At 63.6% G+C, this 114568-nt stretch carries 101 protein-coding genes (2 of these 101 only partly in view); 52 read left to right on the top strand and 49 right to left on the bottom strand.

Annotation, left to right across the window (positions count from 1 at the left end; all coding sequences use genetic code 11):
* Both GGD40_RS35055 and GGD40_RS35050 read left to right on the top strand, forming a co-directional pair.
* Positions 1-671, top strand: the 3' portion of a protein-coding gene (locus GGD40_RS35055; protein WP_179746803.1) for an NAD(P)H-binding protein. The gene continues 232 nt to the left of window position 1, outside the view; the window shows 671 of its 903 coding nt (coding positions 233-903); the start codon falls outside the window, past its left edge; its stop codon occupies positions 669-671.
* 24 nt (positions 672-695) lie between these two features.
* Entirely contained in the window at positions 696-902 is a 207-nt protein-coding gene (locus GGD40_RS35050) for a hypothetical protein (protein ID WP_179713777.1), read from the top strand.
* Between the two features lie 155 nt (positions 903-1057).
* On the opposite strand, the gene ribA is transcribed toward GGD40_RS35050, so the two are convergent.
* Positions 1058-1711 carry a GTP cyclohydrolase II gene (ribA, locus tag GGD40_RS35045; protein WP_035556805.1) on the bottom strand — a complete coding sequence of 218 codons (654 nt, stop codon included), beginning with the start codon at positions 1709-1711 and terminating at the stop codon, positions 1058-1060.
* A 271-nt stretch (positions 1712-1982) separates the two neighbouring features.
* On the opposite strand from ribA, the gene GGD40_RS35040 reads away from it, so the two are divergent.
* Positions 1983-2426: a CBS domain-containing protein gene (locus GGD40_RS35040; RefSeq protein ID WP_035556801.1), complete on the top strand. Its 444-nt coding sequence runs from the start codon at positions 1983-1985 to the stop codon at positions 2424-2426.
* 291 nt (positions 2427-2717) lie between these two features.
* On the opposite strand, the gene GGD40_RS35035 is transcribed toward GGD40_RS35040, so the two are convergent.
* Both GGD40_RS35035 and GGD40_RS35030 read right to left on the bottom strand, forming a co-directional pair.
* Positions 2718-3065 carry a DUF4148 domain-containing protein gene (locus GGD40_RS35035; RefSeq protein ID WP_179713778.1) on the bottom strand — a complete coding sequence of 116 codons (348 nt, stop codon included), beginning with the start codon at positions 3063-3065 and terminating at the stop codon, positions 2718-2720.
* A 273-nt stretch (positions 3066-3338) separates the two neighbouring features.
* Positions 3339-3986, bottom strand: a complete 648-nt coding sequence (locus tag GGD40_RS35030) for a DNA-3-methyladenine glycosylase (protein ID WP_179746802.1) — start codon at positions 3984-3986, stop codon at positions 3339-3341.
* A 350-nt stretch (positions 3987-4336) separates the two neighbouring features.
* On the opposite strand from GGD40_RS35030, the gene GGD40_RS35025 reads away from it, so the two are divergent.
* The gene (locus GGD40_RS35025) at positions 4337-4699 is read left to right on the top strand and encodes a BON domain-containing protein (RefSeq protein WP_179713780.1); all 363 of its coding nucleotides are present in this window, start codon (positions 4337-4339) and stop codon (positions 4697-4699) included.
* A 279-nt stretch (positions 4700-4978) separates the two neighbouring features.
* Positions 4979-6061, top strand: coding sequence for a calcium:proton antiporter (locus GGD40_RS35020; RefSeq protein ID WP_179746801.1), 1083 nt, complete (start codon positions 4979-4981; stop codon positions 6059-6061).
* Between the two features lie 27 nt (positions 6062-6088).
* Here the strand turns inward: GGD40_RS35020 and GGD40_RS35015 are convergent, their stop codons facing one another.
* Positions 6089-6982, bottom strand: a complete 894-nt coding sequence (locus GGD40_RS35015; protein WP_179746800.1) for a LysR substrate-binding domain-containing protein — start codon at positions 6980-6982, stop codon at positions 6089-6091.
* A gap of 505 nt (positions 6983-7487) precedes the next feature.
* Here GGD40_RS35015 and GGD40_RS35010 point away from each other — a divergent pair.
* From GGD40_RS35010 to GGD40_RS34980, 7 genes are all read left to right on the top strand, one after another.
* Entirely contained in the window at positions 7488-8582 is a 1095-nt protein-coding gene (locus GGD40_RS35010) for an ABC transporter substrate-binding protein (protein WP_179746799.1), read from the top strand.
* Positions 8579-9532, top strand: a complete 954-nt coding sequence (locus GGD40_RS35005; protein ID WP_179746798.1) for an ABC transporter permease — start codon at positions 8579-8581, stop codon at positions 9530-9532. The genes GGD40_RS35010 and GGD40_RS35005 overlap by 4 nt, the downstream gene beginning before the upstream one ends.
* Positions 9529-10416 (top strand): ABC transporter permease, encoded by an 888-nt coding sequence (locus GGD40_RS35000; RefSeq protein WP_179746797.1) that lies wholly within the window; start codon positions 9529-9531, stop codon positions 10414-10416. Before GGD40_RS35005 ends, GGD40_RS35000 begins: the two co-directional genes overlap by 4 nt.
* Before the next feature lie 59 nt (positions 10417-10475).
* Positions 10476-11546, top strand: a complete 1071-nt coding sequence (locus GGD40_RS34995; RefSeq protein WP_179713786.1) for an ABC transporter ATP-binding protein — start codon at positions 10476-10478, stop codon at positions 11544-11546.
* A 40-nt stretch (positions 11547-11586) separates the two neighbouring features.
* Positions 11587-12411: a transporter substrate-binding domain-containing protein gene (locus GGD40_RS34990; RefSeq protein WP_179746796.1), complete on the top strand. Its 825-nt coding sequence runs from the start codon at positions 11587-11589 to the stop codon at positions 12409-12411.
* Positions 12412-12507: 96 nt separating this feature from the next.
* The gene (locus GGD40_RS34985; RefSeq protein ID WP_179746795.1) at positions 12508-13266 is read left to right on the top strand and encodes an amino acid ABC transporter permease; all 759 of its coding nucleotides are present in this window, start codon (positions 12508-12510) and stop codon (positions 13264-13266) included.
* Positions 13267-13268: 2 nt separating this feature from the next.
* Entirely contained in the window at positions 13269-13925 is a 657-nt protein-coding gene (locus tag GGD40_RS34980; protein WP_179713788.1) for an amino acid ABC transporter permease, read from the top strand.
* A gap of 140 nt (positions 13926-14065) precedes the next feature.
* Here GGD40_RS34980 and GGD40_RS34975 read toward each other — a convergent pair whose 3' ends face one another.
* From GGD40_RS34975 to GGD40_RS34965, 3 genes are read right to left on the bottom strand one after another with little or no spacing between them, the layout of a single operon-like run.
* On the bottom strand, positions 14066-15364 hold the full coding sequence (locus GGD40_RS34975) for a cytochrome c (RefSeq protein ID WP_179746794.1): 1299 nt from the start codon (positions 15362-15364) through the stop codon (positions 14066-14068).
* A 13-nt stretch (positions 15365-15377) separates the two neighbouring features.
* The gene (locus GGD40_RS34970) at positions 15378-17621 is read right to left on the bottom strand and encodes a xanthine dehydrogenase family protein molybdopterin-binding subunit (RefSeq protein WP_179746793.1); all 2244 of its coding nucleotides are present in this window, start codon (positions 17619-17621) and stop codon (positions 15378-15380) included.
* A gap of 1 nt (position 17622) precedes the next feature.
* A complete protein-coding gene (locus GGD40_RS34965; RefSeq protein ID WP_105509735.1) occupies positions 17623-18078 on the bottom strand; it encodes a (2Fe-2S)-binding protein in 456 nt (151 codons plus the stop codon).
* Positions 18079-18441: 363 nt separating this feature from the next.
* Here GGD40_RS34965 and GGD40_RS34960 point away from each other — a divergent pair, with 363 nt between their 5' ends.
* Both GGD40_RS34960 and GGD40_RS34955 read left to right on the top strand, forming a co-directional pair.
* A complete protein-coding gene (locus GGD40_RS34960; protein WP_179746792.1) occupies positions 18442-18840 on the top strand; it encodes a hypothetical protein in 399 nt (132 codons plus the stop codon).
* A 437-nt stretch (positions 18841-19277) separates the two neighbouring features.
* The gene (locus GGD40_RS34955) at positions 19278-20096 is read left to right on the top strand and encodes an alpha/beta fold hydrolase (RefSeq protein ID WP_179713793.1); all 819 of its coding nucleotides are present in this window, start codon (positions 19278-19280) and stop codon (positions 20094-20096) included.
* A gap of 81 nt (positions 20097-20177) precedes the next feature.
* Here the strand turns inward: GGD40_RS34955 and GGD40_RS34950 are convergent, their stop codons facing one another.
* From GGD40_RS34950 to GGD40_RS34925, 6 genes are all read right to left on the bottom strand, one after another.
* Positions 20178-21203: a peptidoglycan DD-metalloendopeptidase family protein gene (locus tag GGD40_RS34950; RefSeq protein ID WP_179746791.1), complete on the bottom strand. Its 1026-nt coding sequence runs from the start codon at positions 21201-21203 to the stop codon at positions 20178-20180.
* Positions 21204-21722: 519 nt separating this feature from the next.
* Positions 21723-22148 carry a DUF3465 domain-containing protein gene (locus GGD40_RS34945; protein ID WP_218901391.1) on the bottom strand — a complete coding sequence of 142 codons (426 nt, stop codon included), beginning with the start codon at positions 22146-22148 and terminating at the stop codon, positions 21723-21725.
* Positions 22149-22264: 116 nt separating this feature from the next.
* Complete coding sequence (locus GGD40_RS34940; RefSeq protein WP_179746790.1) at positions 22265-23557, bottom strand: cytochrome c; 1293 nt, start codon at positions 23555-23557, stop codon at positions 22265-22267.
* Positions 23554-24285: a (2Fe-2S)-binding protein gene (locus tag GGD40_RS34935; protein WP_179746789.1), complete on the bottom strand. Its 732-nt coding sequence runs from the start codon at positions 24283-24285 to the stop codon at positions 23554-23556. The genes GGD40_RS34940 and GGD40_RS34935 overlap by 4 nt, the downstream gene beginning before the upstream one ends.
* Positions 24282-27110, bottom strand: a complete 2829-nt coding sequence (locus tag GGD40_RS34930; RefSeq protein ID WP_179713795.1) for a xanthine dehydrogenase family protein molybdopterin-binding subunit — start codon at positions 27108-27110, stop codon at positions 24282-24284. The genes GGD40_RS34935 and GGD40_RS34930 overlap by 4 nt, the downstream gene beginning before the upstream one ends.
* A gap of 399 nt (positions 27111-27509) precedes the next feature.
* The gene (locus tag GGD40_RS34925; protein WP_179746788.1) at positions 27510-28265 is read right to left on the bottom strand and encodes a DeoR/GlpR family DNA-binding transcription regulator; all 756 of its coding nucleotides are present in this window, start codon (positions 28263-28265) and stop codon (positions 27510-27512) included.
* Positions 28266-28420: 155 nt separating this feature from the next.
* On the opposite strand from GGD40_RS34925, the gene GGD40_RS34920 reads away from it, so the two are divergent.
* Entirely contained in the window at positions 28421-29008 is a 588-nt protein-coding gene (locus GGD40_RS34920; RefSeq protein WP_179713797.1) for an NUDIX domain-containing protein, read from the top strand.
* Positions 29009-29233: 225 nt separating this feature from the next.
* Positions 29234-29563 carry a hypothetical protein gene (locus tag GGD40_RS34915; protein ID WP_179713798.1) on the top strand — a complete coding sequence of 110 codons (330 nt, stop codon included), beginning with the start codon at positions 29234-29236 and terminating at the stop codon, positions 29561-29563.
* 30 nt (positions 29564-29593) lie between these two features.
* Here GGD40_RS34915 and GGD40_RS34910 read toward each other — a convergent pair whose 3' ends face one another.
* Positions 29594-30754: a porin gene (locus tag GGD40_RS34910; RefSeq protein WP_179746787.1), complete on the bottom strand. Its 1161-nt coding sequence runs from the start codon at positions 30752-30754 to the stop codon at positions 29594-29596.
* Positions 30755-31297: 543 nt separating this feature from the next.
* On the opposite strand from GGD40_RS34910, the gene GGD40_RS34905 reads away from it, so the two are divergent.
* Together GGD40_RS34905 and GGD40_RS34900 are read left to right on the top strand one after the other, a co-directional pair.
* Positions 31298-32407, top strand: a complete 1110-nt coding sequence (locus GGD40_RS34905) for an OpgC domain-containing protein (RefSeq protein ID WP_179746786.1) — start codon at positions 31298-31300, stop codon at positions 32405-32407.
* On the top strand, positions 32408-33310 hold the full coding sequence (locus GGD40_RS34900; protein WP_179746785.1) for an alpha/beta hydrolase: 903 nt from the start codon (positions 32408-32410) through the stop codon (positions 33308-33310). It abuts the gene before it with no gap.
* Between the two features lie 24 nt (positions 33311-33334).
* Here the strand turns inward: GGD40_RS34900 and GGD40_RS34895 are convergent, their stop codons facing one another.
* The gene (locus GGD40_RS34895; RefSeq protein ID WP_179746784.1) at positions 33335-34441 is read right to left on the bottom strand and encodes an AI-2E family transporter; all 1107 of its coding nucleotides are present in this window, start codon (positions 34439-34441) and stop codon (positions 33335-33337) included.
* Between the two features lie 378 nt (positions 34442-34819).
* On the opposite strand from GGD40_RS34895, the gene GGD40_RS34890 reads away from it, so the two are divergent.
* The 6 genes from GGD40_RS34890 (at position 34820) to GGD40_RS34865 (ending at position 41089) form a co-directional block, all read left to right on the top strand.
* The gene (locus tag GGD40_RS34890; RefSeq protein WP_035563070.1) at positions 34820-35104 is read left to right on the top strand and encodes a DUF3331 domain-containing protein; all 285 of its coding nucleotides are present in this window, start codon (positions 34820-34822) and stop codon (positions 35102-35104) included.
* A gap of 234 nt (positions 35105-35338) precedes the next feature.
* Positions 35339-37909, top strand: a complete 2571-nt coding sequence (locus GGD40_RS34885; RefSeq protein ID WP_179746783.1) for an adenosylcobalamin-dependent ribonucleoside-diphosphate reductase — start codon at positions 35339-35341, stop codon at positions 37907-37909.
* 377 nt (positions 37910-38286) lie between these two features.
* Entirely contained in the window at positions 38287-38880 is a 594-nt protein-coding gene (locus tag GGD40_RS34880) for a cytochrome b/b6 domain-containing protein (protein ID WP_179746782.1), read from the top strand.
* Positions 38881-38882: 2 nt separating this feature from the next.
* Positions 38883-39674 carry a molybdopterin-dependent oxidoreductase gene (locus GGD40_RS34875; protein ID WP_373565403.1) on the top strand — a complete coding sequence of 264 codons (792 nt, stop codon included), beginning with the start codon at positions 38883-38885 and terminating at the stop codon, positions 39672-39674.
* Positions 39675-39789: 115 nt separating this feature from the next.
* Positions 39790-40404 carry a DUF5666 domain-containing protein gene (locus GGD40_RS34870; RefSeq protein ID WP_035556710.1) on the top strand — a complete coding sequence of 205 codons (615 nt, stop codon included), beginning with the start codon at positions 39790-39792 and terminating at the stop codon, positions 40402-40404.
* 109 nt (positions 40405-40513) lie between these two features.
* Positions 40514-41089, top strand: coding sequence for a DUF308 domain-containing protein (locus GGD40_RS34865; RefSeq protein WP_179746780.1), 576 nt, complete (start codon positions 40514-40516; stop codon positions 41087-41089).
* 9 nt (positions 41090-41098) lie between these two features.
* Here GGD40_RS34865 and GGD40_RS34860 read toward each other — a convergent pair whose 3' ends face one another.
* Entirely contained in the window at positions 41099-42976 is a 1878-nt protein-coding gene (locus tag GGD40_RS34860; protein ID WP_179746779.1) for a M24 family metallopeptidase, read from the bottom strand.
* A gap of 409 nt (positions 42977-43385) precedes the next feature.
* On the opposite strand from GGD40_RS34860, the gene GGD40_RS34855 reads away from it, so the two are divergent.
* Positions 43386-44099, top strand: a complete 714-nt coding sequence (locus GGD40_RS34855) for a helix-turn-helix domain-containing protein (RefSeq protein WP_179713814.1) — start codon at positions 43386-43388, stop codon at positions 44097-44099.
* A 38-nt stretch (positions 44100-44137) separates the two neighbouring features.
* Here the strand turns inward: GGD40_RS34855 and GGD40_RS34850 are convergent, their stop codons facing one another.
* The 4 genes from GGD40_RS34850 to GGD40_RS34835 all read right to left on the bottom strand — a co-directional run bounded on the left by GGD40_RS34850 (position 44138) and on the right by GGD40_RS34835 (position 50102).
* Positions 44138-45088, bottom strand: coding sequence for a dimethyl sulfoxide reductase anchor subunit family protein (locus GGD40_RS34850; protein ID WP_179713815.1), 951 nt, complete (start codon positions 45086-45088; stop codon positions 44138-44140).
* A gap of 20 nt (positions 45089-45108) precedes the next feature.
* Complete coding sequence (locus GGD40_RS34845; protein WP_179746778.1) at positions 45109-45882, bottom strand: 4Fe-4S dicluster domain-containing protein; 774 nt, start codon at positions 45880-45882, stop codon at positions 45109-45111.
* A gap of 127 nt (positions 45883-46009) precedes the next feature.
* A complete protein-coding gene (locus GGD40_RS34840; RefSeq protein WP_179746777.1) occupies positions 46010-48931 on the bottom strand; it encodes a molybdopterin-dependent oxidoreductase in 2922 nt (973 codons plus the stop codon).
* A gap of 238 nt (positions 48932-49169) precedes the next feature.
* The gene (locus tag GGD40_RS34835) at positions 49170-50102 is read right to left on the bottom strand and encodes a 2-hydroxyacid dehydrogenase (protein ID WP_179746776.1); all 933 of its coding nucleotides are present in this window, start codon (positions 50100-50102) and stop codon (positions 49170-49172) included.
* A 213-nt stretch (positions 50103-50315) separates the two neighbouring features.
* On the opposite strand from GGD40_RS34835, the gene GGD40_RS34830 reads away from it, so the two are divergent.
* Positions 50316-51845: a sensor domain-containing diguanylate cyclase gene (locus GGD40_RS34830; RefSeq protein WP_373565402.1), complete on the top strand. Its 1530-nt coding sequence runs from the start codon at positions 50316-50318 to the stop codon at positions 51843-51845.
* Positions 51846-51868: 23 nt separating this feature from the next.
* Here the strand turns inward: GGD40_RS34830 and GGD40_RS34825 are convergent, their stop codons facing one another.
* Positions 51869-53125 (bottom strand): MFS transporter, encoded by a 1257-nt coding sequence (locus tag GGD40_RS34825; RefSeq protein WP_179746775.1) that lies wholly within the window; start codon positions 53123-53125, stop codon positions 51869-51871.
* A 9-nt stretch (positions 53126-53134) separates the two neighbouring features.
* Positions 53135-54472, bottom strand: coding sequence for a glutathionylspermidine synthase family protein (locus tag GGD40_RS34820; RefSeq protein ID WP_179746774.1), 1338 nt, complete (start codon positions 54470-54472; stop codon positions 53135-53137).
* Positions 54473-54874: 402 nt separating this feature from the next.
* Between GGD40_RS34820 and GGD40_RS34815 the strand changes: the two genes are divergently transcribed.
* Positions 54875-55597 (top strand): autoinducer binding domain-containing protein, encoded by a 723-nt coding sequence (locus GGD40_RS34815; protein ID WP_179746773.1) that lies wholly within the window; start codon positions 54875-54877, stop codon positions 55595-55597.
* 9 nt (positions 55598-55606) lie between these two features.
* Complete coding sequence (locus tag GGD40_RS34810; protein WP_179713821.1) at positions 55607-56185, top strand: acyl-homoserine-lactone synthase; 579 nt, start codon at positions 55607-55609, stop codon at positions 56183-56185.
* Positions 56186-56243: 58 nt separating this feature from the next.
* On the opposite strand, the gene GGD40_RS34805 is transcribed toward GGD40_RS34810, so the two are convergent.
* The 3 genes from GGD40_RS34805 to GGD40_RS34795 form a co-directional block, all read right to left on the bottom strand.
* Positions 56244-56567 (bottom strand): hypothetical protein, encoded by a 324-nt coding sequence (locus GGD40_RS34805; protein WP_179746772.1) that lies wholly within the window; start codon positions 56565-56567, stop codon positions 56244-56246.
* A 167-nt stretch (positions 56568-56734) separates the two neighbouring features.
* Positions 56735-58135 carry a heavy metal sensor histidine kinase gene (locus GGD40_RS34800; RefSeq protein ID WP_179746771.1) on the bottom strand — a complete coding sequence of 467 codons (1401 nt, stop codon included), beginning with the start codon at positions 58133-58135 and terminating at the stop codon, positions 56735-56737.
* Complete coding sequence (locus GGD40_RS34795) at positions 58132-58803, bottom strand: heavy metal response regulator transcription factor (RefSeq protein WP_179713823.1); 672 nt, start codon at positions 58801-58803, stop codon at positions 58132-58134. Before GGD40_RS34795 ends, GGD40_RS34800 begins: the two co-directional genes overlap by 4 nt.
* Positions 58804-59000: 197 nt before the next feature.
* On the opposite strand from GGD40_RS34795, the gene GGD40_RS34790 reads away from it, so the two are divergent.
* From GGD40_RS34790 to GGD40_RS34780, 3 genes are all read left to right on the top strand, one after another.
* On the top strand, positions 59001-59633 hold the full coding sequence (locus GGD40_RS34790; protein ID WP_179713824.1) for a hypothetical protein: 633 nt from the start codon (positions 59001-59003) through the stop codon (positions 59631-59633).
* Positions 59634-59733: 100 nt separating this feature from the next.
* Positions 59734-60366: a cytochrome b/b6 domain-containing protein gene (locus GGD40_RS34785; RefSeq protein ID WP_179746770.1), complete on the top strand. Its 633-nt coding sequence runs from the start codon at positions 59734-59736 to the stop codon at positions 60364-60366.
* Complete coding sequence (locus tag GGD40_RS34780; protein ID WP_179713826.1) at positions 60363-61136, top strand: molybdopterin-dependent oxidoreductase; 774 nt, start codon at positions 60363-60365, stop codon at positions 61134-61136. The genes GGD40_RS34785 and GGD40_RS34780 overlap by 4 nt, the downstream gene beginning before the upstream one ends.
* A 64-nt stretch (positions 61137-61200) precedes the next feature.
* Here GGD40_RS34780 and GGD40_RS34775 read toward each other — a convergent pair whose 3' ends face one another.
* The gene (locus GGD40_RS34775) at positions 61201-62118 is read right to left on the bottom strand and encodes an AraC family transcriptional regulator (RefSeq protein WP_179746769.1); all 918 of its coding nucleotides are present in this window, start codon (positions 62116-62118) and stop codon (positions 61201-61203) included.
* A 405-nt stretch (positions 62119-62523) separates the two neighbouring features.
* Here GGD40_RS34775 and GGD40_RS34770 point away from each other — a divergent pair, with 405 nt between their 5' ends.
* Both GGD40_RS34770 and GGD40_RS34765 read left to right on the top strand, forming a co-directional pair.
* Positions 62524-63576 carry an NAD(P)-dependent alcohol dehydrogenase gene (locus GGD40_RS34770; RefSeq protein ID WP_179746768.1) on the top strand — a complete coding sequence of 351 codons (1053 nt, stop codon included), beginning with the start codon at positions 62524-62526 and terminating at the stop codon, positions 63574-63576.
* Positions 63577-64359: 783 nt separating this feature from the next.
* On the top strand, positions 64360-65316 hold the full coding sequence (locus GGD40_RS34765; RefSeq protein WP_179746767.1) for a LysR family transcriptional regulator: 957 nt from the start codon (positions 64360-64362) through the stop codon (positions 65314-65316).
* A 72-nt stretch (positions 65317-65388) separates the two neighbouring features.
* On the opposite strand, the gene GGD40_RS34760 is transcribed toward GGD40_RS34765, so the two are convergent.
* Both GGD40_RS34760 and GGD40_RS34755 read right to left on the bottom strand, forming a co-directional pair.
* Positions 65389-66534, bottom strand: a complete 1146-nt coding sequence (locus tag GGD40_RS34760; protein WP_179746766.1) for a nucleoside hydrolase — start codon at positions 66532-66534, stop codon at positions 65389-65391.
* 244 nt (positions 66535-66778) lie between these two features.
* On the bottom strand, positions 66779-67744 hold the full coding sequence (locus GGD40_RS34755) for a hypothetical protein (RefSeq protein WP_179746765.1): 966 nt from the start codon (positions 67742-67744) through the stop codon (positions 66779-66781).
* Positions 67745-67869: 125 nt separating this feature from the next.
* On the opposite strand from GGD40_RS34755, the gene GGD40_RS34750 reads away from it, so the two are divergent.
* From GGD40_RS34750 to GGD40_RS34735, 4 genes are all read left to right on the top strand, one after another.
* A complete protein-coding gene (locus GGD40_RS34750) occupies positions 67870-68715 on the top strand; it encodes a M15 family metallopeptidase (protein ID WP_179713832.1) in 846 nt (281 codons plus the stop codon).
* A 250-nt stretch (positions 68716-68965) separates the two neighbouring features.
* The gene (gene tssM / locus GGD40_RS34745; protein ID WP_179746764.1) at positions 68966-72844 is read left to right on the top strand and encodes a type VI secretion system membrane subunit TssM; all 3879 of its coding nucleotides are present in this window, start codon (positions 68966-68968) and stop codon (positions 72842-72844) included.
* Positions 72841-73833, top strand: coding sequence for a type VI secretion system-associated protein TagF (gene tagF, locus GGD40_RS34740; RefSeq protein WP_179713834.1), 993 nt, complete (start codon positions 72841-72843; stop codon positions 73831-73833). Before tssM ends, tagF begins: the two co-directional genes overlap by 4 nt.
* A 4-nt stretch (positions 73834-73837) precedes the next feature.
* Positions 73838-74815: an OmpA family protein gene (locus tag GGD40_RS34735; protein ID WP_179746763.1), complete on the top strand. Its 978-nt coding sequence runs from the start codon at positions 73838-73840 to the stop codon at positions 74813-74815.
* 22 nt (positions 74816-74837) lie between these two features.
* Here the strand turns inward: GGD40_RS34735 and GGD40_RS34730 are convergent, their stop codons facing one another.
* Positions 74838-75224: a DUF488 domain-containing protein gene (locus GGD40_RS34730; protein ID WP_179713836.1), complete on the bottom strand. Its 387-nt coding sequence runs from the start codon at positions 75222-75224 to the stop codon at positions 74838-74840.
* Between the two features lie 53 nt (positions 75225-75277).
* A complete protein-coding gene (locus GGD40_RS34725) occupies positions 75278-75583 on the bottom strand; it encodes a putative quinol monooxygenase (protein ID WP_179746762.1) in 306 nt (101 codons plus the stop codon).
* Between the two features lie 112 nt (positions 75584-75695).
* Between GGD40_RS34725 and GGD40_RS34720 the strand changes: the two genes are divergently transcribed.
* Positions 75696-76655 carry a GlxA family transcriptional regulator gene (locus GGD40_RS34720; RefSeq protein ID WP_179746761.1) on the top strand — a complete coding sequence of 320 codons (960 nt, stop codon included), beginning with the start codon at positions 75696-75698 and terminating at the stop codon, positions 76653-76655.
* A gap of 4 nt (positions 76656-76659) precedes the next feature.
* On the opposite strand, the gene tssA is transcribed toward GGD40_RS34720, so the two are convergent.
* The 9 genes from tssA to GGD40_RS34675 all read right to left on the bottom strand — a co-directional run bounded on the left by tssA (position 76660) and on the right by GGD40_RS34675 (position 87504).
* Positions 76660-77766: a type VI secretion system protein TssA gene (gene tssA / locus GGD40_RS34715; RefSeq protein ID WP_179746760.1), complete on the bottom strand. Its 1107-nt coding sequence runs from the start codon at positions 77764-77766 to the stop codon at positions 76660-76662.
* An 86-nt stretch (positions 77767-77852) separates the two neighbouring features.
* The gene (gene tssH, locus GGD40_RS34710; RefSeq protein WP_179746759.1) at positions 77853-80546 is read right to left on the bottom strand and encodes a type VI secretion system ATPase TssH; all 2694 of its coding nucleotides are present in this window, start codon (positions 80544-80546) and stop codon (positions 77853-77855) included.
* 35 nt (positions 80547-80581) lie between these two features.
* Positions 80582-81691, bottom strand: a complete 1110-nt coding sequence (gene tssG / locus GGD40_RS34705) for a type VI secretion system baseplate subunit TssG (RefSeq protein WP_179746758.1) — start codon at positions 81689-81691, stop codon at positions 80582-80584.
* Positions 81655-83490, bottom strand: a complete 1836-nt coding sequence (gene tssF / locus GGD40_RS34700) for a type VI secretion system baseplate subunit TssF (protein WP_179746757.1) — start codon at positions 83488-83490, stop codon at positions 81655-81657. Before tssF ends, tssG begins: the two co-directional genes overlap by 37 nt.
* Before the next feature lie 127 nt (positions 83491-83617).
* Positions 83618-84097 carry a type VI secretion system baseplate subunit TssE gene (tssE, locus tag GGD40_RS34695; RefSeq protein WP_105509672.1) on the bottom strand — a complete coding sequence of 160 codons (480 nt, stop codon included), beginning with the start codon at positions 84095-84097 and terminating at the stop codon, positions 83618-83620.
* Positions 84098-84182: 85 nt separating this feature from the next.
* A complete protein-coding gene (locus GGD40_RS34690; RefSeq protein ID WP_179746756.1) occupies positions 84183-84686 on the bottom strand; it encodes an Hcp family type VI secretion system effector in 504 nt (167 codons plus the stop codon).
* Between the two features lie 74 nt (positions 84687-84760).
* The gene (tssC, locus tag GGD40_RS34685; RefSeq protein WP_179746755.1) at positions 84761-86251 is read right to left on the bottom strand and encodes a type VI secretion system contractile sheath large subunit; all 1491 of its coding nucleotides are present in this window, start codon (positions 86249-86251) and stop codon (positions 84761-84763) included.
* An 18-nt stretch (positions 86252-86269) separates the two neighbouring features.
* On the bottom strand, positions 86270-86797 hold the full coding sequence (tssB, locus tag GGD40_RS34680) for a type VI secretion system contractile sheath small subunit (protein WP_035556621.1): 528 nt from the start codon (positions 86795-86797) through the stop codon (positions 86270-86272).
* A 35-nt stretch (positions 86798-86832) separates the two neighbouring features.
* Positions 86833-87504 (bottom strand): tetratricopeptide repeat protein, encoded by a 672-nt coding sequence (locus GGD40_RS34675; protein WP_179746754.1) that lies wholly within the window; start codon positions 87502-87504, stop codon positions 86833-86835.
* Between the two features lie 362 nt (positions 87505-87866).
* On the opposite strand from GGD40_RS34675, the gene tssJ reads away from it, so the two are divergent.
* The 3 genes from tssJ to icmH all read left to right on the top strand — a co-directional run bounded on the left by tssJ (position 87867) and on the right by icmH (position 90724).
* Positions 87867-88493, top strand: a complete 627-nt coding sequence (gene tssJ, locus GGD40_RS34670; protein WP_179746753.1) for a type VI secretion system lipoprotein TssJ — start codon at positions 87867-87869, stop codon at positions 88491-88493.
* A gap of 108 nt (positions 88494-88601) precedes the next feature.
* The gene (tssK, locus tag GGD40_RS34665; RefSeq protein WP_179709013.1) at positions 88602-89948 is read left to right on the top strand and encodes a type VI secretion system baseplate subunit TssK; all 1347 of its coding nucleotides are present in this window, start codon (positions 88602-88604) and stop codon (positions 89946-89948) included.
* Positions 89945-90724 (top strand): type IVB secretion system protein IcmH/DotU, encoded by a 780-nt coding sequence (icmH, locus tag GGD40_RS34660; protein WP_179746752.1) that lies wholly within the window; start codon positions 89945-89947, stop codon positions 90722-90724. The genes tssK and icmH overlap by 4 nt, the downstream gene beginning before the upstream one ends.
* Before the next feature lie 133 nt (positions 90725-90857).
* On the opposite strand, the gene zwf is transcribed toward icmH, so the two are convergent.
* From zwf to GGD40_RS34640, 4 genes are all read right to left on the bottom strand, one after another.
* Entirely contained in the window at positions 90858-92339 is a 1482-nt protein-coding gene (zwf, locus tag GGD40_RS34655; protein WP_179709017.1) for a glucose-6-phosphate dehydrogenase, read from the bottom strand.
* A gap of 248 nt (positions 92340-92587) precedes the next feature.
* Complete coding sequence (gene lhpI, locus GGD40_RS34650) at positions 92588-93550, bottom strand: bifunctional Delta(1)-pyrroline-2-carboxylate/Delta(1)-piperideine-2-carboxylate reductase (protein ID WP_179746751.1); 963 nt, start codon at positions 93548-93550, stop codon at positions 92588-92590.
* A gap of 139 nt (positions 93551-93689) precedes the next feature.
* On the bottom strand, positions 93690-94784 hold the full coding sequence (locus GGD40_RS34645) for a potassium channel family protein (protein WP_179746750.1): 1095 nt from the start codon (positions 94782-94784) through the stop codon (positions 93690-93692).
* Between the two features lie 106 nt (positions 94785-94890).
* A complete protein-coding gene (locus GGD40_RS34640; protein WP_179713842.1) occupies positions 94891-95172 on the bottom strand; it encodes a hypothetical protein in 282 nt (93 codons plus the stop codon).
* Between the two features lie 257 nt (positions 95173-95429).
* On the opposite strand from GGD40_RS34640, the gene GGD40_RS34635 reads away from it, so the two are divergent.
* The 3 genes from GGD40_RS34635 (at position 95430) to GGD40_RS34625 (ending at position 98300) form a co-directional block, all read left to right on the top strand.
* Positions 95430-95684: a helix-turn-helix domain-containing protein gene (locus tag GGD40_RS34635; protein WP_179709021.1), complete on the top strand. Its 255-nt coding sequence runs from the start codon at positions 95430-95432 to the stop codon at positions 95682-95684.
* A gap of 2 nt (positions 95685-95686) precedes the next feature.
* Positions 95687-97027, top strand: coding sequence for a type II toxin-antitoxin system HipA family toxin (locus tag GGD40_RS34630; RefSeq protein ID WP_179709023.1), 1341 nt, complete (start codon positions 95687-95689; stop codon positions 97025-97027).
* 418 nt (positions 97028-97445) lie between these two features.
* Positions 97446-98300 carry a helix-turn-helix domain-containing protein gene (locus GGD40_RS34625; protein ID WP_179709025.1) on the top strand — a complete coding sequence of 285 codons (855 nt, stop codon included), beginning with the start codon at positions 97446-97448 and terminating at the stop codon, positions 98298-98300.
* Between the two features lie 90 nt (positions 98301-98390).
* On the opposite strand, the gene GGD40_RS34620 is transcribed toward GGD40_RS34625, so the two are convergent.
* The gene (locus tag GGD40_RS34620) at positions 98391-100253 is read right to left on the bottom strand and encodes an ATP-binding response regulator (RefSeq protein ID WP_179746749.1); all 1863 of its coding nucleotides are present in this window, start codon (positions 100251-100253) and stop codon (positions 98391-98393) included.
* A complete protein-coding gene (locus GGD40_RS34615; protein ID WP_179746748.1) occupies positions 100223-100807 on the bottom strand; it encodes a molybdopterin-dependent oxidoreductase in 585 nt (194 codons plus the stop codon). The genes GGD40_RS34620 and GGD40_RS34615 overlap by 31 nt, the downstream gene beginning before the upstream one ends.
* Positions 100808-101097: 290 nt before the next feature.
* Here GGD40_RS34615 and GGD40_RS34610 point away from each other — a divergent pair, with 290 nt between their 5' ends.
* The gene (locus GGD40_RS34610) at positions 101098-102045 is read left to right on the top strand and encodes a phosphoribosyltransferase (protein ID WP_179746747.1); all 948 of its coding nucleotides are present in this window, start codon (positions 101098-101100) and stop codon (positions 102043-102045) included.
* A gap of 1 nt (position 102046) precedes the next feature.
* Here the strand turns inward: GGD40_RS34610 and GGD40_RS34605 are convergent, their stop codons facing one another.
* Positions 102047-103741, bottom strand: a complete 1695-nt coding sequence (locus GGD40_RS34605) for an ATP-binding domain-containing protein (RefSeq protein ID WP_179746746.1) — start codon at positions 103739-103741, stop codon at positions 102047-102049.
* Between the two features lie 165 nt (positions 103742-103906).
* Here GGD40_RS34605 and GGD40_RS34600 point away from each other — a divergent pair, with 165 nt between their 5' ends.
* Both GGD40_RS34600 and GGD40_RS34595 read left to right on the top strand, forming a co-directional pair.
* Positions 103907-104533, top strand: a complete 627-nt coding sequence (locus GGD40_RS34600) for a glutathione S-transferase family protein (RefSeq protein ID WP_179746745.1) — start codon at positions 103907-103909, stop codon at positions 104531-104533.
* Positions 104534-104667: 134 nt separating this feature from the next.
* Entirely contained in the window at positions 104668-105228 is a 561-nt protein-coding gene (locus tag GGD40_RS34595; RefSeq protein WP_179746744.1) for a Fur family transcriptional regulator, read from the top strand.
* 90 nt (positions 105229-105318) lie between these two features.
* On the opposite strand, the gene GGD40_RS34590 is transcribed toward GGD40_RS34595, so the two are convergent.
* Entirely contained in the window at positions 105319-105831 is a 513-nt protein-coding gene (locus GGD40_RS34590; protein WP_179709038.1) for a response regulator, read from the bottom strand.
* A 379-nt stretch (positions 105832-106210) separates the two neighbouring features.
* A complete protein-coding gene (locus GGD40_RS34585) occupies positions 106211-106903 on the bottom strand; it encodes a TetR/AcrR family transcriptional regulator (protein ID WP_179746743.1) in 693 nt (230 codons plus the stop codon).
* A gap of 75 nt (positions 106904-106978) precedes the next feature.
* Between GGD40_RS34585 and GGD40_RS34580 the strand changes: the two genes are divergently transcribed.
* The 3 genes from GGD40_RS34580 to GGD40_RS34570 all read left to right on the top strand — a co-directional run bounded on the left by GGD40_RS34580 (position 106979) and on the right by GGD40_RS34570 (position 111193).
* Complete coding sequence (locus tag GGD40_RS34580) at positions 106979-108514, top strand: MDR family MFS transporter (RefSeq protein ID WP_179709042.1); 1536 nt, start codon at positions 106979-106981, stop codon at positions 108512-108514.
* Positions 108515-108894: 380 nt separating this feature from the next.
* Positions 108895-109914 (top strand): hypothetical protein, encoded by a 1020-nt coding sequence (locus tag GGD40_RS34575; protein WP_179746742.1) that lies wholly within the window; start codon positions 108895-108897, stop codon positions 109912-109914.
* Between the two features lie 205 nt (positions 109915-110119).
* Positions 110120-111193 (top strand): TAXI family TRAP transporter solute-binding subunit, encoded by a 1074-nt coding sequence (locus tag GGD40_RS34570; RefSeq protein ID WP_179746741.1) that lies wholly within the window; start codon positions 110120-110122, stop codon positions 111191-111193.
* Between the two features lie 52 nt (positions 111194-111245).
* Here GGD40_RS34570 and GGD40_RS34565 read toward each other — a convergent pair whose 3' ends face one another.
* The gene (locus GGD40_RS34565) at positions 111246-112679 is read right to left on the bottom strand and encodes an aminotransferase-like domain-containing protein (RefSeq protein WP_179746740.1); all 1434 of its coding nucleotides are present in this window, start codon (positions 112677-112679) and stop codon (positions 111246-111248) included.
* A gap of 115 nt (positions 112680-112794) precedes the next feature.
* Here GGD40_RS34565 and GGD40_RS34560 point away from each other — a divergent pair, with 115 nt between their 5' ends.
* Together GGD40_RS34560 and sapR are read left to right on the top strand one after the other, a co-directional pair.
* On the top strand, positions 112795-113682 hold the full coding sequence (locus GGD40_RS34560) for a DMT family transporter (RefSeq protein ID WP_179709050.1): 888 nt from the start codon (positions 112795-112797) through the stop codon (positions 113680-113682).
* A 99-nt stretch (positions 113683-113781) separates the two neighbouring features.
* Positions 113782-114568 carry the 5' portion of a sap1 transcriptional regulator SapR gene (gene sapR / locus GGD40_RS34555; protein WP_179746739.1) on the top strand. The gene runs 107 nt beyond the window's last position, so the window shows 787 of its 894 coding nt (coding positions 1-787); the start codon lies at positions 113782-113784; its stop codon lies off the right edge, out of view.

The raw sequence follows: 114568 nt of genomic DNA, 5'->3' as shown, positions 1-114568 counted from the left end.
CCGATCCGGCCGCTGAAATGCGGCGCATGATCAACTCGAGCGTCGACGCGTTGGAGGCGAATCCGCCGCAACGGATTCTCGCGCTATCGGACTATGGCGCGGAACACGCGAGCGGCACGGGTATCTCGACGCTGTTCCACTACCTTGAAACGCAGCTAAAAACCGTCGATACGCAACTGACCTTCCTGCGCTCCGCCGAGCACATGCACAACTGGACGCGCATGCTGCCTTTGATGCTCGCGCGAGGTGTGCTGCCGAGCCTGCATCATCCGGTGAGCAAGCTGTATCCGACCGTCGCCGCGCAGGATGTGGGTGTGCTCGCCGCTGAACTGCTGCTCGACGACCGGGCGCTGAACGTGTCGCCGCGCGTGGTGAGTATCGAAAGCGAACAGCGCGTCAGCACGTTCGAGGTGGCGCGCACGGTCGGTGAATTGGCCGGCAGTCAGGTGATCGCGCGCGAAGTGCCGCGTGGCGAGTGGAACGCCATGCTGCAAGCGGCCGGTCTCGGCGAGCGATACGCGCGGCTGATCGTCGATCTGTACGACGCGCATAACGCGGGGCGTATCGACTTCGAAAAGGAGGTCAGCGAACGGTATTTCGGGGCGACGACGCTGGCGCAGGCGTTGGCGGGGATGTTGCCGGCGGTGGCGGCCGTGGCGGCCTCCCGCTAGACAGCGCGCATCACGAGAGACAGCATGCACACCTGCCCTTTGCTGCGCGCTTCGATGAAATCGCGCACGTCCGCGAAATACCGAACGCCGCTGAACCGCGCGCACGCGCAAACCAACGCGCACCGCTGGCTGGCGTTATCGGTCGGTCTGTTGGGATGGCTGGGATGGCACGCGCTGCGGGACGTGCTCAACGCCATTCCCGACAGCAACGACGACTTCGGCCTGTTCTGATCGCGCTGACGCGCGACGTCCTATCGCGCCGCGTGCGTACCGGTCGACGCAACGCCCGGCTCGCAGCAGAATCAGTCACGCAACAGATTGATGAAATCCACGCAAAAACGCCGGCCGCCGTGTGTCACCAACGGCGGCCGGCGCGCTTCAACCGCTTATTCGTTTTCGTCGAAGTAGTGGCCGAACTTGACCTGCTTGGTGCGGATATAACGCTCGTTTTCCTCGCGCATCGGAATGGCCAGCGCCACCCGCTCGCACACCGGAATACCGTGCTTCGACAGCGTGTCGAACTTCTCCGGATTGTTGCTCATCAGACGCACCGAGGTCACCTTCAGCGTGCGCAGAATGCCGGCCGCCGAATCGTATTCGCGCGAATCGTCCGGCAGGCCGAGATCGAGATTGGCCTCGACCGTATCGCGTCCCTGCTCCTGCAGCGCGTATGCGCGGATCTTGTTCGACAGCCCGATGCCGCGGCCTTCGTGACCGCGCAGATACAGCAGCACGCCACAGCCTTCGGCCGCGATATAGCGCAGCGCGAGGTCGAGTTGTTCGCCGCAGTCGCAACGGTAGGAGCCGAGCACGTCGCCGGTCAGGCATTCGGAATGCAGACGCGTCAACACGGACGACTGGTTGGCGACGTCGCCCATCACGAGCGCGAGATGTTCGGCGCCGCTTTCGCACACGCGAAACACGTACGAGGTGAACGTGCCGTAGCGCGTGGGGAGCGTGGCGGTGGCGTCGAGAATGACGCATTCGCCGTTGTTGAGTGCGCCGTCTGCTGCGGGCGACGGATCGTGAGACGTGAGCATGGCGTTAGACAGTGGTGCTGACATGAACCCGATCAACTGGGAGATTAGATATGAGACAGGAGTTTATCGCTAAACGGCATGCAGCACCGTATGGCCATGCGGATCGCACGGATGCGCGTTGGTGTGTTGGACCGCGCTTGAGCATAGAACGCCTGACGCGCCACAGGTATTCCCGGGTATCCCGCTAGCGCGCCACGCCTATACTGGAATGGCCTGTCCCTCACGACAGCACGCCACGCCGGCGTGCTGCACTGCGAAACGGAGCCGCTCCATGACAAGCGTTGCACAGCTTCTTAAAACTAAACCTGATAACACCGTCGTCTTTACGGTCGGGGCCGACGATTCCGTCTACGACGCCATCAAGCTAATGGCCGAAAAAGGGATTGGCGCACTGGTCGTGACGGACGGCGACAGCATCGCCGGCATCGTCACGGAGCGCGACTATGCGCGCAAGGTCGTGCTGATGGACCGTTCGTCGAAGGCCACGCCGGTGCGCGACATCATGAGCAAAGCGGTGCGCTTCGTGCGACCCGACCAGACCACGGACGACTGCATGGCGCTGATGACCGAGCGGCGCATGCGGCACTTGCCGGTGATCGAGAATGATCGCCTGATCGGCATGGTGTCGATCGGCGACCTGGTGAAGAACATCATCGCCGAACAGCAGTTCACCATTCAGCAACTCGAGTTCTATATTCACGGCGAGCGGCCCTGAAAAAAACCGCTGGCGTGTCCACCCGCTGCTAAACCGGAGCGCAAAAAAAGCCCAATCCTTCAAAAGGTTGGGCGAAGCTACCTTGCGGCAGCGGAGGTTCTTTGCACTCGGTTCGCGCGGCGCGTGACCTGATCGTCAGGTCGCGCGCGCGAATTCACGTCTACGTTTCTGCATCGTCGAAGTTTTAACACTTCGCGATGCCGTGTGCGCCGACGCTGACGGCGCACACGCTGCTAATCCTTCAACGGCTTCAACACTTCAACGGCTTTAATGCCAGACTGCGCTGCCCGATCAGTTACCGAAATACACCGACTTCGAGCCCGACATCGGCTGGACTACACCACCCGCTTGCGACGAACCGCTCGCCGCGCCACCGTAGCCGCTGGTGTCGGCAACCGGTTCCTGGGTCTGCGCGACCGCCGCCGGGTTCTGTGCGTCGACACGGCGCTCAGCGGCCTGAATGTCGGCCGGATAGGTCGGGTCGCTGCTGTTCGCCGGGTTGTAGCCGGCCTGTTCCAACTGGATCAACTGGTTGCGAACGTCGGCGCGGGTCACCGGTTGCTGGCTCGCTTGAGCGAACGCTGCGACGGGAGCGGCGAGAACGACTGCAATGGCGACTGCCTTGATGAGCGACTTCATGATCACTACCTCCAGATTTGGTTTTTTGGCTTCGCCTGTCACACGTTGTGAGAAGCGAGTGATCCCAGTCTAGACACCCGACCGTCTCGGGAAAACCCTTAATTCAGAGATACATAATTGTTGTTTTCGCAAGAATGCGCGATGAATCACCGGAAAGTCGGTGCCAAGTTTCGCTCTTACCGTAATAATTGTCGGGATCGTAACATTTTGTGTCTGACGTTTCGAAATGCGTCCGAACCGGCCATCTTGACCGGCGACCCACTCGCCTGACGGTCATTTTTTCGCCCGCTTCGGCTGAACGGCCTGCGTCGGCAACAGCAGTTTTCGCGGCCCGCTGACGAACGCGCTGCCGGGTTCGAAAAACCTCAACGGCTGATGCATTTCACGCGACAAGCCAATCCGCGTTGTCACGCCGATCGGCGTCTCGCCGCGCTCGATCGCACCGATCCACAAGTCGCGCCCACTGCACAGATCGCAGCCATTGAACGACGGCCCGATGTCGAGCGCGTTGGTGAGCCGCCCCGGCCCGCGCGCGAGGTCGCGCAGCGGCACGCCGGGCCGGCGCGCTTCGATCAGCGGCAGACCTTCGAGCGGCTCGATCGCGCGAAACAGAATCCCGGCGCCGATCTCTTCCGCTTCGGCGGACATGTTGAGCATGTACGACACGCCGTACGTGAGCCGCACATAGGCAAAGCCCGGCGCCAGAAACATCGGCAGGTTGTACGGACGGCGGCCCATAAACGCGTGGCTGGTCGAATCGCCGAGCGGATACGCTTCGGTTTCGACGATCCGTCCGCTGATGCGCCCTGCCGGCACATCGCGCACGAGATATTTGCCGATCATGAAGCGCGCCAGCTCGACCGTATCGAGCGGTAATTCGTCACGAAGCAATGGCACGATGGGCAGCAACGGTTTTCGCATGCAGTGGACCTTGTTTTCAATGCGCGTGGTAGTGGCTCCGGCACGGTTGCGCGATCAGCAATACGACGCCATCGGCCTGTTGCGATCGGCCGATTCGTTGTACCAGAACCTCATTTCCTGGCACCGTCTTATTCACCATGGCACTAATTGGAGTATCGTGTGTTTCCGGCCCGCGGCACAGCCTTCAACGGCTTGCGCGTGGCACGGTCGGCCTGAATCAGCAGGCAATTTGAAAGCCTTCGCACGACCCGCAGCACCGTTTCATTCAGTGTCGATCCCGATGTATCCGCAGGCGAAGCACAGATCCCCATCCGGGGATCGTCGTATCCATGACAACAGGAGAAAGTTGAATGAAAGCATTCACGGCAATCAAGATGGTCGGCGGCGCGCTGATCGTTCTGGCGTCCCTCAATGCGTATGCGCAAAGCAGCGACGCGATGGCTGCGGCCCCGATGGCTGCATCGTCGGCGCCGTCCGCCAAGCAAGCCAAGGCGGCGAACCGTGCGCTCGGCCGCAAGGTCCGCAGCGTACTGGCGAAGACCAAGGGCCTGAGCGTCAACAACATTACCGTGCGTGCGCGCGGCGGTGCAGTGACGCTCGCCGGTTCCGTGCCTGAGCAGCAGCAGGTCGACCTGGCCACGACGGCCGCGCAAGGCGTGGCTGGCGTGACGTCGGTCAAGAACGCACTGACGATCCGTCCGGTCGGCCAGTAAGCGTCGTCGAGCCGTCGCCGGCTCTACGCGGGCGCCAATGCGTTATCACAACGCATTGGCGCCCGTTTCCGTTTATGGGTCGTCGAGACTTCCGCGCGAGTATTCCGCCGACGCCGCGCCACGACCCCGCGATCAAGCACTGGCTGCAAAAACTATCCTTTATAATTTAATGCGTTAGAGCGCATTGTTGACACGATGCGTTAGCATTCGCGCTCGCTTCAAGCTCCAGACGGCGGCCGTTCGCCCCCGTCCCATACCAGCATCGAAAAGGAAGCCCGAATGACCACGCCCGCGACCGTTTTGCCCCGCTGGACTATTGCCGCGCCGCTCGTCGCGTGGATCGTGCTCGGGCTCGCCTACGCACTGCCGGGTAACGGGCTGCTGCTCGCGCTGGTCGGCGTCGCGCTGTGCGCCGCGGTGTTCACGGCGGTGCATCACGCGGAAGTGGTCGCGCATCGCGTCGGCGAACCGTTCGGCACGCTGGTGCTGGCGGTGGCCGTCACGGTAATCGAGGTCGCGCTGATCGTTTCGGTCATGCTCACCTCCGGCCCGGAAAAAGCCGGGCTCGCGCGCGACACGGTGTTTGCGGCGGTCATGATCGTCTGCAACGGCATTGTCGGCATTTGCCTGCTGGTGGGCGGCATCCGCCATCGCGAGCAGGATTTTCAGAGCCGCGGCGCATCGGCGGCGCTGGCCGTGCTGGCGTCGCTGTCGGTGCTGACGCTCGTCATGCCGAACTACACGACCACCAGCGTCGGCCCGATCCTGTCGCCTTCGCAACTGGCTTTTGCCGGCGTGTCGTCGCTGGTGCTGTATGGCGTGTTCGTGTTCGTGCAGACCGTGCGCCATCGCGATTACTTTCTCGCCGATGCGTCGGACGAAGATGCTCATGCCGCGCCGCCGAGCGTCGGCGTCGCGCTCGCGGCCGGCGGCTTGCTGCTGGTGTGCCTCGTCGCCGTCGTGCTGCTCGCGAAGATCCTGTCGCCGATCGTCGAAACCGCGGTAAAGAACGCGGGCGCGCCGGCGGCGGTGGTGGGTATCGTGATCGCGGCGCTGGTGCTGCTGCCCGAAGGGCTCGCCGCCGTGCGCGCGGCGCGCGCCGATCGCTTGCAGAACAGCATGAATCTCGCGCTCGGCTCGGCGCTGGCCAGTATCGGCTTGACGATTCCGACCGTCGCCGCGGTGTTTCTGTGGAACGGCCAGCCGCTCATGCTCGGCATCGACGGCAAGGAAACCGTGCTGCTGATCCTCACCTTGCTGGTCGGCACGCTCACGCTGAGCAGCGGGCGCACCACGATTCTGCAAGGCGCCGTGCATCTGTCGCTGTTCGCGGCGTATCTGTTTCTGTCGTTCGCGCCTTGAAGCCTTGACCTGACGCCTTGACCTGAATTATTCCTCCCAATGGGCCGCGATCCAGTCGCGGAACAGATTCAGCTTCGGCTGGTGCGCCACCGAGTCCGGATATACGAAGTAATAGCGCCAACCGGTCTTCAGCACGGTATCGAACGGCCGCACGAGGCGGCGCGCCGTGACGTCTTCGTCGATCAGCGCGAGGTCGCTGATCGCCACGCCGAATCCTTGTAGCGCGGCATTGGTCGCCATATCGAGCGTGTCGAAGCTCGGGCCGTGCTCGGCGTCGACCGCCGGCGCCTGCGTCGGGTCGCCTTCGCTGGCCTTGGCCAGCCACATCTTCCAGTCGCGATGATCGCGAGTGGGATGCAGCAGCGTGTGGCGCGCCAGGTCCGCGACCTGCGCGAGCGGCTTGTCCTTCAGCAGATCGGGCGCGCACACCGGCGTCAGACGCTCCTCGAACAACGGCACCGCCTGCACGCCCGCGCCCGGCGACGAGCCGTAGATAATCGCGGCGTCGAACGGCTCGCTCTGGAAATCGACGTCGTGCTGCCAGGTGGTGGTGATCTGCACATGCAGATCCGGGTATTCGGCCTGGAAGCGCATGATTTTCGGCAGCATCCAGCGCATTACGCAGGTCGGCACTTTCAGCGCGAGATCGGTGCGCTGCCGCGTGAGCCGCAACGAAATCTCTTCGATGCGCGCGAAGCTCTCCTTCACGGCGGGCAGCAGCATTTCGCCTTCGGCGGTCAGCGTCAGGCCTTTTGCGTGACGCTTGAAGAGCGGGAACTTGTAGTAATCCTCGAGCGCGATGATCTGCCGGCTGACCGCGCCTTGCGTGAGACACAGGTGGTCGGCGGCGCGCGTAAAGCTGCGATGGCGCGCGACGGTTTCGAAAATCTGCAGCGCGTTGAGTGGCGGAAGGCGGCGCATCGGAGTCGTCCGGGATCAGGAAAAGTCATTGTTTGGGCGAAGCGACGCGCATCGCCCAACTCGCTGTCAAGCCCACAGGATACGCGATCGGACAGGCCCACACGAGGGCTGAAGCGCCCCAGCCGCATGCGCCGAATTCATGCTTCCGCAAAAACGGCACGCTGAACGCGCCATTCCGCACCATGCCGGGGCAAGCCGCCAAAGCATCGCACCAGAACCGAGCTTTCCTCATACCTCCACGCGCCCCTCAAGCGTACCCGAACCGTGGACGTTAACCCGCATACGCCCCGCCCTCGGTGCTCTGGCCGAGCGCGACTAATTCGTCCCGTCCGCCGCGCCAACCCCAGCGCATGAGATTCCGTCATGCCCGTCATGCGCATATTTCGTTTGTTGAGGGATTTTGGCAAACCTAGAGTGCATCAACACGCCGCGCAACCGGGCGGTGCAGCGTCAGCGGTCACAGTAATTTTCATCAGGCAACAGGCGTTCAACACGGGAGACCGCCATGCAAGAGATCAAACGGGGTAGAAGGCAGGCCATCAAGGCGATCGGCGCGGCGCTGGCGGCATCCACCTTGCCGATGCCGTTCGTCAATCTGCGCGCGCAGGAACAGAACTTCAGCGGCAAGACCTTGCGCCTGCTGACCTGGTCGGACGACACCGGCGCCGCCGCGCTGCGCAACATCGCCCAAACCTTCACAACGAAGACCGGCTGCAAGGTGATCGCCGACCGCGCCGACGGCACTTCGGGCATGGTCGCGAAGCTGAAGGCCGCAGGCGATCGCCCTACTTACGACGTCATCACGCTGGCCGGCGTGGGCGCGTCGGGTCTCGGCGACGCCGGTCTGCTGATGAAACCCGACCTCGACAAGCTGCCCAATCTGAAGGACGTCGCGCCGCAGTACCGCACGGGCGCGAACGGTTTCGGCGTGGGCTATCTGCTGTGGTCGGACGGCTTGATCTACAACACGTCGACGGTCAAGAGCGCGCCCACCTCGTACGAAGCGCTGTGGGATCCCAAGTACGCCGGCCGCCTGTTCCTGCCGCCGCCCGAGTGGGCCGAAGCGGTCGACCTCGCGATCATCGCGGCGAAGATGAACGGCGGTTCGCAGCAGAACATCGAGCCGGGCTTCAAGAAGCTGATGGAACTGAAAGACCGCGTGATGACGCTCGGCGAGAACCCGAACCAGGTGGCCGATCTGTTCCGCACCGGCTCGCTCGACATCGGCGGGATTTATTCGCCGGCCTTTTTCCCCGACCAGATCCGCAAGCCCGAATACAAGATGGGCGTGACCTACGGCATGAAAGAAGGCTTCGCCACGCAACTCATGTTCACGGTGATCCCCAAAGCGCATCCGGCCGACAGCGACGTGATCCACGCCTTCATCAACCATTCGCTCGACGCGGGTGTGCAAGGCCGCATGGCCGCCGACGTGCTGAACGGCCCGGTCAATTCGAAAGCCGTGATTCCGGCCGAGAGCCGCGCGTTCGTGCCGAGCCCGAAGCAGATCGCCGAGAAGGCCGTGTTGCATGACGACAAGGCGCTCGCCGTCGTGCAGCCGGCGTGGATCAAGCGTTACACCGAAATTTTCTCGGCATGACACCGATGCTCGCGCGCTTTTCGCGGCGTGCTGCGTCGACGGCGGCTTCTGGTGAAGCCGCCGTCGGCTCCCCCACACCGGACGCGCCCGCCGCCTCCGCGATGGAAAAAGCGCGCCCCTGGCTGCTGCTCGCGCCGATCCTGCTGTTTCTCGCGGTGCTCGGCGCGGCGGCGCTGGTGGTGCTGCGCATGAGCTTCGGCACGCAGGGCAACGAGTGGCGCGGCTTCACGCTGCAGAACTACGCCGACCTGCTCGACAGCTACTTCCTGAAGTCGTTGTGGCTCACGCTGAAGCTCGCGTTTCAAAGCATGATCTGCGCGGTGCTGCTCGCCATTCCGGTCGCGCTGGCCATGGCGCGCACCCAATCGCGGCTCGCGCGCCGCCTGCTGCTGGCTGGCGTGCTACTGCCGCTGCTCGTCAATCTGCTGCTGCAAGGCTATGGCTGGCTGATCATTCTCGGCCCGGCCGGTTTGCTCAATCACGCGCTGCTCGGCTGCGGGCTCATCCAGCGTCCGCTGATGTGGCTGTATCGCGAGAACGGCGTGTTGCTCGGCCTGATCCAGACCGCCTTTCCGCTCGCCGTACTGCCGCTGTCCAGCGCGATGCGCGCGGTATCCCGCTCGTATGAAGAAGCCGCGGCCACGCTCGGCGCGACGCGTTGGCAAACGCTGCGTCACGTGTTGTTGCCGCTGGCCATGCCCGGTCTGGTGTCGGGCGCGCTGCTGGTGTTCGCCTACAACGCCAGCGCGTTCGCCGTGCCGCTGCTGCTCGGCGGACGGCGCGTGCCGATGCTCGCCGTGCTGGTCCACGATCAGGTTGCGCCCTTGCTGAACTGGCCGGCGGCGTCTGCGTCGGGCGTCGTTCTGATGATCGCCACGTTAACGGTGATGGCGCTGTCGCAGCGCCTCGTGCGCCGGTCCCAGCGTCTCGCGGAGGAGCCCCACGCATGAGCACGCCCATTCGCCGCGCGGATCTTCAGCCCCGTCCGCCGCTTTTCCCGCGCTGGCCCGCCGCGACCATGCCGGGCCAACTCGGCAAGGCCGCCGCGTTGCTCGCCGCGATCGTGCTGTTTCTCGCCGCGCTGCCGATCCTCACGATGATCACGATGTCGTTCAGCGCCGCCGACACGCTCGAATTCCCACCGCACGCGTACGGCTTGCACTGGTATCGCGCGGCATGGCATAGCTTCGTGTCGCCGGATGCGAGCGACTCGCTCTCCATGGGCGCCGCGTTGAGCACGAGCCTGATCGTTGCGCTCTCAACCATGCTGATCGCCACGCTCGTCTCCGTGCCCGCCGCCTACGCGCTGAGCCGCTACCGTTTTCGCGGCAAGCCGGCGGTCGAACAACTGGTGGCGTTGCCGCTGGTCTATCCGCTGGTGATGCTCGGCTTGTCGCTGCTGCTGGTGTTCAACGTGCTGCCGGTCGAGCTCGGCGTGTTCCGCCTGATCATCGCGCACGTGATTCTGGCGCTGCCTTTCACTGTGAAGAATTGCGCGGCCTCGGTCGCCTCGATCGGCCCGGAGTTCGAGGAAGCCGCCTGCGTGATGGGCGCGAGCCCGCTGCGCGCACTGGTCGACGTGATCCTGCCGCTGATGCGCCCGGGCATTCTCGCCGGCATGCTGTTCGCGTTCATCGTCTCGTTCAACGAGTTCACGGTGACCTTCTTTCTGTACGGCATCGATACGATGACCTTGCCGGTGTGGCTGTATAGCCGCACGGTGTCATCGCTCGATCCGACCGTGTTCTGTTTCGCGGTGTTCATCGTCGCGATCGACTTCGCGCTGATCTGGCTGCTCGAAAAATTGGTCGGCGATGAAGGCGTGGCGCTTTGAGCGCCGCCTGTATCGCATTGGACCAGGCGAACCGTGACACCTCTTTGCTGGAGCATTCGATGACCCATCTCACCTTGCAGGCTGTGACCCGTCGCTTCGGCGCGGCGCAGGCCGTCGACAGCGTCGATCTGAGCGTGCCCGATGGCAAGCTGGTGTGCTTTCTCGGCCCGTCCGGCTGCGGCAAGACCACCTTGCTGCGGATGATCGCCGGTCTGGAAACGCCGACCTCGGGCAGCATTCATTTCGCCGGCCGCGACATCACGCGGCTGCCGGCGAATCAGCGCGATTTCGGCATGGTGTTCCAGTCGCTTGCGCTGTTTCCGCACATGACGGTCGCGCAGAACGTCGCCTATCCGCTGAAATTACGCAAGACCGCCAGGGATCAGCAGGCGCGCCGCGTCGCCGAATTGCTGGAGCTGATCCAGTTGCCGCACATGGCGAACCGGCCGGTCACGCAACTCTCCGGCGGCCAGCGCCAGCGCGTGGCGATTGCGCGCGCGATCGCGTCGCAACCGAAACTGCTGCTGCTCGACGAACCGCTGTCCGCGCTCGACGCCAAACTGCGCGAAGCAATGCAGGTGGAAATTCGCCTGCTGCAACAGCGCCTGGGCATCACGACGATCATGGTCACGCACGACCAGCGCGAAGCGATGACCATGGCCGACGAAATCGTCGTGATGGAGAAAGGCCGGATTGCGCAAGTCGGCAAACCACTGGATATTTATCGCGATCCGGTCAGCGAGTTCGTGGCGGATTTCATCGGGCTGGGCAATATCCTGCCGGTCACTTACGATGGCGCCGGCGGCGTGAATCTGCCCGGCGGCCGGCGCATCAGCGTGGCGCAAAACGCGCGCATGCCGGAGTCCGGCAGCGATATCCGTCTGCTGATCCGGCCGGAGGACGTGTGCGTCAAACCGGCTTCCGACACCGCGGGTCCGAACCGGCTGGCCGGCACGGTCACGTTTATCCGCGACGTCGGCGCGTCGCTCGAAGCGACGATCGATTGCAGCGGCTTCACGCTGACCGCCGCGACCACGCCGCGCGAAACGCCGGGCCTAACGCTCGGCATGCCGGTGCTCGCGGAATTGCCGTCGCACGCGTGCAAACTGATCGCCGCGCGCGCCCACTAAAACCTATTCCAATACCGATCCACTCGACAGAGGAAAGACCATGACCCAAGCTCAAGCCGCTCACTCCAGCACGCGCCGCGTGTTCGCGACGCTCGCCGCCGCGCTCGCCTTCACCGGCGTCGGCGCGCTGTGCGCGTTTTCGTCGGCCGCGCAGGCCGATGCGCTCGACAGCATCGCCAAATCGGGCACGGTACGCATCGGCGTGTTCGAGGATTACCCGCCGTTCGGCTCGATCGGTCCGGACATGAAGCCGATGGGCTACGACATCGACGTCGCCAATCTGATCGGCAAGGCGCTCAACGCCAAGGTCGAACTCGTGCAGGTGACGGGAGACAACCGTATGGCCTATCTCGCCGACCACAAGGCTGACATGCTGCTTTCAGTCGGCCAGACGCCGGAGCGCGACAAGGTGATCGACTTCTCGCAACCGTACGCGCCGTACTACCTCGCCGTGTTCGGTCCGAAGTCGCTGCCCGTGAAGAACGCCGCCGACCTCGCCGGCAAGTCGATTTCGGTGGCGCGCGGCACGCTGGAAGACCTGAGCGTGACCAAGATCGCCCCGCCCTCGGCCAACATCAAAAGATTCGACGATCCTAACGGCGCAATATCGGCGTTCCTTTCTGGTCAGGTACAGTTGATGGTAGTCGGCAACGACGTCGGCGCCACGATTCTCGCGCGTCATCCCGCGAACGATCCGGAGCAGAAATTCTCGCTGTTCAGCTCGCCGGATCACGTCGGTCTGAACAAGAACGAGCCGCGTCTGAAGCAGAAAGTCGACGACGTGATTGCCAAGGCCCGCAAGGACGGCACCATGAACGCGATTTCGCAGAAGTGGCTGCGCGCGCCGCTGCCGGCCGACCTCTAACATTTTTTTGCGCGACCTGTCCGAGGTATCCCTTCAGAGGATTGCCTCGGGGCCTGGAAACGCGGCGGAGTCTGACCTCACGATGAGCGCCACGCCATGACTTATGCGTTCGATTTCAGCGGCTTCGGCCTCTATGCGGGGATGCTCGTGCGCGGCGCCGCCGTCACGCTCGGGCTCACCGCCGTCTCCACCGTGCTCGGCGGCCTGGTCGGCATTGGCGGTGCGAGCATCGCGGTGGCCGGGCCGAAATGGGCGCGCTGGGTCGTGGCGAGTTATGTGGAGCTGATCCGCAATACACCGTTCATCGTGCAGTTGTTTTTCGTGTTCTTCGGCTTGCCGAGCCTCGGCATTCATATCGACGAAGTGCAGGCCGCGATTCTGGCCATGACCGTCAATCTCGGCGCCTACGCGATCGAGATCGTGCGCGCCGGTATCGATTCGATTCCGCGCGGCCAGGTGCAGGCGGCGCAAGCGCTCGGCCTGCAGGGTCGCCAGGTGTTCCGCTTCGTGGTGCTGCCGCAGGCAATCGCCAACGTGTTTCCCGCGCTGCTGAGCCAGGTGCTGATCGTCATGCTCGGCTCGGCGGTGGTGTCGCAGATCTCGGTGCCCGATCTCACCTACGCGGCCAACTTCATCCAGTCGCGTAACTTCCGTTCGTTCGAGAGCTACGTGATCATCACGATCACGTATCTGGTGTTGTCGATCGTCTTGCGGCAACTGCTCAACCGCTTCGGGCGCGGCCTGTTCGCGGGCCGGGCCGCCCGCGGCAACAGCCATGGCAGCGGCAACGCGCCGCGTAACTGGCGCGACCGCCTGATGTGGCGCGGCGCCCGCACTCTGCCCACGGAGCGTTGATCATGGTCGAATTCACGCTGTGGGACATCGCCCGTAATCTGTTGCTCGCCGCGCGCTGGACGGTGCTGCTGTCGTTGATCGCGTTCGTCGGCGGCGGCATCGTCGGGCTGATACTGCTCACCATGCGCGTGTCACCGATTGCCTGGCTGCGGCGCGTGGTGATCGTCTACGTCGAAGTGTTTCAGGGCACGCCGCTGCTGATGCAGCTATTCCTCGCGTTCTTCGGCTTGCCCCTGCTCGGTGTCGACGTCTCGCCGTGGGTCGCGGCGGCTGTCACGCTCACGCTCTATACGAGCGCGTATCTGGTCGACATCTGGCGCGGCTGCGTCGAAGCAGTGCCGCGCGGTCAGTGGGCCGCGGGCGCGAGTCTCGGCATGACGTTCAGCCAGCAATTGCGCTATATCGTCTGGCCGCAGGCGTTGAAAATCGCGGTGGCGCCGACGGTCGGTTTTCTCGTGCAGGTCGTGAAAAGCACCGCGCTGGCGTCGATCATCGGCTTCACCGAATTGACCAAGACCGGCTCGATGATCACCAACGCCGCGTTCCGCCCGTTTCCGATCTACGGCATGGTCGCAATGATTTACTTCGCGATGTGTTTTCCGTTGACGTGGTACGCGCGGGTGCTGGAGAAACGGCAGAAGGTGGGACAGCATCGGTGAGTTTTCTGGGGCTTCGTTGATGCTTCGTTGACGCAGCGGCTTCAATGCAAAAAGCGGTAACCGTGTGGCGAACACGGTTACCGCTTTTTTTTGCAGCCCAACTTTCGCAGCGTTGAGCGTTCAGCGTGAAGCCCGTATAACTATCGAGCCGCCTGCGTCGACTTCCGCAACTTCGCCACCTCGGCCGCGCTCACCGTCGGCGCGCCGTTGTTCCAGCCCGATCGCACGAAGCTCAGCACGTCGGCGATCTGCTGGTCGTTGAGCACCGGCGCGTACTTCGGCATCGGATACGGCGCGGGAATGCCGCCGATCACCAGATCTTCCGTGCCGTTCAGCGTCACGTTGATCAGCGACGACGGGTCCTTCTCGAGCACGTTCGGATTGCCCGCGAGCGGCGCCAGCATCGGCGCGAAGCCGCGTCCGTCGACGCCGTGACAGTGCATGCAATACGCGGTGTAGACGCGTGCGCCGGCGTCGTTCGCGGGACGGTTCAGCGATACCTTGGTGGCCTGCGGATCGTACGCGTACGGCGGCGCATTGCTGCCACCCGCCGGCGGCAACGACTTCAGATACGTCGTCATCGCGGCGATGTCGGTGTCGTTCAGGCCCTGCGTGCTGTTGTTGATCACGCTGGTCATCGAGCCGAACGCCGACGCATGGCGATTCGCACCGGTCTTCAGGAACGCCTGCAGATCCTGATCGTTCCAGCGCCCCAACCCGACGTTGTGCTCGCCGGTCAGATTCGCCGCGAACCAGCCGTCGAGCAGGCCACCGGTCAGGAACGCGCTGCCGCTTTCGTCGAGCGCCTTCTCCTGGAACGCGATGCCGCGCGGCGTGTGGCACGAACCGCAGTGGCCGAGGCCCTGAATCAGGTACGCGCCGCGATTCCACGCCATGTCTTTGCCCGGTTTGTCCTGATAGGCGCCCTTCTCCAGGAACACCATGTTCCAGAACTTCAACGGCCAGCGCATGTTCAACGGCCACTTGATGTCCGCTTCGCGATTCGCCTGCTGCACTGGCGCCACGCCGCCCATGAAATACGCGTACAGCGCTTTCATGTCGTCGTCGTTGACCTTCGCATACGACGGATACGGCATCGCCGGATACAGGTTGTGGCCGTCTTTCGCGACGCCTTCGCGCATTGCTCGCGCGAAGTCTTCCTCCGTATAGCCGCCAATGCCGGTCTTCGGATCGGGCGTGATGTTGGTGGTGTAGATCTGGCCCATCGGCGTGGTCATCGGCAGGCCGCCCGCGAACGGCTTGCCCTTCGGCGCGGTGTGGCAGGCCACGCAGTCGCCGACCTTCGCGAGATAGGCGCCGCGTTGCACCAGTGCGGGATCGGCGGGTTGTGCGGCGGCATAGGCCGAGCCTTGCGTGAGCGCCAGCAACGGCAACGCGACGCACAACGCCGCGCCGACACCCTTCAGTGTGTTTTTCATGATCGGGCTCCGGTTAGGCGGTTTGCAGTTGGCTGCCGACCGGCAAGTGCCGCAGGCGCTTGCCAGTGGCCGCATAGATCGCGTTGGTCAGCGCAGGCGCGAGCGCCGCCGTGCCAGGTTCGCCGATGCCGCCGGGCGCCTCCCCGCTCTTCACGATATGCACCTCGATAGGCGGCGTCTGGTCGATCCGCAGCATCCGGTAGTCGGTGAAATTGTTCTGCTCGACGCGGCCGTCCTTGATCGTGATCTCGCTGTACAGCGCCGCCGTGATCCCGAAGATGATGCCGCCCTGCACCTGCGCTTCGATCGTGTTCGGATTCACCACCATGCCGCAATCGACCGCGCACACCACCCGCTTGACCGCGACCTCGCCCTGATCCACCGCCACATCGACGACGATCGCGAAGAAGCTGCCGAACGCATGCATGACCGACACGCCGCGGCCCTGGCCCTTCGGCAACGCACTGCCCCAGCCCGCCGACTGCGTCGCGACGTTCAGCACGTTCAGCGCGCGCGGCGTCTTGCCCAGCAGATCCTGGCGATATTTGACCGGATCGACTTTGGCCTGCGCCGCGAGTTCGTCGATGAAACTCTCCACCACGAAGGTGCCGCGCGTCGGACCCACGCCGCGCCAGAACGCGGTGGGCACCGCGTGCGGTTCCTGGCGCACGTAATCGATCAGTTGATTCGGCAGGTCGTACGGCAGGTCGGCGGCCACTTCGACCGCGTCGGGATCGATGCCGTTCTTGAACGCGGGCGGTGCGAAGCGCGCGATCACCGACGAGCCGACAATCCGGTGCTGCCACGCGATCGGCTTGCCGTTCGCGTCGAGACCGGCGGAGATCTTGTCGTAGTAGTACGGCCGGTACATGTCGTGCTGAATGTCTTCTTCGCGCGTCCAGGTCACCTTCACCGGCGACGACACCTGTTTCGCTACCTTGACCGCCTGCGTGACCATGTCGAATTCGAGCCGCCGGCCGAAGCCGCCGCCGATCAGATGGTTATGCACGACGATCTTGTCGGCCGGCAAACCCGTGACCGCCACCGCGGCATCCACGACCCGCGTCGGCACTTGCGAGCCGAGCCAGACGTCGCAGCCGTCGGGGCGTACGTGCACGGTGCAGTTGATCGGCTCCATGGTGGCGTGCGCGAGAAACGGCTGCTGATACACCGCGTCGACGCGGGTCTTCGCATCCGAAAACCCTTTCCCGACGTCGCCGTCTTTCCGCGCCACCGCGCCGTTGCGTTCCGATGCAGTCGCGAGATCGCCGACGATCTGCTGCATCGAAATGGCCGCGCCCGCGCCTTCGTTCCATTTAATGTCGAGCGCCTGCACGCCGCGTTTGGCGGCCCACGTGTGGTCGCCGATCACCGCGACCGCGTTGTCGATCTTGACGATCTGGCGCACACCGGGAATCTTCTTCGCGTTGGTATCGTCGACGCTCGCGAGCGTGCCGCCGAACACCGGGCAGTTCGCGATCGCCGCGTAGACCATGCCGGGCACGCGTACGTCGAGCCCGAACAGGGCGGTGCCATCCACTTTTTCCGGCGAATCCAGACGCTTGGGCGACGTGCCGATCAGCTTGAAGTCTTTCGGGTTCTTCAGCGGCACGTTCTGCGGCGCGGGCAGTTTGGCCGCGGCGTCCGCCAATTGACCGTAACCGAGGCTGCGCTGGCTGGCCGCATGGATCACCTGGCCGGCCTGTGCGTGGCAGCTCGCCGGATCGACCTGCCATTGCTGCGCGGCCGCCTGGATCAGCACCACGCGCGCGGCGGCGCCGGCACGGCGCATCGGCTCCCACGCGTAGCGGATCGAGGTCGAACCGCCGGTCAACTGGCCGCCGAGCAGCGGGTCCATGAAGAGCTTTTCGTTGGGCGGCGCGTGATCGACCGTGACCGAATCGAGCGGCACTTCGAGCTCTTCGGCGATCAGCATGGGGATCGACGTGTAGACGCCCTGGCCCATCTCGACCTTGGGGATCACCAGCGTGACCTTGCCCGCCGTGTCGATCTGGATGAACGCGTTCGGTGCGAACACGCCGCTTTGCGGCGTCTCGACCCCATCGCCGCCAATCACCGATTTACCGGCCTTCTGATCCTGGCTGGCCGCCGGCAGGCTGAAGCCGAGCAGCAAACCGCCGCCGGCCGCCGCGCCCACCGTCACGCCGAATTTCAGAAACGTGCGGCGCGACACGCGCCCCGCCTTCGCACCGGACGGCTGTGCGCCGTTGCCTGCATCGAGCAATCCCTGGGACATGTCAGGCTCCCTTCGCGGCTTGCTTGATCGCCGCGCGGATGCGGTTATACGTCCCACAGCGGCAGATGTTGCCGGCCATGGCGGCATCGATATCCGCGTCGCTGGGGTTCGGGTTGCTCGTGAGCAGCGAAGCCGCCGACATGACCTGCCCCGACTGACAGTAGCCGCACTGCACCACGTCCAGTTGCCGCCAGGCCTGCTGCACTTTCTGGCCGGCGGGCGTGCTGCCGACCGCTTCGATGGTGGTGATCTTGCGGTCGCCGACCGCGGCGGCCGGCAAGACGCAAGAGCGCACCGCGACGCCGTCGAGATGCACGGTGCATGCGCCGCATTGCGCAATGCCGCAACCGAACTTGGTGCCGGTCAAACCGACGAGGTCGCGTAAGACCCACAACAGGGGCATGTCGGGTGGGGCGTCGACGGTATGCGTTTCGCCGTTGATATTCAGGGTTGTCATTGAGCGGCTCCGAGTGGGGTTTATTGTTGATGAGGCTGTTTAGACAGAGACGTCGAACCAAAACGGTGAGCCTTGCCGCGTTTATTCGATAAGCCGGACTAATACGCGCGGCGGCTCGCGTTCAGTTCAAACAGGCATTCGATGCAGGGCGCGAACGCGTCGGCGATGATCGGCAAATTGTAGTCGCGGATAAATAATTTCGCAGCGACCCCCACGCGCGCGTGGCCCGTTGAAATGCTTTAGCGGTCATGGGCCGCCGATTTTGCTAGCATGGTTCCGGTTTGGAACGATTGCATGTACCCGAATACCTGAATACCCGAATGCCGGATGCGATCCGGCCTGACACTCCGAAGGAGCAGCACGATGAACGACCAGCAATGCACTCAATTCCTCTCGGATATTCGCCGACCTCTGCTGTCTCTGCACAAAGCGATTCTCGACCACGAACGCGCGGCGTATGAAAAGGAATTCGGTCCGGTGACGCCGGCGGCGTTTCTGCAAGTGCTCATCAACGGCTCGGGGTTTCGCTGGCTCACGCCGCTCTCGACGGTGATCGCGAGCGTCGACGAAATCCTCGACGACAAGGAAGCCGACACCGCCGACCGGGTCGGCGCAGCCGAAGCGGTCACGGGACTTTTCTCGCCCGACGCGCCGAACAATATTTTTCTGCCGCGCTATCTGCCGTTGTTGCAGGCCGACCCGGCGATTCTGCATCACCATGGGCAGGTGGCGCAGTTGCTGCGTGGGGTGACGGAGAAGTGAGCGGTTGGCTGTGATGTTTTTTTAAGGCCGGCGTGAGTCGACGCGCGCCGGCTTGCTCGAATGCGCGATGCGCGCCGTCGGCTCCCGAATTTCCTCACCATTGAGAAGTGCGCTTTTTGATAGGCTGAGCGTGGTCGGATTGAGTACGACCATCGGCAGCTATCAGGAATTACCAGGCTTCCGGTATTCAGCAGATGCGAAAAGCCCTTATTTCAGGCCGATTTATGCGCGATTCGTAAGAGTGGGCGTCGCAGGCGTGTGTTGTTTGCGATTTGAATCGGCCGGCGACCCACTCAAAATCGAATTTGCCTGGCTTTGCTGAATAAACTCAAGGTGAGCTTTTTCGGGAACCGCACGCCTGCCGCTACGAAAACCCGATCAGCGCGCTTCGCGGTGCCCTGCTAAGGTAAGCGAACTCTCTTGCGACATTCACTGCCATGCAAAACTGGCCGCTCCCCGAAAGCTACTCGTTCCGCGATCAGACCGTGCGCTTCAACGTAACCGGCACGGGTCCGCCGCTGGTACTGATTCACGGCACGCCGTTTTCTTCGTATGTGTGGCATCGCATCGCGCCGCATCTCGCGCAAAACCACACGGTCTACTACTACGACCTGCTCGGTTACGGCCAATCCGAACAACGCGAGGCGCAAGACGTCTCGCTCGGCATCCAGAACGTGCTGCTGGCGGCCTTGCTCGCGCATTGGCAGTTGGAGAAGCCGGACGTGGTCGCGCATGATTTCGGCGGTGCGACTTCGTTGCGCGCGCATCTGATCGATGGTTGCGAGTACCGCAGCCTCACGCTGATCGATCCGGTTGCGGTGGCGCCGTGGGGGTCGCCCTTCGTGCGCCACGTGCGCGAGCACGGCGACGCGTTTGCCGGGCTGCCGCCTTACATCCACGAAGCGGTGGTGACAGCGTATCTACGCGGCGCGATTGCGCGTGAGATGCCGGACGGCGAACTCGCGCCTTATGTGACGCCGTGGCTCGGCGCGACGGGACAGGCTGCGTTCTACCGGCAGATCGCGCAGATGGATCAGCGCTATACCGACGAGGTCGAAGCGCGCTATGCACAACTGCGCTGCCCGGTGCAGATTCTGTGGGGCGAAGAGGATCAGTGGATTCCGCTGGCGCGCGGCCGTCAACTGGCTGCGGCGATGCCGAACGCACGCTTTCAGGCGGTGCCGAACGCCGGCCACCTGATGCAGGAAGACGCGCCGGAAGCGATCGTCGCTGCGGCGCTGCGCTGGGTCGCTTGAGGGCGCGGGTTTAACCGCGCCCTTGCACCGCCAAAGTTGAATGCAGTTGAGCGGTGCGCGGGTTCGCGTAAAGACGCGGGCTTAGCCGCGCCCTTGCGGCAGATAAGGCATCGGATCGATCGGCTTGCCGTCGCGCCGCAACTCGAAACCCACGGAGACGCGCGAGTTGTTTTCGTCGCCCATCTCGGCGATCTGCTGCCCCTGGCGGACGATGTCGCCGGTCTTGACCAGCAGCTTGCGGTTATGCGAGTAAGCGGTCAGAAAGTCCTTGTTGTGCTGGACGATGATCAGACTGCCGTAGCTATTCAGGCCGGTGCCAGCGTACATCACTTTGCCGTCGGCGGCGGCACGCACCGGATCGCCCGGCTTACCGCCGATTTCAATGCCGCGCGTCTCGCCCGCCTGGAATCCTTCGACGACGCGCCCGCCCGCCGGCCATGCCAGCGCCACGCCGTTCGCGTGCCGCGCGGTTTGCTGCGCGACTTCGCGTGCCTCGGCGGCGCTCGGCGCGGCTGAGGCCGCTTGTGCGGCGGTGGCCGGGCTCGCCTGGCTTGCCTGAGTGGCTTGGGTTGCCGATGCGGCTGCCGCAACCGAAGCACTCGCCGTAGCCGAATTCGTCGAAGCGCCCGCCTGCTGCGCCACCGGTGTAGCAGGCGCCGAAGCCGCTGCCGTCTTGGCCGAAGCAGCCGCCGCCGCGTTAGCCGCATTCACGGCCCGCACGGTTTCCGGCGAAGCCACATGCAGCACCTGCCCCAGCTTCAAACGCGACCTGGTTTTCAAACCGTTCCAGGCTTGCAACTGCCTGACGCTGCAATGATGATGCTGCGCAATACGCGCCAGCGTATCGCCCCGCTTGACGCGATAAACCAGCGGTGGCGATTTCTTCAGCGGCGCGCCCGCATCGGCGCCAATCTTCAGCTGGGCGCCGCTCGCCGCCGTTGCGGCCGACGCATTTGCCGCCGGCGCCACGGAAGCCGCCGTCGTATCCGGCGCCGCGCCGGTCTGCGCGCCCTGCTGCCCGACGTTCGCACAACCGCTGACGGCCAGCGCGACCCACACGCCGGCCAGACTGGCCTTGATTGTTCTGTCGAAACGCTTTTCCACCATGTCCGACTCCTGCCTTTTTTATGGCGGACCGGATGCACGCCTCGTCGCGTGCGATGCGCGCGTTCCTACGCCGCGCGGCCTATCTTCGCGACACGGCGAGGCCGCCTCGCGCGACGCCCATCCCATGTCCTGCCGAACAACCCAACCCTTTGTCATCGCCCGATGTCCGGAAGTCCATACGACGTGGACTCACCCAAAACAGCCGATCTTCTGCGAAAAGGGCCAGATTGCCGATTAAAATTCCAGCGGAATTGTAAAGTGCGTTTTGCAGAAAACGCCCCGCTCCACACAATCTGATACAAACCTTACCCGCGGTATCGAGGACATCGTTGCGCGTGCAACGGAAACGGCAACACCTCGGCAATCAGTCGGTAACTTTTGCTTTAACGGCAAAGCGCCGCGAAAACTTGAATCGTTTTCACTGCGCAAAAGACGTAACAGGAACGGGGAACGGGCAAAGATGAGCGTGCCGGCAGGCGAACGGCGCGATGTCCGTCCGCGCGTCGAGGAAGACCGGGCTTAGCTGTAGTACTGCCCGTCGTAGCGCACGTAGCCGACCGGATGATGCGTGAAATGCAATACCGGCAGCACGGGGTTGTTGTTGTCGGCGGTGGGATACGCGGTGGAATCGGGAATATATTCCCCTTGCGCCTCGATCGGCTGACCGGCCTGCAAGCCGGGGATCTCGTGCGCCAGACCTTCGTCGTCGCCGAAACGCACGGCGACGAACACTTCGGTGCCCACCAGATTCTCCGTGCCGCCTTCGAACTTCAGCACCTTGTCGATCTTGATCACGAATTGCTGATGATTCGCGCCGTGGTGATTGTCCGGGCTGGGGAATACCTTGCTGATCGTGCCTTGCACACAGGCGAGCGGCGCGCCGAGTGAATGAACGTAGCTGTGGTGCGGAAGAATCTCTGTCGCGCGATTGCTCACATTGCTCATGAAGTCTCCGTGGAAGAAACCAGACTGATCGATGGCGAACCGTAAGGCGCGCCGCCAGCCGGCGACGCGATACGGTTTGAGCAGGTCGGCGCGGTCGAGTTCACCGCGCCATTACTTCATCGCAACGCTTTTACGGTATCTGCCGTGACGTCGGCCGGTTGGCCGCCCCACGTCGCGCGCAGATAGTTCGCGAGCTGCGCGAGTTCTTCGTCGCTGAGTTGCGTGGCGAAACCCGGCATTTCCTGCATCCGTTCGAGGCCCGGGAAATCCTGCGCGCCGAGACCGTCGAGCATCGCCACGATCAGGTTGTGCGCATCGCTCTGACGCAGCGTCGAGTTGGCGTGCATCGGCACCGCGACGTGCGGCTTGCCTTCGCCGTTGATGCCATGACAACCGGCACACACGGCGAGATACACGTTGCGTCCGGCTTCGAGCTGAGCGGCATCGGCCGAACCTGACTGCAAGGACTGCAACTGTTGCGGCGCGGGCGGCTGATCGCCGAGCAAGTAGGTGGACATGGCGCGCAGATCGTCGTGCGTCATGTACTGGCTGCTCAGATGCACGACCGGGAACATCTCGCCGAACGCCGAGCCTTGCGGCGCGATGCCGGTGGCGAAGAACGTCTGCAGGTCGGCGGCGGTCCAGCCACGCGCCGCCAGACCGTGCGGCGTGATGTCCGGCGCCGCGATCCGGCCGAGCGCCGCACCCGCCAGCGGCTTCGCGCCGTCGAGCTGGCCGAACTTGCCGCGCGGCGTGTGGCACTCGGCGCAATGGCCGAGCGCGCTCGCCAGATAACGTCCGCGATACCAGTCCGCCGTGCCGGTGGCGGCAGCGCCCTTGGCCGACGCCTGGTTCGACGCATCCGGCAACGCGTCCTTCAGGAACACCCAGTCCCAGAAGCGCACGCCGAAACGCAGGTTGAACGGGAACGACAGTTCGGGTTCGTGGTTCGGCACGGCGGCCGGTTTCTGCGCCATCAGATACGCGTAGATCGCATCGCTATCCGCGCGCGACAACTGACGGTACGACGTGTACGGCATCGCCGGATACAACTGTTTGGTCGGCGTGACGCCGTCGTGCAGCGCCTTGTAAAGATCGTCGGCGCTCCAGCTGCCGATGCCGTGCGCTTTGTCCGGCGTGATGTTGGTGCCGTAGAAAGTGCCGAACGGCGAAGCCAGTTTCACGCCGCCGGCGAACGGCGCGCCGTCCGAGGTAGTGTGGCAGGCGGCGCAATCGGCGGCTTTCACGAGATAGCGGCCGCGCGCGAGCGGATCGGCGGCGGTGGACTGCGGCCCCAACGCGGCGGCGGTCATCGCGGCGGAATCGTCGTGCTTGCCGCACGCGCTCAACGCGAGCGTCGCGCCGAGCAAAAGCAGCGCGCGGCGCAGAGTGATCGGGCGGCGCATCATGCGGCTTCCTTGACGAGGCCAGGCGTCGTCAGCACGACTTCCTTGACGGCTTCGTAGTAGCGCACGTAACCCGTGCAGCGGCAGATGTGGTCGTTCAGCGCTTCGGTGATGGTCGCTTCGACCTTGTCTTTGGCAACCGGTTGACGCTGCAGACGTTCGATCAACACCGTGGCCGCGTTGACGAAACCCGGCGTGCAGTAGCCGCACTGAAAGCTGAAGTGCTCGAGAAACTTCTGCTGGATCGGCGACACGCCGATCACCTCGCCCGCGTCGTTGCGCTTCGCGTGGCCTTCGATCGTGCGAATGGTTTTGCCGTGGAAGAAATTCGCACCGGTGATGCAGGTGCGCACTTCTTCGCTGGTGCCGTCCGGTTTGTCGACGATCACCACGCACGCGTGGCAGACGCCCTGGCCACAGCCGAGACGCGACCCGGTCAGATGCAGATACTCGTGCAGGTAGTCGATCATCATGAGTCCGGCGGGCACGTCGGTCGGACCGACGATCTCACCGTTGACCTTGATCGACAGCGGCAGCGTGCGGAAATGCGTCAACGGACGCTCGACCGCAGCGGCGGCGGGCGCGCTGGCGGCAGCGCCGGCGGATGCGGACGCAGCAGCGACCGGAGCCGCTGACGCAGCGGCCGGCGCACTGGCGACAACACCAGAAGCCACCGCCGCACCACCCGTCTGGCTCGCGGCGTTCGTCAAATCTTGCTTGGGGGCCGTCATGCGAGCACCTCCTGAATACGTTGCGGGGTAACCGGCAGATCGGTAAACCGATGCCCGATCGCATGCGCGATCCCATTCACGATCGCGCCGACCACCGGAATCATCACCACTTCGGCAATGCCCTTCGGCGGATCGGTCTCGGTGAGCGGCGGCAACACTTCGCCGGTCTGGGTCCAGACGGCGACGTCCGTCGCGCGCGGCAAGTGGTAACGGTTGAAGTTCCACGTGCCGTTGCCCGGACCGTCTTCGTACAGCGGCAGATACTCGTGCAGCGCGTGGCCGATGCCCATCGCCAGACCGCCTTGCAACTGGCCCGACACGAGTTGCGGCGAGATCTGATTGCCGCACTCCATGATCGAGTGATGCGCGAGCAGGTCCACCTTGCCGCTCGCTTCATGCACCGACAGTTCGACCAGCGTGCCGACCGCGCTGTAGTACGTCACGGCCGCGTTGTTGCGCTGAACCGGCGGAATGAACACGCGCTGACGATCCAGCACGCGATACCGATTCGCCGTGGTCTGCAGTTTCTTGCGCTCGTCCGGGGCGTTGTCGCCGTAGCGCAGCGCGAGGCCATCGAGCGGCAAGCGCTCGATGGCGCCGTCGATCTCGAAGTCCGCTTCGGTCCATTGCCAGCGATTGAACACGTGCACGGTCGCGCCGGTCACGAGACCGAGTTCGTGCGCTTTCTTAGCGAGCTGTTCGAACGGCAACGCCTCGAGCCCCGCCGCCGACAGCTTGCCGTCGACCCAGCGCGCGTCTTCGATCCGCACCACCAGCGGCGCGGCCTGACCGCCGCCCCCGCCTTGACGCCAGATCGCCATCGCCGCCGGCCACAGACCGTGCGCGAACACGACTCGCGCCGCTTCGCGCGTGCTGTGCGTGAAATAGAACGCGGAGTTGGTCGCGCTCGACGGCGACGCATAACCCGGCGACCACCGCGGATTCGCCGCGAGCTTGTCCTGATCGGACTGCGACATCATGTACGGATCGCCGCTCGTAACGACCGGCAGATCCGGCCAGTCGGTGATCGCGACATGGACGTCGGTGGCCGGCTTGCCGAGCCATTTCGCGACCGCGACGGCCTGCGAGGTCGATACGCCGGTGCCGATTTCGGCGGCCGTGTGCTGCAAACTGATCTTGCCGTCGGCGCTAAATTCGACCTTCGCGAACGAAGTCTCCGCGCCGGTGCCGAAGTCCTTCTGCACGCACGCGAAACCCACGCCGTAACGCTTGCCCGGATGCGCGGCTTCGAACTCGGCCTTGCGCTTCGCGCGATTCACCCACAGCGGATGCACCTTGGCCTTGTTCAACACATCGTCCACACGAATCGCGCCGGCCGGCACCGCACCTTGCGTGTTCTTCATGCCGGAGCGCAACGCGTTCTTCAGGCGGAAATCGATCGGATCGAGCTTCAGTTGCGCGGCGATTTCGTCGACCATCATTTCGGTCGCGGCCATGCTCTGCAGCGTACCGTAGCCACGCGCGGAACCGGCGTCGATCGCGCGCGACGCAATCGCCACCGCCGACAGATCGTTGCTCGGGAAGTAATAGATCGACTGCGCGGCGGTCGCGCCCACCATTGCCACGGAAGGCGAAAAGTTGCAGCGCCCGCCGCCGTCCGCTTCCATCTCCGCCTTGAACGATTGCAGCAGACCGGTCTTTTTATCGACGGCGATGCGGTAGTTCATCTTGAACGCGTGGCGCTTCAACGAGGTCTGGAACTGCTCGTAGCGGTCGTTGGCGAGACGCACGGGGCGGCCGTCCGCATACATCGCGCAGACGAGACCGTAGAACGGCACGTTGAAGTGATCCTTCGAGCCGTAACCGACCGTGTAGCACGGGTGAATGAACAGATTCTTCACCGGGAACGCGCACTTCGCGACCATGCCGGCCGCGCTATCGACCACTTCGGACGGCGCCTGGGTCGGCACCACCATGTGCAGCGATTGCGTCGCGGCGTCGTACCAGCAGTTCGCGTTGTCGGGCTCGAGCGCGGCGGTATCGATCGACTGCGTGTTGTACTCGCGCTCTATCACCAGCCAGTCCGCCGACGGGTGATCGAGGTTCTGCTGGATTTGCGCGGCGTGGAACATGCCCTGCTCGTCCAGCTTGCCGTGCTCGACGCCGTCGGGCCACACCGGCTTGTGCTTGCGCATCATGCTCGGAAACACCGGCGCGTCTTTGAGGCTGGAGAAGACATCGTCGTCGTACGGCGTCTTGCCGCCGACCCGCACGAAGCGGAACGTGCCCCACGGATCGCGTTCGAGCGGCCCCGTCTGCGCGCCGTAGCGGATGATCTGATCCTGGAACTTCAGCGTGTTCTTCGCGAAGCGGAAACGCGCGAAGTCGTGATAGATCAGGATCGCGACCGCCTGGCCGAGGTACGCGGGCGTCTTGCCCGGCGGCAGCAGCATGTCGTCGCCGTAGAAGGCCGGGAAGATCAGGCCGTCGCGCGTCAGATCGGCCGCCGTCACCACCCGGTCGGGTTGCAGATCGGCGCCCAGCAGCGACAGGTCGAAACCTTCGTAGCTACGGTCGGCCTGCGTGGTGCGCAGAATGAAAGCGTGCGACTGCTGCTGCGGCCAGTGAGGCATGTCGGTGGCGCGAATGTCGCGTGCGAACACTTTCGCACCGGTCACCTTGGCGACACCGTCGATACGGAATTTCGCCTGACCGTTGGCCGCGTCCCACTGCATCGGCGTCAGAATTTTCTCTTCGAACAATGCAGCGAATGCGCGGCTGCCCATCGGCGCGAGATACACCGACACACCCGCCACGACGCTGGCCTTCAGAAAACTACGACGCGAAAGGTCGAGTTTCCCCATGGACTTCTCCTTAAGTGAACACGGCGGCAACCCGTCGGCGGAACACGCGCGCTTCCCCTGCTTCCCCGCTGCCGCAGGCGCGACGACGCGCGAGCTGACACGCACGCAGGCGCTCGCGTGCGGGACGGCAGTGGAACCACGAAGGAGGTGTTCGAACCACAGGCGCTCATGCGCGCCCGTGCGTACCGGCGATCTGCGACGACCCATGTTCCGGTTGCGCCGCATTCGATCTGATTGACCTTTGAACTACCGTGAGTTGCCTTTTTGTCTGCCCAGCGAAGGGCAAAGGCCGCGATTATCGCGCTGATTCGTGGCAGGGTGCGTCAAATTTTGTCCGCTATCTCGAAAATAACGGATTCAGCATGGGATGCCTTCGAAAAGCGCTGGAACCGCGATGAATTACGCTCGCACGATCGTGATACCAAGCGCCTCGAATGGCGCGGTGAGCGCCTCGGCCGTGCCGCGTTCCACGACGATCGCACTGGCCGCCGTCACGTCCGCGATCTTGTACGCCGACGCCGCATGCAGCTTCTCCGCCGACGCCAACACCACCGTCTCCGCCGCATGCTCAGCGAACGCGCGCTTCACGTAGGCCTCCTCGCGATCGCCGGTGCTCAGACCCGCTTGCGGATGCACGCCGGTCGCGCCCATGAAAAACAGATCGGCGCGAATATGGCTGAGCGTTTCGATGGCGGCCGCGCCCACATTGACCATCGAATGCCGGAACAAACGGCCGCCGATCATCACGACCTCAAGTTGCGCGTGCTCGGCGAGTTCAACCGCGATACTCGGGCTATGCGTGACGATCGTGGCCCGCAAGTCGCGCGGCAGATGACGCGCCAGTTGCACGGCCGTCGTGCCGCCGTCGACGAACACGATCTGGCCCGGCGCGATCATGCCCGCGGCGGCGCGGCCGATCGCCGCTTTCGACACCGACTCGATCCGCTCGCGCCCGGCGAAATCCACCGCCGCCGGCGAGGCCGGCAACGCGCCGCCATGCACGCGCTGAAGCTGGCCTTCAGCGGCGAGCTCGCGCAGATCGCGGCGGATCGTGTCTTCGGACACGTCGAATTCGACACTCAGCGTCTTGGCGATCACCTGCCCGTTGCGCTTCAACGCCTCGAGGATCAGTTGTTTTCTTTGCGAAGTCAGCACGGTGAGAGTCTCGTCGGTGTCAGGGGCATTTCAACGCGATTGCACGAAATCACTTGTTTTTGCACGAAACTGCACGATACCATGATTCGCATGCGGTGCCGACCGCTTTGTCCTTTGTCCATGCAAACAGGAAGCATGAAAACAGGAAGCGAGCCATGAACCAAACCGCCGGACGGGTCCGTATCGTCGACGTCGAAGTGCTGTCGGACGACTGGTACGTGCTGAAGAAAACCACCTTCGACTATCAACGCGCCGACGGTAGCTGGCAGCGCCAAAGCCGCGAAACCTACGACCGCGGCAACGGCGCCACCCTGCTGCTGTACGATCCGCGCCGCCGCACGGTGGTGCTGACGCGGCAATTCCGACTGCCGGCGTTCGTCAACGGTCATCACGGCATGTTGATCGAGGCGCCGGCCGGGCTGCTGGAAGCCGCGTCGCCCGAAGAACGGATTCGCGCGGAGGTGGAAGAGGAAACCGGCTACCGCGTGCACGACGTGCGCAAGGTGTTCGAAGCGTTCATGAGCCCCGGCTCGGTCACGGAGAAGCTGCACTTTTTCGTCGCCGAATACGACGCGGTGGCGAAGGTCGGCGCAGGCGGCGGCATCGCGGATGAAGGCGAAGATATCGAGGTGCTGGAGTTGCCGGTGGACGACGCACTCGCGATGATCGAGCGCGGCGAGATCGTCGACGGCAAGACGATCATGCTGCTGCAGTACGCGAAACTGAATCTGTTGGGCGAGTAGGCGGCCATTTCTGCGGCGGTCGTTTCCGACTTATCGCGTGAGGCGTTGGGAAACGGACGCTAGGTAGCAGCAGCCAAAGAAAATATTCTGACGGGTCGTTTCGAAACGACTCGCCTCGCGCTGGATTGCAACGCGTCGCGGGTCGATTAAATCGAACACCCTTCCCGTCCGTCTATTTTTTACGTTCGTCACGTTTATCCTGGTGGCGAACGCGTTGAGGTTGCAGTGGATTCTCTTCAATCGGCAAACCGGTTCATCAACGGTTTTTTCTTCGGCGCGTTGATCGCTGCCGTCGTCATGGTGCTGCTATGCAATGCCGGCGAGCTTTCGCCGTTCACGGCCCAGTTGCACGCATTTGGGCAGGTCGTCGTGACGGTGCTGATCGCCGTCGTAATCGTCGGCGCGAAACCACTGGCGTATAAAACCGTGTGGCGCGAGCGCCGCTGCAGCTTCGTCCTCGACGAGGATTTAAGCGCGACGCTGCGCGGCCGAAGCTTCGGCATTCCGGTCGGCGTGGTAGTCGGGATTCTGTTTCAGCATTACGTGATGAACTGAGCCGTTCACGCAATCGCCACCTGCGTTCGCCTAGAACTTATGCCGTATCGCCGCGCGCACTACGACCTGCTTCGACGTCGACGAAGGCGACTGGGTGCCGGGCGTGAACGCATCGTCCAGAATCGTGTAGGTCGAGTCGCCCGTCACCTGCTGATACTCGCCCTGAATGTAGACGTCGGTGCGTTTGGACAGGTTGTAATCCGCCATCAAACCAAACGAGTGAATGCGCGGCTTCACGCCGCCATTCGACGCGTCGTAGCTTTCCATCGTGTAGACATATTGCGCGCCGACGAACAGCATCGGCGACACCTGATATTTGCCGTTCACCTCGAAGTTCTGATACTTCAGCGAGTTCAGCAAAATACCCGGCGGCACGAGCGGCGTGATGCCGAGATAACCGTTGCCGGTCGGATCCAGATAATTCGAGTTGGTATAAACGAAGCCGGCCGTCGCCGGACCGAACGTGTACGTGATGCCGCCGCCGAACACGCGCATGCGCCCGGCGATGAAGCTGGCGTCGTTCGCGGTGATCGCGCCGTTCGCGCCATTGCCCGGATTGTCGGCCTGCAGATAAGCGGCGGCGACCAGCAGGCCGCCATACGTATATTGGCCGCCGAAACTGTACGCGCGGTTATTGGCGAAGTTGGTGTCGTTGCTGAAGCTGTAGACGCCGCCGAACTGGAAGCCGGAGATCGACGGGCTGGTGAACTTGACCGAGTTGTCGAGACGAAACGAGTTGTCGGTGTTGTCGTTGTCGTACGGGTGCGAGAACAGTTCGCCGGCCCAATTGCCGTTGGCCGTGGTCTGCGCCAGGTAGTCGACCACCGAATCGTACTGGCGCCCGAACGTCAAGCTGCCGAAAGTATCCGAACTGATACCCACGAAGGCCTGGCGGCCGAACATCCGGCCGCCCTGATTGAGGCGTCCGGAGCTGACGTCGAAGCCGTTTTCGAGCTGGAAGATCGCCTTCAGGCCGCCGCCCAGTTCCTCGGCGCCTTTCAGGCCCCAGCGGCTGCCTTGCGCGTCGCCGCTCGCCAGTTCGTAGACGTGGCCGCGGCCGACATTATTGGTGTAGTTGATGCCCTCATCGAGTACGCCGTACAGCGTCACACTGGTCTGCGCGGAGGCAGACTGGGCAAAAGCGGCGGACAAAGCGGTGGAGACAGCCAGCGCGAACACTTGCTTGTTCATGATGATCTCCCTGCACTCGAGTAATCGGACAACTCGATCCAACCGCTTTGTTCTTGACGCTTTGTCAGGGCTTTCAACGGCCCCCGTGCGCCTTCAGGAAATCCTCACACGCCGTTAGCTGCACGTCCATCGGGTGTCACGTCGATATCTCAAATTGTTGCGAAATCTCCACTTCGTGCAAGCGCCCCTTTTATCGCGGCGCTCATTCAGGTAAACGGCAGCGCGCCGCCCTGACTGAAGTACAGGCCGGTTTTGGGCTGCTTTTCGCGCTCGGCGCGCTACCCGACTCGCCCAAGCTCTGTCACGGAAAGAAATATAATCGTAAGCTTTCGCGGCGCTGCAGCGGAACTCAGCGTCGTCACACGGGTCATTTTTACTGCCCTCTGCAATCGAGCCTGCCCCAGGCCGCCCGATTGAAAACGGCGACGCCGAGCGCGTAGATCATTCATCCGCCGCAGCTCGCCCCCATTTCCAAAGTCACTTGAGACGTTTGCCGCGCTGAAGCAGCGCGCCGTCCCACGAGGCTGCTTTTGGCGTCACACCATGCAAGCATCGCAATCCCGTCTGATCGAGCTCGACTTTTTCCGCGGACTGGTCCTTCTGATCATCGTCGTCGACCATATTGGCGGCAGCATTCTGTCGCGCGTCACGCTGCACGCTTACGCGCTGTGCGATGCCGCCGAAGTCTTCGTGTTCCTGGGCGGCTTCGCCACCGCCACGGCCTACGCGGCGCTGGCCGAACGGCGCAATGAGACGATCGCGCGCGGCCGCTTCCTGCGGCGTTCGCTGGAAATCTACCGGGCGTTCCTGGTCACTGCCGCGCTGATGCTGCTAGTCAGCGCGGTGCTGACGGCGTTCAGCATCGACGGGCCGAATCTCGCCACCACCGACCTGGACGATCTGATGGACGCCCCCGTCGCCGCGTTGCGCGACATCCTGCTGTTCCGCCGCCAGCCGTATCTCGCCTCCGTGCTGCCGATGTACGCGTTCTTCGCCGCACTGGTGCCGATGATCCTGCCGCTCGCGCGCAGCAAGCCGTGGTGGTTGCTGGCCGGCAGCGTCGCGCTGTGGGCAGGCGCCCCGGCGATCACCGCGTATTTGCCCGCCGCGCCGGACATGCAGTGGGACTTCAACCCGTTCGCGTGGCAATTGCTGTTCGTGCTCGGCGTGCTGGCCCGTTGCCAGCCGGTGTATCAGCGCATCAGTGCGCACCGGTTCGGCTGGCTGGTCAGCGTGCTGGCGTTCGCCGCGGTGGCGGCCGGGGCTTACTACAAACTGTTTATCGAGCGCGAGCCGCTCGATGCGAGTTTCAAACAGAACCTGTCCTATCTGCGCGCGGTCAATTTTCTTGCGATTGCATGGCTCGTCGCGAATCTGATTCAGCTTGGCTGGGCCAGGAAACTCGCGCAATGGCTGCCGTGGGTCGGCGTGATCGGCCGCAAGGGGCTGCTGTGCTTTATCGCCGGCGCGGTGATTTCGCTCGTGGTCGATTCGGTGCTGTATGCGGCCACGGACGGTTACCTCAACTACCCGCTCGGCCTGCTCGCCGATGCCGTCGCGGTCGGCGCGCTGCTGGCCGTCGCGCTGGGGGAAAAGCCGCTCAAGCGGCTCGCTTCGCGGCTGGTCGGCGCGCGGCTTCGTACCTCGCCTTGAATGCGTCCATTCCTACACTCCGCACTCGTTGCGCTGTGCGTCGTCGCTCACGGCGCGGCTTGCGCCAGCACCGTGATCAGCCGCAGCTTCCATGCCGACGCGCTCGGCCGCGACTGGTCGTACACGATCTATCTGCCGACCGGCTATCGTCACGACGCCGCCCGCATTCCGGTGCTCTATCTCCTGCACGGCAATAACGGCGACGCCAACGACTGGCTCACGCAAGGCCATCTGCAAAGCGCCGCCGACGCGCTGATCGACCACAGGGACATGCCGCCGGTCGCGATCGTGATGCCGCAAGGCGGCACCGACTGGTACGTCGATCGCAAGGAGAAGATGGAGACAGCGTTCTTCGACGATCTGCTGCCCGAGATCGAATCACGCTACGCCGTGTCGACGCAGCGCGGCGGCCGCATGATCGGTGGAGTGTCGATGGGTGGCTTCGGCGCGCTGCGTTACGCGCTGACGCAGCCGGAACGCTTTTGCGGCGCCATGCTGCTGAGCCCCGCGATCTACGCGAACGAACCGCCGCGCGCGTCGGCGGCGCGACGCGTGGGGGTCTTCGGCGAGCGCGAATTCGATCCGCGCGTCTGGCATGACCTCAACTATCCGGCGCAGTGGGACCGCTATATGAGCCGGCCGTATCGTCTGCCGATGTTCATCGCCGCCGGCGACGACGATCTCGCGATCCAGGCCGATGCGTCGTCGCTGTACACGCATCTGCGGCTGGCGGGCAATCCGGCGGCGCTGCGTATCGTCGACGGCGCCCACACGTGGGATGTCTGGAGCGCGCTGCTACCGGCCGCGCTGAAGTACACGCTCGGCTGCGTGAAAACGCCAACGCCAACGCCAACGCCAACGCCACCACAACCGCTGGATCACCCCTCGACCGGCCGCCCTTGAAACGGACCTGAAATCCGCGTGCAACTATTGCACAAGGTCGGTCCACAACACCATCAAGACGGTCATCAACGCCGGGCCGATAAAAATGCCCAGCAGACCGAAGGTTTCCGCGCCGCCGAGAATGCCGAACAGCACGAGCAGGAACGGCAGGCGCGTCGAGTTGCCGATCAGCACAGGCCGGACGAAATGCTCGGCGACGAACACCACGACCGAGCCGAACACCGCGAGCCCGATGGCCGCCGCTACCGACCCTTGCGACAACAGCCACAACGCCGCGAGGCCGAACGTGAGCGGCGCGCAGAACGGCAGCATCGCGGCGATCGCGGTGATCAACGCGAGCAACGCGACATGCGGCAAGCCGGTCACCGCATAAGCCACGCCGAGCAACGCACCTTCACCGAGTCCCACCACCACCAGCCCCGACACGGTGCCGCGCACGGCCGTGGCCATGCGTTGCAGAAGCTGCGCGCCAGCCTCGCCGAAACCGCGCCGCATACCGGTGGAGAGCGACCCGGACAAACGCGGCCCTGCCTGAAAGATCACGAACAGCGTGACGAGCATGAACGCGAACACCATCACCGCATGCGCCGCGCGCGCGCCGAAATGGCGGCCGAGCGTCATCACGGTGGTGCTGTGCAAGCCCTTCATCGCCGCCGAATCGCGCAGCGGCTGCGCGAGGTTAGCTTGCCACCACGCGGAAACCTGTTGCACGCCGAACGGCAGGTGCTGAACGAAGTCCGGCAACGCAATGCCGTTTTCCTGCACGGTCTTGAACCAGTCGGTCATGTCGTGCGCCTCGCGTAACGCCTGCGCAATCCCGATGCCGACCGGCAGCACCACCAGCAACGCGATCGCGAGCGTCAACACCGTGGCGATCAACGTGGTGCGGCCACGGAACCAGCCGTGCCCTTCGATCTTGCGCAGCAGCGGCCACAGCGCGATTGCCAGCACGCTCGCCCAGGCCGCCACCGCGATGAAATCGCGCACGACCCACAACGCCAGCAGCACCAACCCGATGTACAGCACGAGCGACGCGGTCCGCTGCTTTTTCAGACGCTCGGGCGAGGTTGGCGATTCGGGTGGCGTGACGGATGGCGACTCAGGTGGCGTGACAGGCGGGCGTGAATTCATGTGATCTCTGGTGGTTTTATCAAAGCGTGGAAGCGCGACCCAAGGCAACTTTCCTCAAGTGCGCGCGAGCCGACCGGAAAAAACCAGAACCGCTAAACTGGCATGCCACGGTCGCTCATCGATAACGACATCTTAAAGGAAGCGCCGTCGGCCTTAACGGGCGGGACTCTCGTCGCGCTACGAACAACACTGCGTTGCAAAAATCCGCCTTATCTCTAAATTGCCGTCATCAGGCCCGTAAAACCCCGCCGTGGCGGGCACAGGTGAATGTCAAGTTTCATTGTTGCTAATTCGAGAACAGTGTTTCAACTCGGACACAATGGCTATCTAGCCCGCGCAGGACTACATTCGGCACACCACAATACGGAGCCGATGATGATGACCTTAGAGTCCATCCCCCTTGACGGTACCAACGGCGTGCGCATCGAAATTCTCGAACGCTCCGATACGACGCTGGTGATCCGATGGGTCGAACCGGGGAAATGTCATTATGGCGAGCAGCGCTGGCGCCGCCGGTCGGCGCACACGTCCGGCACCTGCGCGGTGTCGCGCCGCAAGATCCGCCGCGGCGACGCGGTGTTCAAACCGGCCGAGCGGCCGGCGCCCGCGAATGCGTCGGCAATGATTTGCGCCGAACTGCTGGGTGAATTCGCCGAAGCCTGAAGTTTTTCCGTTTTCCGGTGGCCCCGCCACAAGACCCGCCGCATAGCGCCTCCCTCAGGCGCCACGTGTCATCCCGCGATGCAAAACCCCTTCCGATTGCGACCCCTCGCGCGCTGAGCTAAGGTGCAGGAGATTGCGCCCCGTCACCGCGCCGGCTTCGCTGTCCGGCTACCGTGACTCTCGCGTTTCCACCCAGCGCGCCGCGTGTCTCGCGGCGTCGTCCGAGGGCATACCATGGCAGAAGACACGCCGGACACCCGCACCGCATCGGCCGCCCCGGCCCCGCTCGTCGCACCGCAACAGTTCTCCGTCGACGTCCTGCTTGAAAAATACGCGAAAGGCGACGAGCAATCGGTCGACGACGTGTTCCAGCGCGTCGCCCACGGCGTCGCCCAGGCCGAGCCGGAAGCGCTACGTGAATCCGTAGAAGCGCGCTTCGTCGACAATCTGCGGCACGGTGCGCTCGGCGCGGGCCGCATCATGAGCGCGGCCGGCACCGGCATCGCCGCCACGCTGATCAACTGCTTCGTGCAGCCGGTCGGCGACGCGATTCAGGGCGTCGACGAACAAGGCCTGCCCGGCATCTACGTCGCGTTGCTGCAAGCGGCCGAAACCATGCGCCGCGGCGGCGGCGTCGGCTACAACTTCTCGGCGATCCGCCCCAAGGGCGCGCGGGTTCACAGCACCAGTTCATCGGCGTCCGGACCGTGCAGCTATATGGACGTGTTCGACGCGTCGTGCCGCACCGTCGAAAGCGCGGGTTCGCGGCGCGGCGCGCAGATGGCGGTGCTCGACTGCGACCACCCCGACCTGCTCGAATTCATCGAGGCCAAGCATTCGAAAGGCCGCTGGAACAACTTCAACGTCTCGGTCGGCGTCACCGACGCCTTCATGCGGGCCGTCGAAGCCGATCAGCCCTGGCAGCTCGTGCATCGCGGCGAGCCGTCGCCGGCGCTACGCGCGGCCAACGACATGCGGCAGCGCGACGACGGCCTGTGGGTGTACAGCGAACGCCCGGCGCGCGCGATCTGGGAGCGCATCATGCGCTCCACCTACGACGTCGCCGAACCGGGCATCGTATTCATCTCGCGGATGAACGAGGACAACAATCTGCGCGCGGTCGAAACCATCCGCGCGACCAATCCGTGCGGCGAACAGCCGTTGCCTGCGTACGGCTGCTGCAACCTCGGGCCGCTCAACCTGACGCGCTTCGTGATCGAACCGTTCGCGCAGATGAAAGGCGGCACGCCGTCGTTCGACTGGGACGGCCTCGCCCAACGCACCCGCACGCAAGTGCGCTTTCTCGACGACGTGCTCGACGTCACGCTGTGGCCGCTGCCGCAGCAATACGACGAGTCGCACGCGAAGCGGCGCATCGGCGTCGGCTTCACCGGGCTCGGCGACACGCTCGTGATGCTCGGCCTGCGCTACAACTCGCAGGCCGGCCGCGACTTCGCGGTGCGGATCGCGCGGCTGATGCGCGACGAAGCGTATCGCGCATCGGTGGAGTTGGCGCGCGAGCGCGGCGCGTTTCCGCTGTTCGACGCCGGCCGCTATCTGGAAGCGGGCACCTTCGCGTCGCGTCTGCCCGACGACCTGAAGGCGGCGATTCGCCGCGACGGCATTCGCAACAGCCATCTGCTCTCGATCGCGCCGACCGGCACGGTGAGCCTCGCGTTCGCGGACAACGCGTCGAACGGCATCGAGCCGGCCTTCTCGTGGACCTACACGCGCATGAAGGTGATGGCCGACGGCGGCCGCGAATCGTTCGACGTCGAAGACTACGCATACCGGCTATATCGCGAGCTGGGCGGCGATGTCGGCAAGCTGCCGGAGTACTTCGTCAGCGCGCTGGAGATGTCGGCGCGCGACCATCTCGACATGATGGCGGCCGTGCAACCGTATGTGGACACATCGATCTCGAAGACGGTCAACGTCCCCGCCGACTATCCGTTCGACGCGTTCGAAAGCCTCTATTTCGACGCCTGGAAAAACGGCCTCAAGGGCCTCGCCACGTATCGCCCGAACGAGACGCTCGGCGCGGTGCTCAGCGTGAGCCCGCCGCCGGCGCAAGCGGAGGACTCGCTGGCCGACAACGATCAGGATCCGCTGCGAATCGCGATCGACCATCGGCCCAAAGGCGAACTGCCGGCGATCATCGAGAAGGTCGAATATCTGACCCAGGCCGGCAAGAAGTCGCTGTATGTGGCGGTGTCGTTTATCGAAGTCACGGGGCGGCTGGGCGGCGAAGAGGTCAGCATCGAGCGTCCTATCGAGTTCTTTATTCCGACCGGTCAGCGCGACGAATCGCAGCAATGGATCACGGCGACCATGCGCTCGTTGTCGCTGGCCGCACGCGGCGGGTTCGTCGCGCGCAATCTGCAGGACATGCGCAAGGTGTCGTGGGATCGCGGGCAGGTGCGGCTCGGCGACGTGCAGCGGCTCGACGGTCATCGCACGCCACGCTGGCACGATTCGGAAGTGGCCGCGCTCGCGTTCGCGATCCAGCAGATTCTGCACCGACGCGGCTTTCTCGACGCCGAGGGCAATCAGGTGCCGTCGCGTAGGCTGGCGCGTTTGCCGCGCGGGCAGATGAAGGCGGAAACGGCGTTGTCGGCGGACTTCGGCATCCGGCCGACTCCGGACGATGGCGATGACGCCGCCACGTCGGCGCAGGCCGGCGGCGTGCTCGGACTGCAGACCATGCTCGGACGCAAATGCGGGTCGTGCGGCGCGAATGCGGTGATTCGCAAGGACGGCTGCGACTTTTGCACGGCGTGCGGCGAGGTCGGCGCATGCGGGTGAAAGCGGGCCATGCGGCCGCGCGCCATTCGAAGTTGACGGCAGCGGCCGCGCAATGCTGCGTGACGCATCGCGCGGTTGTTGCGCGGTAGTTATCAGATAAAACGACCGGCAGCGCTGATCCCAGTCAGCGCAAGCCGATCGCCGAAGCCCTGCGGCACGCCAGTGACGCAGCGGGCGCAACAAACCGAAACCCCACCTCACCACCTCCCTACCCCGGGGATCGGTCATTCGACCGATGGCGTCAACCTGCGCCGGATGCGATTCTCACACCGAACCGAAGCCCATCGATCGAGTCGCCCGAGACGGCCTCCTTCCTGCGCCAACACGCCAACACGCCGTCACGCCGTCACGCCGACAACCCGATGCCCAATGCTCCCATGAACAGCACGCTTGCCCACCCCGCTTACGTCCGCATTTTTCACTGGTTCAATGCCGCCGCAGTGATTGCGATGTGCATGAGCGGCTGGCAGATCTATAACGCGTCGCCTATTTTCCCGAGCCTCAGGTTTCCCGCCGCCATCACGCTGGGCAGTTGGCTAGGCGGTGCGCTGCTCTGGCACTTCGCGATCATGTGGATCCTCGTCATTAACTTTGTTGCGTATCTGGGGCTGAGCATCGCGACGGGACGCCTGCGCACGAAGCTGTTTCCGGTCACGCTTCGCGCCGTCGGCTCGGATCTGCTTGCCGCCATGCGAGGCAAGCTGGCGCACGCTGATCCGACCCAGTACAACGCCGTCCAGAAGTTGGCTTACCTTGCCGTGCTTGCCGACATCGCACTTGTCGTTCTGTCGGGTCTGACGGTATGGAAACCCGTGCAATTCCCGCTTCTGCGCACGCTGATGGGGGGCTTCGATAACGCGCGCGTCGTCCATTTTGTCGCCATGAGTGGACTCGTTGGATTTCTGATCGTGCACGTAACCATGGTCGCCCTAGTTCCACGTTCCTTGCTGACGATCATTCGAGGCCGCTAAAGATGAACTCCCCAAAACGCGGCGCTATGCCCGCTCCGGCATATCGACCCGACGCGGCTTCCATCGTCAAGGATGCACGAGGTGAACTTCAATCCTTCGCACGACGCTTGCTGGGTAAAAGAATCCTCACGCTCGGCGGTTTGATGCTGCTGTCGGGTTGCGACCTGAAGACCGACAAATCGGTCGAGACGATGTTACGCAGAGTCTCCGCCTTCAACGACGACGCCCAGGCACGCCTGTTCGACCCGCGCGAGCTCGCGCCGACTTACCCCGAGTCGATGATCACGCAGCCGTTTCCATTCAATGCGTACTACGACATCGATCAGGTGCCGGTCGTCGATCCTCAGGCCTATCGTCTCGAGTTGAAAGGACGGGTCAAAGGCAAAGCCCGCTGGACGCTCGCCGAACTGCGCGCGTTGCCGCAACAAAGCCAGGTCACCCGGCACATCTGCATTGAAGGCTGGAGCGCCATAGGGAAATGGGGCGGCGTGCGATTTTCCGATTTCCTCGCGCTGGTCGAAGCGGATACGACGGCGAAGTATGTCGCCTTGCATTGCGCCGACGACTACTGGACCAGCATCGACATGCCCACGGCACTGCATCCCCAGACCCAGCTCACGTTGACCTACGACGGCAACATTCTGCCCGCGCGGTACGGCTTCCCGATGAAGCTTCGGATGCCGACCAAGCTCGGCTACAAGAACCCGAAACACATCGTGGCGATCACGATCACCAACGAGTTTCCCGGCGGATATTGGGAAAACCAGGGGTACAACTGGTTCGGAGGTTCCTGAGCCGGCGCCGCAAGTTTTCACTCACGCCAAGCTTCAACATCAAGATTCAACGTCAAGCCTCAAGTTCCAGCTTCAACTTCAAGTTTCACACCACTACTGCACATACGGAGCATTCATGTCGATTCGCCTCAAACTCGCTATTTCCACCCTGGCGCTGACGCTCGCCGGAACGGCCTTCGCTCAATCGTCCACCGACAAGCCCGAACGGATCCGAGGCGCGATCGAGTCGTTCTCGGGCAACACGCTGCAGGTACACCGCCGCAGCGGCGACACCGTCACGATCCAGATGAAGGACTCGACGCACCTGAACGCCGTGAAGGCCGTCCAGCTTTCGGACATCAAACCCGGCTCATACGTCGGCGCTGCGGCAACGCCCGGACCGGACGGCAAGCTGGTCGCCAAGGAGGTGCTGGTGTTCCCCGAAGCCGCGCGCGGTACGGGAGAGGGACACTATGCCTGGGACCTCGGCGCCAACACGTCGATGACAAACGCCAACGTCGACACCGTGGTGCAAGGCACCAGCGGCCGCGATCTGAAACTGTCGTACAAGGGCGGCACCAACGTCATCAACGTGCCGGCCAACGCGCCGGTCGTCACGCTCATTCCCGCAACGCGCGACGATCTGAAGGCAGGCAAGCAGGTCTTCGTGGTGGCGATTCATGGGAAAGACGGCGCTTACGACGGTAACTTCGTCGTCGTCGAAAAGGACGGCGTCGCGCCCCCGATGTAAGTCATGCGGCCGACGCACGCTGCGCGGGCAACCGCCTGGCGTTGTCGGCCGACCAGGCGCCCAGAATCTATCGACGACTCCGGTCGTCGACAATCCAGAAGGAGTTGCAATGAACGATCGCCGCACCGATCCCACACGTGCTCGCGAAGAACGGTGGCTCACGCAGTATTACTTCATTCGGGCAGCGTTTTCCGTTGCCTGGGTCGCGCTTGCTTTCTCCCTCGGACAGCATTCCCCGGAGGCCGGCGCCGCGCTGCTGGTCGTCTATCCGGCATGGGATGCGCTGGCTAATTACATCGACATGTCGCGCACGGGCGGAATGGCCGAAAGCCGTACTCAGGCAATCAATGTCGTCATCAGTATCCTGACGACGACCGCGGTGGTCGTTGCCTTGAGCGTCGACATGAGCTGGGTACTGGGCGTGTTTGGCATTTGGGCGATACTGGCCGGGCTGCTTCAACTCGGCACGGCAGCGCGCCGCTGGAAACAATTCGGCGCGCAGTGGGCCATGATTTTGAGCGGCGCGCAGTCGGCGATCGCAGGCACGTTCTTTATCGTGCAAGCCCACACGGCCACGCCGCCGGTTATCTCCCGAGTGGCGGCGTACGCGGCGGTGGGCGCGATCTATTTTCTGGTGTCCGCGCTGTGGCTGTCCGTCGGCCAGATGCGACGCAAGGCCGCCTGAAAGACTGGCCTACAGCAACGGGCACGCCGTGACACTCGTGCCGCGCTCGGCACACAGCCGCTCGTAGTCACGCAGATAGTCCCGCTCGCTTTCGTCGAGCAGATCGAGGTCGATCAGATCCCAGTCGTAACCCACGGCCACGATATTCTCGAATTCCATCTTGCCGGCTTGCGTGGCGCTCGGATGAATGATCACGATGTTCTCGATCCGGACGCCGCCCTTGCCCGCCAGATAGATGCCCGGTTCGACCGAAATCACCGCGCCGGGCACGAGACCGTACGTCGCCCCCGGCGCGAAGCGCACGCCGCTTTCATGAACGTGAATGCCGACGCCGTGCCCGGTGCCGTGCCCGAAATCGTAGCCGTGCTGCTGACAGACCGCGCGCACGGTGGCGTCGACTTCCGCGCCGGTCGTGTCGGCGGGAAACTGCGTGACCAGACCTTTGATGCACGCCTTCAACGCGACCGTGTAGATCTCTTTCTGCCACGGTCGCGCCCGGGTCTGCGGATCGGTTTTGCGCAATACCACGCGCGTGCAATCGGTCGCGAAACCGCTTTCGTAGTACGCGCCGCTATCCAGCAGCACCAACTCGCCTTCCTGCAGATCGACCTCGGCGCTGGCCGCCGAGTAATGCGCCGACGCGCTGTTCGCGCCGTTCGCCGCAATCGACGTGAACGACAGCCCGACGGCGCCACGCGCGCCATAAGCGTCGTTGATCGTGCGCGCGAGATCGTATTCCGAGCGGCGTTGTCCATCGCCCGACTTGGTCCAGCGCATGGTCTCGGCAATCGCCGCCGAACTGCGCGCGAACGCGTCGCGGAACTGGTCCAGCACCTCGGGCGTCTTGCCGACCCGCATCGATTCGACCGGGCTGAAATCCGTATGCGCGGCCGTCGGCCAGATACGGCGCACCGCGTCAGGCAACGCGCAATTGACCGCCTCGGCGCTGTAGCACACCTGCTGAACCTCGAACTCGCCCAACACCCGCGCCAGTTCGTCCGTATCGCGACGGACCACCCGCAACGACGGATACGAGCGCAGTTCCACCGGACACTCATCGCATCCTTCCGGCAGGAACAGCACGGCCTGCTCGCCGATCACGAACAGAAAACCGAGATGCGACGACGCATTAGGAAGGTGATAGCCGCGACTGTTCAGCAGAAAGCTGATGTCGTCCGCCACGCAGGTCAGGAAGCAGGTTGTCGGCTGCGCTTCACCTGGTTGCACGTTATCTGGCTGCGCTTCCCCTAGCCGCGCGTGAACGCGCTGATTCAGCGTTGCGATGTTTTGCGCGACGCTCGATCCGGTCACCGACTCCGGCAACTCGAAGATCGGCCGATCCACTTTCCAGCCGGGCAAATCGATCGCGCTGTCCACTTCCCGGCCGGTCAGGCTGGTCCACGTGAGACTCGTCTGCGCGGTCGCTTCGAGCATGCCTTCGCGTTGCGCGACGCTCATCCGCAGCGCGTCGTAGCCCACGGCGTTGACGCGCGCCGAATGCGCGATCAGCCAGTCGGCGATGGCCTTCCACATCGGCACGCCCAACGCCAGCTTCTGCACCTGCACCCGTTGCGGATCGCATTGCTGATCGGCCTGCAGATGGTAGCGGCCATCGACGAACAACAGGAATTGCGGCAGGCCGAGTTCGAGCGCGACCGCTTCCGACAAAAACACGCCGTTGCCGGTCGAACCGTTGAACGCGGACAGCGCATAACGCGGGTCGTTACAGCGCGGCAAATATTCGCTGACGAACTCGTCCTGCGAGTTGACCAGCAGCGCATCGAGGCCGCGCTGCTGCATGAGTCGCGAGAGCCCGGCGTGCGTATCGGCGACGCTGGCGTTATAGGGCGCGAGGCTGGAGAAGCTGTATTTCAGTCGATCTATCATCGGATGCCCATGTTTTGTTTATCGATCAGGCGCACGCAACGGCCGGGACCGCTTTTCAAAATTACCTTGAGCTAAAAATTGCGTCAAGCTTAAATTTTACTCCTACTAAAATTCGCAAACGAACCTGGGAATAAGCGAAAGGAAGCGGAAAGGCGCGCCCATGCTGGAATTCAGGCAATGTCACGCGTTGCGGTTAAGGTGAAATTGCGCTGCCGCCCCGCCTGGCAGGCGGTTGAAAAGCGCCCCACCGCTGGCATCGTCGGACGAAACGGCGAATTCGGCGCGCTACAATGCCGCCTGCATTGTCGACCGGACGGTTGTGTTTCGAGCGATTTCCCGGAACGTGAAACGCCGGCGACGCCGCGACATTTTCCGCATGCTTTGTCTATCGCCGCTTTGAAGGAGCTTCATGGATTCCGACATCATGCACATCGGCCAGCGCATTCGCCGCTTGCGCCGGGAAGCCAGAATGACGCTTCTGGAAGTGGCGTCGGCAGCGAACCTGTCGATCGGCTTCATGTCGCAGGTCGAGCGCAATCTGACGGGGATTTCGATTTCGTCGCTCGTCAATGTCGCCAAGGCGCTGAACGTGCCGCTCGGGGTGCTGGTCGATCAACCGCGTCAGGAGCAGCCGGATTCGCATCAGGGCGCCCGCGAGTCCTATTCGCTCGACGACACCCAGCAGCGCTACGAACGACTCTCCACCACCTTCAACGGCAGTCTGCTGAACGCCGTCAAGGTGCAGTTGCTGGAGGGATACCGCTCCGAATGGGTCGCGCATGGCGGCGACGAGTTCGTCTATGTGCTCTCGGGCCAGGTAAGCTATGCGGTCGGCAAGAAAGAATATCTGCTGGCTTCAGGCGACTCGCTGCATTTCGACGCACAGCAGCAGCATCGCGTGACCAACCTCGGCGACGGTGTCGCGGAGTTGATTTCGGTCGGCACGCTTCAGTTATTCGACGACGACCATTCGGTATTCGTGTCGCTGGCCAATAGTACGAGTACGAAACCGGTCCGGGCGGCCAAGAAGGCAAACGTGCCGGCCGCGCCAGGTGCTGCGGAATCTACCGCCGCGAAGACCGTGGCTGCGCCGCGCCGTCGAACAGCGCGCGCCGGCAAGTAAACACGTCGCAAAGCTAGCTTGTCTGCGCGACTCCCCGCTCACCCCACCCGCGCGTAGTACAGATTCTGCGGATGCTTCGCTTCGGCGAAGAAAAACCAGCGTTCCGCGACCAGCCCCGCGTACTGCACGAGACACGCGGCGGCCAGCAAGCTCAGCGACCCACCGATCGAACGCAAGCTCGCCCCCAATGCGATCAACACGACCGGCGCGACGAACGCTGTCGCCAGAAAACCCCATTTGATTCCGCGCAACGTGCCGGCCGATTTGCCGTGGAAAAACTCACGCAGATTGAACGCGCCGGCGGTGAAGCCGCGCGACACCTGCACCAGCTTCGGATTGTGAATGCCCGTAGCGCTCTGCACGGTCGACTTCGGCCGCAAACGCGCATTGCGCACCAGCGACGCCGAGCGGCTCGCACAACCGGCCAGCGTCAGCACGCAGGCGCACAACGCTAGGCCGCCGGTCGGCGCAGGCACGAACCACGCACTCAACGCGGTAGCCAGCGTGAAGCCGGACGCGCAACCGAGCAACGCAAAGTTGACCAGCGTGAGCGGCGTGGCCCACTCCTGCAGAAAGCGCAGACACGCGTAAATCATCGCCGTGCAGACGAACAGCGCGGCGCTCGCCAGCACGCCGAGCCAGCCGAGCGCGAGCGACCACGGCGAGCCCAGCCAATGTGCGACGCCGTAGAAAAACACGCAGGCGAGAAACGCCGGCAGGCACAAACATTCGCGCGACAGCCACGACGTGCGCCACATCGCGATCGCGCGCCATGCGCGCTCCGGATGCCCCAGATGGAAAAACGACGCGATCAGCCCGAGCCCGCCCAGGATCACCGACACGCCCGCGCCGGTGACATAGAACGCCGCGCCGGGCGACGCGATCAGCCCCAGTTGCGCGGCGCTCTCCACGCCGACGAGCGCGATCAGCAGCCCTTGAGCCGCGCCGCTCAAGGTGGTGAGGAAGACGACAGAGAAAGCCGGATTCATCGCGAGGTCCCCTTCGTTATTTAAATGCGCGTCGCTATCGACGCGAGATGCAATTCACCGCGCTCGAGTTGCGCATCGAGCGAGGCAGGCGCACCGGTCGCATCCGCCGCGTCCGTCGCGTCCGTCGCCGAGCCCGTGGATTTGCACGAGCACGCGCCGCTGCCGCAGCCGGCGGCCTCGGTCGGCACGCGCGGCAAATAGTGATTCGCGGGCCGCGTGTTCCACTCGGGCATCAACTGATAGCCGCCGCGTTCCTCGATCGCCTTCGACACCACCGACTCCGGGTCGTGAATATCGCCGAACAGTCGCGCGGAGGTCGGGCAAGCGAGCACACAAGCCGGCTGACGATCGCGCTCGGAGAGGTTCTCATCGTGAATCCGGTCGACGCACAGCGTGCACTTGGTCATTTCCTTGCGCGATTCGTCGAGTTCGCGCGCGCCGTACGGACACGCCCACGCGCAGTACTTGCAGCCGATACAGCGGTCGAAGTCCACCAGCACGAGCCCGTCTTCCTTACGCTTATAGCTCGCACCGGTCGGACAGACCGGCACGCACGGCGGGTCCTCGCAGTGCAGGCACGACTTCGGAAAATGGATCGTTTCGGCGTTCGGAAAGCTGCCCGCCTCGAAGCTCTGGACCCGGTTGAAGAAGGTGCCGGACGGGTCCGAGTCGTACGGATTCAGATCGGCGAGACTGCCCGATTCGCCCGACGTGTTCCACTCCTTGCAACTCGTCACGCAAGCGTGGCAACCCACGCAGACGTTCAGGTCGATCACCAATGCCATCTGTGTCATCAAAGGCTCCTTCGCTGCTTGTCTTCCGCCGCTTGTCTTCCGCCGCTCGCCGGTCTGCTTCCGCGCTCCTCGCCTGCAGCGCGGATTATTTGCGGCCGATCACTTACGTCCGATCACTTACGTCAGATTACTTACGTCCGTTTGCGCCGCGCAATCGCGCGGCGAACTCCCCGCGTCCCGCGAAATACGTCTGCACGATGCGTGAAATCACGCCGTTGGAACCCGGCAACGACGGCATCGCCGCGAATTGCGGCAACGTGTGACTCGCATCCGCTTCCGCCGGATAAAGCCGCACCCGCACGTCGTACCACGCGGCCTGCCCTGTTATGGGATCCGAGTTCGAGAAGCGCGCGGCCGTGTCGTCGCCGGCCGGCAATTCATCGGTAATCAGGTGATTGAGCAGGAAGCCGCGCTGCGATTCGTTCGCGTCAGCAGAAAGATTCCACGCGCCCGCCGCCTTGCCGATGGCGTTCCACGTCCACACGGTGCCCGGCTCGACCGTTTCGCTAAAGCGCGCCATGCAGCGCACGCGGCCCCACTGCGATTCGGCGTAGATCCAGCTACCGTCGGCAATGCCGTTTTCGACGGCCATCAGCGGATTCATATACAGATAGTTCTCGCCATGAATCTGCCGCAGCCAGGCGTTCTGCGAATCCCACGAGTGGTACATCGCCATGGGACGCTGAGTCACGGCGGCCAGTGGGAAACGTTCGAGGTCCGTCGCGGCGCTTTCCAGCGGCGCATACCAGAACGGCAGCGGATCGAAATACGTTTCGACGCGCGCGCGCAGATGGTCCGGCGGTTGCCGGCCGCTCGTGCGGCCCTGGGCGGCGAGCCGGAATTTCTGCATCACGTCGGAGTAAAGCTGGATCAGGATCGGCTCGTTGAATTTGCGGAAGCCCTTCTTCACCGCCCAGTCGAGATACGGCCCATTGCAGTTGCGCATGTACTGCAGGTCTTCGGGCAAGCGGTAATGGAACACGCAGTTGTTCTTTGCGTATTGCTCCCATTGGTTCGGATTGGGCTCGCCCACTAGCGCCTTGTCGCCGTCCTTGCCGCGCCAGCCGATCAGAAAGCCGACGCCGGACTCCGGCGCGGTCGTGAAATTGACCACGAAGTCGGGATAGTCGCGAAACCGCCGCGTTCCGTCGGCGCTCGTGAAGGCCGGAAATTTCAGGCGTGAAGCGAGTTCGATCAGCACTTCCTGGAACGGTTTGCACTCGCCGGTCGGCGGTACGACCGGCACGCGCACCGAATCCACCGGACCATCGAATTCGGAGATCGGCCGGTCGAGCATCGACATCGCGTCGTGGCGTTCCAGATACGTGGTGTCCGGCAGGATCAGATCGGCGAACGCGGTCATCTCCGACTGGAACGCATCGCACACCACCAGAAACGGAATCTTGTACTCGCCGTCCGCGTGCTTGTCGACCAGCATCTCGCGCACTTTCATCGTATTCATCGACGAATTCCACGCCATGTTGGCCATGAAAATCATCAGCGTATCGATCGGATACGGGTCGCCGCGCCACGCGTTGGTGATCACGCTATGCATCAGGCCATGCACGGCGAGCGGGTATTCCCACGAGAAGGCCTTGTCGATCCGCACCGGGCCACCCTGCTCGTCGATAAACAGATCTTCGGGCGCGGCCGGCCAGCCGAGTGGGCCCGTGGCGAGCGGCGTATTCGGCTTGACGGCGTCGGGACTATTCGGCGGTTTCGCGGACGGCGGCACCGCGCGCGGAAACGGCGACTTGTGGCGAAAGCCGCCGGGCCGGTCGATCGTGCCGAGCAGCGACATCAGCACGGCCAGCGCGCGGATCGACTGGAAACCGTTCGAATGCGCCGCGAGGCCGCGCATGGCGTGAAAAGCGACCGGATTGCCGGTGACCGTTTCGTGCGTTTCGCCCCAGGCGTCGGTCCAGCGGATCGGCAGTGTGATGCGATGGTCGCGGCTCACCTGGACCATCTCAGCGGCGAGGCGGCGGATAGTGTCCGCCGCGACGCCCGTGATACCGGCGGCCCATTCGGGCGTGCAAGCGGCCACGCGTTCGCGCAGCAAGGCGAACGACGGCGTGACCGGCGTGCCGTCCTCGAGCGTGTAGCGGCCGTCGAGCGCGGGCGTCACGCCCGGTGCGTGATGCGGCACCGCGCGCGCGGCAGCGGCGTCCCACCACAGATGATTCTGCGGAAACAGCGGATTGCCGGCCGGCCGTTGCGGATCGCGCACGAACAGGCCGAAGTTGGCGCTGCTTTCGTCGAGGTCGACGAGTTCGGCCGCGTTGGTGTAGCGCTGCACGAACTCGTGATCCCAGGCGTCGGCGGCGATCAGTTCGTGCAGGAACGCCATGAACAGCGCGCCGTCGGTGCCGGGTTTGATCGGCACCCATTCGTCGGCGATCGCGGCGTAGCCGGTGCGGATCGGATTGATCGCGATAAAGCGTCCGCCCGCGCGCTTGAACTTCGAAAGCGCGATCTTGAGCGGATTCGAATGATGGTCTTCGGCGGTGCCGATCATGAAGAACAGCTTCGCGCTGTCCAGATCCGGCCCGCCGAATTCCCAGAACGAGCCGCCGATCGTATAGATCATGCCGGCCGCCATGTTGGACGAGCAGAAGCCGCCGTGCGCCGCGTAATTGGGCGTGCCGAACTGCTTGGCGAACAGGCCGGTCAGCGCCTGCATCTGGTCGCGGCCGGTGAACAGCGCGAATTTCTTCGGATCGGTGGCGCGAATCGCGCCGAGGCGCTTTTCGAGGACGTCGAACGCGTGTTCCCACGTGACCGGCTCGAACTGCGCGCTGCCCCGCTCCGCGCCAGGCTTGCGCATCAGCGGCTGGGTCAGGCGCGCGGGGGAATACTGCTTCATGATGCCCGAGGCACCCTTCGCGCAGATCACACCCTGGTTGAGCGGATGTTCGGGATTGCCGTCGATATAGCGCACCTCGCCTTCGCGCAGATGCACGCGGATACCGCAGCGGCACGCGCACATGTAGCAGGTGGTGGTCTTGATCTCGAGCCGTTCGTCCTGCGTGCGGGCGTGGTGTTCCATGCGGGGCCTCCGTCGCGGCTTCGGATGATCGAAGCACTGATGATCCAACATCGACCATCCTATGCGCCGCGGCCCCGCAAGGGAAATCGCTATTCGTGAGAGAAACTATCCGCGGCGCCGATAGTTTCGGTTTGGCTTTCAGTAATGCGACCGGGATTGTCGGATCGGCTTCAGAGGGGTTTCGAGCCGATTGTCGGATCGGCTTCGAACGGCTTCGGCCTGGTTTCAGAGATCCGCGTCATATCGGCGTCAGCACCGGCTCGCCCGCAAAATGCCGTTTGGCATTGCTCAGGAAATTCTCGACCGAAGCCGTGATCGCTTCCGGCGAACGGCCGCCCACGTGCGGCGTCAGCACCACGTTGCGCAACGCCAGCAACGCCTCGGGCGGATGCGGCTCGCCTTCGTAGACGTCGAGCGCCGCGCCGGCAATCGTCCCCGCGTTCAGCGCCTGCGCGAGCGCCGCCGTGTCGAGCACGCTGCCGCGCGACACATTGACCACGAAGCCCTGCGGACCCAGCGCGTCGAGCACCTTCGCGTCGATCAGATGACGTGTGCCCGCTCCGCCGGGCGTCGCCACCACCAGAAAATCGCTCCACTGCGCGAGCGCCGTCACACTGTCGAAGTAACGCAGCGGTGAGCCTTCGCGCGGCGTGCGGTTGTGATAACCGACCTCCATGTCGAAGCCGCCGCCCCGGCGCGCGACCTTCGCGCCGATATTGCCGAGACCGACAATGCCGAGCCGCTTGCCGGAGACGTTCGGGCGCATGGGCAGCGTGTCGCGCCAGACGCCCACGCGGGTCGCCTGGTCGAGTTGCGGCACGTCGCGCACCACCGCGAGCAGCAGCGCGAACGCATGATCGGCCACGCAATGATCGTTGGTGCCCGCGCCGTTCACGACCACGATCCCGCGCGAACGGGCGTGGTCGACCGCCAGGTTTTCGTACCCCGCACCCAGCGCGCTGAGCAATTCGAGTTGCGGCATCTGGTCGATTTCCGAGGCGTTCAGGCCGGTCGTGCCGTTGGTCAGCACCGCGCGAAACGCCGCGCCGCGCGCGGCGATCGCTGCGGCGCGCTGGGCGCTGTCGGGGGCGTGGACGGCGTCGAACGCCGCGTCGATACTGGCGCGGCTTGGGTCGTTCAAGTGAATCAGAACCAGCAGGGATGGCTTCATGACAGGACGTTTTTAACCGGGTTGGCGGACGGAATCGACAGCGGATCAGTGTAGCAAGGCGCTAAAAGACGCGCAGGCAAGCGCCGGCGCCTGAAGACGGTCCGCCCCGCTGGGCTGGCGATCAGGCTGCGCAAAATCGATGCCGCCTACGTGTTTGTTTTACCCGATGCCTATCCGTCTTAGAATAGCGGCTACTCCGCCCCCGAGAATCCCATGCTGGATATGCTCCCGCACGACCCCGCCTCCGCCTCCGCCGCCCGGCAAATCAGCCGCCCCGAAGCAACGCCCCGCGCGGCATCGGGCGACGATTCCGAAATGTTCGAACTCGCGCCGGTCTCGCTCTGGCTCGAAGACTTCAGCGGCGTGCGCGCGCTGTTCGACGCGTGGCGAGCCGAAGGCGTCACGGATCTGCGCGCGCATTTCGCCGCGGACCCGAGCCGGGTCGCCGACTGCGCGCACAGCATCCGCGTGATCAAGGTCAATCAGAAGACGCTGACGCAGTTCGAAGCCGCCGATTTCGACGCGCTCACCAGCAATCTCGCCGCGGTGTTCCGCGACGACATGCTCAAGACCCATCTCGAAGAGCTGTGCCAGTTGTGGGCGGGGCATTCGCAATTCACGAGCCACACGGTCAACTACACGCTCGGCGGCCGCCGTCTCGACGTGCTGCTCAAGGGCGCCGTGCTGCCGGGCCACGAAGCGAATTGGGACCGCGTGCTGGTGTCGGTCGAGGACATCACGGAACTGGAAGGCGCCCGGCATCGCATGACGCTCGCCGAACAATACGTGCGCGGGCTGTTCGAGCATTCGCCGGTGTCGCTGTGGGTGGAGGACTTCAGCGCGGTCAAACGCCTGCTCGACGACGCGCGGGCGGCCGGCATCAGCGATTTTCGCGTGTTCACCGACGTGCACCCCGAGTTCGTCGAGCGCTGCATGCAGGAAATCCATGTGCTCGACGTGAACCAGCACACGCTCGACATGTTCGCCGCGAAAGACAAACCCACGCTGCTGGCGCGTCTCGCCGACGTATTCCGCGACGACATGCGGCCGCATTTCCGCGAGCAGTTGATCGACCTGTGGGACAACAAGCTATTCCAGCAGCGCGAGGTGCTCAACTATTCGCTCGACGGCAGCGAGGTGCATGTGCATCTGCAATTCTCCGTGCTGCCGGGACACGAGAAAAACTGGGATCTGGTGCTGGTGGCGCTGACCGACATCACGGCGCGCAAGAAGGCCGAAGCCTACCTGGAATTCCTCGGCAAGCACGACGTGCTGACCAAGCTGCGCAACCGTTCGTTCTATGTCGACGAGTTGAACCGGTTGGAGCGTAAAGGTCCGTGGCCGGTGACCATCATCATGGCCGACCTGAACGGCCTCAAACGCGTCAACGACCAGCTCGGCCATGCCGCCGGCGACGCGCTGTTGCGGCGCGCCGGCGAAGTGCTCGCCAAGGCGATGGATATACCGTTTCACGCCGCGCGAATTGGCGGCGACGAATTCGCGGTGCTGATGCCGGACACCGACGAACGCGGCGGCGCGGCGATGGTCGAGGCGATCCGCCAACTGGTGGAGATGAACAACCAGTTTTATCCCGGCGCGCCGCTGAGCTTTTCGATGGGCGCCGCGACCTGCCAGCGGGGCGACCGGCTCGAAGCGGGCGTGCAGCGCGCGGATCTGCTGATGTACGAGGAAAAACGCGCGCATTACCAGAACCAGCAGGAAGCGGGAACGCTGGGCGAGTGACGCAGGGTGGCGCGATGGCGCGTTCAGCGCGACCGCGCCAGGCGGCGAACCGCCCGTCGAACCCGGACGCTCGCCATGAAACAGACCGCCACACACAGCAAGCCGCCGACTCCCAGCGCCACGCGCAGTCCGCCAAGCGGTGCAGCCGCCCCGAGCCACAACGCGCTCAACGCCGGTCCACCGCGAAAAATCACCCCATACGATCCCAGCACGCGCCCGCGCAGGTGCTCCGGCACCGACTGGTGAATCAACGTCTGCGCGCCGATGCCGGTCACGACGACCGAAAAGCCCATCGCGAAGAAAAGCGCTAACGCGAGCCGGAAATCGCGCGTCAGCGCCAATGCCAACGCGCAGAGCGACGCCGCCAGCACGTGGCGCCCGATCAGGGTCGCCACGCATCGCGCGCCGTCGCGGCCGCAGAACCACACGCCGCCCGCTAGCGCCCCGGCGCCCGCCGCGGCAACCAGCGACGCGAAGCCACGCGGCCCCTGCCGCAGCAGTTGTTCGCTAATGGCCGGCGCCAGCTCCGGAATGCCGCGAATGCACACGGCCGACGCCGCCGTGATCACGAAAACACCCCTTAAATACGCGACCGACGCGAGGTAGCGAAAGCCGTCCAATGCGTCGCCGAACCACCGGGCGGAAGGCGCCATGGCGGCAGGCATCGGCGCAGCCGGCATGCGCATCAGCACGACGATGAAGACAGCGTAGCTGAGCGCATTCAACCCAAACAGCGCCGCCGTGCCGAACTCGAGCAGCATGGCGCCCGCGACCGCAGGTCCGGCGAAACGCGCGAGATTGAAGCACAGCGAATTGATCGCCACCGCCGACGCAAGCTGCGGCTTCGGCACGAGGCTCGATACCCAGGCCATCCGCGCGGGCTGGCACAACGCATTCGCGGTCCCCGAGATCGACGTCGTCACCAGCAACCAGGCGAGCGACTGGACACCGCCTAGCAACAGACCGCTCTGCAGGAGGGCCATGGCCATCGCGACGCATTGGCAGTAAAGCACGACCTTGCGCCGGTCGCAGCGGTCCGCCATCACCCCCGCGAGCGGCGCGAACAGTAGCGTGGGGAACAGATCGGCAAACGCCACGATACCGAGCCAGACGCTCGAATGGCTGACCTCCCACGCCAGCCAGCCCGCGCCGACCCGCTGCAACCATGTTCCGATCAGCGACACGCCGTTGCCGCACGTAAAGCGCCGGAAGTCCCGGCAGGCAAGCGCGTCGAAGCGCTTGCCCTGCCGCGTGAGCCAGCGTGACGGAAAAAGTCCCACTCGCCCGGATCAGCGCGTGGCGCGCAGCGAACTCAGCACCGCCATCTTGCGGCCCTCCTGCGCGATGTTGACTTTGCGCGCCCGGCTGACGCGCGATCCATAGCCGGCAATGTCGCCGCTGGCAATCGTCACCACGAGATCCCGGAAGCACGTCTCGCCTTCGACCTCGCATTCCGAGTCGACGTAGCGCTGCACGACGTAGCCCGAAGAAGACGTTTGCATGATCAGGTCCGTCCACGTGGCCGCGTCGTAGTCGCGCCCGACGTGCACCGCCGCGCCGCGCGTGCCGTACGGATGCTTGATGACGAAGTCGTCTTGATTGTTGAGCAGGTCCGCGCGGCTGACGCCGTCGCCGAGCTTGCGGCTCAGCGGCACGAGCGCATGAATCGCCGCGCGCTCGGCGTCGTCGAACAGATAGGCGAAGCGTGGGTCCGACATGACGGCGATACAGAGTTTGTTGTCGCCGATCCAGCGCCCCGCCAGCGACGATGGGATCACCAGACGCCCTTCCACGACGCTTCGGCAAAAGCGGTCCCATTGCCCGATGTCCTGAAGAGTCCGCTGTACGCCGTATTTCAGGTAGCCAAGTCGAAACGAGGAGTTCGCGTCCTCGAACAGTTGTTCCGGGCTCAGCATGGCGGCGCGCAGGCCGCGTGCCTCCAGCCGCTTCTTCAGGTGGGGCAATTCAAGCATATTGCCGCCCGCGGGATGCAGCAGCGCGATACCTTCGATCGCTTCCATGCCGCGCGCGTCGGCCAGCGCCAAAAGCCAGTTGACGACCCAATCTTCCCGTTCGAAGACCGACGGGGCGCCGCCCCACGATTCGATCAACTCCGCGGACCACGGCGCCTGCCGCCAATAGCGGTTGATCATGCCGGCGTACACGATGCCGCCCGGCGCGTTCGCATTGAATTCGATGATTTTCAACTGCGCCAGGCTGCGCCCCATCAGATCGAAACGGCACAGATCGATCCGGTTGTTCGACGGCTGCGCGTCTTCCTTTATCCAGCGGTTCAGCGGCTTCGGAATGTCGAGAAAGTGCTGGAGATTCTTGTCGGTCCGGTACGTCGCGACGATCTTCTGCAATGCGTCGAACACCGTTTTTATCTGCGCCGACAGAATTTCTTCTGCCGCGGCGTGAAGCGAGCAAAACCCCGGCATGACCGGATAAGCACGCGACTGATTACCTTCGAAGCTCATCGACAACTGGTCCTCGCTCGCGCGTTCCTGTACGTAGGCATAGGCCCGATTCAGTTCAGCCTTCGATTGATCCCGTCCCAGCGTGATCCAGTCTTTCTCGGGATCAAAAACAGGAAAATCGCTATTTCCTGAGAACGATTCAAGCATTGCAGACTCCTTTGTTTGAAATGCGCCAGATATCCAGGACAACGACATCGGCGCGCGGATGACAACCCGTCCCGACCGATCTGCTTGCATAAACAATTACATGAACCTGCTCCTGAGAAAGCTCCCATCTCTGGTAGGGTCGATCGCAGAATCGGCTGTGGCTGCCGCCGAAAATTCCGGTTCTTTAATTCACCATGCCGCGCGCGAGCGCGCCCTTATGTCGCGCTCCAGAAATAGGCAGGAAACGCCGCTTTGTCCGACAACCCCTATTCGCCTTTACGATGCGCAATCGTGCATGCGAATCGTTAGCGCCAGTCGGCTTCATGTCACGTTCTCCAGTCAAGAGTCCGAACTAATTCTCATGCGTTCTGTCTGTAAACACATTTGAAAGCGGAGCTAGCGATGTGCCCTGACCCCTCCGGATGGTGGAACGATCTCTTCTTCAAACTGCAGAACTGCGAGCAGATCGACCACGCGCTCACCGTGCTGTCGCGTGCCTCACAAAACCTCGGGTTTGCGTATTGCGCGTTCGGCTACCACAATCGCCCTCCTTTTCATTTCAGGAACGTCGTGATCAAGAGCTCCTATCCCGCGCCGTGGGTGTCGCGCTACCTCGATCAGCACTATCTGGAGATCGATCCGATCGCGAGACTCGACGTCAGGGACCTGACGCCCACCGTCTGGAACGACGACCTGTTCAGCGACGCCAAACCCTTATGGGACGAAGCCCGCTCCGCGGGACTGCGAGTCGGCATCTCCCAGCCTTGCTGGGACGCGCGGGGACGGTGCGGCGTCTTCTCCCTCGCGCGCGATTACCCGGCTCTCGGTTGCCACGAGATAGAAACGCTGCGGCCGTACCTTGCCGCACTCAGCCATTTGTCGATGACGTGTGTCGGCACCATTGCCGACAGACAGCGGGACGACACAACCGAAATCAACCTCACCCGGCGTGAAATTGAAATCCTTCGCTGGACCGCCGACGGCGGGTCCGCCAAAAGCATCTCCAACGCGCTCGACATCTCGGCCGATACCGTGAACTTTCACCTGAAGAACTGCATGAGAAAACTCAACGCGTCATCCAAGGTCGCGGCCGCCGCTTATGCGATTGCCTGCGGTTATCTTTAGAGAGCGGACATGGAGGAAATTGCGATCGTCACGATGGACAATCTGAGCCCCGTCGCCAGACGGCAGCTTGGCCGGTATCGGCGTGCGGTATTCGTCGAGCACATGAAGTGGGATTTACCGTCGGCCGGAAAACCGGGTACGGAAGAGTGGGACGAATTCGACCGGAACGACACCACCCATGTCATTGGGTACACCGAAACCCGGCAGATCTGCGGCTACACACGCCTGCTGCCCACCACGCGGCCTTATCTGCTGGCTGAAGTGTTTCCCGATCTGATGTCCGAACCGCTGGCCGGCGATCCTCGCATATGGGAAATGTCACGGTTCACCACGTTGCACGACAACGTGGCGATCGACCTGCAGCGAATGCGTCAACTCCTGCGGATCGTTTTTCAATACGCGATATGTCTGGAAATCCAACGCCTGATCGGCGTCGCCCCGGTCAGTATGACGCGGCTCTACCGCCGGCTAGGGTTGGAGCTGCGCGCCATGGGCCCAGTGGCCCCGGCGCGCGGAGATCGTCTGGCGGCATTTTCTCTCGATGTGGACCGGGCCGGATTGACGCTGCTGTGCGATCGATCGGCCTGATCCTCTCAACACAACGCGATGAACGACCTGGAACTTGGCCAACGCGATACCGCACGCCTCAGCCTCGCTCCGCGCGGACCGCGTGGCCGTAAGTACTCTCGATACGCCGATCCTGTTCCTGCGCCGAAAAGTGCTCCCATTCGAGGCCGTTCACATCGACGCTCTTCGTGAAGCCCTCGGCCGCGTCGTCCTCAAAGCCGATGTGGCGCAATTGACCTGCTTTTTCCGGCGTCAGGTTGATCGAGAAGTTGAGCAGATCGGTGCGCCACATTGCGTACTGACCGGACACCACGGCGGTGGGCGCTTGCCCGAGACGCAGACTGTAGTCGGCAATCGAGGCGTCAAGGTCGGCGACCGCAAGGGCTATGTGGAACCGCTTCATGGTGTTCTCTCCGGATAGTGGGGGAATGGGCCACACCATCGTATCGAGAGCGGAAAGCGGTAACCAGTTGCGCAATCATCCCGGTATCGACGTTACCCGTCATGTGCTGAATTACGCGCGCGCGTTCGCTCTCCCGCTCTCCCGTTCGCGCGTTGGCCCGTTCGCGATCAGGCACGCGGAAAGCGCAATTCGAAGCGCACCACGCCGGGCGCCGGACAGGCCGCCTGCACGGCGCCGCCATGCAGATGCATGATCGCCTTGACGATGGCGAGCCCCAGCCCGCTCGATTCGGTGAATTCGCTGCGCGCCGCATCCGCCCGGTAGAAACGGTCGAACAGCCGGTGCAACTGATCGTCCGGAATCGGCGCACCGTCGTTCTCCACCACTACGGTCGCGCCCGTTTCGTCGTTCGCGCCGCTTAACCGCACCACCGTGTTGGGCGCCCCATATCTCACCGCATTCACGACCAGATTGTTGATCGCGCGACGGCATAGCATCGGATCGGCGGAGACCGATCCGGTCGCCTCGATCGTGAAGCGCATGCCGCGCTCGTCGGCGAGACCTTCGAAATAGTCCGCGATTCGGACGAGTTCCTCGCGCAGGTCGACCGTTTCCCGATCGACCGACAACGCCGCATGATCCGCGTGCGCCAGAAACAGGATGTTCTCGGCAATGTGGCTGAGGCGGTCCAGCTCTTCCAGATTCGATTCGAGCACCTGCTGATACTCGTCGGGCTCGCGGGGTTTCGCGAGCGTGACCTGGGTCTGGCCGATCAGCGCGCCGATCGGCGTGCGGATCTCATGCGCCAGATCGGCGGAAAACTGCGACAACCGCTGATATCCGTCCGCGAGACGGTCGAGCATGGCGTTGAACGCGTGCGTGAGTTGGCGCAACTCGACCGGCGCGGCTTCGCTGTCGAGTCGCACCGCGAGGCTCGCCGGACTGATCTGCGCGGCGCGCGTGGCGATCTCGCGCACCGGCCGCAACGCGCGGCGCAATACGCAGTAAGCGAGCAGCGTGGCGGCGAGCATGCCGCACAGCGTGGCCAGCAGGATGCGGTTGCGATACGCTGCGAGCATGCGCACTTCCTGGGTCATCGGATGCGCGGCGATCACTTCGACTTCGGCGCCGTCCTCGCGCGCCTTGGCCGTTGCGATCGCCCAATGCACCGGCACGCCGTCCGCCAGCACGGTGCGGCGAATCTCGGCGAAGGTCGGCAGGCGGCCCGCCGGGCCGGCCTGCAACGGCGGTACCGCAATGCCGGCCGGATTGACGTCGATAAACGGCGTCTCGTTGGGCCGGCGAAACAGCAGCACGTCCGCCTCTCCGCCCAACATGGTTTCGAACAGCAGCGGGCGCTCCTTCAATTCGCTGACGGAATACATATCCTGAACGATCCGGCTGAAGTGCTCGACACGACCGGTCAGCACGACGTCGGCGCGGCGCTCCAGCGATACTTCGGCGGAGTGATAGAAATACGCGCCGAGCGTGCCGATCACCACGCAGGCAATCGATGCGAACAGCACCGTGGTGCGCGCCGTCAGCGAACGCTCGGCCCACCAGTTCATGAGCCGTCGCCGAACGTGTAGCCGATGCTGCGCACCGTGTGGATCAGCTTCTTTTCGAACGGGTGATCGACCTTGGCGCGCAGCCGTTTGATGGCTACGTCCACCACATTCGTATCGCTGTCGAAATTCATATCCCACACTTCAGAGGCGATCTGCGTGCGCGACAGCGCTTCGCCCTGACGCCGCACCAGCAGGTGCAACAGCATGAATTCCTTATTGGTCAGCGCAATCTCCACGCCTTCGCGCGTCACCTTGCGACGCAGCACGTCGAGCTTGAGGTCGGCGATCTCGAACACGTCGCTCTCGCGGATCACGCCGCGCCGCAGCAGCGTGCGAATGCGCAGCACGAGTTCGGTGAACGAAAACGGCTTGACCAGGTAGTCGTCCGCGCCGAGTTCGAGACCGCGAATACGATCGCTGACATGGTCGCGCGCGGTCAGGAAGATCACCGGCAGATCGCGCCGCGCCCGCAGCGTGCGCATGATTTCCCAACCGTCGATGCCCGGCAGCATCACGTCCAGCACCACCAGCTCATACGTCTGTTCGAGCGCCATGTGCAGGCCGTCCGTGCCGGTGCGGGCGAGATCGACCGCATAGCCGCTCTCGCGCAAACCCTTCTTCAGGTAGTCGCCGGTTTTCGGATCGTCTTCAATGACGAGAATGCTCATGGGGCTGACGCGCGCTGGAACGCCGGACAGATAGATAGGTAGCAACCATTCTACGTGGCGCGGGCCGCGCCGTTCATGACGTTTTTGTCATCCGCCGGTCACCCGGCTGAGCCGATCGCACGCCTAATCTGCCCCCATCGCTGCTCTCATTGCCGCGCCATCGCAGTCCCCCTCGTTCACCCACCTGGAGTCGTTCCATGAAGATCGTTTCCGCGAAGGCACTGCGCGTGCTCGTCGCTCCGGCGTTCGTCGCCGCCGCGCTGCTCGCCGCCGGACCCGCCGCGCAAGCCCAGAGCGCCGCGCCCACCGGCGTGCGCGGCACCGTCACGTCGCTGTCGGGCGACCTGCTCAAGGTCCACACGCGCGACGGCAAGGACGTCGACGTGAAGCTCGCCAAAGACACGCCGATTCGCGGCGTCACCCTCGCCAACGTGAACGACATCAAGCCGGACAGCTATGTCGGCACGGCCGCGATTCCGCAGGCCGACGGCACCTTGAAGGCGCTCGAAGTCCACGTGTTTCCGGCCAGCATGCGCGGTAGCGGCGAAGGTCACCGCCCGTGGGATCTGGGCGGCAACAGCTCGATGACCAACGGCACCGTCGGTTCGCTCGTGGTCAGCAATGGCCGCACGATCACGGTGAAGTACAAGGACGGTGAAAAGAAAATCGTGATTCCGCCGGACGTGCCGATCGTCAACCTGGTGCCGGGCGACCGTTCGCTGCTGGTGCCGGGCGCGAAGGTCGTGCTGTTCGCGCACAAGGAAGCGGACGGTTCGATGGCGGCCAACTTCATCTCGGCAGGTGAAAACGGCATAACGCCGCCGATGTAAGCCGGCGCGACCGTATTGCTTCAACTGCTCGAACGACCGCGTCCTGTCACGACGCGGCTTTCCGTCTTCCGTTCACCCCGTCATCGCCGTCATTGCCGCCATGCCCGAAACACGCAAGCGTCAGCTCGTTCACCCGCTCGTCGTACGCATCACCCATTGGATCAACGCGTTTGCGATGGTCTGCATGGTGATGAGCGGCTGGGCCATCTACAACGCGTCGCCGTTTTTCCCGTTCAGGTTTCCCGCGTGGGCGACCGTGGGCGGCTGGCTTGGCGGTTCGATTGCGTGGCATTTCGCGGCCATGTGGCTGCTGTGCGCGAACGGGCTGCTGTATCTGGCGTATGGGATCGGACGCGGGCATTTCCGCCGCAAGCTGTTGCCGGTTCATCCACGCGACGTGGTGCATGACGCGGCCTTGGCGCTGCGCTTCAGACTGCCGCACGACACCGGCCGCTACAACGCCGTGCAGCGTGCGCTCTATCTGCTGGTGCTGTCGCTCGGCGTGCTGCTGGTGGCGTCGGGATTGTCGATCTGGAAGCCGGTGCAATTCTCGTGGCTGACCGCGCTAATCGGCGGCTTCGATTTCGCACGGCGCCTGCATTTCGTCGCCATGGCGGGCGTGGTGGGATTTGTCGTCGTGCATCTGGCGCTCGTGCTATTGGTACCGCGCACCTTGCTGCCCATGCTCACCGGCCGCGCCAAACCCACTGCTCACGAAGGAACCCAGGCATGAGCGCATCCCGTCCCGACGAGGCGCGCCGTTCGCCCATCGTCCTCAGCGATCACCGGCCGCAAATCGAACGTTTGCAGCGGCGCCTGTTTCTGCGCTCGTCGCTGTCGATCGGCGCACTCGCCATGCTGTCCGGCTGCAACATGCAGGACGGCGATTCGGTCGACAAGGTGCTGTGGGCCATGTCGCGCTGGAACGATCGCGTGCAAGGCTGGCTGTTCGACCGCAACAAGCTCGCGCCGACCTATTCGGCGCGCGAAATCACCGACCCGTTTCCGTTCAACGCGTTCTATCCCGAGTTCGATGCACCGGATGTGGACGGCTCGACTTATCAGCTCGACGTGTCGGGCCTGGTCATGGACAAGCGCAGTTGGAATCTCGATCAGTTGCGCGCGTTGCCCCAGGCTTCGCAGATCACGCGCCACATCTGCATTGAAGGATGGAGCGCGATCGGCCAATGGCGCGGCGTGCCGTTCCGCACCTTCCTGGAGCGCATCGGCGCCGATCTGAGCGCGCGCTATGTCGGCTTCAAATGTGCGGACCGTTACTATTCGAGCCTCGATATGGCGACGGCCTTGCATCCGCAAACGCAACTGACGCTCGATTTCCGCGATGCCCCGTTGCCCGCGAAATACGGCTATCCGCTGAAACTGCGGGTGCCGACCAAACTCGGCTTCAAGAACCCGAAGCACATCGCGGCGATCTTCGTGACCAACACGAACCCTGGCGGCTACTGGGAAGACCAGGGGTACAACTGGTTCAGCGGCTTATAGCGGCTTTTAGCAATTTCTAGCGGCTGGTTGCCGTTGCTGCCGCAACCGGCCGTCACGAACGCGCCTAAACGGCGGTCACGTAACGCGCCACCGGCTTCACCACACGCGGCGTAGGCGGATCGTAGACGGTGCGCATGCGTTTGACTTCATCGACCGGACTCAGGCCGAATAGCCGCTTGAACTCGCGGCTGAATTGCGACGCGCTTTCATAACCGACGCGCGCCGCGGCCGCGCCCGCGCTCAACCCGTCCTGCACCATCAGCAAGCGCGCGTGATGCAAACGCGTGGTCTTCACGTATTGCATCGGCGAAGTTGCTGTCACCGCTTTGAATTGCGCGTGGAACACCGCGAGGCTCATGCCGGCTTCGGCGGCCAGCGTGTCCACGTCGAGTTCGCCGTAGTAGTCGGCATGAATTCGCCGCAGCGCCTTGGCAATGCGCCCGAAATGGTTCTGATGCGTCAGCGCCGCGCGGATCGCATCGCCCTGCTCGCCAGTCAGCACCCGGTAGCAGATTTCGCGGACCACGCTGGGCGCGAGAATGCGCGCGTCGAGCGGCGACGCCAATGCTTCCATTAACCGTTGCACGGCATTCGACAAAGCCGGATCGAGCGACGTCGAATAGACGCCGAGCGGTTCGTTCTGCGCCGCGCCTTGCGTTTCGTTCAGCGCCATCAGCAACTCGGCCACCATGGTCAGATCGACGCGCACCGAGATCGCGAGGAATGGCGTTTCCGGACTCGCCTCGGTTTCGCACTCGAACGGTAGCGGCACCGACAGCACCAGATACTGTTGCGCGTCGTACTGGAACACCTGGTCACCGAGATAACCGCGTTTGCGTCCCTGACAAACAATCACGATGCTCGGCTCATACATGACCGGCATGCGCGGCATCGGACTATTGGCGCGCATCAGATTGACGCCTTCCAGACTCGAACGCGTAAAGCCCGGATTCGGCGCCAGCAGGTCGAACAGTTCGACCATTCGCGGGGCGGCGAGCGTGCTTGCGACGGGATCAGTCGCGGGATCAGGAGCGGGATCAGTGGCGGGACTTAAGGCGGGACTTGACATGACGGTATAGTGACGCTCAAGAGAATAATGCTTGAAATTTAGCACTAAACGACCTACTGCGCTCCCGGCCAGGAGTTTTAGGCAAATCTTCAAGACATTCAGGTATTCCCCGGTTCAGGGTCGGCTCCTAAGATGGGAACCCTGCCGGATCGAGTTTTCCGCACCACGCTGGGCTCGGTTGTCAATTCACTGCTTCGGCGAATTCGTCGACCACCGCTGGCGCTGTGATCCCGGCTCAAGACAAGGCTGTCCGCGGCGACTCCACGCGTCGCCTGAGGGCATCGCCTTGTGACATCACCCTCTTTGCTGGAGCTACCCATGAGCACGACTTACGCCTATGCAGCGACCGACGCTACCGCGCCGCTCGCTCCGTTCGAAATCCAGCGCCGCGAACTGCGCGCCCATGACGTGCAGATGGAAGTCCTGTTTTGCGGCGTGTGCCATTCCGACTTGCATCAGGCGCGCAACGAATGGAAGAACACGGTTTTTCCGGTGGTACCGGGACATGAGATTGTTGGCCGCGTCAGCGCGGTGGGTCCGGACGTCACGAAGTACAAGGTAGGCGATCTGGTTGGCGTGGGTTGTCTGGTGGATTCGTGCCGCACGTGTGCGAGTTGCGAGGAAGATCTCGAGCAGTATTGCGAGAACGGCTGGGTGGGCACGTATAACGGCGTCGACCGTGTGGATGGTCAGATCACTTACGGCGGTTATTCGACGCAACTCGTGGTCGACGAGGAATTCACGCTGCGGGTGCCGGAGAATCTCGACCCGGCGGGTGTAGCGCCGTTGCTGTGCGCGGGCATTACCACGTATTCGCCGTTGCGCACGTGGGGCGCGGGTCCCGGCAAGAAGGTCGGGATTGTCGGCCTGGGCGGACTGGGCCATATGGGTGTGAAGCTGGCGCATGCGATGGGTGCGCATGTGGTGCTGTTCACGACGTCGCCGTCGAAGATTGAAGATGCGAAGCGGTTGGGCGCGCATGAGGTGGTGATTTCGAAGAATGCGCAGGAGATGGAAGCGCATACCAACAGCTTCGATTTCATTCTGAATACGGTGGCTGCGCAGCACGATCTGAATCCGTTTTTGAATCTGCTGAAGCGGGATGGGACGATGACGCTGGTGGGTGCGCCCGAGCACGATCATCCGTCGCCGCAGGTGTTCAATCTGATCTTCAAGCGTCGCCGGTTGGCTGGGTCGCTGATTGGGGGGATTGCCGAGACGCAGGAAATGTTGGACTTCTGCGGCGAGCATGGGATTACTTCTGATGTCGAAGTGATTGCTATGCAGGGGATTAATGAGGCTTATGAGCGGATGCTGAAGAGTGATGTCAAGTATCGGTTTGTGATTGATCTGGATTCCTTGCGAAAGTAATTTTTTTGCGGTTTTTGCGCTCGTGGCCGCGGGGGTTTTTTTGCCTGCGGCGCGGGTGTTTGGTTTGTTTTTGTTGTTGCTGTAATTCGCTGCGCATGCTTGTCTCGATGCTTGTGGTGTTGGCCTTTCCTTGCTTTCTTAGTGGTCTATTAGCGATCCCCCTGTGCGGGGGGGCACCTACTTCTCTTTGCCGCGGCAAAGAGAAGTAGGCAAGAGAAAGCCGCTCACACCGCTAACCATTAAGCGGGTCCCCCGCGCAGCCACGGTAGTGGCTCATCTGGAATCCGTGTCCTCGCGCATTCGACGCCAGTGACACAGCAGTCATCCTTCCGGCAGCGCTCCGCGTGCCGAACGGTAAGTCAAAAAACATCGGGACACGCGTCGGTCTACCCACGCATTACGGCGCGTCGCCGAGGCGAAGCCGACGGCCCGCGCGCGCGAAAACGAAGCACCTGGTTTCAATGCAAACCGTTCTGACGAGCGCACGGCGCGAGTCAGGATGTATGACGGCTTTGTCACGAGAGCGGAGTGTGCGAGAGCACGGATTCCAGATGCACCACTGCCGGTGGTGGACCACGAAGCCCGCTTAATAGTTAGCGGTGTGAGCGGCTTTCTCTTGCCTACTTCTCTTTGCCGCGGCAAAGAGAAGTAGGTGCCGCCCCGCACAGGGGCAACGCTAATAGACCACTAACAAAGCAAGGAAAGGCCAACACCAAAAACCCACCACCCCGCCAGGCAGGCAGGCAGGCAAAAAACCACCATTTCCGACTGGAGCAAAAAACCGTGATCGACAGAATAACTGCAATGCGCACATTCATCCGAATCGTGGACACAAACAGCTTCACCCGCGCGGCGGAGTCGTTAAACATCCCACGAGCAACGGCAACGACGACAGTCCAGAACCTGGAAGCCCTACTAGGCACAGCCTTACTAGCCCGCACAACGCGGCGCCTGAGCGTAACCCCAGAAGGCGCGGCCTACTACGAACGCTGCACACAAATCCTGGCCGACATAGACGACATGGAAGCCAGCATCCGCCACGCAACGGACAACCTGACCGGGCGCCTGCGCATCGAAATGCCCGGCGCGGTAGCCAGCGCCATCGTCCTCCCAGCACTGGAAAACTTCCACACCCGATACCCGAATCTCGACCTGGCCATCAGCATCAGCAATCGCACGGTCGACCTGATCTCGGAAGCGATCGACTGCAGCATCCAGCTCGGCGAAATGCCCGACTCGAACCTCGTCGCGCGTAACCTGGGCACGCTCGAACACGTCACCTGCGCAAGCCCCGCCTACCTCGCCCGCTACGGCACACCCACCGATCTCGACGATCTGCGCGGACACGTCGCGGTCAACTGCATGTCGCCGCATAACGGCCGTGAAGTGGACTTCGATTTCGAAGTGGATGGCGAAGCGCAACAGGTCAAGGTGAAAGGCTTCGTCAAAGTCAGCGACGAACAGGCCTACCTCACCTGCGGACTGCAAGGTCTCGGCCTGATCCAGCCCGCACGGATCGCTGCGCAACCCTATCTCGACTCAGGCCTGTTGCGCGAAGTCCTGCCGCAATGGCAACCGGTGCCGATGCCGGTCGCCGTCGCCTATGTGAAAAACCGCCGCGTGTCGCCGCGCGTGCGCGCCTTCGTCGACTGGCTCGCGGAGTTGTTCGAACAGGCCGAACACGTCGACCAGGACCTCACCCGCGTACGACAATTGCTGCGCGGCCTGCATCCCGCCTAAGGCGGCGTCGATGCAGGTCCGCAGCAATATGCGGCAATCACGCAGCAGCGCGCAACAACGCGCAACAATCAATCAGTTCGGCAGCGTCAGCGGCACCGGCCGCGTCAACAGATCCACGTAGAAATTGAAAAAGCCCGGATTGTCGAAGCGCTTGACGACCGTCATCTTCTGCAAGCCCGCCGGCGGCGAACTCGTATAACCCGTAGCCTTGCCGTCATTAGCGCCGAAGCTCATATCCACATCCACCCATTCATCCACGGTTTGCGTGGCGAACGAAGGATTCATCAGATACGCGAGCGTCAGCGTGTCCCAGATGTTCGTGGTGTAGTTCGGGTTCGTCTCGAAGCCATTCTTGCCGTCGAAACCATAACCGTTCAACGTCTTGAACAACTGCGTGATGATGGTCTGCTTCGTCGGATCATGCGCGACACGATCGTATAGCGCCTTGTCCATCTTCACGGTGTCCGTCACGTCGAGCGGAATCACCACCTGTTTGATCGGCAAATGCAACACGGCCTTCGCCGCTTCCGGATCGAACCACCAGTTGAATTCCGCCGTGGGCGTGGTATTACCCGGCACATCGATCGCACCGCCCATGTAGATGATCTGCTTGATCAACGGCACGATCTCGGGATGCTGCCGCGTAGCCAGCGCGATATTGGTCAGCGGGCCGATCGCCAGAATCGTCACTTCACCCGGGTTCTGCCTCACCGAATCGACAATGAAATCGACCGCGCTTTTGCTCTGCACTTTGGTGTGCGTCGCAAAGCCGTCCGGCGGCGCGACGAGGTCGCTGTCCGATTTCGGCTCGGGGTTATTCCACGCGCCGAGATAGCCGTCGCCACCGGGGAATTGCTTCTGCTCGGCCTGAATGGTCGCGAAGTGGTGCGACAGCGCGTAATTGGCGCCGGCATACACACCGATCTGTTTCTCGACACCCAGACGCTCGACCGATTTCAACGCATCGGCAACGCCCTGCTTCAACCATTGATTGCCGGACACGACCGTAATGCCCAGCACGTTCAGCGAACCTTGCGCCTGCAGTTGCGCCGCCATGACGCCAAGCTGGCCGTCGTCGCTCAGGGTGTTGTAGTCGCTGTCGATAATCACTTTCGGTGCAGCGCTGGATGCATTCAGGCTGTTGCCGCCGCACGCGGAGACGGCAAGGATTGCCGTCACGCTTGCCACGCACGTCATTGCTACAAGAAGTCTTTTCATTGATGTCTCTTATTTTTAATCGCAGCATCGCGAGAGCCGGCGGCAACAATGCCTCTCCGGCGAGGACGAACAGGTCCCCGCACGGTGACGCGCGTAGCTGGATTTTTTGTTGAAGCGCATGCGCGTCGCCTGACGCGCATGGCGGTCGATGCCGCCGCAACGGCACACACTCCGTTGCGGCGGGTGAAACTCGACGATGGGTTAGCGGCGCGTCACGGACCAGGCGCGACGCGCGCGACCCGAATTACGGCTGACGGGCTTGCGGCGACGCACCCGGACACGCCGGGTCTTTACCCCAATGACCGTCGCACACGCGCCAACGGCACAACTGGTCTTCGAAGAAGCCACGCTGCCCACACTCTTTCACGCGCTCCGCGAGCTTCGCACTGGCGGGCGTGGCGCTCACTTTGGTCGTGGCACTGCCGCCCGCCGGCTTGCTATCGGCCGGTTTGGTTCGCGCGACCAGCGCCGCCAACAGATCGGCATCCGAATCGTCTTTCGAAGCCGTGCCGCTCGGGCGCTGCTTCTTCGACTGCGCAACGGCGGTCGGCGTGCTCGCATGACGGTTGCCCGCACTGGCGGTCGCGCTTTCCTTCTTGCCGTGCGCCGCTTCATGCTTGCTATTGCCGGCGAGCGCGGTTGCACTCTTGCCATGCTTGGCCGCGGGCACCGGCACCGCCGAAGCGGACGTCGCGGATGCCACCGGCGTGGGCGCACTGCTCGGCTCCGCGCCGTCGGCCAACGCACGCGACAGGCGGTCGGCGCCGCTGGCGGGTGCGGGTGCTGACGCCGCGGCGGCCTTGCTGTCGCTGTCGTCGGCGATGATGGTGGCCGCTTGCGACGAAGCCGGTACCGGCGCCGCCGGCGCTTTCGCGACGACCTGCGCGGCGCCCGGCAACGATGCAGAGGCCGGCACAGCCGCGGTCGCGGCAGGCTTCTCCGCTTCGCCCGGCGTAGCTGACGTAGTCGATGCCAGCGTCTCATCATGCTGACGCTGCTGCATATGCCACGCGCCCCAACCGCCGGCCGCGATCACCAGCAGCGCGACCAATAGAAGTGGCGCCCTGGACCGGCGTGGTTTTTCGGTAGGCGGCGCAACGCGGCCTTCCAGGTTCGCGAGAATTCGCGAACCATTGGCATCAGCGCCTTTAGCCTTATCGGATAACAGGCTAGGCGGGGCTTTGGAATTCGAATTTTCCGGCGCACTCATTCACTGTCTCATTGAATCCTGGATTATTTCGCCGTGATAATACCGTTCCGGCTCGTCTCCGAGCAGGCCTGATTCTAAGAGCAAGCATTACAAAATACAATTGTTTCCAATTTCCGGGGTCGCCTTTGATTGCCGTTGTACTTCTCTCCTATTTCGCCATCGCCGTCCTGATCGCCGCAATGCTGCTATTGCCGGCAGTACGCGCCTCTTTATTAGGCGTTGCACTCGCCATTCATGGCCGTGTTATGCGCGGAGCATCGCGCAGTGCAACGCGCGCTCGCGGTCAATTAGCACGCTCGGCAAAAATTTCGCAATCCACCGCAGTTGATATGCAAAAGTTACTGGTAAAGCGGCGCTTGCTGATTTTTACCACGACAGGTATTCTTGCGACGCCGCCATTGGTGGCATTGGCTTTACGCGGCCGGCAATTATTCCAATTCGATGACACTGCGCGGGTACCGGACGAGAAAATTGCCGCGTTATTGAACGGCGAACAGCTCGTGCCCCCGCCGCCGCTGCCGCCGGAGGTATTCGCCACGCAGGAAGTCGAACAGATTCGGCCCGCGCTCAAAGACGCGAGCCGTGACTGGAATTTGCTCGATGCGGACTTCAGAACACGCTTATTGCTCGTGTATAAAATCATGCACGAGCAATACGGGTATGAAATGGCTTTGCTGGAAGGTTATCGCAGTCCGGAGCGGCAAAACCGCCTGGCGCAAATGGGGGGCAACGTCACCAATGCCGCAGCGTTTCAGAGCTATCACCAATACGGTCTTGCCGCGGACAACGCTTTCTTGCGCGACGGCAAGCTCGTCATTTCAGAAAAAGATCCCTGGGCTATGCGAGGCTATCAGTTATACGGTCAGACCGCCGAACAGGTCGGTCTGACGTGGGGTGGACGCTGGAAAATGATGGATCTCGGGCACGTCGAATATCACAAACCCGGCTTCGTCCTTGGGCGGGGTCATTAAGGTGAAGCGGGTAATAAAGAGGTTGACAATGGGGCGTTCAATCAATTTTCCCGGCAAAAAGCGGCAATGCCAGTTGCATAGCGACATTGCGCTATGCGCTTTTTTGTGCGCCCATCTGTGTGAATTTAACAATCCCGCCACAATCGCTTTCGCCTGAATATGCTTTCGTTTTATTTCAAACGCCGCACGCGCGCCTGGCTGACCGCCACACCCCGCGCCATAACACACATCAACAAGACCTGACCGGCTTATGCGACGCATTCTCAACGTGTTGACCCATACACGCACGCTCTCGATCATCGGCCTGCTCGCGCTCGCCGCTGTTTTATTCATCGGCGCGGAAGCGGCGCAGATCGACCTGATGTGGCCCGCGCTCGTGTTCGGCGCAGTGCTCGCGTTGATCGTGCTGGTCTGGGTGATCCGCCGCCTGCTCGCGCGGCGTGCGAATCGCAAGCTCGGCGAAATGCTCGAGCAGCAGGCGGAGAAGCAGACCGAGACCGGTCCGGCGCCCACGCCCGCGCGTCAGGCGGAACTCGACGTGCTGCGCACGCGCCTCGTCGACGCGGTGAAAACCATCAAGACCTCGAAGATCGGCCAGGTCTCGGGCGGCTCGGCGCTGTACGAACTGCCGTGGTACATCGTGATCGGCAACCCGGCGGCCGGCAAGAGCAGCGCGGTGCTGAACTCGGGTTTGCAATTCCCGTTCGCCGACAAGAACAACGCGGTGATTCACGGCATTGGCGGCACGCGTAACTGCGACTGGTTCTTCACGACCGAAGGCATTCTGCTAGACACCGCCGGCCGCTATTCCGTGCACGACGAAGACCGCACCGAATGGCTCGGCTTTCTCGGCCTGCTCAAGCGGTTCCGGCCGAAGGCGCCGATCAACGGCATCATCGTCACGGCAAGCATTGCCGAGCTGACCAACAGTAAGCCCGAATTCGCAATCAATCTCGCGAAGAACCTGCGCCAGCGCGTGCAGGAATTGACCGAGAAGCTCGAAGTGTTCGCGCCGGTGTACGTGATGTTCACCAAGGCCGACCTGATTACCGGCTTCACCGAATTTTTCAGCGGCAGCGAGCGTCACGAATACGACCGCGTGTGGGGCGCCACCCTGCCCTACCAGCCCGACGAGAAGCGCGACGTGGTCGGCCTGTTCGACGAGCACTTCGAAGAACTGTATGACGGCCTGAAAGAAATCAGCGTCGCGCAGATGTCGATCAATCGCGGCAACAAGCTGTCGCCGGGCCAGTTGAGCTTCCCGCTCGAATTCTCGACCATCAAGCCCGCGTTGCGCGCGTTCCTCGCCACGCTGTTCGAAACCAACCCGTTCCAGTACAAGCCGATTTTCCGCGGCTTCTACTTCACCAGCGCCTTGCAGGAAGGCGAAACCAACAGCGCCGCGGCCACCCGCATCGCCACCCGTTTCGGCCTGAGCGCCGACAGCCTGCCCAAGCCGCATAGTGCGTTCTCGAAGAACGGCTTCTTCCTGCGCGACCTGTTCTCGAAAGTGATCTTCGCCGACCGTCAGACGGTCCGGCAATTCGCGAGCCCCGCCAAAACGCGCATGCGCTATGCGACGTTCTTCGGCTTCGTGGCCGTGCTGGCGCTGGCGCTCGGCGGCTGGACGTGGTCCACGGTGAATAACGAGCAACTCACCGCGAACGTGCAGGCCGACCTCGACAATGTCGTGCGTCTGCAGCAGAACCGCAACGATCTGCAGTCGCGCATGCAGGCCATGGACGTGCTCGAAGACCGCATCGACCAGCTCGAACAGTTCCGCCGCGACCGGCCGCTCGCGGTGTCGCTCGGTCTGTATCAGGGCGACCGTCTCGAACAGCGTCTGCTCACCGAGTACTACAACGGCGTGCGGCAGATCCTGCTCGACCCGGTCTCGCAGAATCTCGCGTCGTTCCTGAAAGACGTCAACGCGCATCCCGATCAGCTCGCGCCGCTGAACCGCACGCCGGACGCGGCCGCCGTGCCGGTGTCCGCGCATGCGGCGATGGCCGCGAACGGCCAGGGCGGCCTGTATAGCGACGCCTCGCCCACCAACGTGGAAGACGCGTACAACGCGCTCAAGACCTACCTGATGCTGAGCGACAAGCGTCACGTGGAAACGGCTCACCTGACCGATCAGGTGGCCCGCTTCTGGCGCGGCTGGCTCGAAACGAATCGCGGCAACATGCCGCGCGACGAGATGATCCGCAGCGCCGAACGCATGATCACGTTCTACCTGTCGCGCGTCTCCGACGACGACTGGCCGATGATCGACGAGAACCTCGGTCTGGTCGACCAGACCCGTGAAAACCTGCGCCGCGTGGTGCGTGGCATGCCGGCCCGTCAGCGCGTCTACGAGGAAATCAAGGCGCGTGCGTCGACCCGTTTCGCGCCCATGACGATCGCGCGCATTGTCGGCGACAACAACACGGCGCTGGTCGCGGGCAGCTACGCGATCCCCGGCACCTTCACGCGTGAGGCGTGGTTCCAGTACGTGCAGCCCGCGATTCGCGACGCCGCCACCAAGGAACTGCAGGCGAAAGACTGGGTGCTCAACACCTCCGCGCACGACGATCTGACGCTGGAAGGCAGCCCCGAGCAGATCCAGAAGGCGCTCGTCACGATGTACAAGACCGACTACGCCATGCACTGGCAGAAGTTCATGCAAGGCATCGCGGTGCAGAACTTCGGCAGCTTCGGCCAGGCGGTGGATGCGATGAACCGTCTCGGCGATCCGCAAGACTCGCCGATCCGCAAGGTGCTCGAAACCGCGTACGACCAGACCTCGTGGGATAACCCGTCGCTGTTCAACGCGAACCTGAAGCGCGCGCAGACCGGCGCCACCAGCTGGTTCAAGAACCTGTTTTCGCGCGTGCCGACCGGCCAGTTGAACGCCAACATCGACATCAACGGCAATCCGGTCGAAATGCCGATGGGCCCGATCGGCCAGGAGTTCTCGGCGCTCGGCCGTATTGTCCAGACCGGCGACAACGGCTCGATGCTCAAGGGCTATATGGACACGCTGTCCAAGGTCCGCACGCGCTTCAACGTGATCAAGAACCAGGGCGATCCGGGACCGGGCGCGCGTCAGTTGATGCAACAGACGCTCGACGGCAGCGGCTCCGAACTGGCCGATTCGCTCAAGTACGTCGACGAGCAGATGCTCACCGGCCTCACCGACTCGCAACGCAAGGCGCTGCGTCCGCTGCTGGTGCGTCCGCTGATGGCCGCCTATGCGGTGGTGATCCAGCCGGCTAGCGTCGAAGTCAACAAGGTGTGGAACGCGCAGGTCTATCAGACCTTCCAGGGATCGCTCGCGACCAAGTACCCGTTCGCGGGCGACGCCAAGGTCGAAGCCGGTGCCAGCGAAATCGCCCAGGTGTTCGGGCCGGACGGCGCGATCGCCAAGTTCGTCGGTACGACGCTCGGGCCGCTCGCGGTGCGCCGCGGCGACACGCTGACGGCACGCACGTGGGGCGACATGGGTCTCGCACTGACGCCCGACTTCACCAGCGGCTTCGCGCGCTGGGTGGCGCCGCTTGCCGGCGGCGCAGCGGGTGGTGGCGCGGGAGCCCAAGGTTCGGCCGAACCGCAGACCGTGTTCCAGATCCTGCCGCAGCCTAGCAGCGGCACCACGGAATACACGCTCGCGATCGACGGTCAGCAGATGCGTTACCGCAATACGCCGCCGCAGTGGACCAACTTCGTGTGGCCGAATCCGTCGGGCTCGCCGGGCGCGACGCTGAACGCCACGACCTTCGACGGCCGCACGCTGCAACTGGTGAACGAGCCGGGCCGCTACGGTCTGGAGAAGCTGATCAACTCGGCGCAGCGCAAGCGTCGTCCGGACGGCACCTTCGACCTGACGTGGACGCAAGGCAATATCACGGTGGCGGTCAGCATGCGCATCATCAGCACGTCGCAGGCGTCGAGCGCCAGCAGCGACGCACCGCAACAACAAAGCCTGCGCGGCTTGCGTCTGCCGTCGTCGGTGGCGGACGTGAGCGCGGCGGCCAATTCGGTCAATGCAACGGCCGCGGGTGGACCGGGCGCCGCGCCCAGCCCCGCGCCCGTCAACGCGCCGGCGACCGCCGCCGCCGCGGTTTCGAATACAGGGAGTGCGCAATGACGCAGACCGTACAGGCGCAAATCGCCTATTTCGGCAAGATTCCGTCGCGCGGCGATTTCGTGAAGAGCGCGCATAACCCGCAGTTGCTGGCTACGCTCGATCGCTGGATCGCGGAAGCGATGGAACTGCTCACCGACGATCCGCGCTGGAAGATCGTCTACGAAAACGCCAAGCCGATGCACTTCGCGTTCCTCGGTTCGCGCAGCAAGCTGGCAATCGCCGGCCATATGATGGCGAGCCACGACCAGTCGTCGCGGCGCTTTCCGTTTCTCGCCGCCACGGCGCTCGAAGTCGAAAAGCCGCTGACGTTCCTCGCGCACAGCCCGCTCGCCTTCGCGCGCCTATGGTCGCGCATCGCCTCGCAAATGAAACCGCTGCTCGGCGCAAGCGAGCCGGCCGGCGCGCTGCAGGCGCTCGGCGAGACGATGGTGCCGATCGAGATTGGCGGCGGTCCCGGCAATCCGCACGACGGCACCTTCAACGACTTCGTCGAGCATCAAACCCTTGCCGGTCTCGAACAGATGCTGCTCGCGAGCGGCCACCCGGTGCGTCTGCGCGGCGCAATGCTGGCGCTCGGCTCGCTGCTGCGTCCGGTGATGCAAAGCGGCTCGTCGCATCTGGAACGCGGGCTCACGCTGCCGCTGCCGAACGACCCGTTCTACCGCAGTCTGGTGGCCGCGTTCTGGCTCGAACTGATCGCGCCCTTCGTCGCCCAGGCAGATTTCGAACTAGCTATTTTCATCGGCACGATTGCCGAGCGCGAGCGGCTCATCATCGGCTTTAACGGCGCTTCGGCCAAAACGCTGCACAGCGTGGTCGATCCGCAATCGTATGCGGCACATAACATCGATATCGACGATCCCGAGTGGATCGACGAACACGCACAAAACGATCATGGCATCAGCAAGCTCGTCAGTTACCTCGACCAACCGCAACTGTCGCTGCGCGTCAGCATCGACACGTTCCACGAAGCCTTCACGGGAGCGTGACGCGATGCTGAAGCCACGCAACTCAGGCACCTCACGCACCCCACGCATGCGCATGGCCGCGCTGCTCGCGGGGCTGCTGCTCAGCGCCGCCGCGCAAGCCGACAACGACGGCCCGGCGCGCGTCACGCCGGTCGACAACAGCGGCATGGCGATTCACACCACGGTGCTGCCGGGCACGGCGTCCGCGCAAACGGGCACCGCCGGACCCGCGGTGAGCACAGCCGGCCTCGCCAGCGGCACGACCGGCACCGGCGCGATCACCGCTGCGCCGCCGCCCGTCAATGCAACGCCGGGTCAGGTGGTGGTCGGCGGCAAGGTACCCGACGAAGCGACCAAGGCGGCCGTGCTCGCGAAACTGCGCGACACGTATGGCGCGGCCAATGTGGTCGATCAGATCGAAGTGGCCGACGTCGCGACGCCGCCCAACTGGTCAGCCAACGTGCAAAAGCTGATCGGCCCGCAGTTGAAGCAGATCAGCAAAGGCCAGTTGAAGATCGACGGCACGCAGATCGACGTGAAGGGTGAAGTACATAACGAGTCGCAGCGCCAGCAGCTAGCGAGTGACATGGCGAACGCGCTGAACCCGACCTACACGATCAAGAACGGGCTGCGCGTGAGCGCGTCCGAACAGGGGCTGCTCGATCAGACGCTGGCCAACCGCACGATCGAATTCGAAACCGGCAGCGCAACGCTCACGCCGCAAGGCCGGCTGATTCTCGATCAGATGGCGGCGGCCATGCAGAAGATGACGACCCGAACCGTGGCGATCATCGGGCACACCGACAACTCGGGTAATCGCACGTCGAATATCGCGCTGAGCCAGGCGCGCGCGGATGCGGTGAAGGGCTATCTGGTCGCCAAGGGCATCTCCCCCCAGCAGATGACGACCACCGGCGTCGGTCCGGATCAGCCGATCGCGTCGAACGATTCGACGGATGGACGCGCGAGGAACCGGCGCATCGAGTTCCGCGCGGGGTCGTGACAGCGCGGTGCTGCGGCGGCGCTCACTTGATCAGCGCGCCCCGTTCACCGAGCAACTGACGAAGTATCTTCCGGTGGCACCGGTTTTCGTCTTCGCAGTAACAGCCGACGGAAAAATCCGAGCTTTGTGACAAGGCCGCCAGCAAGTCCAACACCTTGCTGGCTTCGCCGTCATTCATTTCCGACCGGAATTTCCGCTCGAACTTCTGCCAGTCGGCCGCGCTGACCGCCGCCTTGGCCTCGGCCACCAGCTCAGCGCTTGGCGACAGATTCGGCAACCAGACATCGTAATAATCCCGGCTGCCAAACTCGGCCTTGGGGACGCCACGCGGTGGCCGCCTCACCGTCCCGATGCGCAATCCCTCGCCCGCCACACGAGGAGAACCGAGTTGCACGATGCGGATGCCCATGTTGTCTTCCTGAAGATTGAATGACGACGGCCACGCCTGTTTACGCTGCCTGTTTACGCGGGCTGATTCTTCAGCCCAAGCACCTCGATCTTCGCGATCTCCGGCGGTGCCACGAACAACTCGTCGGCGCTGCCCATCAACGCCCTGGCGATCGGCCCGCTCAGATGCGCGTCGCGGCCCGCTTCGTCCTGGAACGCGTCGAACACGCCGAACACGCGGTCCGACAATTTCAACGCAAACCAGATCGGCGTGGTGGTTTCCTGATTCGCCAGCTCCAGTCCTTTTTCCAGAAAAGCCGCCACGTCTGCTTCCTTGCCGGGCTTCGCTTCAAAGCGCGCGAACAGTGCGTACTTGATCATGATGAGTCTCTCCGAGTGAATGGGATCGCAACGCTTGCGACCGGTCCCACTTTACAGCGCGGAGCGCATCTGGGATGCTGGCACGATTGACATCTTTGGTATCGATCGAGCCATGAATATTACGGTGCTGACGCTGGAAGGCGTATTCGACACGGGTCTCGCGATCGTTCTGGATGCGTTGACCACGGCGAATGAACTCTCCGCGTTGCAGGCGTGGCCGGGCGAACCGTTTCAGGTGTCGGTCGCCGGTGTGCGCCGCAAGGTCAAAAGCGCGCAAGGCCTGAGCGTTCCCGTGCGACCGCTGGCGGACTGCCCGGCGCCGGATCTGGTGATCGTGCCGGCGCTCGGCTACAAGATGCCCGAGTCGCTGCAGGCGGCGCTGGCGCGTGCGGACGTGGCCGAAGCCGCCGTCGCGCTGCGTGGTTGGGCGGAAACGGGGGTGCGTATCGCCGCGGCGTGCGTCGGTACGTTCGTGCTGGCTGAAAGCGGCTTGCTGGCGCAGCACAACGCCACCACCACGTGGTGGCTGGCGCCGCTGTTTCGTCAACGCTATCCGTCCGTGCGTCTCGACACGAGCCATATGCTGGTCAACTCCGGACAGTTCGTGACGGCAGGCGCCGCGTTCAGCCACATCGACATGACGCTCTGGTTGATCCGCCAGGCCAGTCCCGAACTGGCCACGCTGGTGGCGAATTACCTGGTGGTCGACTCGCGGCCGTCGCAATCGGCGTACATCATTTCGGATCACCTGTCGCACGCCGATCCGCTGGTCGAGCGTTTCGACCGCTGGGCTCGCGCGCATCTCGACAAGGGTTTCAATCTGGATGCCGCCGCCAATGAACTGGCGACCAGCAAGCGCACGCTGGCGCGGCGCGTTCGCGACGTTCTGGGCAAGACGCCGGTCTCGCACGTGCAGGACCTGCGCATCGAGCGTGCCGTGCATCTGCTGAAGACCAGCAGCAACAGCGTCGACAGGATCGCCGACATGGTGGGCTATGCCGACGGCGTCACGTTGCGCACGCTGCTGCGCCGTCGGTTGCGTAAGGGCATACGCGAGATCAGAGGCGCGTGAACGCCTAGCTCTTCTGATCGTCCGGCTTCACGCCCAGCAGCTCGCGGATATGCGCGAGCGAGCCGTCGTCTTTCACCACCGTGGACAGCCATTGATGCAACGGCATATCCGCGGCCTCCGCGGCTTTCTCGGCGAAGTAAGCCGCCGGATTGTGCGGCTCCGTGCCGCGAAAGAACCGGGCCACCGCGCGCAACTGCGCGACGGCTTGCGCACGGCTCTGGATTCCTGCAATCGGGCTGGTCGGCGTGGTCGTCAACACGGGTTCCTCGCGTTGCGTTGAGGTCTTGAAGGTCGGCTCGGCGCGTTCGTGCTCGGTCGACGCGGGGGCTTTGGGCTGCGACGTTTCCGCGTTCACGCCCAGTTCGCGCGCAAACCGTTCGGCCAGACGGAAGACGTTCTCATACGCGTCTTTCGCCTGACGGAAACTCGGCGCGACGTCGGCGGCGCGGCGGTCGAGTTCCTGTTCGAGCGCGAGCATGGCGGCCTCGAACGCTTTCAGATCGGCCAGCAGCGCCGTGTAGAACGCCGGCGGCGTGGCGCGCTTCGACGCTTCGATCTGCTCGATGGACGGTTTGCCGCGCGCGATTTCGTCCGCGTGATCCGGATCGCGCTTGACGGCTTGCGCGACGTGCGTGGCCACGTCCCAATCGATCGTGCTGTACGCGTTACCTTGCGACGAGGTCAGCGGCATGGCGCGCAGCAGCTCGCCGGTGCGGCCCACCAGCCACGCGACATTGCCGAGTCGATACTCGGTGTCGTCGCCTTCCGGCAGCGGATGCACGGTGTCCCAGAAGCGCTCGCACAGCCCGGTCAACAGCGTATAGCCCTGCGTGAGGCCGACCATGCCCTCTTCGAGCGCGAGCGCCTCCGTGAGCCAGACGGCGAGCCGCAGGTCTTTGGTCTGCGTTTGCAGCAGCGCGCGGGTGCGCTCCACCACGAACGGCCAGTCGGCCTCCTTGATGTCCGTGACCCACTCGCCCTGATCGAGCGAAGGATCTTCGAAACGGCGCGCGTGCTGGATCGCGTCGAAATCGTTGGAAAACAGCAGATCGTCGCCGCATGGCGAGGTCTCGCTGAGCGGCGCCAGCAGGGTGTCCAGATTAGTCGGCATGACAGAATGCAATAAGTGTCCGGTACGGCATTTAAACAGATTGGCGAAGGTGTCGGCGCACTGCGCTGCGGTACGCCGACGCCTCGTTACACGACCGTGTAATCGAATTCGCCGGCTTCGCTCGCGCGCACCGAAATGCGTTCGATCGCGGCGCCGTTGGCAATGCGCTCCAGCACCTGCTGCGCGACCTCGGGCAACAGCGTGCCGTTCAGAATATGGTCGACGTTGCGCGCCCCCGAATCCACCTCGGTACACCGCGCGAGCACGGCGTCGACCAGCGACTCGTCCCACTCGAACACGGCCTTGTGATTCGATTCAATGCGGCGGCGAATCCGCTCCAGTTTCAGCTCGATGATCTCGGCGAGTACGTCGTCGGAAATCGGGTAGTACGGCACCACCTTCATGCGGCCAAGAAAGGCCGGCTTGAACGTCTTGTACAGTTGCGGGCGCAACGTCTCCGCGAGTTCGTCCGCGTCCGGCAGTTCTTCGGCGCTCTTGTTCAGGCAAGCCTGCATGACCGCCTGCGACCCGACATTCGAGGTCAGAATGATCAGCGTGTTGCGGAAGTCGATCTCGCGGCCTTCGGCGTCGTCCATCGTGCCCTTGTCGAACACCTGGAAGAACATTTCGAGCACATCGGGGTGAGCCTTTTCGACTTCGTCGAGCAGCACCACCGAATACGGATTGCGCCGCACCGCTTCGGTCAGCACGCCACCTTCGCCATAACCCACGTAGCCCGGCGGCGAGCCTTTCAGACCGGAGACGCTGTGCGCCTCCTGATACTCGCTCATGTTGATCGTGACCATCTTTCGCTCGCCGCCGTACAACACGTCGGCCAGCGCCAGCGCGGTCTCGGTCTTGCCGACGCCCGACGGGCCCACGAACATGAACACGCCGCGCGGCTTGTTCGGGTCTTCGAGACTGGCACTGGCGGTGCGCACGCGCTGCGCGATCGCGTCGAGCGCGTGGTCCTGGCCGATCACGCGCGTGGCCAGCAGCGGCTGCAAGTTCAGCACGGTCTGGATTTCGTCCTTGATCATGCGGCCGAGCGGAATGCCGGTCCATGACGCGACGATCTCGGCGACCACGTGGCCATCCACCTGCAGTGGCACCATCGGCTGGCTGCCTTGTAGCGCGTGCAGTTCGGCGACGCGTGCGGCGAGTGTTGCGCGTGCCGCATGTGCTTTGTCGGCTTGGTCAGTGTGTTCGGCCTGTTCGCCGTTCGCGCTGCTCACGCGGGCCGCGTCGAGCTCGGCGCGCAGGCCGACGATCTCCGTGACGAGCGCGCGTTCCTTGTCGTAGCGGGCTTCGTCTTCGGCAAGCGCCTTGACGTCTTCCTCGCGCAGTTCGCGCAGTTCCGCCAGCCGCTCGTCATGCACTGCGCCACTCACCACTTCGCGTTCCAGCGCAGCGATTTCGGTGTCGATCCGTTCGAGGCTTTTCTTCGTGTCGTCGATCGCGGCCGGTGTCGAACTGTGTGCGAGCGCCACCTTCGCACAAGCCGTGTCGAGCACGCTGATCGCCTTGTCCGGCAGTTGCCGGCCGCTAATGTAGCGATGCGACAGGCGCACCGCCTCGGTAATCGCGTCGTCGAGCACGCGCACGTTGAAGTGCTTTTCCATCAGCGCCGCCATGCCGCGCAGCATCGCCGCGGCCAGCGCCTCGTTCGGCTCTTCGATCTTCACGACCTGGAAGCGCCGCGCCAGCGCCGCGTCTTTCTCGAAGTACTTCTTGTACTCGCTCCAGGTGGTCGCCGCGATCGTGCGCAATTCGCCGCGTGCCAAGGCCGGCTTCAGCAGATTGGCCGCGTCGTTCTGACCCGCCTGGCCGCCGGCGCCGATGATCGTGTGCGCCTCGTCGATAAACAGAATGATCGGATGCGGGCTCTTCTTGACCTCGTCGATCACGTTCTTCAGCCGGTTTTCAAACTCGCCCTTCACACTCGCGCCGGCTTGCAGCAGACCCATGTCGAGCACGTGCAGCGCCACGCCTTTGAGCGGCACGGGCACGTCGTCAGCGGCGATGCGCAGCGCGAGACCTTCCACCACGGCCGTTTTGCCGACACCCGCCTCGCCCGTCATGATCGGGTTGTTCTGGCGGCGGCGCATCAGGATGTCGATGGTCTGGCGAATTTCGGCTTCGCGGCCGATCACCGGATCGATCTTGCCGTCACGCGCGCGCTGCGTGAGATTGCTGGTGTACGTGTCGAGCGCGGGCGTTTTCGACGGTGCGCCGGGCACGGCTTCGTTCGCCGCGGTATCGCTCGCGTCGTCACTGGCGCCGTCGGCCGCGCTGCTGCGTTCCGCTTCGCGCGAGCCTGCGGTGAGTTCGTCGAACTTGTGCTTCAGATCGGTCACGCGCACGTCGCGCAGCAACGGCGACATGCGCTCGGCAAACTGCGCGAGATCCGGCGCGCTCAGCAGCGCCAGCAACAAATGCCCCGAGCGGATCCGGCCAATCTGCGAATCGAGCGACGCAATCAGCCACGCCTGTTCGAGCAGATCGATCAGATGCTTCGAAAACACCGGCGTGCGCGTATTGCCGGTTTTCAGCCGCTGCAATTCGCGTTCGAGATCCGCGCGCAACCCATGCGGGTCGATCTTGCTCGCTCGCAGCACGAGCGCGACGTCGCTCGCCGACTCATCCAGCAGCGCCAGCAGCAGATGCTCGAGGTCGACCTCGTAGTGACCGCGCGCGAGACAGTTGTTCGCCGCCAGCAAAGCCGCTTGCCGGCAGGTCGGATTCAGTTTGGCGATCAGGGTGTTGAGGGACGTGCTCATGTCGTGCGATCCGGGTCCAGGTTCTATCGTTGTGGTCAGTGAATCACGTGCAATTCGTAGCGGGCGTCCGCCCGGTCACGGTCGGCTTCCCGCGTGCACAGGAACGCGTCCCAACCGAGACGCGCGCCCTTGCTCAACTGGCTCGGCCCTACTTCCTTGCGGCGCAGCACCAGCGAGACTTCATATTCGAGCGTGACGCCGGCCAGCAGCGTCAGCATGCGCTCCAGCGCAACGGCGCGGTCGGCGCCGGGCAGGAAGGCTTCGTAGTCGGCCTTGTCGAGCGGTCCGATCACGAGGCGAGCCCGCATGTCACGCTGCCAGACGCGTGCACCCGCCAGCGCGGTGGCGCCGAGCGTGGCGTTGACGCTGCCGAGCACGGTCAGTTGATCGGGCGGCACGTCGTACCACTTGCCGACGAACTGCTCGACCCGTACCCGCACCTTGAAGTACTCCGACAGCGTGCGCTGCAAATACGCCGCCGACACCGGCCGATGCCGCGCGGCCAGCGCATAGCCCGCAATCGCTTCGTCGAACAGCGCGCCGTCGCCGCTTTGCAGGCTGTTGCGCGTGTCGTCGTCGGCGACGCCGGCCAGCGCCAGCAACAGCGGCAGATAGCGTTCGTCGCGATCCAGCTCGTAGTGAAACGGCAAGCGGTACTTCTTCCACGCCGCGTAGAACAGCGCGGTCGCGCGGTTCGAAAACACGTCGAAGAATTCACGCGCGGCGCGGTCCCGCTTGACATACTCGCGCTCGACGATCTGCTCGGTGTAATGCAGCGGCAACGCGCCCTGCCCGCCGAGCAGCCCGAAGAACGCCGGCGTGATATCCACCTTTTCCAGCGAACCGTCCGCAAGCGCCGCGCTACGCTGCGCCTTGTCTTTCAGCGGCGCGCCTTCGTCGCCATAGGACTGCGCGCTGTGAATCTCGCTCGGCGGAAACGACATGGACAGCGTGTTGCGAAACGCAATGCGCTGCGCGACGATTTCGCCGGGACGCCGGTTGCCCGAATTCCCACTGTTTGACGGTGCTTGTTGTGCGAACCACTTCTCGAGAATCCGCACCGCCTGAAAAAATTCGAAGCGATGCGGCTCGTCGAGCAGTTGCTCGATTACGCCAGGATCGACTCGCCGCTGCGCGGTTTGCATCGCAGAATCTCCTCGCCCGTGCGTTTCGACACGACGACCAGTTGCACAAAGCTGTTCAGATGCACATACAGCCCGAAAAATGTATCGATGACCCGCACGAACGAAGCGAGACTCGTACCGACGAAATGCTCTTCGTCGATCGTCAAACGAATCTCGATACCGCGCACGAAGGTGGCAAACGGCTTGCCGGGCAGCCACTGCACGGCCGCACGCTGTTCGATGCCGACCAGTCCGTCGATATGCCGCGCCGACACAGCCGTGCGCCGCAAATCGTAAAGCACCAGCATTTCCTTCAGCGCCGACAGCCCGCTATTGGCCAGCGACACATGATTCAACGCCAGATGCGAAATCAGCCGCCAATGCGAGGCGCGCCCGCGCTCGAAACGCACGCTCGGCGTGGGCCGGCGCAGCATCGAAATGCTGCCGGTCAGCGAGCCGCCTTCGAGATACAGGTCGCCACCTTCCAGCCCGACCGCGAGGCCGGCGGGCAAGTCGCGATTCGTGCAGGTCAGATCGAGACTCAAAGTATCGGTCTGCGGCGCGGCGGGCTCGAAGTCGATATCGACGATCGAGATTTCCGTCTCGTAGCCGGGGCTTTTCTGCGCGACCCAATCGTTGCGCCGCGCAAACCAGTAATGACCGGCGCGCGCCGCTTCGCCGTGATGCAGCGAGTAGAACGGCCGGAACTCGATCACCGACTCCTCATGCGCCTGCTGCCTGACGAGTTTCACCGAGTCGATCGAATAGACTTCGTAGGCGAAGGCGCGGCGCGATTCCGCGATCACCGGATACGAAATCGCCTGATGGCTGATCCGGATCGGCTCGCCGTGCTGCTCGAACAGATTCACCACCGGCGAACAGAACAGCCGGAAATGATGCGCGGACAACGAATCGAGCAGGCGCGCCATGTGCGAATCGCTGCGCACGTCCTTGAGCACCACATGCAGCGTCAGACGCTGGCAGCGGCCGCTGGCTTGCGTCATCGCGGCCAGATCGAAGTCCGCGAAATTGAATTTCTCGGGGAACGCGAAGTATTCGGTCAGCAACCGGTAGGCCGGATGCGATTTGGCCGGATAGTCGATCAGCGCGTCGTCTTCGTCGAAGCCGGCCTGGACGAGCGGCGACACGCGCAGCGGGGTCCACACGCCGCGCCGGTCGGCTTCCACATACGTGGCCATCGCATTGACGAACAGGCAGTCCGACAGCGCGGCGATAAACGACTGCTCGCCGTGCAGATGCGCGCGCAGCGTGCTCAGCTTCAACGCAGACAGATCGAGCGGCGCGGTGGATTCGAAAGTGATCGACACGATCGCCGTAGCGTTACCCGGCAGCACGGTCGCACTCGGCGCCATGGCCACCGACGTGTACTTCGCCTCCGAAATGCGGATCGGCGCGAGCGTGACGTCGTAAGCGGTGCGGAACCGGCATTGCACGCCGCGAATGGGGCGCGACTTCAGTTCGGTGCCGCGTTCGATCAACACCGGCTCGGTCAGATGGCTGAGTGCCGCCGAGGTGCCCAACTGCGCGATCGAACATGACGGAAACGGCCGCAGGTAGTGCGGATACAGCACTTCCAGCAGCGCTTCGGTGAATTCGGGGTAATCGTCGTCGAGTTTCTTGTTGATGCGCGCGCCTAGCAGCGCGAACGATTCGATCATCCGCTCGACGTGCGGGTCTTCGCAGTGCTCGCCGGACATGGCCAGACGCGCCGCGATCTTCGGATAGCGCTCGGCGAAATCGCGCGAATAGCGCCGCAGAAATGATAATTCGCGCTCGTAATACGGCAGCAATTCTTCCATCGATCTATCCCCGGACCTAAACTTCCGCGCCCCGTCTCATCTTGCCGTTGCGCGTAACGGCGGCGGCGAGGCGCTACTCAAAATATGCCAAGCACTCGTACGGCACACGTGCAGCCGTGTGCAGCGACTACAGCTTCGCGCGAGCGCGCGTCACCGAGTACTGCAACGTGGACGGCTGCAACATGGCGTCGAAACTCACCGGTTCTTCCGCCGGGTGGACCACCAGCAGCGCCTGAATCGCAAAGTTCAGCGCATTGGTGGATTGTTCGTTCAATTCGAGCGTGACCGCCACCTGCTGCAAGCGCGGCTCATGCCGCGCGATGGCCTGTTGAATCGATTTGCAAATAAACGTGCGGTCGTAATGGCTCGCGAGACTCAGGCCCGCGAAATCGTTCAGCCCATACGTGAGCACCGACTGCTGACATTCCGGCAGCGCCGCGAGCTCGTGCTCGGTCAGCGCGATCCGCGTATTCAGGATCGCTTCCACGTCGCGTGCGACGGTGCTCTTCAATTCTTCCAACGACAATTGCCGCATCGCCGGGGACGCCGGCAGATGCGGTTCGTCGTCGAACAGCTTGTCGAGAAAGCTGGGTTCGAAGCGTTTCATCAGAGTCCGAAGAATCCGGCCGATGCGAGGCGCGGGCGGCGCACGCCGGCGTTGTCACGCCGTGCATGCCGCCCGCGCCGCGACATCAGACCGCGTACGTCTTGTCGTTCTTCGTCAGGCTCCACGCGCCTTGCGCGTTGCCGCCCTGGTTGCCGCCGATCTTTTGCTGCGTGTACTTCCACTGCACGGCGGCGTACTTCAGCGAGAACTGTTCGCTCGGCAAGCCTTCGCCCACCACGCTCGGCGTTGCGCTCGAAATGATCACGTACTTGAGTTTCACTTCCAGGTACTTGATGCGGTTGCCTTCACCATCCGAACGCATGAAGTCGATCGTGACTTCGTCGAACGTCGTGCCGCCCGATGCGTGCTGATAGATCAACGGGCTGACCACGTCGATGTCTTTCGTGAACTGCATGTCCGAATGCTCGCAACGCTCGGACGTGTGACCACCGGCCGTGGAAGCCGTTGCCGAACGCGGTTGCGTAATCGAGTGGCTCCACGAATCAATTTCGATCCAACCAGCGTGATCTTTATCGGCGGACTCGCCTTTGATCGCCGGATTGCCGAATTTTAAGTAGATATCCTTCATAACTCATCGACTCCCCAAAGAGGTGGTTTTAACAGCTAACCCGTGCGGCCCGCACGGGTTTTCTGGACTTTCGTTTATGAATTTGCCGGTTTCGGCAGGTCAGCGACAAGCCGCAAAGAGATCGACAGCTCGTCCAGTTGAAAGTGCGGACGCAGGAACGCGACCGAACGATACACACCAGGCTTGCCCGGAATCTCCGAGACCTGAATCGATGCCTCGCGCAGCGGGAACTGCGCCTTCTGTTCCTGGCTCGCGTTATCGTCAAGCAGCACGTATTGCGATATCCAACGGTTCAGGAAAACTTCGACGTTCTGCGCCGACGCGAAACTGCCGATCTTGTCGCGCATCATCGCCTTCAGGTAATGCGCGACGCGCGATACCGAGAAGATGTACTGCAACTGCGCGGACAGCACGGCATTTGCGTTGGCGCTGTCGGTGCTGTACTTCTTCGGCTTCTGCACCGATTGCGCGGCGAAGAACGCGGCGTAGTCCGAGTTCTTGCAGTGCACGAGCGGAATGAAACCGAGGTCGCTCAGTTCTTTTTCACGGCGATCGGTAATCGCGATTTCGGTCGGGCATTTCAGCGCGACTTCGCCGTCGTCGGTCTTGAACGTGTGGGTGGGCAGATCTTCGACCAGACCGCCGCCTTCCACGCCGCGAATCGCCGCGCACCAGCCGAAGTCGTCGAATGCCGCCGTCAGACGGGCAGCGAACGCCCACGCCGCGTTACACCACAGGTACTTGCTGTGATCGGTGCCGTCTACTTCTTCGACGAAGTTGAAGCCTTCCGCCGTGGCGCCGTCTTTCGGATTGAACGGTAGACGGCCGAGAAAACGCGGCAACGTCAGACCGACGTAGCGCGAGTCTTCAGCGTCGCGGAACGATTTCCACTTGGCGTATTCGACCGTGTCGAACACCTTGCCGAGGTCGCGCGGCTTGCCAAGATCGGCGAAGCTTTCGAGACCCATCAATTCGGGCGACGCCGACGCGATGAACGGCGCATGCGCGGCCGCCGCGACGTGCGACATCTGCTCGATGAAGTACATGTCTTCCGGCTGACGCGTCACTTCGAAGTCGCCGATGATCGTGCCGAACGGCGAACCGCCGAAGGTGCCGAACTCTTCTTCGTAGACCTTCTTGAAGAGCGCGCTCTGATCGAATTCGATCGCGGTCTTGAAGTCGCGCACCAGATCGCGCTTGGGCGCATGCAGTGCCTTGATCTTGACCGTGTTGCCGGTGTTGCTTTCCTTGCACAGGTAGTCGAGACCACGCCACGTGCTTTCCATGCGCTGGAATTGCGGCGCATGCATCACCGCGCTCAGTTGCGTGGAAATCAGACGGTCGAGTTCCGCGACGCGCGCGTCGATCGTGGCCGACAGGTTGTCGGATACGATCATCGTGCCGTCGAGCACTTCGCGCACGAGTTCGCCGATCAGGTCTTTCGCCCGCGCGTGTTCGGACTCGGACTTCGCCACGCGGCTTTTCTCGACGATCTGGTCGAGCAGCGTGGATTCCGTGCCGCCTTGTGCGGTGGCGAGTTGGGCTGCTGCCGTTTGCTGGTTCATCTCACACCCCGTCCGTACTTATTCGCCTTGCTTGTCGTGGTCTGCCGCGTCGCCCTGGTCTTTCGCAAGGGTCTGCAACTGCTGCGTATTGTTGAGCACTTCGCTCAGCAGATCTTCGAGCTTGTCGTTGCCGGCCAGCTTGTTGCGCAGGTCGGCCAGCTTCGAACGTGCTTCGAGCAGGCGGCGCAGCGGCTCGATCTGCGACACCACTTCGTCCGGATTGAAGTCGGCCATCGACTTGAAACGCAGGTCGACGGCGAACTTGCCGCCCGTTTCGCTCAGGCGGTTTTCAACCTGGAACGCGGCGCGCGGCTCGATCGCCTTCATCACGTCGTCGAAATTATCGCGATCGATGTTGACGAACTTGCGGTCGCGCAGCTTCGGCTGCTCGACTTCCGACTGACCGGCCAGATCGGCAACCACACCGACGACGAACGGCAGTTCCTTGATTTCGATCGCATCGCCGCGTTCGACCTCATAGGTCAATTGAACGCGCGGCGGCCGCACTTTTTGCAAGCGTTTCTGAATGCTCTCTTTCTTCGCCATCGTCGGCTCCCGGATGCGAATGGATCAGGCTACGTTCAACGCAACGCGCTGAACGGGTCGGACGCGCCGCCGCTTTGTGCGGCTTTGGCGGGTGCTGCCGGCGCGGCAGGCGCCGCCGGCGTGGCGGCCGGAGCCGCGGCGCTGTTGTTCGCTTCCGCCGCTTCCGCCGGCTTGCCCTTCGGCACATGGCGAACGTACTTTTTCTTCTTCACTACCGGCTTGTCGCTCGGATCGGGCGGGAACAGCGTGGCTTCGCCGAGCGTGTCGCGCAGTTGCTTGGCCAGCGCCTGCGCGTCGGACTTCGCGTCGCCCGCGAGCGACGCGTCCTGACGCAATTCGCCGAGCGATTGCGTGGCGACGCGCAAGCCGGCCACCGCCAGCACGCTCTTCGCCTGACGATCGGTCTGGTCGCGCTGCAGCGCTTCCTGCGCGGCGACGATCGCCTGACCGTAATGACCCTGCGTGAACTGGATCTGCGCAATGCGCGACCACGGTTCTTCACGCGTCGGATCGGATTTGGACAATTGCTGGTAAAGCGAGATGGCGCGATCCTGATCACCGCCCTTCGCGACCGTATCGGCGTCCGCGAGTTGCTTATTAAAAGCCTCAGGTGTGGTCGCCACGTTGTTGCCCTGTGTCGCGCAACCGGCCATCACGCCGCATGCCAACACAACCCCAGATAGTTTTACTAACAGACGCTCATTCATCGTTTTTCACCGACGTGCGAATTTTCTAATTCAAGGAGAAACCGGAGTTTTGCTTTGCTTCAAGTGCGCGGGTATAGTACCGGCCAATCTTCGATAATTCAACTTTCGTGTGAAGAAGCATTGCACAAAAAAAATGCATACGGATCATTTAAACGAAACATGCAGAAATTGTTTCCTGGTGCAATAGCGTTATTGTCGGAAGCGGAAAAAATTTCCACTCGCTGGCAGCACGCAAGCCACCAACCGGTAACACATGCGGTTTGCATAAAACGGCAATGCGTGGATTTGCGTTGTTGCAAATAGCCGGATTGATTTCGTTATTGATGTATTGACGGGGGGCGGCGCCAAGCCGGTCGATGTATATGAATTCGCGTTTTGTTCGCCATGCATCGTTATTGATTGTGAGCGCCGCCGCCTGCGCGCTTCTGGGCGGTTGCGCGGCCGCTGTGCCGGTGCTGGGCGCGGCCGCCAACGCGGTGCTGCAGGCCAGCGGCCTCGGCAAGCCGGAGCTGCCGGACGCGCAGAAGCCGCCGCGCAATGTCGGCCTGACTTTATACGCCGCGCCGAATCTGAATGCCGCGACCGACAACCGGCCATTGGCGCTGGTCGTGCGGCTTTATGTGCTGAAAGACCCCACCTCATTCCAGCAGGCGCCATTTGACGCATTTACCGATCCGAGTAAGGAAAAGACTACGCTCGGCGGGGATTTGCTGGGCGTGCGTGAAGTGACGTTGATCCCCGGACAACGCTACACCGTTACCGAAAAAGTCTCGCGTGAAGCGCAGGCATTCGGTATCGTCGCTCTATTCCGCGACCCGGCCATGCAGCGCTGGAAATTCGCCTTCGACCCGGCGAAGTCGGAGAAATCCGGCATAATGATCGGCCTGCATAACTGTGCAATGACCGTGACCAACGGCACGGTGATCCCGCCGGAACAGGGATTGCCCGCGCAGCCGCTGAATATGCTTTCTTCGGTGAGCTGCGGATAAAGATGCCGTGCAAATACGATTTAACAGTTTCTACACAATTAACAATGCGGCGCTCGAATCGGTAATGTCCGGGCACGCCACACGCTGAACGCATATAACAGGTTTGAGATGAGTTATTCCGCAAAAGTGCTCTGGGGGGAAGGCCTGTTTCTGAGGCCTCAGCATTTTCAGCGTCAGGACGCCTATCACGAGGCGCGCCTGTTCGAATCGATCCAGGCGATCCAGCCGTACAACTGGGGCGTGCGTTCGGCGCGCTTCGACCGCGACGCGATCGGCAGCAACGTGCTGCGCCTGAGCGAACTGTCGCTGGTGTTTCCGGACGGCGCGCTCTACTCGGCGCCGCAAGCCGACGAACTGCCACCGCCCATCGCGCTGGACACGTTGCCCGACGGCATCAACGAATTCACGTTTTACCTCGCGCTGCATCCGCTGCGCGAGACCGGCGCGAACTACTCGCAAGACCGGAACGCGGGCTTCGTGTCGCGTTACGTTAGCGAGCAGACGCCGGTGGCCGATCATTTCACCGACGCCGCCGAAGCCGACATCACCTTCCTGAAGACCCGCGTCAAACTCATTGCGCATAGCGAGCCGCGCGACCAGTTGCTGTCGGTGCCGCTTGTGCGCGTGCGCCGCACGGCTACCTCGGGCTTCGAGTTCGACGACAGCTTCGTGCCGCCCTGCCTCGCGATCGACGCCTCACCGGTGCTGCATCAGCGGCTGCGTCAGCTGATCGACGCGCTGCAGGCCAAGGTCAACGCGCTGTACGGCTTTCACCGCGAGCCGACCAAGAACATCATCGAATTCCGTTCCGGCGACATCGCGTCGTTCTGGCTACTGCATACGGCGAGCGCGGCATTCGCGTCGCTCGCGCATCTGTACCAGCATTCGGCGCTGCATCCGGAGCGGCTGTTCCAGGAATTGCTGCGCCTCGCCGGTCAGTTGATGACGTTTTCGAAGGGCTATGCGTTGTCCGATCTGCCGGCCTACCGGCATGACGATCCGGGGCCGGCGTTCGCGCGTCTCGACACGATCCTGCGCGATCTGCTCGAAACCGTGATCTCCACGCGCTACTTCGCGATCTCGCTAGAAGAAGTTCGCCCGTCGTTCCACGCGGGCCGTCTCGACTCGGGCAAGATCGACGACAAGACCCAGTTCTACATTGCCGTGTCGGCCGACATGCCGACCGCCGAACTCGTCGAGGCCGTGCCCGCGCGCTTCAAGGTCGGCGCGCCGGACGACGTCGACAAGCTGGTGCTCTCGGCCATGCCGGGCGTGCGGCTCGTCTACACGCCGCAGGTGCCGCCCGCCATTCCGGTACGGCCGGGCGCGTGCTACTTCTCCTTCGAATCGCGCGGTGCGCTGTATGACCGCATGTTGCAGGCTCAATCGGCAATGATCTACGCGCCATCGGGCATCAACGATCTTCAACTCGAACTGATCGCCGTCACCTCATGAGCTACGCGCCCTCCCTGTTTGGCGGCAGCACACCTGCCGCAACGCCCGCCCCCGCCAGCGAGCCGAGCTATCAGGTTCGCTCGCTGCTCGATCTGCTGTACGACGGCTTCTTCATGCTGTTCCTGCTGAAGAACGGCCGCGAACCGGGCGACGCGCATGAGTTCAGTCAGCGCATCCAGCAGTTCCTCGGCGACTTCGAGCGCGGCGCGAAGAAGCTCAATGCGTCGGCGGACGACGTCTTTGCGTCGAAGTTTGCGTTCTGCGCGGCGATCGACGAATCGGTGTTGTCGTCCACCTTCAAGATCCGCACCGAGTGGGAACGCCGGCCGCTCCAACTGACGCTGTTCGGCGAACAGTTGGCGGGCGAAAAATTCTTCCACTATCTCGAGGAATGCCGCGCGCAAGGCGCACCGCGCCTGCAGTCGCTCGAAGTGTTTCACATGTGCCTGCTGCTCGGTTTTCAGGGCAAGTACCTGCTCGAAGGGCCCGAGAAGCTTGCGTATCTGACCGCCCGTATCGGCGACGAAATCGCGCATATGAAGGGCAAACGCGCGCCGTTCGCACCGCATTGGCCACTGCCCGATCAGGTCGCGCACCGGCTCAAGCGCGAGGTGCCGTTGTGGTCGATCGGCGCGGTGTTCGCGCTGGTGGGTTTGCTGGCTTATCTAGGGCTGAACACGTATTTGCGCGATCAGACGTTGCGTTCGCTCGCGCCGTATTCGCAGGTGGTCAAGCTCGGCCCGCAATCGGCTACGCTGACGATTTCGCTGCCTTAACGCGTCGGCGTAGCTGCGCGCGACGGCATCGACCATGCCGCGCCGCCGGCCATAAAATCCCGGCAATAAAAAACGGCCCGCATTCATCATGCGGGCCGTTTTTCCATGCTGCGCGAGAAGATCAGAAGACCGCTTACTGCGACTCTTCCGCCCACACGCCATTTTCGCGTGCCATCAACGCGGTCGATGCGGACGGTCCGAACGTGCCCGCCGTATAAGAGCGCGGCTTCTCGCCCGACTTGCCCCAGCCTTCCAGAATCGGCTCGGCCCAGGCCCATGCGGCTTCCAGTTCGTCGCGCCGCATGAAGTGCGTGAGGCGGCCGCGAATCACGTCGATCAGCAAACGCTCATACGCTTCCGCGCGACGCTCGGTGAAGGCCTGCTGCAAATCCAGATTCAGATTCACCGGCAGCATGTGCATGCCGCTGCCCGGCTCTTTCGCGAGCACCTGCAACTGGATCGATTCTTCCGGCTGCAACTGGATCACGAGTTTGTTGCCGTAGTTGCGCCCGCCGCTCGGAAAGATCGAGAACGGCAGTTCGGAGAACTCGATGACGATCTCCGACACCTTCTTCTGCATCCGTTTGCCGGTACGCAGGAAGAACGGCACGTGAGCCCAGCGCCAGTTGTTGATATGCGCGCGCAACGCGACGAAGGTTTCGGCGCGGCTGCCGGCCGGCACGTTTTCTTCCTCGAGATAGCCCTTCACCGCCTCGCCATCTACCGCGCCCGCGGTGTATTGGCCGCGCACGGTGTCGCGAGCGATATCTTCGGCGGTCATGGGACGCAGCGAGCGCAGCACCTTGAGTTTTTCGTCGCGGACCGCGTCCGGGTCGAGCGAAACCGGCGGTTCCATGGCGACGATGCACAGCAGTTGCAACAGGTGGTTCTGCACCATGTCGCGCAGCGCGCCGGTCTTGTCATAGAAGCCCGCGCGCGTGCCCACGCCGACCGTCTCCGCCACCGTGATCTGCACGCTCTTGATGTACGGCGCCTGCCACAGCGGCCCGAAAATCGGATTGCCGAAGCGCAGCACCATCAGGTTCTGCACCGTTTCCTTGCCGAGGTAGTGGTCGATCCGGTAAATCTGCGCTTCGTTGAAATGCTTGCCGACCGCCGTGTTGATTTCCTGCGCGGACGCCAGATCGTGGCCCAGCGGCTTTTCGAGCACGACGCGCGAATTGCCGTCGATCAGCCCGGCCGTGGCCAGGTTGTCGCAGATGTTCGTGAACAGATCCGGCGAGGTCGCGAGATAGAACACGCGGCGCACGCCTTCGCGCGAGCTTTCTTTCAGACGCTGATAGTCTTCGGCCGAGTCGACGTCCATGCGCACGTACTCGAACAGCGCGAGGAATTTGTCCCAGGCGGCGGCGTCGAAGGCCTTCTTTTCGATGAACGGCTTGGCCTTCAACTCCATGAATTCGTTGATGTACTCCTCGCGCGACCAGGGCTTGCGGCCGATCGTGAGGATGCGCGTTTCCGGCGGCAGATTGCAGTGCAGATGCGCCATGTAGAGCGCGGGCAGCAGCTTGCGGAACGACAGGTCGCCGGTGCCGCCGAAGATGATCATGTCGAGCGGCAAGTCAGGAGTGGCAGTAGCGTGGTGGGTCGTCATAGCGCGGTCGCAGCGTCGAGAGGGATGAGGCGTCGGTCAAGGGGCAGAAAAAAGCCTGAGGCGAAGTGCGAGCGCCGGCGGACCGGCACTTTTTTCTGGCAAACGCCTATGGTGCAACGTTTTGAGATTGTTTGCACGGCAACATCTGCCCCAGCTTGGCGCAATATGCCAACCCCGCATGTTAAAGGCCTGTTTTGCAGGCCTTTTTCGCGTTTTCAGGAATTTTCGCCGGCGCGTCTTGGGTGTTTTTAAACGCCGGACAGTGCCTCGCGCGCCACGCGGCAGGCCGCGAGATCCCACGCCGCGCAGCCGACCGTTTTGAAAACAACTGGTTTTTCCGCTGGGCGTGACGCCGACTCGTCCACCACTGAAGCAATCCCGCGCACCACCGCCCAATCCACGCCCGCCTGGATGAAATCGCCGGCTTCGTGCTTCGCGCCGGCCGGATCGTCGACGTAGAGCGCGCTGCCCGATAGGGTGTGCGCGCCGATCTCGACCATGGCCGGCGTAAAAGCGCCGACGCCGATCACCAGCCGTCCAGCGCGCGCCGGTTCGTCGTACACCGCTCGCTTGCTGGTGGTCAGCGCGATCACGACATCGATCGAAGTGGGAATCGGTGCGTCGGGTTCCGTCAACAACGGTTGCAACTCGCTGACCTTGCCCTGCAGGTTGCCCTGCATTTTCTCGCCATACGCGGCGCAAAACGCCGCAGCGCGCTCAGGTGCGCTGCCCTTCACCCAGACGCGCGCGTCCGGATAAAGCTGGCCGATCGCCTCCAGATGGTTGAGCGCCTGCGTGCCGGTGCCGATCAGCAGGAATTCGCGCGGCGTGCTCGCGTCGAACGTCTCGACGCCCAGCATCGACATCGCCGCCGTGCGGCGTCCGGTCACCGTCGGGCCGTCGAGAATGAACAGCGTTTCGCCGGTATCGGCGTCGAAGGCCATCACCTGCCCGTGGATCGTCGGCAGTTCGCGCGTGCGGTTGCTCGCGCACACGTTGACCAGTTTATGAATCGCCAGATCGGGCGCGGTGGCCGGCATCGACAGCATGATGCCGCCTTCGTTGAGCGGCACGACGAGCCGTTCGGGGCTCGCGATTCGCTGCCTCGCGTAGTCGAGGCTCGCGCGCTTCAAGGCGTCGACGAGACTGGCGTAGGGAATCAGTTGCGCGGTGGCGGTGGCGTCGAAAATCTGCGTGGTGGGGCGGGTCATGAGCGGGTAGTTCCAATCCTTGCGAAAGTGTGAGTCCGGATTCAGCGCAACAGAAAACCGTCAATCCGTGCAGCGGGTTCAGCAACGTCTCCAGTGTGCCCGGTCATAAACCTGCGTGCCGCGCGACCGCTCTGCCCGGCTAGCAGGCGGCGGCCGCTTCGCCCGGATGACGCGACGACTGGATCACCATCAGCAGGTCACCGGCCTCGATCTGGCACGGCTCGTCTTCGTAGAACGACAGCACACGGCCGGCGCGCACCAGGCCGACCACCACCGCACCCGGCAGCGCATTGCTCCAGCGGCCGACTTCCTGCGTGGTCGCCTCCCGCTCGAGCAGATTGACGCGGCCGCGCGTGGACAGCAGGTCGTTGATGAACGGCACGATGTAATCGCTGTCCACCGCGTCGGCCAGCAGCAGGCCGCCGATCTTGGTCGACGACACGATCACGTCCGCGCCGGCCTGACGCAGTTGACGCTGATAGGTCTGCTCCTGGATGCGCGCGACGATTTTGGTCTGCGGCGCAATGCTGCGCACGGTCAGCGTGAGCAGGATCGCGATGGCGTCGTCGGCGACGGCAATGATGACCGCCTTGGCGAGCCGCACCTGCGCCTGCTGCAACAGATCCTCGCGCGACGGATCGCCGAGCAGCCCCGCCACGCCCAGTGCCGTGGCCGCTTCGAGCGCCGCCTGCTGCGGATCGATCACGACGATCGATTCGGCCGCGAAACCGCTTTCCAGCAACTCGCGCACCGCGACCGAACCGCTCAACCCATAGCCGCAAATCACCACATGGTCGTTCAGTTGTTTTTGCAGGCGTTTCATTCTGAATTCCTCGATGACGCGTTGAATGACGAACTGATAGGCGGTGCCGAGAAACACGAACCAGATGACGATGCGGATCGGCACGATAAAAAACGCGTCGATGAGCCGCGCGCGAGCGGTCACCGGCACGATGTCGCCATAGCCGACGGTCGCGACGGTGACCATCGTGAAGTACATCAGATCGACGATGCCGAGCACTTTTCGGTTGGCGTCGCGCAGGCCGTCGCGGTCGGCGAAGGCCAGCACGCACAGACCCGCGACGAGATAGATACGTTGCAGCAGCACCCGCTGCGGCGACGCGGCGGGTCGCGTGAACAGCGTGCGGGCGCGCGGCGCCTGCCACGGCGTGCGAGCACGGCGAGGCAGGCGAAAACGCGGCTGGCGTGGCGGCGGGTTCGGCTGGGCGGGCACGCGGCGGCTCCGGGAATCGAGAACGAACGATTCTACGATGCCCCGGTGCGCGGTGGGGACGGATCGCGTGCGCGTGGCAAAGGGTTGCCGCCGCAACGCCTCGGCGTCACTGCGTGGTGTCTTTCGCGCCGCCCTTCTTGCCGCCCTTGAACATCGCGCGGCAGGCCGGGCTGAGTTCGTCGACGTGCTGCTTCATGCAGGCGGTGATCTTGTCTTCGTTGGGAATCTCGGCGGCGCAGAAATGCATCGCATCGCCGCGACAGGCCTTGCTCTGTTCGTCGCGGCTGGCGGCGTTCGCCGGGGCGGCGGCCGCGACGGCCAAAAGTCCGGCGGCGCACAGGGCGTAGAGTCGAGCGGCGGTGAGTCGCGGGGCGTGGGTTCGATTCATCATGTCAGCTCCGTATCGCAAAGGTCGGTGAAACGCTCCCAGCAGAAAACGGGCCCGATCATGACGCCGATGCCCGGTTGAGCGGTCGGCCTCTGCGAATGAGATAGGGGATTTGCCGCACGCGACGTTTATTTGCCAGACAGATATTTGGATTTTATTCGTTAAACAGATATTTGGCGAATATTCGTCTCACGCATATTTGCCAAATATCCATGAGACGCATAAACTGCATTTATTCGTCTCGCGGATAATTTGCCATGCTCCATTTCATCGCCAAACCGGACCAGATGGCCCAACTGCTTGCCGCCAGCCGGCGGCAAGCCGGCCTCACGCAGGCTGAAGCGGCGGCGCGCGTCGGCATCAGCCAAAGCCGCCTCTCGGCATTGGAAACCGACGCCGCCGCGCTCACCCTCGAGCAATTGCTGGCGCTATGCGGCGTCTATGGCCTGCAATTGCAACTCAGCGACAAAACCCCACCGGCGGTCGAGCCGGTGCCGCTGATCGAGTGGTGAGCATGGGCCGTCGAACCTATTCACGCGCGTTGTCCGTGTGGGCCAATGGCGAGCGGGTCGGCGTCTGGCGCCTGCCCACGCGCGGCCCGATGGAGTTCGAGTACGACCCCGCGTGGGTCGCCTCGCCCGCCGGCCGCCCGTTGTCGTTGTCGCTGCTGTTCCTGCCCGGCAATCTGTCGCTCAAAGGCCCGCGCGTCCTCAACTATTTCGACAACCTGTTGCCCGACAGCGAGGCAATCAGAAAGCGGATCGCCCAGCGCTATCGAACCGACACGCTGGACGCCTTCGACCTGCTGCAAGCCATCGGCCGCGATTGCGTGGGCGCGGTCCAACTGCTCGCCGAAGACGACACGCCCGCCGGCGTCGACCGGATCGAGGGCACGCCGTTGTCGGACGCCGAGATCGAGGCCATGCTGGCGCGCACGGTGAGCAACCCCGCGCCCGGCGCCGCCGACGAAACCGACGACTTCCGCATCTCGCTCGCCGGCGCGCAGGAAAAAACCGCCCTGCTCTGGCACGACGGCAAATGGCAGCGCCCGCACGGCGCCACGCCCACCACGCACATTTTCAAGCTGCCGCTCGGACTGGTCGGCAACAAGCTCGCCGATCTCACCACGTCGGTGGAAAACGAATGGCTCTGTTTGCGGATTCTGCGCGCCTACGGACTACCGGTCGCGAACACGGAAATCATGACGTTCGGCAAGCAGCGGGTGCTGAGCGTCGAACGCTTCGACCGCCAACCGCATTCGAGCGGGCAATGGCTGCTGCGGCTACCGCAGGAAGACTTTTGCCAGGTCTACGGCTTGCCGTCGCATCGCAAGTACGAAAACGACGGCGGCCCGGGCGTGCTCGAGCTCGCGCGAATCCTGCAGCAATCGGTCACGCCTTCGCAGGACATCGAAACGCTGCTCGCCAGCCAGATTCTGTTCTGGATGCTGGCCGCCCCGGACGGCCACGCCAAGAACTTCAGCATTCGCCTGCTGGCAGGCGGCCAGTACCGTCTGACGCCGCTTTACGACGTGATGTCGATCTGGCCGGTGGAAGGCAGCGGCCCGAATCAGTGGTCCTGGTACAAGGCCAGGCTCGCCATGGCCATGTGGTCGCGCAACAAACACGACGCCTTTCGCGACGTGCAGCGACGCCACTTCAACACCATGGCGCTGAAATGCTCGTACGGCGCCGACGCCGAACCGCTGATCCAGCGCCTGATCGCGCAGACGCCGGAGGTGATCGAGCGGGTCTCGGCCGAATTGCCCGAGCGCTTTCCCGCCAAGGTCGCCGAACGGATTTTCAAAGGCCTGAAAAGCTCGGCAGCCAAGCTCGAGAAAATGTCGGCGACATAAATTAGCGGGAAGCTGCCCGTGCGGCGCAAGTTGGCATAAATTGGCGAGAAGTGGCGCGCGTACCGGTCCCGGCGCACCGGACGCGGCCACGCGAGTTTTGTCCCGTGTATCACCTTCAGATCACGCCAATGCCGCGCCCAAAGAGGTACCCGAGTTATTTCTCTACGGATGCGGAACGGTTTAATCGGTAAAATGAACTTGATTCATATTGCATAAACAGCCGTTGTACCGATCCGTTTCGACTCGCGCGCAGACGGACCTTACGGCAGCCACACAAAAACACAGACCGCGAAACTTTTTACGGTACATTTGCTGTCCCTCAAGTGGACGGGTCCATGCACATTGAATGTGCATGGACACCTTGCACCTGTCGGGCCGCACTCCACAGCACCCTTCAAGACGGGGATTCTCACGCAGTATGGCCAACGAAACACACTCACCTGACTCCATCGCAGTCGCCGAGCGCGTGCGCGAGTTGATGAGCCGTCACGGAATCGGCAAGCGCCAACAAACCACGGAGCTGTGCCGGATTCTCGATCTGAGTTTTTCCCAGGGGCACCGCAAGCTGCGCGGCAACAGTCCCTGGACCTTGTCGCAGATCAAGAAGGTCGCCGAGGTGTACGGCGAACCGGCCGCGCAACTGTTCGGCGCGCAATCGCTCGATCCGGGCATGGTCGGCGCGATCGCCCAGGAAGCCCTCTTCAGCATCGGCGCGATCGAACTGGCGTGCACCGCCTGGGTGGGCGCCGCGCTCGAAGCGGGCAGCCGTCCGGAATTCGTCGCTTATTCGCGGCTCGGCCAATGGCGCGTGGCGCGGCACGACGGCACGCTGTATCAAAGCGCGTACGAAGTCCACAAGATCGAGATCTATCCGCGCCGCGCCGAGACCGACAAACCGGCCATCGCGGTGGTCGACGACGATCAGGCCAGCGCCGACAACCTGCGCGACTATCTGGAGCGCAGCGGCTTCACGGCGGTCGCGATCTACGGACTCGCGGCGTTCACCGAGCAACTGCAAACGCAGGTGTTCGACGGCGTGGTGATCGACTGGCTGTTCGGCTCGCAGACTTCGGCGGCGGCGATTCGCGCGATACGCGCGTCGGAAAATCCGGACGCGCCGATCTTCGTGCTGACCGGCGAGTTGCTGACCGGCAAGGCCAGCGAATCGGAGATCAGCCAGGTGATCCGCAATTACGACGTCGCGTGCTACGAAAAGCCCGCGCGCATGGCGATCCTGGTCGCCGATCTGTCCAAGCGGCTTAACCGTCCGTAACCGCCCGTAGCGCTGAAAGCGCCGCCGGCCGGCTGAAGGTGCGCGCTCAGGTTGATGCCCACCGCCACTTCGCGCCCCGGCAGCGCCGCTTCACACCATATGCCGCGACGCCAACGCACGCTGCAACGCGTGGCGCAGATCTTCGTAATGTACTGGCTTTAATAACGCTTCGAAGAACGGTTGCACACCGGCTTCTCCCCCCGCTTCTTCTCCCGCTTTTCCCCTTTCTTCCGGCTCCGGCGCATACGCGCTGACCACGATCACCGGCACCCCCGACGACGGTCCGCTCCTCCCCGCGAAGTCCGCCAGAAACGTGTAGCCGTCGCGCTCCGGCATATGCAGATCGAGCAGCACCACGTCGCAGCGGCGTGCGTCGAGCCAGGCGAGCGCGGCGTCGGCGTTGCCGACCGCGTGCGCGTCGAACCCCATATGCGCGACCATTTCGCTGAGCGACTCGCGAATCAGCCGGTTGTCGTCGACGATCAGCACGCAGGGATGCGCGCCGCCCGGCTCGGTGTGCGCCGGCACGCCCGGCGGCTCGGCCGCGGCAACCGCCGTGACCGGAATCGTCACGGTGAAAGTAGTGCCCTCGCCGACCGTGCTCGCCACGTCGACCGTGCCGCCGAACAGTTTCACCAGCCCTTGCACGATGGTCAGCCCCATGCCCGCCCCTTCGAAGCGACGCGTGCGCGAGCCGTCCAGTTGCGTGAACTCCTGGAAGATCAGCGGAATCTGCGCTTGCGGCACGCCCGGCCCGGTATCGCAGACGACGAAGACCAGCACCGCCGGCCGCCGTTTCAATTGCACGCGCACGGTGCCGCTCTCGGTATAGCGGATCGCGTTGGTGACCAGGTTGTTGACGATCTGGCGGATGCGGTGCGGATCGGAATCGACCAGACCGCTCATGCCGCTCACCTCGCTTTCGAGCCGCAGGCCGCGCGCCTCGGCCGACATGGCATGCTCGTCGATAATCGACGCCAGCAGCTCGCGCGGCTCGAAATGCTCATGACGCAATTCGAGCTTGCCGGCGCCCAGGCGCGCGTAGTCGGTGAGGTCTTTCATCTGCGCTTCGAGATGCCGTCCCGCGGTTTCGAGCCGCTTGATCACCTTACGGTCGGCCTCGGAGTGATAGTTGAAGCCCAGCAGTTCGATCGAGGAAACGATCGCATGCAGCGGCGTGCGCAGTTCGTGGCTGATCATGCCGAGGAACGCGTCTTTCGCGAGACTCGCCTCGCGCGCCGCGCGGCTCGCCTGATGTTCCGCCTCGAGCGCCGCGTGCTGCTGATGCATCAGACGCGTGCGGCGCCGGCCGTTGAGCACCAGCAACAGCGTCGCGGCCGCCGACAGCAACAGCAGCAACATCCCACCGGCGAACAGCATGCGGCGTTTGTCGATGAAATCGCGGTTCATCGCTTCGCGATCGGCGACGTCGGCGAAGCGCCGGCTCAGTGCGAGATCGTTGACCTCGTTCCAATGCTCGCGCAATTCGGCGACGATCTGATTGGCTTGAGTGCGGTCCGTCTGCAACGCCTCGACTTCAGGCTGAAAGTCGGCGAGCACACGATCGAGCGACCTGATTTCGTCGAGCTGGCGTTGCAGCAGTGTCAGTTGCGTGGTCAGCCGGCGCGTCGAGCCGGCCATCACGTGCAGCTTCGATTGCAGCAACTGATAGCGCAGCACCAGCCGCTGATAGTCGTCGTCGACACCCGATTGATACAGGAGCAACTGGTTCTCGAAACGAGCGTAGGCGATTTGCAGTTGCGCGGCGTCCCAGTAGAAGCCGTCGTACGTGCCGGTCAATTGCTCGGTGGTGCGCGGGTTCAGCAGGTTCGCATACAGCAGGTAGCCGATCGCGCCGGCCGGCGCCGCGAGCGCGGTCAGCCAGATCAGCACGTAAAGAACACGGCGCCACGGACGGCGCACTATTTGACGATGAGTGCCTTGATCTGCCATACGAATTTCGAATCGCCCGAGGCGCCCGTGAGTTCATCGGGAAACGCATCGCGCGGATAGATGAGAAACAGCGGCCCGAAGTCGCTGATCTTCAGGCGCCGGCCGTTCATGCTGTACGCAACGACCACGCCGTAGCGATCGCAGTCGGACACCGGCACGCTGTAGGTATAGTCGTCGAGCGTATGGATCTCGACTTCGCTGCCGGTCGCGCCGACCGTCTTCAGAATATCCGCCAGCAACGGTCCTGTGAAGGTGGAGCGCGACGTCCATGTGGTGGCGGTGGTGATCGAGTGGACCGGCAGCGCGAGCAGTTGCGCCTCCGTGAAGTGATACACGCGGTGCGCAGCATCGGTAGTCTTGCCGATCTTGCCCGTCACGTCGAGCGTTAACGGCACCGATGACGCGGATGGCGCGGATGGCGGTTGCGCATGCGCACCCGATGCGGCCAGCGCGAGTATCAGGCCGGTCGCCCAGCATGCGCCGATGCGTGCGCTGCTCTGCGTGATTCTCTGGACGGCGGTTCTGCCCTGCGCCGTTGCGATTGCCTTGGTCATCTGTTTTTCTATTCCGTTATCTGTTTCTTGCGAGAGGCGCTCTGCGGCGCCATGCCGGTTCAGTTCCTGGTCGGAAACCGGCCGCCCCTCTGCCCGGCCGTGGCCGCGCCGTCGCGCCACGCCTGCCGGTGACGCGCGTCACCCCGACACGCGATCTCTGAACCGCATGCATAATATCGCCAAAATTCTCTGTCTCAAAAACGAGGCCCCGCCGCTGCGCTTGACACCGGACGCCGAATCGCCTCGGAGACGCTCGTCCCACATGCGCTCTACAGCGCCCACAAAGAGTCATGAACAAGCCGGTTTTGCCCTTGACGTACGAACAGCTCGATCACTGGATCGAGTCGTTGCAACCCGCCTTGCTGGCGGAGCGTTTCATGCTCGCGATCGGCATTCTGCGCGGCGGTGCGCCGCTTGCGTTGATGGTGTCGCATGCGGTCGGCACGCCGGTGGCGTTTTTGCGCTACGACCGGCAGTCGCGCACAGTGGCGTGGGATTCGACGCTGCCGATCCCGCCCACGGGTTCGCGCGTGCTGTTATGCGAGGACATCGCGGGACGCGGTTTCACGCTGACGGACTGCATCGCGTTTCTGCAGCAACATGGCCTCGACGTCAGGACGCTGACCGGCGCGGTGGACGACCTGAGCCGCACGCAACCCGACTACGCGATCGACGCACGCGGCTACTTTGCGCTGTTTCCGTGGGAGCGCCAGGCGTACACCGAGCGTTATCGCGACGACTGGGCGCGCGTCGAAGCCGGCGCAGCCCCCGCGATGGCGGAAGACCACGAATATGCGACGTACGCGATCGACCTCGACGGCATTCTGCTGCCCGACGTGCCGCTCGCCCGCTACGATGAAGACCTGGCCGCCGCGCTCGCTGAACGCGACGCGCTGCTGCCGTTCGACGTGCTGCCGACTATCGATCTGCAACGCGTTCGCACGATCATCACCGGGCGACCGGAGCTGGACCGCGCGCGCACCGAGGTGTGGTTGGAGCGGCACGGTTTCGGACATCTGCAACTGGTCATGCGCACGCCCGGCACGCACGACGAAAGTCCCGCCGGCGCCGCCGCTCATAAGGCCGCCGCCGCGTTGCGCGGCGGCGTCACGCATTTTGTCGAGAGCGATCCGGTGCAGGCATTGTTGATCGCACAACAAGCACCGTTGCTGCGCGTGATCTGGTGGGACGCGCAGACGCAAACCGGCCTGCTGGTCGGTGCGCGCGCGTGGCACTGAGCTAGCTCGCGCGCGCGTCCCTGGTGTCCCGGGCTTCCTTACCGTCGCGCAAGCGCAGATGCCGCGCGGCTCGCTGCGAGGCGACCATGATCAGCTTCATCGTCGCGCGTGTTGCGCCGACGAACAGCTTGCGCGCGATCCGCTCGTCGAAGGTGTCGAAGTCGACCTCGGTGAAAATCACGCACGGCGCCGCCTGCCCCTTGAAGCGATAGATCGACTCGAACAGCACGTCGCCTTCGCGGTACTCCGGGTTGCCGAACAGATCGTATTTGCCGGTGAAACTGCGCAGCCGGTGCGGGCCGAGATGATCCAGCGCGGTCATCGCCGACCCTTCGCGGCCGCGAAACGACAGCACCACGATGTCCTGTTTGCGAAAGCCGAGCGACAACGCCTGGGTGATCGCGCGCTTGGTGGCGTCGACGCTGCCTTCGGCGGCGTTCGCTTCGTCGTAGACCGATAGCGAGATGTCGGAGCCGTCGAACGGACTGCCCGACGCGAGCGCCGCCGCGACCGGCACCGAGCCGCCGACCACCTCGCGCACATAGTCGAGAATGTCGCGCGGACTGCGGTAATTGGTGGTTTCTTTCAGCGTGGTCCAGCCGGGCAGCGCCACCGGTTCACGCATGTAGAGATTCTGCAGCGGATCTTCGAGCCACCACCACGCGGCGCCGGGACGCAGCAGGCGTTCGAGCGCGGCCACCCACGGCTGCTGGAAGTCCTGGCCTTCGTCGACGATCAGCACGTCGAATTGCCAGCGCGCGTCGATCGGCGTGGCGGCGAAAGTCGTTTCGAGCTGATTGAACACGTCGCCGGCCTGGAAGTCCGGCTCGCGACCGGCGTCGCGAGCAATCCAGTCGCACAACTGGTGATAGTTCGCCACCTTCGCCTCGGGCGGCGCGACCCGCACGATGTGGTCCGCCAGCGGCCGGTTGAAGCACACGTACAACGGCCGCTGCCCGCGCGCCACCGCGTCTTTCATGACCTGCACCGCGAGTTGCGTCTTGCCGGAACCGGCCGTGCCGATCACGCGCAGGCGGAACGGCGTGAACTCGAGCCGCCGCGCCCAGGTGGCGAGACCGCCCGCGAGGCGCGTGACGAGCGTGCCCGCCTGGCCGACCAGCGCGCTCGCGTCGGGCGTGAGCGCGAGTTCGTCGGCGAGAAAGTGATGGATCTTCGGGGCGCAGGCGAGACGCGCTTCGTCCACCGGCAACGCCTCGCGAATCACTGCCGCGAGCCGGTCCTTGCGCGTCGCGTCGACGATACGCGCGGGATTCACGCCGGCAATCGACGTGTCTTTGACAACATGATCCGGGCAGTACAGCAGTTCCTCGACGAAATAGGTGCCTGCGCCGAACGCCGCGGTGAGACGCCGGTGCAATCCCTCGACAGTGTGCGCGAGCGCGATCGCCACATTGCGCTCGGTCTGCAGATGCACCTTGACGAGGCCTTTCGACGTCTCGCGCAGAAACCCCGTTTTCTGTTCGACGATCATCACGCGTCCGGCCGGGCTGACGATCACGAAGTCGGCCTCGCCGAACACCGAAAAGTTCTGGTTCAAGCGCGTCCAGTGCACGCCGTGATAAACGGTGTAGTCATCGGACAGCGCCGTTTCCAGCAGCGCGAGGGTCTCGCGTTCGCGGGCCGCCGCGCCGGTGGCGGCGAGGCTCTTCCAGTCGTCGGGGACAATGCGGGCCATGCGGTGCCTCGTCGTATTCGGGAGCGGCCATTGTACGCAACGCGTGGGGATTGCCGAACGGCTTTGCCCGCACTCCGCAAAGGCGCGCGCATCGTGTATCGTTACCGGCTGAACGCCGCGCAGCCGGCGCGGCTTGCCAACTTTGCCAAGAAAAGGATTGACCGGATGATTACGATCTGGGGACGCACCAACTCGGTTAACGTCCAGAAGGTGTTGTGGTGTTGCGATGAACTGGTGCTGCCGTACGAGCGCATCGACGCGGGTCTGCAATTCGGCCGCAACAATGAGGCCGACTATCTCGCGATGAACCCGACCGGCAAGATTCCGACGCTGGTCGACGACGACTTCGTGCTGTGGGAATCGAACGCGATTCTGCGTTATCTGGTGCTGCAATACGGCGAAGCGAGCCTGCTGTATCCGGCCGAGCCGAGAGTCCGCGCGAGTGTCGATCGTTGGCTCGATTGGTCGTTGTCCACGCTGCAGCCCGCTGAGCGTCCGGTGTTCTGGGCGCTCGTGCGCACCCCGGCGGCCGAGCGCGACAGCGCCAAACTCGCCACCGACTTCGCCGCGGTCACCGCGCTGTGGCGCATGCTGGACAACCATCTGCAAGCGCGCTTTTTCCTCGAAGGCGAGAAGTTCACGCTGGCCGATATCGTGATCGGCGCGTACGCGAAACGCTGGTTCGGGCTCGACGGCGTGGAGCGCCCGCCGCTGCCGAATCTGGAACGCTGGTATTCGCGTCTTGCGACGCGCACGGGTTTCAAAAAGTACATTGATTTTCCGCTGACCTGAGCTGCTGAGCTGCGGGCCGTCGCTTGACGGCTACGGGCCGGCCGACGTTGGCCGGCTCGCTTCGCCTGAGCGCGACGCCGGGCACATCGCGAGCACCCAGCACAGCGCGGCGCGCTGGCCTTTATAATCGACCTATGAAGACCGCCAAGCTCGCCGCCAAAGCCACCTCCGCCGCTCCTGCGCATGCCCATGAACCGGGGCACACGCACGGCGTTTCGCAGGAAGCCGCGCTGACGCTCGCGGACGAATACTGCCGCGAACGCGGCGAAAAACTCACGCCGATTCGCCGCAAAGTGCTTGAATTGCTGCTGAATTCCGGCCGCGCCACCAAGGCCTATTCGCTGCTCGACGACATGCGCCAGATCCATCCGGGCTCGGCGCCGCCCACGGTGTACCGGGCGCTGGATTTCCTGCTGACCGCCGGGCTCGTGCATCGGATCGAATCGATCAACGCCTTCACGGTGTGCCACGATCTGACGCAGTGCCAGCACGGCATTCTCGTGGTCTGCCAGCAGTGCGGCAACGTGACCGAACTGCATCAGCCGAAGCTGAGGCAGGCACTCGTCGCGCAGATCGAAGACGCGGGCTACCGCCTCGCCAGCGATGAAATCGAATTGAAGGGATTGTGTTCCGCGTGCCAGGCGGCGGAAGCGGAAGCGGCGGCGGGTTCAGCGGTGGTGGTTGCCGCTAAATAGCGCGCCCTTTCCGATCCTCGCGGACTTCACGGCCCTCACTGCCTCGACACGCCGAAACGGCAACCGTCGATCAACCCGCCACGAACCTGTTCAACCTGCCGCGCGCGCGTCGATCGCGTCGTGCAGCAGCGTCACGAGATCGTCGGGTAAAGCGGGCTTGGTCATGAAATGCTGGAAGCCCTCGCCGATGCTGCGCAAGCGGTAGGCTTCGTCGGTGTGACCCGTGAGCGCCACCGCCACCGAAGGCGCGTGATCGCCGCGAATCTCGTGATCGCGCAGCCGCTGGATCAGGTAGAAACCGTCCATGGCCGGCAAATCGAGGTCGCAGACCACGGCATCGGGCAACAGCCGCAAGGCCGCTTCGACGCCCTCTTCCGCATCCGCGACGGCGCAGACCTTCGCGCCCTCTGCTTCGAGTAACAAGGTCAACGACTCCCGGCTATCCGGGTCGTCTTCGACGAGCACGATCGTGGCCTGATCGAGTCTCAATGCTCCGTTCATTTTCTGTTGTTGCTCTAAAAAACCGGTTAGGCCGTCAGACGTGGCCAATGTATCGTTCTGCTGCGTGCCGCCGATTCGTGCGGCTGCGGTGTCGCTGTTCATGGTTCCGACTCGATTTCGCGCGCCGAGTTTCAGGCAGATCGACGATTGAATCATGCCGACCCAGTCCACTCGCGCGCACAGTAACGCGCCAAAATTGCACGCCAATGAAAAACCGGCTTTCGGCACCGCTATTCCGGCAGACCGATGCCGGCACTTCCGATCCGCCACGGCGACGCGTGCCAACTCCGTCAGCACGGCGTTTCCGGCACGGCGTCCGTTCCGCCACTCCTGTTCTTCTGCGACGCCCTCGCGCTTCCCGGTTGCGCGCGGCGTTCACTTTCACACAAGTGGTAGCACGTAGCGTGCCGCGACGGGCGCGGTAGTGCGAGTGGCTTGATTACTTTGCCCGAGCGGCCCACTCAACAAAGCCCGCAACAACTCACTCCGCTTTCTGCGGACCGATCCCTTGCACCAGCAGCGCGACCGCATGCCGCGCAATCTCCTCGCCGCCGATCTTGCTGCGCACAGGATCGTTGCGCCACATCTTCGACGCCGCCAGCGGCAGAATCGTCAATCCCAGCAATGTGACGAACACGAGCGCGGGCTCCAGCCCCGCGTTCAGACGGCCTTCCTCCTGCCAGCGCGCGATCGCCGCCAGTGACGCTTTCTGATGCGTGTTGCCGAACCGCTCCTGCATGCGCTGACGCAGCAGACCGCCGTCGCTGATCACTTCGCGCACCCACAGCGACGGGAACCACGGGTAATCGCTCGCTACCTGCACGATCCGACGCGCGAGTTGCGTGATCGCGGCGACCGGATCGTCGGGATTCTCCTGAAACGGCACGCCGAGACCCGCGCGCAACGGCGCGAAGCGTTCGTCGATGAGCACGTCGAGCAGTTGATCGCGGGTCTTGAAGTAGTAATGCATCATGGCCGGCGTGAAACCCGCCTCGCGGGCAATTTCCCCGAGCGTGGTGTCGACGATGCCCTGCCGCGCGAACAGCACGAGCGCGGCGTCGAGCAGGCGGCTGCGCTGCGCCGGGCCGCGCGCGGTGCCTGACGGACGGCCCGGGCGCCGTGCGGGCTGCAGCGCCCCTTTCGCTTCCTGCTTATCTGACGGAATCCTTGCCATTGCATTCAATTTGACGGCTGCTATGATGTCTCCTATATTAATCTCCAAGTTAATTAATTTCAATACAGTCACCCCATGGAACAACCCACCACCCTTCAATCGGCCGACCTGACGCCCAGCCCAGCGCCAGTGGGTCCGCGAGCGGCCGATCATCCGCCGATCCGCCTGTTGTTTCCGGCGCTGCTGCTGGTGATGCTGCTCGCGGCGCTCGATCAGACGATCGTCTCGACCGCGCTGCCGACCATCGTCGGCGAACTCGGCGGGCTCAACAATCTGTCGTGGGTGGTAACCGCCTACCTGCTCAGCTCGACCATCGTCGTGCCCTTGTACGGCAAATTCGGCGACCTGTTCGGCCGCAAGATCGTGCTGCAGACGGCGATCGTCGTGTTCCTCGTCGGCTCCGCGCTGTGCGGCGTCGCGCAGAACATGACTCAACTGATCGTGCTGCGCGCGCTGCAGGGACTCGGCGGCGGCGGTCTGCTGGTCGTGACGATGGCAGCGATCGGCGACGTGATTCCGCCGGCCGAACGCGGCCGCTTTCAGGGCGTATTCGGCGGCGTGTTCGGTTTGGCAACGGTGATCGGACCGCTGCTCGGCGGCTTTCTTGTCGAGCACCTGTCGTGGCGCTGGATTTTCTACATCAACCTGCCGCTCGGCATCATCTCGCTCGCCGTGATCGGCGCGGTCTTCAAGCCGCATGTGCGCCACGTGAAGCACACCATCGACTACATGGGCGCCGCGTTTCTCGCTGGTGCGCTCACCTGCATCATCCTGTTCACGAGCCAGGGCGGCACGATTCTGCCGTGGTCGTCGCCGCAATTGTGGTTCACGCTGGGCATCGGGCTCGTGTCGATCTGGGGCTTCATTCACGAAGAGCGCACCGCGGTCGAACCGATCATGCCGCTCGAACTTTTCAAACAACGCACGTTTTTGCTGAGCAGCCTGATCGGCTTCGTCATCGGCGTCTCGCTGTTCGGGTCGGTGACGTTCCTGCCGCTCTATCTGCAGGTGGTCAAAAGCTCGACGCCGACGCAAGCCGGCATGCAGATGCTGCCGATGATGGGCGGCCTGTTCGTGATGTCGATGGTGACCGGCCGCATCATCAGCAAGATCGGCAAGTACCGCATCTTTCCGATCATGGGCACCCTGCTCGCGGCCGTCGCCATGATGTTGCTCGCCCGCCTGCAGATCGACACGCCGATTCATGTGATGTATATCGACATGGGCATTCTCGGCTGCGGTCTCGGCATGGTGATGCAGGTGCTGATTCTCGCCGTGCAGAACACGGTCGAGTTCAAACACATGGGCGTGGCCACCTCCGGCGCGACGTTGTTCCGCTCGATCGGCGGCTCGATCGGAGTCGCCGCGTTCGGCGCGGTGTTCTCAAACGGTCTCGCCGCGCGCCTCGAAAAACTGATGCCGCCCGACACCGAATTGCCGCACGCACTCGGGCCCGCTGTGATCCATCAGTTACCCGCCGCATTACGCGAAGATTATCTGCAGGCGTTCGCCGGCGCGTTGCATACGGTGTATCTGTCGGCTGCGTGCGTGGTCGTGCTGGCCTTCGCGTTGGCGTGGCTGCTGAAGGATCATCCGTTGCGCAAGCACTGATCTTCAGCGCGCTCCACACTAGCGCATGATGCATGCGCTTATTGACGAGGTCGGACGCCGCAGGCGCCGACCTCGTTGTGCTTTTATCGCCGCAAGCGCGCACCTAAAATGAAAAAACGACGCGCCCATTCGTCCTGCCAACATGCACGGTATTTCGTCGTACCTACAAATGTTCGCTAACGCACACAGCATAGGTGCGAACGTCGATTGACGTGCCATTTAAAACGCCACATATTGCGAGCAGCGGCAGCGCAAGCGCGAGTTTGCGGCCCTAGACTCTCCGGCGCATGTGGATCGTGATTTCCGCGGATCTGGCTGCCGCTTCAATACGATCCGGAGCATGCCGTAACGGCATCGTTTTCCTCAGGTGGGTCCTCAGCATGGCCACCCAGACCGTCACCGGCCACAGTTTTCCGACACCGTGCAAACGCTGCGGCGGCGCACTGTACCGGCAAGTCGACTATTGCCCGTATTGCGGCGCGGTGCATCCGCTCGAAGGCGGTCCGCACAAGCGCACCGTGATTCCCGGCAGCCGCGCGAGCGCAATGAACAAGGTGGTGCAGAAAAACGGTTTCGATCCGGCCGTCTCGGGTGAACCGGATCTCGCCGCGCGCGCCGCGAGCGCGAGCGAATCATTACCCGGCGAAGCCGCGATGCACACGCCGGCGATCGTGGCGACACATCCGCCGGCACCGCCGCTGACCGATTTGCCCGAGCCGACACGCAGCGCCGCGCTGCCCAATCGCCGCACCACCTTGCTGATCGTCGGGGTGCTTGTCGTCATCGGCCTGGTAGCTGGCGCCTATGCACTATTCGGCGACAATCGCGACTCGCAAAACGGCGGCAACGATCAAAGCGCCGACGCGACGCAGGACGCCAGAACCACGACCGGCACGATCGCCCCTTATACGCCGCAGCCGGCCAAACCGGCTCAACAGAGCGCCGCGATCACGCCCGCCGCACCAGGCGCGAACGCCCGATCCACCCAGATCTTTCCTGTTGCACCGGCTGCGCAGCCGCTCGCCGCGGCGCCCGTCAAACCGGCGCCGCAGTTCCGCGACGCCACGCAAGCCTTGCAGGCGGCGCGACTCGCCTTCCGCGCCAACGACCTGTCCACGGCGCAAGCCGCGCTCGGCGCCGCGCAAACGCTGCAGCCGGGCAACGCCGACGCCGAGGATCTCGCGACCGAATTGCGCCCGCTGACCGCGCGCCGCGACGCCGCCTTGCAGGCGGCGCAAACCTGCGTCGCCCAACAGTCCTGGCCTTGCGCGCGTCAGCATGCCAACGAGGCGCTCACCATCGACACCGGCAACGACACGGCGAAGATCATCATGGAGCGCGTGATTCGAGAGACAGGCTGGGCGCCGCTGAATTCGCACGCCGCGACAGCCGCTCAGTAGCCAATCGTTTGGATACCGAAACACACGGCGGACTTCACTGCCACACTTAATTGCCAGGTAGTCGCTGGATCGCGCCGCTTTGAGCGGCAACAGACGGACACGACATGCGCGATGCAGCGACCATGCCATGACGAACCGGCTCGATGGTGCTTCACGCGCGCCGACGCGGGAAGCGGGACGAACCTGACCGATAGGTAGAAAGACCATGCTGAAGAGACTTCTGGCGGGATGGCTGGGGCTGGCGCTGCTGGTCGCCTCTTCTCTGATTTGCGCGGAGCCCACGCACTACAAGATCGTCACCGGTCCGGAGCGCGGCACCTATATCCAGATCGGCCAGGATCTGTCGAAATGGGTGGCGCAGCCGGCGGGCATCGACCTTGAAGTGATGGCGTCGAAGGGCTCGGCCGAGAACGTGCAACGCATGCGCTTCGAGCCCGGCGTGAAGCTCGCGCTGGTGCAATCCGACGTGTATCAGGCGTATATCGACATGGCCAACGCGGGCAATGCCGACGCCGGCACCGCGATCCGGCCGCTGCGCCTCATCATGCCGCTCTATGACGAAGAAATTAACGTCGTGGTGCGAGCCGATTCGCCGATGAAAACCTTCGCCGACATCAAGGACAAATCCATCAGCGTCGGCCTGCTCGGTAGCGGCACCGCGCAATCGGCCACCACGCTCTATCACCTGATGTTCGGCCAGCCGATTCCCGAACAGAACATCCAGCACCTGAGCAACGAAGACGCGCTGGCCGCGTTGATCGTCAAGAAAGTGGACGTGGCGATCATCGTGGTCGGGCAACCGGCGAAACTGTTCAACGACATGAATCCCGAGCTACTGAACCAGCTCCGCCTGCTGCGCGCCGATCCCGCCGCGCCGGAAACCGCGCGCGCCAAACAGACCTATTTCCCCGCGACGATCCGCGCCGGCAGCTACCCGAACTGGCTCAAGGAAGACACGCCCACGCTGACCGTCAAGGCGTTTCTCGTCACCTACGATTACGGGCTGCGCGATACCGTCGTCAATCTGAACCGCTTTGCCGATTCGCTGTGCGCAAACTTCGACAATCTGCAGGAACACGGGCATCCCAAGTGGAAACAGGTGAAGCTCGAACTGCCCACCCTCGTACGCGGATGGAAGTACTACTCGCCGGTCGAGAAGCATTTGCGCGCGTGTCTCACCAACAAGAGCGCGGCGATGAACGCGGCGGCGGCGCAGGCCGTGCAGAAACCGCGCTCTACCTGCACGGATCAGGAGCGCCTGCTTCTGCTGTGCAAGTAGCCGGCTAAGCAAAGCGAAACGCAACGCAACGCAACGGCACGACGCACGCGAATCAGGCGTGCGCCTGCTGCCGGGAGGCAGCCGTTGCTTCCATCGCCCGTTGCAGCACTTCGTAGACCTTCGGGCGATTGCACTGTGACACGTTAAAGCGCAGGAACCCGGCCGCCGATTGCGACGCGCTGAACACATTGCCCGGCGCGAACACCACCCCTACTTCCAGCGCATGACGCGCGATATCGGCCGCGTCGAGCGCATCGGGCAGACGCGCCCACACGAACATGCCGGCGCGTGGCCGGGTCCAGATATCGAGGCCCGCGTAGCCGAGCCGCCTGATCGTCTCGCCCATCGCGTCGGCGAGCTTCGCGCGCATCGACTCCAGATGACGCCGGTAAGTACCGTCCACCAGCAACCGATGCACGACGCTCGCGTTGAGCTGGCCATTGCCGAACGAGGTAGCCAGCTTCAGATCGATCAACGATTCCACCCATTCGGGGCGCGCGGCGATGTAGCCGCAACGCGCCGCCGCAGACAGCGTTTTCGAAAAACTGCCGATCGACACCACCCGCGCGAGCCCGTCGAACGCGGCAAGCCGTGGCGCGGCTTCGTCTTCGAAATCGGCGAAGATGTCGTCCTCGACGATCAGCAGATCGTGTTCGCCCGCCAGCTTCAGCACCCGGTGCGCGACGGCCGGCGCCAGCGTCGCGCCGGTCGGATTGTGGATCGCCGAATTGGTCACATAGAGCCGCGGGCGATGCTCGATCAGCGCCCGCTCGAACGCCGCCAGATCGGGACCCGACGGCGTATAAGGCACACCGACGATCCGCGCGCGATGCGCGCGCAACAACGCCTGAAAGTTGAAGTAGCACGGGTCGTCGATCAACACGGTGTCGCCCGGTTCGAGCAGGAACCGGCACACCAGATCGAGCGAGTGCGTGCCGCTGTCGGTCAGCACGATCTGCTCCGGCGGCGCGTCGACGCCATGCTGCGCGAGCCGCCACGCCAGCTGCTGACGCAGCGCCGGCAAACCGTACGGACTGGCGTATTCGGCGAGCGGCGCCTGCGGATCGCGCGCCACGGCCCGCAACGCGCGGCGCACGCCGTCTTCCGGCAACCACGAAGGCGGCATCCAGCCGCAACCCGGCTTCAGCACTTTCGAACCCGCTTGCAGCGACTGACGCGTGAGCCACAGCGGATCGACCTCCCGATCGAGACGCGGCCCGAGATCGGCGAGCGCAAGCGGCGGCGCGTGACCCGACACGAAAAAACCCGAACCGCGCCGCGCGACGATCGCGCCTTCCGCGACCAGCCGGTCGTAGGCCTCCACCACCGTCGACTTCGACACGCCGAGTGTCTCCGTCATCGCGCGGATCGACGGCACGCGCGCGCCCGGCATCAGCGAGCGGCTCGCAATGCGCTCGCGCAGACTGTCCATCACCGTGCCGACACGCGTGCCCGAGGCCGCACGGTTACTCTCGCTTTCCGCCATCTGTACTGCTCCACAGTAAGGACAGTTTGTATGAATTGTACTGATCCGTAGCTTACCCTTTACGGCGCAAAAGCGGATGCTATGTCCTTCATTCGCCTCTGCACGGACACTTTCGATGGACAAGACAACCAACGGCTGGCTAAGCGGCATGATCGGCGTGCTGATTTTCAGCGGCTCGCTGCCGGCCACGCGTATCGCCGTGCAAGGTCTCGACCCGGTGTTCCTGACGGTTGCCCGCGCCACCATCGCCGGCACGCTCGGTCTGCTGTTATTGCTGGTGTTCCGCCAGGCCCGTCCCGCCCGTCGCGATCTGATTCCGCTGGTGGTCGTCGCCCTCGGCGTGGTGGTCGGCTTCCCGCTATTGACGGCGCTGGCGTTGCGTCACGTGAACGCGGCGCATGCGGTGGTGTTCGTCGGCCTGCTGCCGCTCGCTACCGCGATCTTCGGCGTGCTGCGCGGCGGCGAGCGCCCGCAACCGGCGTTCTGGGTATTCTCCGCGCTCGGCAGCAGCGCGGTGGTCGCGTTCGCGTTGCGTCACGGCATCGACGCATCGCCCATCGGCGATGCGCTGATGCTGGCCGCGATCATCGTGTGCGGTCTGGGCTATGCGGAAGGCGCGCGTCTGTCGCGCCACCTCGGCGGCTGGCAGGTGATTTCGTGGGCGCTGGTGCTGTCGTTGCCGCTGATGCTGCCGCTCGCGTGGTGGACCCGGCCCGCGTCATTCGACGGCGTCAGTCACGCCGCGCTGTGGGGCCTCGCGTATGTGTCGCTGTTCAGCATGCTGATCGGTTTCGTGTTCTGGTATCGCGGCCTCGCGCTCGGCGGCATCGCCGGGGTCGGTCAGTTGCAATTGCTGCAGCCGTTCTTCGGCCTGTTGCTGGCCGGCTTGCTGTTGCATGAAGAGGTCCCGCTCGCGATGATCCTCGTCACCGTCGTGGTGGTGGCCTGCGTGGCGGGCGCCCGGCGCTTCGCGCGGGCGGCGCCGGCACGGCCCGCGATCTGACGAGGCCCCCCGCAAATCGACGCAATGCGATGCCGGCGGCCGGTCGACTATGTCATCATCCCGACGATCGATCCACCACTGCCTTGCGCCGCGACTACGATGCCGACCGCTTTTACCCAAACCGTCGAAGCCCGCTTTGCCGAACTCACGCCGACTTCCAAACGCGTCGCCAGCTATATGCTGGCCAATCTCGACCGGCTCGGCCTCGAAAACGCCGATCAGATCGCCCAGCAAGCCGGCACGAGCGGCATTTCGGTGGGGCGCTTTCTGCGCAGCATCGGCTATCAGAACCTCGACGATCTGAAACGCGAACTGCGCGGCGCGCAGGAGCGTCCGTGGCTGATCACCGACCGGCTCGACGCGTTCCGCCGTGGCGCCGGCCAGCACGACGAAGCCGCGCCGCACGCGGGCGGTCCCACTGCGCCGAATGCGGCGCTCGCCCATTCGCTCGAACTCGAAGTCGGCGCGATCCAGCATGTCTACCAGCTCGCGCAATCACCCGCCTTCGCGCGTGTCGCCGATCGCATCGCAACCGCGGACGCCGTCTACATTCTCGGCATTCAATCCACCCGCGGTATCAGCAACGCGTTCTATAGCTACCTCGAATATCTTCGCCCGCGCGTGTTCTATTCCGACGGCATGTCGGGCTCGTATGTCGATTCGCTGAACTCGGACTTCAAGTCACCCTATCTGATCGTGACCGACACGCGCGCCTATTCGAAGGTCGCGCGCCGCTATTGCGAAGCGGCCACGCGACGCGGTTTGCCGTTCGCGCTCGTCACCGATATCTATTGTCCGTGGGCGCGCGAATTCGACGGCGACCTGCTGCAGGTGAAAACCGATGTCGGTCAGTTCTGGGATTCGCTCGCGCCACTCACGTGCCTGT

It is taken from the genome of Paraburkholderia bryophila (genome assembly GCF_013409255.1).
Taxonomy (GTDB): Bacteria; Pseudomonadota; Gammaproteobacteria; order Burkholderiales; family Burkholderiaceae; genus Paraburkholderia.
The sequence above is the reverse complement of the archived record's forward strand: the minus strand, read 5'-3'. Positions and strand labels throughout refer to the sequence as shown.

What these genes read in the sequence shown, in the direction of transcription:
- GGD40_RS35050 (WP_179713777.1), top strand. Translation starts at nt 696, where the DNA reads ATGCACACCTGCCCTTTGCTGCGCGCTTCGATGAAATCGCGCACGTCC.
- ribA (WP_035556805.1), bottom strand. Translation starts at nt 1,711, where the DNA reads ATGCTCACGTCTCACGATCCGTCGCCCGCAGCAGACGGCGCACTCAAC.
- GGD40_RS35040 (WP_035556801.1), top strand. Translation starts at nt 1,983, where the DNA reads ATGACAAGCGTTGCACAGCTTCTTAAAACTAAACCTGATAACACCGTC.
- GGD40_RS35035 (WP_179713778.1), bottom strand. Translation starts at nt 3,065, where the DNA reads ATGAAGTCGCTCATCAAGGCAGTCGCCATTGCAGTCGTTCTCGCCGCT.
- GGD40_RS35030 (WP_179746802.1), bottom strand. Translation starts at nt 3,986, where the DNA reads ATGCGAAAACCGTTGCTGCCCATCGTGCCATTGCTTCGTGACGAATTA.
- GGD40_RS35025 (WP_179713780.1), top strand. Translation starts at nt 4,337, where the DNA reads ATGAAAGCATTCACGGCAATCAAGATGGTCGGCGGCGCGCTGATCGTT.
- GGD40_RS35020 (WP_179746801.1), top strand. Translation starts at nt 4,979, where the DNA reads ATGACCACGCCCGCGACCGTTTTGCCCCGCTGGACTATTGCCGCGCCG.
- GGD40_RS35015 (WP_179746800.1), bottom strand. Translation starts at nt 6,982, where the DNA reads ATGCGCCGCCTTCCGCCACTCAACGCGCTGCAGATTTTCGAAACCGTC.
- GGD40_RS35010 (WP_179746799.1), top strand. Translation starts at nt 7,488, where the DNA reads ATGCAAGAGATCAAACGGGGTAGAAGGCAGGCCATCAAGGCGATCGGC.
- GGD40_RS35005 (WP_179746798.1), top strand. Translation starts at nt 8,579, where the DNA reads ATGACACCGATGCTCGCGCGCTTTTCGCGGCGTGCTGCGTCGACGGCG.
- GGD40_RS35000 (WP_179746797.1), top strand. Translation starts at nt 9,529, where the DNA reads ATGAGCACGCCCATTCGCCGCGCGGATCTTCAGCCCCGTCCGCCGCTT.
- GGD40_RS34995 (WP_179713786.1), top strand. Translation starts at nt 10,476, where the DNA reads ATGACCCATCTCACCTTGCAGGCTGTGACCCGTCGCTTCGGCGCGGCG.
- GGD40_RS34990 (WP_179746796.1), top strand. Translation starts at nt 11,587, where the DNA reads ATGACCCAAGCTCAAGCCGCTCACTCCAGCACGCGCCGCGTGTTCGCG.
- GGD40_RS34985 (WP_179746795.1), top strand. Translation starts at nt 12,508, where the DNA reads ATGACTTATGCGTTCGATTTCAGCGGCTTCGGCCTCTATGCGGGGATG.
- GGD40_RS34980 (WP_179713788.1), top strand. Translation starts at nt 13,269, where the DNA reads ATGGTCGAATTCACGCTGTGGGACATCGCCCGTAATCTGTTGCTCGCC.
- GGD40_RS34975 (WP_179746794.1), bottom strand. Translation starts at nt 15,364, where the DNA reads ATGAAAAACACACTGAAGGGTGTCGGCGCGGCGTTGTGCGTCGCGTTG.
- GGD40_RS34970 (WP_179746793.1), bottom strand. Translation starts at nt 17,621, where the DNA reads ATGTCCCAGGGATTGCTCGATGCAGGCAACGGCGCACAGCCGTCCGGT.
- GGD40_RS34965 (WP_105509735.1), bottom strand. Translation starts at nt 18,078, where the DNA reads ATGACAACCCTGAATATCAACGGCGAAACGCATACCGTCGACGCCCCA.
- GGD40_RS34960 (WP_179746792.1), top strand. Translation starts at nt 18,442, where the DNA reads ATGAACGACCAGCAATGCACTCAATTCCTCTCGGATATTCGCCGACCT.
- GGD40_RS34955 (WP_179713793.1), top strand. Translation starts at nt 19,278, where the DNA reads ATGCAAAACTGGCCGCTCCCCGAAAGCTACTCGTTCCGCGATCAGACC.
- GGD40_RS34950 (WP_179746791.1), bottom strand. Translation starts at nt 21,203, where the DNA reads ATGGTGGAAAAGCGTTTCGACAGAACAATCAAGGCCAGTCTGGCCGGC.
- GGD40_RS34945 (WP_218901391.1), bottom strand. Translation starts at nt 22,148, where the DNA reads ATGAGCAATGTGAGCAATCGCGCGACAGAGATTCTTCCGCACCACAGC.
- GGD40_RS34940 (WP_179746790.1), bottom strand. Translation starts at nt 23,557, where the DNA reads ATGATGCGCCGCCCGATCACTCTGCGCCGCGCGCTGCTTTTGCTCGGC.
- GGD40_RS34935 (WP_179746789.1), bottom strand. Translation starts at nt 24,285, where the DNA reads ATGACGGCCCCCAAGCAAGATTTGACGAACGCCGCGAGCCAGACGGGT.
- GGD40_RS34930 (WP_179713795.1), bottom strand. Translation starts at nt 27,110, where the DNA reads ATGGGGAAACTCGACCTTTCGCGTCGTAGTTTTCTGAAGGCCAGCGTC.
- GGD40_RS34920 (WP_179713797.1), top strand. Translation starts at nt 28,421, where the DNA reads ATGAACCAAACCGCCGGACGGGTCCGTATCGTCGACGTCGAAGTGCTG.
- GGD40_RS34910 (WP_179746787.1), bottom strand. Translation starts at nt 30,754, where the DNA reads ATGAACAAGCAAGTGTTCGCGCTGGCTGTCTCCACCGCTTTGTCCGCC.
- GGD40_RS34905 (WP_179746786.1), top strand. Translation starts at nt 31,298, where the DNA reads ATGCAAGCATCGCAATCCCGTCTGATCGAGCTCGACTTTTTCCGCGGA.
- GGD40_RS34900 (WP_179746785.1), top strand. Translation starts at nt 32,408, where the DNA reads ATGCGTCCATTCCTACACTCCGCACTCGTTGCGCTGTGCGTCGTCGCT.
- GGD40_RS34895 (WP_179746784.1), bottom strand. Translation starts at nt 34,441, where the DNA reads ATGAATTCACGCCCGCCTGTCACGCCACCTGAGTCGCCATCCGTCACG.
- GGD40_RS34890 (WP_035563070.1), top strand. Translation starts at nt 34,820, where the DNA reads ATGACCTTAGAGTCCATCCCCCTTGACGGTACCAACGGCGTGCGCATC.
- GGD40_RS34885 (WP_179746783.1), top strand. Translation starts at nt 35,339, where the DNA reads ATGGCAGAAGACACGCCGGACACCCGCACCGCATCGGCCGCCCCGGCC.
- GGD40_RS34880 (WP_179746782.1), top strand. Translation starts at nt 38,287, where the DNA reads ATGAACAGCACGCTTGCCCACCCCGCTTACGTCCGCATTTTTCACTGG.
- GGD40_RS34875 (WP_373565403.1), top strand. Translation starts at nt 38,883, where the DNA reads ATGAACTCCCCAAAACGCGGCGCTATGCCCGCTCCGGCATATCGACCC.
- GGD40_RS34870 (WP_035556710.1), top strand. Translation starts at nt 39,790, where the DNA reads ATGTCGATTCGCCTCAAACTCGCTATTTCCACCCTGGCGCTGACGCTC.
- GGD40_RS34865 (WP_179746780.1), top strand. Translation starts at nt 40,514, where the DNA reads ATGAACGATCGCCGCACCGATCCCACACGTGCTCGCGAAGAACGGTGG.
- GGD40_RS34860 (WP_179746779.1), bottom strand. Translation starts at nt 42,976, where the DNA reads ATGATAGATCGACTGAAATACAGCTTCTCCAGCCTCGCGCCCTATAAC.
- GGD40_RS34855 (WP_179713814.1), top strand. Translation starts at nt 43,386, where the DNA reads ATGGATTCCGACATCATGCACATCGGCCAGCGCATTCGCCGCTTGCGC.
- GGD40_RS34850 (WP_179713815.1), bottom strand. Translation starts at nt 45,088, where the DNA reads ATGAATCCGGCTTTCTCTGTCGTCTTCCTCACCACCTTGAGCGGCGCG.
- GGD40_RS34845 (WP_179746778.1), bottom strand. Translation starts at nt 45,882, where the DNA reads ATGACACAGATGGCATTGGTGATCGACCTGAACGTCTGCGTGGGTTGC.
- GGD40_RS34840 (WP_179746777.1), bottom strand. Translation starts at nt 48,931, where the DNA reads ATGGAACACCACGCCCGCACGCAGGACGAACGGCTCGAGATCAAGACC.
- GGD40_RS34835 (WP_179746776.1), bottom strand. Translation starts at nt 50,102, where the DNA reads ATGAAGCCATCCCTGCTGGTTCTGATTCACTTGAACGACCCAAGCCGC.
- GGD40_RS34830 (WP_373565402.1), top strand. Translation starts at nt 50,316, where the DNA reads ATGCTGGATATGCTCCCGCACGACCCCGCCTCCGCCTCCGCCGCCCGG.
- GGD40_RS34820 (WP_179746774.1), bottom strand. Translation starts at nt 54,472, where the DNA reads ATGCTTGAATCGTTCTCAGGAAATAGCGATTTTCCTGTTTTTGATCCC.
- GGD40_RS34815 (WP_179746773.1), top strand. Translation starts at nt 54,875, where the DNA reads ATGTGCCCTGACCCCTCCGGATGGTGGAACGATCTCTTCTTCAAACTG.
- GGD40_RS34810 (WP_179713821.1), top strand. Translation starts at nt 55,607, where the DNA reads ATGGAGGAAATTGCGATCGTCACGATGGACAATCTGAGCCCCGTCGCC.
- GGD40_RS34805 (WP_179746772.1), bottom strand. Translation starts at nt 56,567, where the DNA reads ATGAAGCGGTTCCACATAGCCCTTGCGGTCGCCGACCTTGACGCCTCG.
- GGD40_RS34800 (WP_179746771.1), bottom strand. Translation starts at nt 58,135, where the DNA reads ATGAACTGGTGGGCCGAGCGTTCGCTGACGGCGCGCACCACGGTGCTG.
- GGD40_RS34795 (WP_179713823.1), bottom strand. Translation starts at nt 58,803, where the DNA reads ATGAGCATTCTCGTCATTGAAGACGATCCGAAAACCGGCGACTACCTG.
- GGD40_RS34790 (WP_179713824.1), top strand. Translation starts at nt 59,001, where the DNA reads ATGAAGATCGTTTCCGCGAAGGCACTGCGCGTGCTCGTCGCTCCGGCG.
- GGD40_RS34785 (WP_179746770.1), top strand. Translation starts at nt 59,734, where the DNA reads ATGCCCGAAACACGCAAGCGTCAGCTCGTTCACCCGCTCGTCGTACGC.
- GGD40_RS34780 (WP_179713826.1), top strand. Translation starts at nt 60,363, where the DNA reads ATGAGCGCATCCCGTCCCGACGAGGCGCGCCGTTCGCCCATCGTCCTC.
- GGD40_RS34775 (WP_179746769.1), bottom strand. Translation starts at nt 62,118, where the DNA reads ATGGTCGAACTGTTCGACCTGCTGGCGCCGAATCCGGGCTTTACGCGT.
- GGD40_RS34770 (WP_179746768.1), top strand. Translation starts at nt 62,524, where the DNA reads ATGAGCACGACTTACGCCTATGCAGCGACCGACGCTACCGCGCCGCTC.
- GGD40_RS34760 (WP_179746766.1), bottom strand. Translation starts at nt 66,534, where the DNA reads ATGAAAAGACTTCTTGTAGCAATGACGTGCGTGGCAAGCGTGACGGCA.
- GGD40_RS34755 (WP_179746765.1), bottom strand. Translation starts at nt 67,744, where the DNA reads ATGAGTGCGCCGGAAAATTCGAATTCCAAAGCCCCGCCTAGCCTGTTA.
- tssM (WP_179746764.1), top strand. Translation starts at nt 68,966, where the DNA reads ATGCGACGCATTCTCAACGTGTTGACCCATACACGCACGCTCTCGATC.
- tagF (WP_179713834.1), top strand. Translation starts at nt 72,841, where the DNA reads ATGACGCAGACCGTACAGGCGCAAATCGCCTATTTCGGCAAGATTCCG.
- GGD40_RS34735 (WP_179746763.1), top strand. Translation starts at nt 73,838, where the DNA reads ATGCTGAAGCCACGCAACTCAGGCACCTCACGCACCCCACGCATGCGC.
- GGD40_RS34730 (WP_179713836.1), bottom strand. Translation starts at nt 75,224, where the DNA reads ATGGGCATCCGCATCGTGCAACTCGGTTCTCCTCGTGTGGCGGGCGAG.
- GGD40_RS34725 (WP_179746762.1), bottom strand. Translation starts at nt 75,583, where the DNA reads ATGATCAAGTACGCACTGTTCGCGCGCTTTGAAGCGAAGCCCGGCAAG.
- GGD40_RS34720 (WP_179746761.1), top strand. Translation starts at nt 75,696, where the DNA reads ATGAATATTACGGTGCTGACGCTGGAAGGCGTATTCGACACGGGTCTC.
- tssA (WP_179746760.1), bottom strand. Translation starts at nt 77,766, where the DNA reads ATGCCGACTAATCTGGACACCCTGCTGGCGCCGCTCAGCGAGACCTCG.
- tssH (WP_179746759.1), bottom strand. Translation starts at nt 80,546, where the DNA reads ATGAGCACGTCCCTCAACACCCTGATCGCCAAACTGAATCCGACCTGC.
- tssG (WP_179746758.1), bottom strand. Translation starts at nt 81,691, where the DNA reads ATGCAAACCGCGCAGCGGCGAGTCGATCCTGGCGTAATCGAGCAACTG.
- tssF (WP_179746757.1), bottom strand. Translation starts at nt 83,490, where the DNA reads ATGGAAGAATTGCTGCCGTATTACGAGCGCGAATTATCATTTCTGCGG.
- tssE (WP_105509672.1), bottom strand. Translation starts at nt 84,097, where the DNA reads ATGAAACGCTTCGAACCCAGCTTTCTCGACAAGCTGTTCGACGACGAA.
- GGD40_RS34690 (WP_179746756.1), bottom strand. Translation starts at nt 84,686, where the DNA reads ATGAAGGATATCTACTTAAAATTCGGCAATCCGGCGATCAAAGGCGAG.
- tssC (WP_179746755.1), bottom strand. Translation starts at nt 86,251, where the DNA reads ATGAACCAGCAAACGGCAGCAGCCCAACTCGCCACCGCACAAGGCGGC.
- tssB (WP_035556621.1), bottom strand. Translation starts at nt 86,797, where the DNA reads ATGGCGAAGAAAGAGAGCATTCAGAAACGCTTGCAAAAAGTGCGGCCG.
- GGD40_RS34675 (WP_179746754.1), bottom strand. Translation starts at nt 87,504, where the DNA reads ATGAATGAGCGTCTGTTAGTAAAACTATCTGGGGTTGTGTTGGCATGC.
- tssJ (WP_179746753.1), top strand. Translation starts at nt 87,867, where the DNA reads ATGAATTCGCGTTTTGTTCGCCATGCATCGTTATTGATTGTGAGCGCC.
- tssK (WP_179709013.1), top strand. Translation starts at nt 88,602, where the DNA reads ATGAGTTATTCCGCAAAAGTGCTCTGGGGGGAAGGCCTGTTTCTGAGG.
- icmH (WP_179746752.1), top strand. Translation starts at nt 89,945, where the DNA reads ATGAGCTACGCGCCCTCCCTGTTTGGCGGCAGCACACCTGCCGCAACG.
- zwf (WP_179709017.1), bottom strand. Translation starts at nt 92,339, where the DNA reads ATGACGACCCACCACGCTACTGCCACTCCTGACTTGCCGCTCGACATG.
- lhpI (WP_179746751.1), bottom strand. Translation starts at nt 93,550, where the DNA reads ATGACCCGCCCCACCACGCAGATTTTCGACGCCACCGCCACCGCGCAA.
- GGD40_RS34640 (WP_179713842.1), bottom strand. Translation starts at nt 95,172, where the DNA reads ATGAATCGAACCCACGCCCCGCGACTCACCGCCGCTCGACTCTACGCC.
- GGD40_RS34635 (WP_179709021.1), top strand. Translation starts at nt 95,430, where the DNA reads ATGCTCCATTTCATCGCCAAACCGGACCAGATGGCCCAACTGCTTGCC.
- GGD40_RS34630 (WP_179709023.1), top strand. Translation starts at nt 95,687, where the DNA reads ATGGGCCGTCGAACCTATTCACGCGCGTTGTCCGTGTGGGCCAATGGC.
- GGD40_RS34625 (WP_179709025.1), top strand. Translation starts at nt 97,446, where the DNA reads ATGGCCAACGAAACACACTCACCTGACTCCATCGCAGTCGCCGAGCGC.
- GGD40_RS34620 (WP_179746749.1), bottom strand. Translation starts at nt 100,253, where the DNA reads ATGGCAGATCAAGGCACTCATCGTCAAATAGTGCGCCGTCCGTGGCGC.
- GGD40_RS34615 (WP_179746748.1), bottom strand. Translation starts at nt 100,807, where the DNA reads ATGACCAAGGCAATCGCAACGGCGCAGGGCAGAACCGCCGTCCAGAGA.
- GGD40_RS34610 (WP_179746747.1), top strand. Translation starts at nt 101,098, where the DNA reads ATGAACAAGCCGGTTTTGCCCTTGACGTACGAACAGCTCGATCACTGG.
- GGD40_RS34605 (WP_179746746.1), bottom strand. Translation starts at nt 103,741, where the DNA reads ATGGCCCGCATTGTCCCCGACGACTGGAAGAGCCTCGCCGCCACCGGC.
- GGD40_RS34600 (WP_179746745.1), top strand. Translation starts at nt 103,907, where the DNA reads ATGATTACGATCTGGGGACGCACCAACTCGGTTAACGTCCAGAAGGTG.
- GGD40_RS34595 (WP_179746744.1), top strand. Translation starts at nt 104,668, where the DNA reads ATGAAGACCGCCAAGCTCGCCGCCAAAGCCACCTCCGCCGCTCCTGCG.
- GGD40_RS34590 (WP_179709038.1), bottom strand. Translation starts at nt 105,831, where the DNA reads ATGAACAGCGACACCGCAGCCGCACGAATCGGCGGCACGCAGCAGAAC.
- GGD40_RS34585 (WP_179746743.1), bottom strand. Translation starts at nt 106,903, where the DNA reads ATGGCAAGGATTCCGTCAGATAAGCAGGAAGCGAAAGGGGCGCTGCAG.
- GGD40_RS34580 (WP_179709042.1), top strand. Translation starts at nt 106,979, where the DNA reads ATGGAACAACCCACCACCCTTCAATCGGCCGACCTGACGCCCAGCCCA.
- GGD40_RS34575 (WP_179746742.1), top strand. Translation starts at nt 108,895, where the DNA reads ATGGCCACCCAGACCGTCACCGGCCACAGTTTTCCGACACCGTGCAAA.
- GGD40_RS34570 (WP_179746741.1), top strand. Translation starts at nt 110,120, where the DNA reads ATGCTGAAGAGACTTCTGGCGGGATGGCTGGGGCTGGCGCTGCTGGTC.
- GGD40_RS34565 (WP_179746740.1), bottom strand. Translation starts at nt 112,679, where the DNA reads ATGGCGGAAAGCGAGAGTAACCGTGCGGCCTCGGGCACGCGTGTCGGC.
- GGD40_RS34560 (WP_179709050.1), top strand. Translation starts at nt 112,795, where the DNA reads ATGGACAAGACAACCAACGGCTGGCTAAGCGGCATGATCGGCGTGCTG.